General features: G+C 63.4%; 85 protein-coding genes (1 of these 85 cut by a window edge). 42 read left to right on the top strand and 43 right to left on the bottom strand.

Annotation, left to right across the window (positions count from 1 at the left end; all coding sequences use genetic code 11):
- A partial coding sequence (locus AB4136_RS14090) for an autotransporter outer membrane beta-barrel domain-containing protein (RefSeq protein WP_441931250.1) occupies positions 1-702 on the top strand: 702 nt, incomplete at its 5' end.
- A 32-nt stretch (positions 703-734) separates the two neighbouring features.
- On the opposite strand, the gene AB4136_RS14085 is transcribed toward AB4136_RS14090, so the two are convergent.
- Both AB4136_RS14085 and AB4136_RS14080 read right to left on the bottom strand, forming a co-directional pair.
- The gene (locus tag AB4136_RS14085) at positions 735-1,082 is read right to left on the bottom strand and encodes a hypothetical protein (protein WP_024926438.1); all 348 of its coding nucleotides are present in this window, start codon (positions 1,080-1,082) and stop codon (positions 735-737) included.
- A gap of 213 nt (positions 1,083-1,295) precedes the next feature.
- Positions 1,296-2,312: a LacI family DNA-binding transcriptional regulator gene (locus AB4136_RS14080; RefSeq protein ID WP_024926439.1), complete on the bottom strand. Its 1,017-nt coding sequence runs from the start codon at positions 2,310-2,312 to the stop codon at positions 1,296-1,298.
- Here AB4136_RS14080 and AB4136_RS14075 point away from each other — a divergent pair.
- From AB4136_RS14075 to AB4136_RS14055, 5 genes are all read left to right on the top strand, one after another.
- Entirely contained in the window at positions 2,254-2,385 is a 132-nt protein-coding gene (locus AB4136_RS14075; protein ID WP_395408875.1) for a hypothetical protein, read from the top strand. The two genes, AB4136_RS14080 and AB4136_RS14075, sit on opposite strands and share 59 nt — an antisense overlap.
- 366 nt (positions 2,386-2,751) lie before the next feature.
- Positions 2,752-3,735, top strand: a complete 984-nt coding sequence (locus AB4136_RS14070; RefSeq protein WP_024926440.1) for an ABC transporter substrate-binding protein — start codon at positions 2,752-2,754, stop codon at positions 3,733-3,735.
- Between the two features lie 107 nt (positions 3,736-3,842).
- A complete protein-coding gene (locus tag AB4136_RS14065; protein ID WP_024926441.1) occupies positions 3,843-5,339 on the top strand; it encodes a sugar ABC transporter ATP-binding protein in 1,497 nt (498 codons plus the stop codon).
- On the top strand, positions 5,336-6,340 hold the full coding sequence (locus AB4136_RS14060) for an ABC transporter permease (protein WP_024926442.1): 1,005 nt from the start codon (positions 5,336-5,338) through the stop codon (positions 6,338-6,340). The genes AB4136_RS14065 and AB4136_RS14060 overlap by 4 nt, the downstream gene beginning before the upstream one ends.
- Positions 6,337-7,338: an ABC transporter permease gene (locus tag AB4136_RS14055; protein ID WP_024926443.1), complete on the top strand. Its 1,002-nt coding sequence runs from the start codon at positions 6,337-6,339 to the stop codon at positions 7,336-7,338. The genes AB4136_RS14060 and AB4136_RS14055 overlap by 4 nt, the downstream gene beginning before the upstream one ends.
- A 37-nt stretch (positions 7,339-7,375) precedes the next feature.
- Here AB4136_RS14055 and AB4136_RS14050 read toward each other — a convergent pair whose 3' ends face one another.
- The 7 genes from AB4136_RS14050 to AB4136_RS14020 are packed head-to-tail and all read right to left on the bottom strand — an operon-like array spanning position 7,376 to position 15,487.
- Positions 7,376-8,362: an ABC transporter ATP-binding protein gene (locus AB4136_RS14050; protein ID WP_024926444.1), complete on the bottom strand. Its 987-nt coding sequence runs from the start codon at positions 8,360-8,362 to the stop codon at positions 7,376-7,378.
- 8 nt (positions 8,363-8,370) lie between these two features.
- On the bottom strand, positions 8,371-9,330 hold the full coding sequence (locus AB4136_RS14045) for an ABC transporter ATP-binding protein (RefSeq protein ID WP_024926445.1): 960 nt from the start codon (positions 9,328-9,330) through the stop codon (positions 8,371-8,373).
- Positions 9,327-10,298, bottom strand: a complete 972-nt coding sequence (locus tag AB4136_RS14040; protein ID WP_024926446.1) for an ABC transporter permease — start codon at positions 10,296-10,298, stop codon at positions 9,327-9,329. Before AB4136_RS14040 ends, AB4136_RS14045 begins: the two co-directional genes overlap by 4 nt.
- A complete protein-coding gene (locus AB4136_RS14035) occupies positions 10,298-11,314 on the bottom strand; it encodes an ABC transporter permease (protein WP_024926447.1) in 1,017 nt (338 codons plus the stop codon). The genes AB4136_RS14040 and AB4136_RS14035 overlap by 1 nt, the downstream gene beginning before the upstream one ends.
- 22 nt (positions 11,315-11,336) lie before the next feature.
- The gene (locus AB4136_RS14030; RefSeq protein ID WP_024926448.1) at positions 11,337-12,998 is read right to left on the bottom strand and encodes an ABC transporter substrate-binding protein; all 1,662 of its coding nucleotides are present in this window, start codon (positions 12,996-12,998) and stop codon (positions 11,337-11,339) included.
- A gap of 17 nt (positions 12,999-13,015) precedes the next feature.
- Complete coding sequence (locus AB4136_RS14025) at positions 13,016-13,918, bottom strand: proline iminopeptidase-family hydrolase (RefSeq protein WP_024926449.1); 903 nt, start codon at positions 13,916-13,918, stop codon at positions 13,016-13,018.
- Positions 13,919-13,972: 54 nt separating this feature from the next.
- Positions 13,973-15,487, bottom strand: a complete 1,515-nt coding sequence (locus tag AB4136_RS14020; protein ID WP_024926450.1) for a leucyl aminopeptidase — start codon at positions 15,485-15,487, stop codon at positions 13,973-13,975.
- Between the two features lie 312 nt (positions 15,488-15,799).
- Between AB4136_RS14020 and AB4136_RS14015 the strand changes: the two genes are divergently transcribed.
- From AB4136_RS14015 to AB4136_RS14000, 4 genes are all read left to right on the top strand, one after another.
- On the top strand, positions 15,800-16,702 hold the full coding sequence (locus AB4136_RS14015; protein ID WP_024926451.1) for a LysR family transcriptional regulator: 903 nt from the start codon (positions 15,800-15,802) through the stop codon (positions 16,700-16,702).
- Between the two features lie 120 nt (positions 16,703-16,822).
- Entirely contained in the window at positions 16,823-18,442 is a 1,620-nt protein-coding gene (locus AB4136_RS14010) for a phytoene desaturase family protein (protein ID WP_024926452.1), read from the top strand.
- Positions 18,432-19,988, top strand: coding sequence for a phytoene desaturase family protein (locus AB4136_RS14005; protein WP_024926453.1), 1,557 nt, complete (start codon positions 18,432-18,434; stop codon positions 19,986-19,988). The genes AB4136_RS14010 and AB4136_RS14005 overlap by 11 nt, the downstream gene beginning before the upstream one ends.
- A 4-nt stretch (positions 19,989-19,992) precedes the next feature.
- Entirely contained in the window at positions 19,993-21,237 is a 1,245-nt protein-coding gene (locus AB4136_RS14000) for an aminomethyltransferase family protein (RefSeq protein WP_137901165.1), read from the top strand.
- Positions 21,238-21,304: 67 nt separating this feature from the next.
- On the opposite strand, the gene AB4136_RS13995 is transcribed toward AB4136_RS14000, so the two are convergent.
- Positions 21,305-21,514, bottom strand: a complete 210-nt coding sequence (locus tag AB4136_RS13995) for a hypothetical protein (RefSeq protein ID WP_137901164.1) — start codon at positions 21,512-21,514, stop codon at positions 21,305-21,307.
- 700 nt (positions 21,515-22,214) lie between these two features.
- Here AB4136_RS13995 and AB4136_RS13990 point away from each other — a divergent pair.
- On the top strand, positions 22,215-23,090 hold the full coding sequence (locus AB4136_RS13990) for a GntR family transcriptional regulator (protein WP_024926455.1): 876 nt from the start codon (positions 22,215-22,217) through the stop codon (positions 23,088-23,090).
- On the opposite strand, the gene AB4136_RS13985 is transcribed toward AB4136_RS13990, so the two are convergent.
- Genes AB4136_RS13985 through AB4136_RS13975 form a run of 3 tightly spaced genes read right to left on the bottom strand, consistent with a single transcriptional unit; the run spans position 23,079 to position 26,709 of the window.
- On the bottom strand, positions 23,079-24,764 hold the full coding sequence (locus tag AB4136_RS13985) for a dipeptide ABC transporter ATP-binding protein (protein WP_036255332.1): 1,686 nt from the start codon (positions 24,762-24,764) through the stop codon (positions 23,079-23,081). The two genes, AB4136_RS13990 and AB4136_RS13985, sit on opposite strands and share 12 nt — an antisense overlap.
- 14 nt (positions 24,765-24,778) lie before the next feature.
- Positions 24,779-25,729: an ABC transporter permease gene (locus tag AB4136_RS13980; RefSeq protein WP_024926457.1), complete on the bottom strand. Its 951-nt coding sequence runs from the start codon at positions 25,727-25,729 to the stop codon at positions 24,779-24,781.
- A complete protein-coding gene (locus tag AB4136_RS13975) occupies positions 25,726-26,709 on the bottom strand; it encodes an ABC transporter permease (RefSeq protein ID WP_275040871.1) in 984 nt (327 codons plus the stop codon). Before AB4136_RS13975 ends, AB4136_RS13980 begins: the two co-directional genes overlap by 4 nt.
- 83 nt (positions 26,710-26,792) lie before the next feature.
- Here AB4136_RS13975 and AB4136_RS13970 point away from each other — a divergent pair, with 83 nt between their 5' ends.
- The 13 genes from AB4136_RS13970 to AB4136_RS13910 all read left to right on the top strand — a co-directional run bounded on the left by AB4136_RS13970 (position 26,793) and on the right by AB4136_RS13910 (position 42,981).
- Positions 26,793-28,454, top strand: coding sequence for a peptide ABC transporter substrate-binding protein (locus AB4136_RS13970; RefSeq protein WP_171020985.1), 1,662 nt, complete (start codon positions 26,793-26,795; stop codon positions 28,452-28,454).
- Positions 28,455-28,456: 2 nt separating this feature from the next.
- Positions 28,457-29,908, top strand: a complete 1,452-nt coding sequence (locus AB4136_RS13965) for a leucyl aminopeptidase family protein (protein WP_024926460.1) — start codon at positions 28,457-28,459, stop codon at positions 29,906-29,908.
- Positions 29,905-31,590, top strand: coding sequence for a serine hydrolase domain-containing protein (locus AB4136_RS13960; protein WP_024926461.1), 1,686 nt, complete (start codon positions 29,905-29,907; stop codon positions 31,588-31,590). Before AB4136_RS13965 ends, AB4136_RS13960 begins: the two co-directional genes overlap by 4 nt.
- 137 nt (positions 31,591-31,727) lie before the next feature.
- Entirely contained in the window at positions 31,728-33,071 is a 1,344-nt protein-coding gene (locus AB4136_RS13955; RefSeq protein ID WP_024926462.1) for an aspartate aminotransferase family protein, read from the top strand.
- A gap of 75 nt (positions 33,072-33,146) precedes the next feature.
- A complete protein-coding gene (locus AB4136_RS13950; protein WP_024926463.1) occupies positions 33,147-34,574 on the top strand; it encodes a xylulokinase in 1,428 nt (475 codons plus the stop codon).
- 1 nt (position 34,575) lies between these two features.
- The gene (locus tag AB4136_RS13945) at positions 34,576-35,322 is read left to right on the top strand and encodes a glucosamine-6-phosphate deaminase (RefSeq protein ID WP_024926464.1); all 747 of its coding nucleotides are present in this window, start codon (positions 34,576-34,578) and stop codon (positions 35,320-35,322) included.
- 54 nt (positions 35,323-35,376) lie between these two features.
- Entirely contained in the window at positions 35,377-36,270 is an 894-nt protein-coding gene (locus AB4136_RS13940) for a dihydrodipicolinate synthase family protein (RefSeq protein WP_024926465.1), read from the top strand.
- Between the two features lie 348 nt (positions 36,271-36,618).
- Positions 36,619-36,921, top strand: coding sequence for a hypothetical protein (locus AB4136_RS13935; protein ID WP_024926466.1), 303 nt, complete (start codon positions 36,619-36,621; stop codon positions 36,919-36,921).
- A 218-nt stretch (positions 36,922-37,139) separates the two neighbouring features.
- On the top strand, positions 37,140-39,854 hold the full coding sequence (gene mgtA / locus AB4136_RS13930; protein ID WP_024926467.1) for a magnesium-translocating P-type ATPase: 2,715 nt from the start codon (positions 37,140-37,142) through the stop codon (positions 39,852-39,854).
- A gap of 172 nt (positions 39,855-40,026) precedes the next feature.
- Positions 40,027-40,353 carry a hypothetical protein gene (locus tag AB4136_RS13925; protein WP_024926468.1) on the top strand — a complete coding sequence of 109 codons (327 nt, stop codon included), beginning with the start codon at positions 40,027-40,029 and terminating at the stop codon, positions 40,351-40,353.
- A gap of 93 nt (positions 40,354-40,446) precedes the next feature.
- A complete protein-coding gene (locus AB4136_RS13920) occupies positions 40,447-41,163 on the top strand; it encodes an MgtC/SapB family protein (RefSeq protein ID WP_024926469.1) in 717 nt (238 codons plus the stop codon).
- A gap of 109 nt (positions 41,164-41,272) precedes the next feature.
- Positions 41,273-42,343 carry a sensor histidine kinase gene (locus tag AB4136_RS13915; protein WP_204367424.1) on the top strand — a complete coding sequence of 357 codons (1,071 nt, stop codon included), beginning with the start codon at positions 41,273-41,275 and terminating at the stop codon, positions 42,341-42,343.
- Positions 42,340-42,981 (top strand): response regulator transcription factor, encoded by a 642-nt coding sequence (locus tag AB4136_RS13910; protein ID WP_024926471.1) that lies wholly within the window; start codon positions 42,340-42,342, stop codon positions 42,979-42,981. The genes AB4136_RS13915 and AB4136_RS13910 overlap by 4 nt, the downstream gene beginning before the upstream one ends.
- Before the next feature lie 42 nt (positions 42,982-43,023).
- Here AB4136_RS13910 and AB4136_RS13905 read toward each other — a convergent pair whose 3' ends face one another.
- The 9 genes from AB4136_RS13905 to gyrB all read right to left on the bottom strand — a co-directional run bounded on the left by AB4136_RS13905 (position 43,024) and on the right by gyrB (position 53,971).
- Entirely contained in the window at positions 43,024-43,815 is a 792-nt protein-coding gene (locus AB4136_RS13905) for an ATP-binding cassette domain-containing protein (RefSeq protein ID WP_024926472.1), read from the bottom strand.
- Entirely contained in the window at positions 43,808-44,698 is an 891-nt protein-coding gene (locus AB4136_RS13900; protein ID WP_024926473.1) for an ABC transporter ATP-binding protein, read from the bottom strand. Before AB4136_RS13900 ends, AB4136_RS13905 begins: the two co-directional genes overlap by 8 nt.
- Positions 44,695-45,546: an ABC transporter permease gene (locus tag AB4136_RS13895; RefSeq protein ID WP_024926474.1), complete on the bottom strand. Its 852-nt coding sequence runs from the start codon at positions 45,544-45,546 to the stop codon at positions 44,695-44,697. Before AB4136_RS13895 ends, AB4136_RS13900 begins: the two co-directional genes overlap by 4 nt.
- Complete coding sequence (locus tag AB4136_RS13890; protein ID WP_373426393.1) at positions 45,539-46,549, bottom strand: ABC transporter permease; 1,011 nt, start codon at positions 46,547-46,549, stop codon at positions 45,539-45,541. The genes AB4136_RS13895 and AB4136_RS13890 overlap by 8 nt, the downstream gene beginning before the upstream one ends.
- Before the next feature lie 52 nt (positions 46,550-46,601).
- Positions 46,602-48,137: an ABC transporter substrate-binding protein gene (locus tag AB4136_RS13885; protein ID WP_024926476.1), complete on the bottom strand. Its 1,536-nt coding sequence runs from the start codon at positions 48,135-48,137 to the stop codon at positions 46,602-46,604.
- A gap of 56 nt (positions 48,138-48,193) precedes the next feature.
- Positions 48,194-48,595: a RidA family protein gene (locus tag AB4136_RS13880; protein ID WP_024926477.1), complete on the bottom strand. Its 402-nt coding sequence runs from the start codon at positions 48,593-48,595 to the stop codon at positions 48,194-48,196.
- A gap of 61 nt (positions 48,596-48,656) precedes the next feature.
- Positions 48,657-50,225 carry a phytoene desaturase family protein gene (locus AB4136_RS13875; RefSeq protein ID WP_137901161.1) on the bottom strand — a complete coding sequence of 523 codons (1,569 nt, stop codon included), beginning with the start codon at positions 50,223-50,225 and terminating at the stop codon, positions 48,657-48,659.
- A gap of 373 nt (positions 50,226-50,598) precedes the next feature.
- Positions 50,599-51,318: a transglutaminase-like cysteine peptidase gene (locus tag AB4136_RS13870; protein ID WP_024927551.1), complete on the bottom strand. Its 720-nt coding sequence runs from the start codon at positions 51,316-51,318 to the stop codon at positions 50,599-50,601.
- Between the two features lie 175 nt (positions 51,319-51,493).
- Positions 51,494-53,971: a DNA topoisomerase (ATP-hydrolyzing) subunit B gene (gene gyrB / locus AB4136_RS13865; RefSeq protein ID WP_024926481.1), complete on the bottom strand. Its 2,478-nt coding sequence runs from the start codon at positions 53,969-53,971 to the stop codon at positions 51,494-51,496.
- A 239-nt stretch (positions 53,972-54,210) separates the two neighbouring features.
- Here gyrB and AB4136_RS13860 point away from each other — a divergent pair, with 239 nt between their 5' ends.
- Together AB4136_RS13860 and AB4136_RS13855 are read left to right on the top strand one after the other, a co-directional pair.
- Positions 54,211-55,578 (top strand): cytochrome P450, encoded by a 1,368-nt coding sequence (locus AB4136_RS13860; RefSeq protein ID WP_024926482.1) that lies wholly within the window; start codon positions 54,211-54,213, stop codon positions 55,576-55,578.
- On the top strand, positions 55,575-55,859 hold the full coding sequence (locus AB4136_RS13855) for an acylphosphatase (protein ID WP_024926483.1): 285 nt from the start codon (positions 55,575-55,577) through the stop codon (positions 55,857-55,859). Before AB4136_RS13860 ends, AB4136_RS13855 begins: the two co-directional genes overlap by 4 nt.
- 137 nt (positions 55,860-55,996) lie before the next feature.
- Here AB4136_RS13855 and AB4136_RS13850 read toward each other — a convergent pair whose 3' ends face one another.
- The 8 genes from AB4136_RS13850 to rph form a co-directional block, all read right to left on the bottom strand.
- Positions 55,997-56,227 carry a DUF3297 family protein gene (locus AB4136_RS13850; protein ID WP_024926484.1) on the bottom strand — a complete coding sequence of 77 codons (231 nt, stop codon included), beginning with the start codon at positions 56,225-56,227 and terminating at the stop codon, positions 55,997-55,999.
- A gap of 105 nt (positions 56,228-56,332) precedes the next feature.
- Positions 56,333-56,710, bottom strand: coding sequence for a YraN family protein (locus AB4136_RS13845; protein WP_024926485.1), 378 nt, complete (start codon positions 56,708-56,710; stop codon positions 56,333-56,335).
- On the bottom strand, positions 56,703-57,605 hold the full coding sequence (gene rsmI, locus AB4136_RS13840) for a 16S rRNA (cytidine(1402)-2'-O)-methyltransferase (protein ID WP_024926486.1): 903 nt from the start codon (positions 57,603-57,605) through the stop codon (positions 56,703-56,705). Before rsmI ends, AB4136_RS13845 begins: the two co-directional genes overlap by 8 nt.
- 348 nt (positions 57,606-57,953) lie before the next feature.
- Positions 57,954-58,391: an EamA family transporter gene (locus AB4136_RS13835; protein ID WP_024926487.1), complete on the bottom strand. Its 438-nt coding sequence runs from the start codon at positions 58,389-58,391 to the stop codon at positions 57,954-57,956.
- Positions 58,392-58,488: 97 nt separating this feature from the next.
- Positions 58,489-59,646, bottom strand: coding sequence for a radical SAM family heme chaperone HemW (hemW, locus tag AB4136_RS13830; protein WP_024926488.1), 1,158 nt, complete (start codon positions 59,644-59,646; stop codon positions 58,489-58,491).
- The gene (rdgB, locus tag AB4136_RS13825) at positions 59,646-60,293 is read right to left on the bottom strand and encodes an RdgB/HAM1 family non-canonical purine NTP pyrophosphatase (protein WP_024926489.1); all 648 of its coding nucleotides are present in this window, start codon (positions 60,291-60,293) and stop codon (positions 59,646-59,648) included. Before rdgB ends, hemW begins: the two co-directional genes overlap by 1 nt.
- On the bottom strand, positions 60,294-60,704 hold the full coding sequence (locus tag AB4136_RS13820; protein WP_024926490.1) for a VOC family protein: 411 nt from the start codon (positions 60,702-60,704) through the stop codon (positions 60,294-60,296).
- A gap of 8 nt (positions 60,705-60,712) precedes the next feature.
- The gene (rph, locus tag AB4136_RS13815; RefSeq protein WP_024926491.1) at positions 60,713-61,429 is read right to left on the bottom strand and encodes a ribonuclease PH; all 717 of its coding nucleotides are present in this window, start codon (positions 61,427-61,429) and stop codon (positions 60,713-60,715) included.
- A 145-nt stretch (positions 61,430-61,574) separates the two neighbouring features.
- Here rph and hrcA point away from each other — a divergent pair, with 145 nt between their 5' ends.
- From hrcA to AB4136_RS13800, 3 genes are all read left to right on the top strand, one after another.
- Positions 61,575-62,660 carry a heat-inducible transcriptional repressor HrcA gene (gene hrcA / locus AB4136_RS13810; protein ID WP_036255329.1) on the top strand — a complete coding sequence of 362 codons (1,086 nt, stop codon included), beginning with the start codon at positions 61,575-61,577 and terminating at the stop codon, positions 62,658-62,660.
- Between the two features lie 31 nt (positions 62,661-62,691).
- Positions 62,692-62,886: a hypothetical protein gene (locus AB4136_RS13805; RefSeq protein WP_024926493.1), complete on the top strand. Its 195-nt coding sequence runs from the start codon at positions 62,692-62,694 to the stop codon at positions 62,884-62,886.
- Positions 62,887-62,977: 91 nt separating this feature from the next.
- Positions 62,978-64,318 (top strand): PQQ-dependent sugar dehydrogenase, encoded by a 1,341-nt coding sequence (locus AB4136_RS13800; RefSeq protein WP_024926494.1) that lies wholly within the window; start codon positions 62,978-62,980, stop codon positions 64,316-64,318.
- A gap of 28 nt (positions 64,319-64,346) precedes the next feature.
- On the opposite strand, the gene AB4136_RS13795 is transcribed toward AB4136_RS13800, so the two are convergent.
- Entirely contained in the window at positions 64,347-65,603 is a 1,257-nt protein-coding gene (locus tag AB4136_RS13795) for an Hsp70 family protein (RefSeq protein ID WP_024926495.1), read from the bottom strand.
- Positions 65,604-65,814: 211 nt separating this feature from the next.
- On the opposite strand from AB4136_RS13795, the gene AB4136_RS13790 reads away from it, so the two are divergent.
- The 3 genes from AB4136_RS13790 to AB4136_RS13780 all read left to right on the top strand — a co-directional run bounded on the left by AB4136_RS13790 (position 65,815) and on the right by AB4136_RS13780 (position 68,396).
- Positions 65,815-66,432 carry a LysE family translocator gene (locus AB4136_RS13790; protein ID WP_024926496.1) on the top strand — a complete coding sequence of 206 codons (618 nt, stop codon included), beginning with the start codon at positions 65,815-65,817 and terminating at the stop codon, positions 66,430-66,432.
- Between the two features lie 164 nt (positions 66,433-66,596).
- A complete protein-coding gene (gene cysK, locus AB4136_RS13785) occupies positions 66,597-67,577 on the top strand; it encodes a cysteine synthase A (protein ID WP_024926497.1) in 981 nt (326 codons plus the stop codon).
- A 195-nt stretch (positions 67,578-67,772) separates the two neighbouring features.
- Positions 67,773-68,396 (top strand): glutathione S-transferase family protein, encoded by a 624-nt coding sequence (locus AB4136_RS13780; protein WP_137901160.1) that lies wholly within the window; start codon positions 67,773-67,775, stop codon positions 68,394-68,396.
- A gap of 190 nt (positions 68,397-68,586) precedes the next feature.
- Here AB4136_RS13780 and AB4136_RS13775 read toward each other — a convergent pair whose 3' ends face one another.
- From AB4136_RS13775 to AB4136_RS13765, 3 genes are all read right to left on the bottom strand, one after another.
- Complete coding sequence (locus tag AB4136_RS13775; protein ID WP_137901159.1) at positions 68,587-69,831, bottom strand: RNA polymerase sigma factor; 1,245 nt, start codon at positions 69,829-69,831, stop codon at positions 68,587-68,589.
- Positions 69,832-69,844: 13 nt separating this feature from the next.
- A complete protein-coding gene (locus AB4136_RS13770) occupies positions 69,845-70,195 on the bottom strand; it encodes a YciI family protein (protein ID WP_024926500.1) in 351 nt (116 codons plus the stop codon).
- Between the two features lie 298 nt (positions 70,196-70,493).
- Complete coding sequence (locus AB4136_RS13765) at positions 70,494-70,640, bottom strand: hypothetical protein (RefSeq protein ID WP_137901158.1); 147 nt, start codon at positions 70,638-70,640, stop codon at positions 70,494-70,496.
- 85 nt (positions 70,641-70,725) lie between these two features.
- Here AB4136_RS13765 and AB4136_RS13760 point away from each other — a divergent pair, with 85 nt between their 5' ends.
- The gene (locus tag AB4136_RS13760) at positions 70,726-71,520 is read left to right on the top strand and encodes an SMI1/KNR4 family protein (RefSeq protein ID WP_441931249.1); all 795 of its coding nucleotides are present in this window, start codon (positions 70,726-70,728) and stop codon (positions 71,518-71,520) included.
- Positions 71,521-71,540: 20 nt separating this feature from the next.
- Here AB4136_RS13760 and AB4136_RS13755 read toward each other — a convergent pair whose 3' ends face one another.
- Positions 71,541-72,221 (bottom strand): winged helix-turn-helix domain-containing protein, encoded by a 681-nt coding sequence (locus AB4136_RS13755; RefSeq protein ID WP_137901156.1) that lies wholly within the window; start codon positions 72,219-72,221, stop codon positions 71,541-71,543.
- Positions 72,222-72,387: 166 nt separating this feature from the next.
- Here AB4136_RS13755 and AB4136_RS13750 point away from each other — a divergent pair, with 166 nt between their 5' ends.
- The 3 genes from AB4136_RS13750 to AB4136_RS13740 are packed head-to-tail and all read left to right on the top strand — an operon-like array spanning position 72,388 to position 73,996.
- The gene (locus tag AB4136_RS13750) at positions 72,388-72,720 is read left to right on the top strand and encodes an NIPSNAP family protein (protein WP_024926503.1); all 333 of its coding nucleotides are present in this window, start codon (positions 72,388-72,390) and stop codon (positions 72,718-72,720) included.
- On the top strand, positions 72,717-73,643 hold the full coding sequence (locus tag AB4136_RS13745; protein WP_137901155.1) for an alpha/beta fold hydrolase: 927 nt from the start codon (positions 72,717-72,719) through the stop codon (positions 73,641-73,643). The genes AB4136_RS13750 and AB4136_RS13745 overlap by 4 nt, the downstream gene beginning before the upstream one ends.
- Positions 73,640-73,996 carry an antibiotic biosynthesis monooxygenase family protein gene (locus tag AB4136_RS13740; protein ID WP_137901154.1) on the top strand — a complete coding sequence of 119 codons (357 nt, stop codon included), beginning with the start codon at positions 73,640-73,642 and terminating at the stop codon, positions 73,994-73,996. Before AB4136_RS13745 ends, AB4136_RS13740 begins: the two co-directional genes overlap by 4 nt.
- A 21-nt stretch (positions 73,997-74,017) precedes the next feature.
- Here AB4136_RS13740 and mbfA read toward each other — a convergent pair whose 3' ends face one another.
- Positions 74,018-75,001, bottom strand: coding sequence for an iron exporter MbfA (mbfA, locus tag AB4136_RS13735; protein WP_024926506.1), 984 nt, complete (start codon positions 74,999-75,001; stop codon positions 74,018-74,020).
- 183 nt (positions 75,002-75,184) lie between these two features.
- On the opposite strand from mbfA, the gene AB4136_RS13730 reads away from it, so the two are divergent.
- Positions 75,185-75,508: a hypothetical protein gene (locus tag AB4136_RS13730; RefSeq protein WP_024926507.1), complete on the top strand. Its 324-nt coding sequence runs from the start codon at positions 75,185-75,187 to the stop codon at positions 75,506-75,508.
- A 127-nt stretch (positions 75,509-75,635) separates the two neighbouring features.
- Here AB4136_RS13730 and AB4136_RS13725 read toward each other — a convergent pair whose 3' ends face one another.
- The gene (locus AB4136_RS13725; RefSeq protein WP_024926508.1) at positions 75,636-76,085 is read right to left on the bottom strand and encodes a hypothetical protein; all 450 of its coding nucleotides are present in this window, start codon (positions 76,083-76,085) and stop codon (positions 75,636-75,638) included.
- 217 nt (positions 76,086-76,302) lie between these two features.
- Here AB4136_RS13725 and AB4136_RS13720 point away from each other — a divergent pair, with 217 nt between their 5' ends.
- Positions 76,303-77,283: a threonine ammonia-lyase gene (locus tag AB4136_RS13720; RefSeq protein WP_024926509.1), complete on the top strand. Its 981-nt coding sequence runs from the start codon at positions 76,303-76,305 to the stop codon at positions 77,281-77,283.
- Positions 77,284-77,334: 51 nt separating this feature from the next.
- Here AB4136_RS13720 and AB4136_RS13715 read toward each other — a convergent pair whose 3' ends face one another.
- From AB4136_RS13715 to AB4136_RS13700, 4 genes are all read right to left on the bottom strand, one after another.
- Complete coding sequence (locus AB4136_RS13715) at positions 77,335-78,468, bottom strand: ABC transporter permease (RefSeq protein ID WP_024926510.1); 1,134 nt, start codon at positions 78,466-78,468, stop codon at positions 77,335-77,337.
- Positions 78,469-78,742: 274 nt separating this feature from the next.
- Positions 78,743-79,663 carry an ABC transporter ATP-binding protein gene (locus AB4136_RS13710; protein WP_024926511.1) on the bottom strand — a complete coding sequence of 307 codons (921 nt, stop codon included), beginning with the start codon at positions 79,661-79,663 and terminating at the stop codon, positions 78,743-78,745.
- Positions 79,664-79,864: 201 nt separating this feature from the next.
- On the bottom strand, positions 79,865-80,815 hold the full coding sequence (locus tag AB4136_RS13705; protein WP_024924757.1) for an HlyD family secretion protein: 951 nt from the start codon (positions 80,813-80,815) through the stop codon (positions 79,865-79,867).
- A 110-nt stretch (positions 80,816-80,925) separates the two neighbouring features.
- On the bottom strand, positions 80,926-81,606 hold the full coding sequence (locus AB4136_RS13700) for a DUF1956 domain-containing protein (RefSeq protein WP_024924756.1): 681 nt from the start codon (positions 81,604-81,606) through the stop codon (positions 80,926-80,928).
- A 534-nt stretch (positions 81,607-82,140) separates the two neighbouring features.
- Here AB4136_RS13700 and AB4136_RS13695 point away from each other — a divergent pair.
- The 3 genes from AB4136_RS13695 to AB4136_RS13685 all read left to right on the top strand — a co-directional run bounded on the left by AB4136_RS13695 (position 82,141) and on the right by AB4136_RS13685 (position 84,345).
- Complete coding sequence (locus AB4136_RS13695; RefSeq protein WP_024924755.1) at positions 82,141-82,833, top strand: alpha/beta hydrolase; 693 nt, start codon at positions 82,141-82,143, stop codon at positions 82,831-82,833.
- 106 nt (positions 82,834-82,939) lie between these two features.
- Positions 82,940-83,413: a CYTH domain-containing protein gene (locus AB4136_RS13690; protein WP_024924754.1), complete on the top strand. Its 474-nt coding sequence runs from the start codon at positions 82,940-82,942 to the stop codon at positions 83,411-83,413.
- On the top strand, positions 83,410-84,345 hold the full coding sequence (locus tag AB4136_RS13685; RefSeq protein ID WP_024924753.1) for a CHAD domain-containing protein: 936 nt from the start codon (positions 83,410-83,412) through the stop codon (positions 84,343-84,345). The genes AB4136_RS13690 and AB4136_RS13685 overlap by 4 nt, the downstream gene beginning before the upstream one ends.
- 35 nt (positions 84,346-84,380) lie before the next feature.
- On the opposite strand, the gene AB4136_RS13680 is transcribed toward AB4136_RS13685, so the two are convergent.
- A complete protein-coding gene (locus tag AB4136_RS13680) occupies positions 84,381-85,193 on the bottom strand; it encodes a LytTR family DNA-binding domain-containing protein (RefSeq protein WP_024924752.1) in 813 nt (270 codons plus the stop codon).
- A 157-nt stretch (positions 85,194-85,350) separates the two neighbouring features.
- On the opposite strand from AB4136_RS13680, the gene AB4136_RS13675 reads away from it, so the two are divergent.
- Complete coding sequence (locus AB4136_RS13675) at positions 85,351-85,866, top strand: DUF6622 family protein (protein ID WP_024924751.1); 516 nt, start codon at positions 85,351-85,353, stop codon at positions 85,864-85,866.
- 196 nt (positions 85,867-86,062) lie between these two features.
- Here AB4136_RS13675 and sigJ read toward each other — a convergent pair whose 3' ends face one another.
- On the bottom strand, positions 86,063-86,195 hold the end of the coding sequence (sigJ, locus tag AB4136_RS13670; protein WP_024924750.1) for an RNA polymerase sigma factor SigJ. It continues 779 nt past the right edge of the window; the window shows 133 of its 912 coding nt (coding positions 780-912); its start codon lies beyond the right edge, outside the window; it ends in the stop codon at positions 86,063-86,065.

Below are 86,195 nucleotides of genomic sequence, written 5' to 3'. Positions count from 1 at the left end.
GACGATTGGCGGCTGGGGTTCCTTGCCGGCTACAGCCATTCTTCGTTCAAAGTCGATGACAGACGATCATCTGCTTCCAGCGACAACTATCATCTCGGCGCCTATGGCGGCACGCAATGGGGTGCGCTCGCCTTGCGCTCCGGCCTTGCCTACACCTGGAGCGACATCGACAGCGGTCGATCCGTGTCTTTCCCCGGTTTCACCGACGCGCTGTCGTCCAGCTATCGTACCGGCACCACGCAGATCTTCGGCGAACTCGGTTATGGCATGAAGGCCGGCAATCTCGCCTTCGAGCCCTTCGCCAACCTGGCCTACGTCAATGTCCACACCAATGCCTTCACCGAGAAGGGCGGCGCGGCGGCGCTGACGGTCCGCAGCGGTTCCAGCGCTGTCACCTTTACCACCTTCGGCATTCGCGCATCTACCGACTTCGACCTCGGCGGCGTCAAGGCGACCGCGCGCGGCATGATCGGTTGGCGACACGGTTTCGGCGATGTCACGCCGACCGTCACCCAGGCTTTCACCGGCTCCAGCGCCTTCACCATCGCCGGCGTGCCGATCGCACGCGACAGCGCCGCACTCGAAGCCGGTCTCGACGTCGCGCTGACACCGACCGCTACGCTCGGCATCTCCTACCAGGGCCAGCTCGCCGCCGATGCCCGCGACCATGGGGTGAGGGCCGATTTGAACGTCAAGTTCTAGGGCGACGGCCGGTGATGACAACGCCCGCGTCGTCAGGCCGGCTCGGGCGTGATGTCATGTCCGCCCGCAATGCCCGTGGAGACCAGTGTTTCGAAATACTCGACCTTGATATCGAAGGATTTGAGCAGCTTCTGCGTGCTCGGCTTCACAACCGCGTCGTCAAAGTCGCCCTTTATGAAATGAGCAGCTGACGCCATATCTTCCCAAAAACTCATGACGACCAGTTCATTGTCGGTCCCTTTCACCTTGCGGGCCAGGGTGGCACCAAGATGGCCGGGCAATTCAGCCATCTCGACAAAGGTGGTTTTCTGGAGATGGTCCGCATAGACGGCCAACACCTCGTCCGAACCAGCGACGGCTCGCCAGAAACGAATGATCATCCGTTGTTTTCTCCTCGGTATGAACAAGGTCGCACCTTGAGAGAAGTCGCCCTCTCCCAGCCTCGTGACGATAGCTCAACGCTTCATGTCTCGCGAGCGATTGGTCGGGCGTCGGCTCCGATTTGGTCGCAGGTCTGCCTTCGTGCCTGTTTGCGAATGCGGGTGGCTGATTTTCTGCAAGGCGGCGAGGCGCCTGGTCATCAGGAAAGAGCATTATCCCGTGCGTTTTGGTGGGGCAGTCGTTTCCCGGATCACCAGCGGGCCGTCGATCTTGATCGTCATTGGCCTGAATTGTTTGTTGTGCGCCACCATATCGACGAGCACTTCCGTCGCACGCTGGCCCATTTCATAGTTCGGCAGCACCAGCGTCGACAGACGCGGATGGGTATAGCGCGCCAGTTCCTGGTCGTCGTAGCCCATGATGCTCAGTTCTTGCGGAACGTTGATGCCTTTCTCGTTGGCGGCCTCCAGCGCGCCCAGTGCCATCAGGTCGTTGCCGCAGAAAATGGCGGTCGGGGGATTGTCGGTCGACAGCAGGTCGCGGGTGTGGTGGTAGCCAGTCAGCGGCAACCAGTCGCCGCTGCGCACCAACGTCTCATCGAACGCGATGTCCACGGTTGCGAGCGCCTGCCGATAGCCCTTCAGGCGATCGACGGATGCGTCCATCCACGGCTCGCCATTGATGAAGCCGATGCGGCGGTGTCCAAGGCTGGTCAGATGCGCGGTCGCGGTGAACCCGCCGGCGACTTCGCCCGGCAAAATCGACATATGACGACGGGCTTCGGCGTAGCAGTTTAACAGCACGGTGGGGATGCCGTTGAGTGCAGGGGGCACCGTCACGCGCCGGGTGAAGATCGACGCATAGATCACGCCGACGATCGATTTGTCGCGCCGGATTGCTTCGACCGTCGCCGCCTCGAGCTCGGGGTTGGAGCGCGTCACATAGGCGGCAACCAGGAAATCCTGTTCGAAGGCGAAATCGCGAGCGCCGTCGAAGCTGACGACCGGGTGTGGACTGGTCGAAATCTCATCGACGATGAAGGCGATGGTGCGCGCGTCGCTGGCGGGCGCGATCTCACGCCTGATCCCCGGCAGTTGATAATTCACCTGCCTCGCCGCTTCGAGAACGCGTTGCCTAGTTTCCTGCGAGATGCGCGCGCCGGTCATCTGGTTGAGCACCAGGGACACGCTCGACTGCGACACGCCGGCGATGCGGGCGACATCCGTCATCGTCGGCCGCCCCTGGCGCTTTTCGGTGCCGTTATTCTGCGTCACGGCGCTGGCTTTCGATCTGGGTCCATAACCGTTCCCGCAGATGGCGATCATCGAGGAGTCGCGATGATCATACGCGCTAGATCTTAATGTTTTCAAGCGATGATCATAAATTTAGCAAGAATGATAATCTTATCATTGGTGACGGATATTGATCGCGACAGCTATGTCGCGATCGCCAAATTTGATTGTCGAGTCAGCTAATTGGCCGATTATTGGCTAAAGAATGGACCTTTTTGGTTCGAGCTGTGTCGCGCCCGCAGCGCTTTCCGAAACAGCGGCGCCACGCAATCTGGCCATTGACTGCTAATAAAATGATCGTAGGATAACTTGGTGATCCGCAAACCGCGCGTTTGCCCGGCTGGAGGAGCCGGCTGTTCAATTGGAGGAGCCTCTCATGTCACTGACCCGCCGCAGCTTTTTGTATGCAGCAAGCGCCGTTGGCGCGCTGACCCTGGTATCCGGCCTCGCCACGGCCGCGGAATTGCCGTCGCTCAAGAAGAAGGAAACCTACAAGGTCGGTTTCGCCCAGACCGAATCCAACAATCCTTGGCGTATCGCCCAGACCGAGAGCATGAAGGCCGAGGCGGCCAAACTCGGCTATCAGTTCGTCTACACGGATGCGGCCGGTTCCGCTGCCAAGCAGGTCGCCGACGTCAACTCGATGATCGCCCAGGGCGTCGACCTGATCTTCCTGGCGCCGCGCGAGGAGAAGCCGCTGATCCCGGCGGTGCTGGCAGCGAAGAAAGCCGGCATCCCCGTCATCCTTCTGGACCGTAGCGTCGACCCGAAACTGGCGACCGCTGGCAAGGACTACGTCACCTTCATCGGCTCGGACTTCGTCGAGGAGGGCAAGCGTGTTGCTGAATGGCTGGTCAAGAATGCCAATGGCAAGACCAAGATCATCGAGCTCGAAGGCACCACCGGGTCTTCGCCAGCCAACGACCGCAAGAAGGGTTTCGATGACGCGATCAAGGCTGCCGGCGGGTTCCAGATCGTCGCTTCACAGTCCGGTGACTTTTCTCGCGACAAGGGACGCCAGGTCGCCGAGGCGCTGCTTCAGGCGCATCCCGACGCCAATATTGTCTACGCCCACAACGACGAGATGGCGCTGGGTGCCATCGCGGCGCTTGAGGCCGCTGGCAAGAAGCCGGGCAAGGATGTGCTTGTCCTGTCGATCGACGGCGGCAAGGAAGCGGTAAAGGCGATCGCCGATGGCAAGATCGGCGCCGTGGTCGAGTGCAATCCGCGTTTCGGCCCGATCGCCTACAAAACGCTGAAGCGCTATGCCGCCGGCGACAAGATCGAGGCGTGGGTGAAGAACACCGACAAGTTCTACGACACGGCCAACGCTTCGGCCGAGGTTGGCAGCGCTTACTGATCGCATCCCAGGACTTGGCGGCCGGAGCGTCACGAGGACCGTTCCGGCCGCACTCTTTGGCCATGCCGCGACTGGGTGTAATGATCGTCGACAACGGGAGGGTTGCGATGCTGTTGTCGATGAAAGGCATCAACAAGAGCTTCGGCGATGTCCAGGTTCTGACGAACGCCGGGCTGGACATCGAGCCGGGCGAGATCATGGCCCTGATCGGCCAGAACGGCGCCGGCAAGTCCACATTGATCAAGATCTTGACGGGTGCGCATTCCTGCGATGCGGGCACCATACGGTTCCAGGGCAGGGACGTGCGCTTCGCCTCGACCGCCGAGAGCCAGGCGGCTGGCATCGCCACCATCTATCAGGAAATCAACCTGGCGCAGAACCGCACTGTGGCCGAGAACATCTTCCTGGCTCGCGAGCCGCGTCGTTTCGGCCTCGTCGATCGGGCCAGAATGCAGGCTGCGGCAAGGACCGTTCTCAGTCGGTTCAAGCTGGACATCGACGTGAACCGGCCGTTGCAGGATTTCGGCGCCGCCACTCGGCAGATGGTGGCAATCGCGCGCGGAGTCACCCAGAACGCAAGGCTTCTCATCCTCGACGAACCGACCTCCTCGCTGGACGAACAGGAGGTGGAGGTGCTGTTCGAAACGATGCGGACGCTCAAGGCAGACGGCGTTGCCGCCATCTTCATCAGCCACCGGCTGGATGAGCTTTACGCGATTTGCGACCGCGTCACCATCATGCGCGACGGCCGCACCGTCGCGGTTAGTCCGATGAAGGACATATCCAAGGTCGCGCTGGTCAAGACCATGCTGGGCAAGGAACTGGCCGCCTTCACAGCCAAGAAGCGGGCGCATGGCGATGGCGACGGTAACTCACTCGTCAATGTCAGCAATCTCGGCGCCGGCGTCAGGGTGCGCGACGTTTCGCTGGCGATCGGTAAGGGCGAAATCGCCGGCCTTGCCGGCCTTCTGGGGGCGGGCCGCACTGAAACCGCCAGGCTGATCTATGCCGCCGACCGCAAGGAGCGCGGGTCGGTAACCATGGCCGGCCGTGCGGCCGACTACGCCGCGCCCGCAGATGCGATCCGCGACGGCATGGGCTTCGTTTCCGAGGATCGCAAGGTCGAGGGCATCGTGCCCGAGATGAGCGTGCGCGAGAACATGACATTGGCGATCTTGCCAAGGCTGCAGAAGGCCGGCCTTGTCGACAGGGTTGCCCAGCGCGGCATCGTCGAGAAATATATCCAGGCACTCGGCATAAAATGCTCCTCGCCCGAGCAGCCAATTCGGGAACTCTCCGGCGGCAACCAGCAGAAGGTGCTTTTGGCCCGATGGCTGTGCATGGACCCGCGCCTGTTGATCGTCGACGAGCCGACGCGCGGCATCGACGTCGGCGCCAAGGCGGAGATCCTCAAATTGCTGCGCGGTCTTGCCGACGAAGGCCTGAGTGTCCTGATGATCTCGTCGGAACTCGAAGAGTTGATCGCGGCCGCCGACAGCGTCACTGTTCTCAGTGACGGCAAGTCGGTGCGACGGCTTGCGTCGGACGAGATCACCGAGGCCAATCTCATGTCAGCGATGGCTCATCAGGAGGTGACCGCTTGAGCGCGGCGGAAGGGGCCGCCAGCCGGCGCAAACTGCCTTTCAATCTTGCCTCTTGGTTGAGCCGTTATGGCACTTTCGTCGCTTTGATCCTGCTCATTGTCTTCAACGCCATCGCCACGCCGAACTTCTTGTCGCTGCAGACCTTCAACGTGAACCTGACCCAGGTGGCCACGATCGTCATCGTCGCGGTCGGCATGACGTTGGTGATCGCCACCGGCGGTATAGATCTTTCCGTCGGCTCGCTGATGGCGATCGCCGGCGCGCTCGCGCCGATGATTCTGCAGGGCACGATCGTGCCCACGGTCAACCCATTGCTTACGCTGCCTCTGGCGTTCATTCTGCCGCTCATCGTGGTGGCGATGCTGGGCTGGTTCAACGGCTTCCTCGTCACCCGCTATTCGATCCAGCCGATCGTGGCGACGCTGGTGTTGTTCACCGCCGGGCGAGGCATCGCCCAGGTCATGACCAACGGCAATCTCCAGGTGTTCAAGAACGACGCCTTCCAATTCGTTGCGCTCGGTTATGTGTTTGGAATTCCGACGCAGGTGCTGATCATGATCGTGGTGGTGGCCGCAGCCGCCTTCCTGGTCAAGAGAACCGCTCTCGGGCGGCAGATTCTCGCGGTCGGTGGCAACGAGAAGGCGGCGCGTCTCTCGGGCATTCCGGCGCAGCGGGTCAAGCGTCTCGTCTATCTCATCAGTGGTGTTCTGGCAGGCCTTGCCGGGTTGATCGTGGTGGCGCGCAATTCGGCCAGCGATGCCAATCTGGTCGGGCTCGGCATGGAACTCGACGCCATTGCCGCGGTCGCGGTCGGCGGCACGCTGTTGACGGGCGGCAGGGCGAACATTCTTGGCACTCTGCTCGGCGCCTGCGTCATCCAGCTCGTCCGCTACACGCTTCTCGCCAACGGCGTGCCCGATGCTGCCGCCCTTGTCGTCAAGGCGGCGCTCATCGTCGCCGCCGTCTACATCCAGCAAAGCGCGGGCCCCGGTCGGACATGACGCAGACACCTTCGAGCCAGACCATCCTGGAGGCATTTGTTCCGCGCTCCAATCTGCAGCTTGCCAGGTTATGCGTCATCACGGTGGTGGTCGCTCTGCTGATTTTCGGCGCGCTGCGCTACGACCACTTCCTGTCGAGCTACAACATCCTGTCCTTCCTGCGTTACAATTCCATGTTCATGCTGATTGCACTGGGCATGGCGCTGGTGATCATGACGGGTGGCATCGATCTCTCGGTCGGTGGCACGGCTGCCATGGCGAGTGTCGTCGCAGCGTTGTTGTCGCCCTATGGCTGGGCGGTCGGGCTCGCTGGCGGATTGCTCGCCGGCCTCGGCGTTGGAATGATCAACGGCCTTGTCGTGACGCGGCTGCGCATTCAACCCTTCATCGCCACGCTCGCTGCAATGCTGGCCAGTTATGGCACCGCATTGCTGCTGGCCGGCAATCAGTCGGTATCGGTTTCCTACGACACCGCTTTCACCTTGATCGGTCAGGACGATTTCCTTGGCTTTCCGATCCCGGCCTGGATCGCGATCGCTGCCTATGTCGCGGGTTGGGTCGCACTGGAGCGACACCCCGTCGGTCGCCGTATTCTGGCGATCGGCGACGGCGAAGCCACCGCGAAGCTGATGGGTTTGAAGGTGGAACGCACCCTGTTTGGCGTCTATGCCGCCTCCGGGCTTCTAGCGGGTCTCGCCGGCGTCATCCTGGCCGCCCAGTTCGGCGCCGGACAGCCCACCGAAGGTGTCGGCTGGGAGCTCTTTGCGATCTCCTCGGTCGTCGTCGGCGGCACCGTGCTTTCAGGCGGCGTCGGCTCCGTCGGGGCAACGATGGCGGGCGCGCTGCTGCTCGCCATGGTCTTCAACATTCTCAATTTCGAGAATGGGCTCGGCGTCATCTCCCTGTCGGCCTACTGGCAGTCGGTCATCCGTGGTGCGTTCCTGCTGGTCGTCGTTGTCCTGCAGGCAAAGCTCGCCAGCGCCAGGCAAAACCCCTAGCTTCCCGCGCAAGGCCCGGTTGCTGCGCGGGTCCGCACTAGATCGTTGGATAGTGGCAGGCGACCTTGCGGCCTGGCCGATGCTCTCTTGGCTCCGGTCGCTCCGTACGGCATCGGTCGGTGGCGATCGGACATCTGGGATGGAAACGGCAGCCGGATGGCGGATTGAGCGGACTTGGCACGTCGCCGGTCAGGATGATGCGCCGGCGCGTGCCGCTCGGCGTCGTCTCCACGACGGGAACGGCGGAAATCAGCGCCTGGCTGTAAGGATGAGCCGGTGCCGAAAAGACCTCTTCCGCCGGGCCTTCTTCCACGATCGAACCGAGATACATGACCGCGATGCGGGTCGAAACCTGTCGCACCACCGACAGGTCGTGTGCGATGAAGATGTAGGTAAGTTTCAACTTCTCCTGGAGATCGGCGAGCAGGTTGACGATCTGCGCCTGCACCGACACGTCAAGCGCCGAGACGGGTTCGTCGAGCACGACAAGGTCCGGGTTGAGCGCGATAGCACGCGCGATGCCGACACGCTGGCGCTGCCCGCCGGAAAATTCATGCGGATAGCGCATGACGTGATCCGGCAGCAGGCCGACAAGATCGAACAGTTCCGCCACGCGCTTGGCGATCTCGCCCGACGAAAGCTTGGTGTGGATGCGCAGCGGCTCCGCCACCAGGTCGCCGACGCGCCGACGCGGGTTGAGCGAGGCCGAAGGGTCCTGGAAGACCATTTGCAGACGCCGCCGCAGCGGCCTGAGTTCGCCCAGCGACTTCGAAGTGATGTCGTCGTCTTCGAACAGCAATTCGCCGTCGGTGATGTCATAGAGCCGGACCAGGCAACGCGCCAGCGTGGACTTGCCGCAGCCGGACTCACCGACCAGCCCGACGGTCTCCCCACGCCGGACCGTCAGCGAAACATTGTCCACCGCATGGACGGTTCGCTTGCCCTCGCTGGAAAAGCGGCTGCCGATCGAGAAACGTTTGCCGAGCGCGCGCGTTTCGAGAATTGGCCGGTCTTGGTCGGTCATCGGTCCGCTCATGCTTGCGCCACCCGGAAGCAAGCCGCAGCGTGGGTGCCGTCGCCAAGGTTCGGCTTGCCTGCCACGCAAGGTTCGTACTGTACCGGGCAGCGTGGCCCGAAGGCGCAACCTTGCGGCAATCGCAGCAGCGACGGCGGTGAGCCGGGAATGGCCGGCAGTCGGCGCGGCTTCTCGCCAGTCAGCGGCGGGATCGAGCCGAGCAGGGCACGCGTGTAGGGGTGTCGCGGATCCGAGAACAGCTCCGCACGACCGCCGCGTTCCACCACGCGGCCGGCATACATGACCATGACGCGGTCGGCGAGTTCGGAAACAACGCCCATGTCATGCGTAATGAAGACGACCGCGGAATTGTGCGTCGCGCGCAGCTTGCGCACGAGATCGAGGATGCCGGCTTGCACGGTGACGTCGAGCGCGGTGGTCGGCTCGTCCGCCACCAGCAGCGCGGGATTGCAGGACAGCGCCATGGCGATCACCGCCCGTTGGCGCATGCCGCCGGAAAGCTGGTGCGGGTAGCGCGACATCGCCTCGCGCGGATTGGGGAAATTCACCTCGGCCAACAGTTCCTCGACGCGCTCCAGGGCCTTGGTCTTGCTGATAGTTCTATGCGCGCGGATCTGTTCGGCGATCTGCCAGCCGATCGTGTAGACCGGGGTCAGTGCCGTCATCGGGTCCTGGAAGATCATGGCGATCTCATTGCCGCGCAGGCGCCTGAGTTCGCGCGCCGGCAATCCCACCAATTCACGGCCCTTGTAGCGGATCGAGCCTTCGATCACCGCATTGGGGTCGGTGATCAGGCCCATGACCGCCAGCAGTGATACGGTCTTGCCGGAGCCGGATTCGCCGACCACGCCGAGGATCTCGCCTTCCTCGAGGTCGAAGGAAACGCCGTCGATGGCCCGCACCAGGCCGTCATCGGTGCGGAACGATACCCGAAGGTCACGCACAGACAGCATCATGACGTCCTCACGCGCGGATCGAGAAGAATGTAGACGAAATCGACCACTGCGTTGGCAACGACCACGAACATGGAAGCGTACATGACCGTCGCCATGATCATCGGCAGGTCGAGGTTCTGCAGCGCGTCATAGGTGAGTTTGCCGATGCCATGCAGTCCGAAGACCACCTCGGTAAGCAAAGCCGAGCCGCCCACCAGTGCGCCGAAGTCGAGTCCGAACAGGGTCACGAAAGCGATGAGTGAAGTGCGCAGCGCGTGGCGCAGCAGGATGCGCGTCTCCGACAGGCCCTTGGCGCGGGCCGTGCGGATATAGTCTTCCTGCATCGATTCGATGATCGCCGCCCGCAGCACCCGCCCATAGATGCCGATATAGAGGATGGCGAGCGTGATCCATGGGATGACCAGTGTCAGGAACCAGCCCTTCGGGTCGTCGGAGAAATTCTTGTAGCCGAGCGGCGGTACCCAGGAGAACAACCAGCTGTCGTGGTAGCGGCTCTGGGTGATCAGGTTCATCACCTCGCCCAGCCAGTAGACTGGCATGGAGATGCCGAGCAGTCCCAGCGCCATCAGTAGTTTGTCGAGCCAGCTGTCGCGGGTCGCTGCTGCGACGATACCGATGATGACCGACACGACCACCCACAGGATCGCCGCCCCGAATACCAGCGAAAGCGTGACCGGGATGGAATCCAGCACCGCCGGCACCACTTTCCAGCCGCGATTGACGAAGGAGGTCAGGTCGCCGGTGATGAAGATCTTCTCCATCATCCGCACATATTGCACGTAGAGCGGTTGGTCGAAACCGAAGTTGTGGCGCACCGCTTCCAGCACTTCGGGGGAAGCGTTGCGGCCAGCGATGCGCGCCGCCGGGTCGGCGCCCGGCGTGGCGAAGAAAATCAGGAAGACGATGACCGAGATGCCGAACATTACGAACAGCATCTGACCGAAACGGCGCAGGATCGCGTAGATCATCAGTCGCGCCCCAGCCGAACCTTGGAGCGCGGGTCGAGCGCGTCGCGCAGACCGTCGCCGAAGACATTGAGCGCCATCACGGAAATCGCGATGGCAAGGCCCGGCGCCAATGCCACCAGCGGTCGCGTATAAAGCAGCGCCTGCCCATCCTGGATGATCGTGCCCCAGCTTGCGGCCGGTGGCTGCACGCCGATCGAAAGGAAGGAGAGGGCTGATTCCGTAAGCATGTTCAGTGCCATCATCAACGGCACGAACACGATGAGCGTGGTGGTGATGTTGGGCAGGATGTCGCGCCAAAGGATGCGCGATCCCGGCACGCCGAGATTGATGGCCGCCATCACGAATTCGCTGTTGCGCAACGACAGAACCTGTCCGCGGATGGGGCGCGCCACATAGGGCACATAGACGATGCCGATGATGATGACAGGCAGCCATAGGCTGCCGGATTGGATGACGATCGGCCCGATCGAAATGCCTTGCGCAATCGTGACGATGGAAAGCGAGATCGCCAGAAGATAGATCGGAAATGCCCACAAGACGTCGAGAAAACGCGACAGCACCGTGTCGGTGATCCCGCCGAAATAGCCGGCGATCAGGCCCGCCGCCGTGCCGAGGATCAGGGTGAAGATGGTGGCCGCCCCGGAGATCAACAGCGAGCTGAGCCCACCATAGAGCATCCTGGCCATGACATCCCGGCCCTGGCTGTCCGCGCCGAGAAAGTAGTTGCCAAGCCGCCAGGTCGGACCGAGCGGCGTGTAGCCAAGCCCGAGCCCCTCCGTCGACTGCTCCATCACCGGAACGTCGACGCCGTCGATCTGGATGGTGGCGTCGAGCGTAGAGGCGAATGGGTCCACACCTGCCCAGTGCGCATACAAGGGCGCACTGAAACAGGCGAGGACGATGAGGAGGAACACGGCCAGGGACGCCATGGCGGCCCTGTTCCTTGTCAGCTTCGCAAGCGCGACGGCCCAAGGCCCTCGCGTCTTGCGCGGCACGGCAACGGCTTCAATCGACACGGACGTGTCCCCTCGCGGTTCGTTACTGCACCCAGGACTGGGTGATCATCCAGTTGAACTGCCGATTGAACTTGAAATTGCCCAGGCGCTTGCTGACGAAGTCGAGCCGCTTCGGCGTAAAGAGGCCGACGGCCGGCGCCTTGTCGGTCACCTGCTTATCGATTTCGGCCCACATCTTGTCGGCCGCTTTCTGGTCGGTGACGCCGAGGTCCAGTGCCTTCTGCATCTTGGCGTCGATATCCTTGTCGCAGAAGCCCGAAATGTTGATCGAAGCGTCGGAGCCTTCACGGAAAGATGCGCAGCTGAACAGGATGTTCAGGAAGTCCGAAGCTGCGGGATAGTCCTTGTACCACTGGGTCACCGACATCTGCACTTTGTTGTTGGTGTTCTGGATGTAGGTGAACTGGATGTTGGTCGAGATCGGCTTGACGTCGGCGGCATAGCCGATGCTGGTCAGCACGCTCTGCAGATAGACGCCGATCGACCGCGATACGGCGGTGTCCTCGACGATGATGGTCACCTTCTGGCCCTTGGTGCCGGATTCCTCGACAAGCTGCTTGGCCTTGTCGAGATCAGGTGCCGACCATTTGGCGCCGGGGTTCTTGGTGAAGGGGCAATAATCCTCGTGGCCGGGGAAGTCTGGCGGCAGAACCTGGCACACCGGAGCGCCAAGCACCTTGCCGCCGAACAGCTTGACCAGAGTGTTGCGATCGACCGCATAGGCCACTGCCTGCCGCGCCTTTTCATTGTCGAACGGCGCGAGGCGGGTGTTGAGCGGGGCATACCACCATGCGGAAAGTGGCGAGATGTGGAGTTGGTCCTTGAACTTGGTGCCGAGCTCGACCAGGCGGTCGCTTGGCAGCGGGTCGAACATCCAGTCCGCTTCGCCGTTCTGGATCGCGGTGACCGCCGCTTCCTCGGAGAGGCCGAAATCATATTGGACGACATCGGGATAGCCGTCCGGCTGGGCTTCCTCGCTCCACTGCTTGAAATGCGGATTGCGGGAAACTGTCATGCCCTTGTTGGGGTCGAAGGCGGAGATCATGTAAGGGCCGGTGCTGGGAATGGGCCTGGATCCCATGTCTTCTGCGGGCGTATCCGCCGGCAGGGTCACGGCATGCGGCAACGCCAGCTTGTAGAGAAGTTCGGCATCCGGCTTGATGATGTTGATCGTAACCGTTCCGGCCGCCTCGTCGCCGACGATGCCGCCTTCGAGCGTACAGCTCTTGGTGTCGGCCAGGCATTTGTCGGCGCCGACGATGCCGGCATAGAAGGTGCCGGAGGTTGGTCCCGAAATCTTGAAGATGCGCTGGAACGAGGCGACCACGTCCTTCACGCCGAGGTCCTGGCCGCTGGAGAACTTGATGCCCTTGCGCAGCTTGAAAGTGAAGGTCTTGCCGTCATTGCTGACTTGCGGCAGCGCCTCTGCCAGGTCGGGGACGATGGTGAAGCCGTCCATGCCTTCGGCTTTGCGAAAGGCGACCAGGCCGTCATAGATCGGCTGGTACATCTGCCAGCCCTGATCGGTGTAGTTGATATGCGGGTCGAGCGTTCCGGCCGCGGCGCGGGCCAGAAGGCGAATGGTGCCACCGCGATGTTCCTTGAGATATTCGGCCTGTGCCGGAGCCAGCCATGTGCCGGCCAAGAGTGCCGCGGCCGAAGCCGCCAAGAGCAGTTTCTTCATTCTTGATTCCCCTTTTCTTAGCTGTCGTTGTGGTCCAGGAAGTCTCCCACCACCCGCATGCAGCGTTCTTGCTCTTCCACATGCGGCATGTGGCTGGAATGCTCGAATATCTCCCAGCGCGATCCCTTGATGCCGTCCTTGTAGGGCTGCACGGTCGCGGGTGTGGCCTCGTCGTAACGTCCGGAGATGATCAGGGTGGGAACATCGATGGCTGCCAGGCGGTCGACGATAGTCCAGTTCTTCAGCGTGCCGATGACGTGGAACTCGTTCGGCCCGTTCATCACATTGTAGACGGTGGGATTGCGCGCCACCTGGGCGAAGCTTTCCGCCACTTCCGGCGGAAAGGGCACGACACGGCAGACATGCCGCTCGTAAAACACCATCGTTGCCTGCTGATAGTCCGGATGGTCGGTCGTGCCGGCCTTTTCATGCCGGGTCAGGGTTTCCTGGACGTCCTCCGGCAGGTCGGCGCGAAGCCGGTTCGCTTCTTCGACCCACAGCTTCATGGAAGCCGGCGAATTGGCGATCGTCAGCGACTTCAAGCCTTGCGGGCGTGTCACTGCATATTCAGCCCCCAACATGCCGCCCCAGCTCTGGCCGAGCACATGGAAGCCACTGCGGATGCCAAGGTGGTCGACCAGGTTTTCAAGCTCGTCGATGAAAAGTTGTGGCGTCCAGAAATCGGCGCCCTTCTCCGGCAACAATGTGGAATTGCCGCATCCCAACTGGTCATAATGGATGACGGCGCGACCCCCGCAGGCGAGAAGCTTGTAGGCATCGACATAGTTGTGCGCGACGCCGGGGCCGCCATGCAGGATCACCACCGGCGCTTTGTCGCCGAGCTCGCCACTGATCCGGTACCAGGTTTCGTAGCCACCGAAGGCGGCGCGTCCTTCCTTGCGATTGATCCCTGACGACATTCCGGTTCCTGGCATTGTTGAAGGCATATTGTCGGTACCCCGCGCCACCGCCGTCTAGTTCTTGGCCCGGTTGGCCTGCACCCATTCCTCCAGCATCTGCACGCCGAACGCCGTGGCGCCCTGCCTGGCGAGCGGACGATCGGTGTCGGTCAATTCCTTGCTTGCGATGTCGAGGTGCACCCAGGGGCGGTCTTCCGTGAAATGGCGCAGGAAGGCCGCGGCGTAGGGGGCATCGCCATCTTCCATATCCTTGGCGTGATGCCTGAGATCGGCGAATGGCGACTTCAGGCCCTCGTCGTAGGCGCGGTCAAGCGGCAGTCGCCAGAACCGTTCGCCCACCGTTTCCCCCGCCGCGATCATCTGCGAGGCGAGCGCATCGTCGGTGCTGAACAGCCCTGCGAATATCGAGCCCAGGCCTCGGGTCACCGAATAGGTCAGCGTGGCCAGATCGACGATCACCGATGGGTTGAAACGTGTGGCGGCGTAGTAGAGACAGTCTGCCAGCAACAGGCGACCCTCCGCGTCCGTGTCGAACACTTCGACAGTCTGTCCCGAGGCAGTGGTGATGATGTCGCGGGGTTTCAACGCGGTGCCGGACGGCATGTTTTCGGCGATGCCGAGCACGCCGACCGCATGGACGGGGCTGCCCTGCCTGGCCAGCGCGATCAGCAAGCCGACCACGGCGGCCGCGCCACCCATGTCCCCCTTCATGTCGAACATCTGCGATCCGCCCTTGATGCAGAGGCCGCCGGAATCGAAGCAGACGCCCTTGCCGACGAAGGCAAGTGGCTGCGCGGGCGAGCCTTTGCCGCGATAGCGCAGAACGGCGACGCGCGGCGCGCGCACCGAGCCTGCTCCGACAGCGAGCAACGCGTTCATGCCGAGCTCCGTCAGCTGCGCCGCATCGAGCATTTCGACCTCGATCCCGGCTTCGCGCAAAGGCTCCAGATGATCGTGGAAACTGTCGGGGTGGAGATGGTTCGGCGGCAAGTTGACCAGCGTCCGGGCATATTCGACGCCGTCGGCGATCGCATTGATCCGCGCCAGCGCCGGGGCGAGTTCCGCGTCGCTTGCGCCGACCAATTGTACCCGCAGGGTTCGATCCGCTCCGGCACCCTGCCGCTGATTGCGCATGTCGAAACGATACCTGCGCAGCCGCATGCCAAGCGCGACGCGCGCCAGGATTTCGGCACCGGACTGGCACACATCGGCAGTGGGGTCGAGGACAAGGGTGGCCGTGCTTTCGCCCTTGCTTTCCAGATGCGCGGCCAGGGCGCCGCCGGCGCGCGCCAGCGACAGCGCGGTCACGGCTTCGGCCTTGCCCAATGCCAGGATGATCACGCGCTTGGCCGCGATTGCCTGCGGGGCAATGACATCGATGCAAGTGCTGGATTCTGCCAATGTGGCCGGGTCGGAACAAGCGCGGGACAAAATCCCACCGATCTGAGCGTCCAGTGCCGCAGCCCGTGGGCCGAAACCACTGCGGGCGGTTTGCAAGATCACGATGACGGAGGCTTCCTTGGAAATCTCGTCTGCCGCTTCGAAGACAGGCACTGGCGATTGAGGCATAAGCAGGCATTCTCCCATGCTATGGCGACGCCGGGCGAGGGCTGCTTGCGACATGCTCCTTGCGTCGAAATGCGGTTCGTCACCCATTTCGAGCTTTTGAGGTCATGCGTCAGGCTGCGTCGGCCACCGGTCAAATCCGGTAAAGCCGGCTATCGCCGTTCGTTGAATGGTGTCGGAGTCCCGAAGAGTCGTTTTCTCGTGACGACTTAGTTGTTCTTGCCTTTTTGGTATCCCCGAACGTGGGAGGTGATCAAACGCCAATTTTGTCCATATCGATTGACAAAAACTCAACTGAGAATTCATGATCGAGGAATGGCCTTACCCTCACTCAATGGCATGCGCGCTTTCGAGGCTGCCGCACGTCTCGGCAGCATCAAGGATGCGGCGGAAGAGCTGCATCTGACGCCTTCGGCGGTCAGCCGTCACATCCGTGCGCTCGAACGGAACCTCGGCCAGGAATTGTTCGAACGCGGATTTCGCCAGGTAACGGTGACGCAGCGGGGGTCCTATTACGCGCGCAGCCTCTCCGAAGCTTTCGACGCCATCTGGCGCGCAACCGACGATGTCAGCCTTTACGATGGGCCGCGTCGCAGCAAGCTCCAGCGTGTCAGGCTGCTGTGCGAACCGACTTTTCTGAACCTCTGGCTGGCGGACCGGCTGCCGAGTTTCCGTCGCGAGCATCCGTCGGTGGATCTGGAGATTTCGACTTCCGGCAAGCGGACCAACTTCGATTTGGCTATCGTCGACGAGTTTGTCTACAAGGCCGGTCCGGCGCTCACATTGATGATCCCGCTCCTGCTGACGCCGGTCTGCGCGCCTTCGCTGCTCGATGGTCCCGTACCGCTCAACTCGCCCGCAGACCTGCTCAACCATCACCTGATCCACGAATGCGAGACCACGAGGTGGAAGCAGTGGCTGGAGCAGGAGGGTATTCAGGATGGCATGCCGCATTCGGGTGCGGTTCTGCATGATTGCACCTTGATCATGCGAGAGGCGATGAACGGTGCCGGCATCGCGCTTGCCGACACGATCATGGCGCAGGACCTTTTGCGCCAGGGCAGGCTTGTCGCTCCGCTGGAGGCCCGCCACACCTATCCGGCCGGCTATTATCTGCAGCAGCGCCGCAGTGTCGGCAACAAGCCGGGCACCGGCCTGTTTCAGGATTGGCTGCTTTCCGAGGTTGCCGACCACAAGCGGGCAATGGCCATCGTCTAGGCGAAACACCAGCCTCAACGATTGCTCGTATCGCATAATCTGATTGAACGTTCATTCAATTTCTGTGGACGCGCTCCTTAACTCGTGGCAGATTTGGTTCGAGGGAGAGACGCGGCAATCATGAAAAATTGGGATGCGATCATCATCGGCGGTGGCCACAACGGTCTCGTCAATGCCTGCTATCTGCAGCGCGCCGGCCTGGATGTCGTGGTTCTGGAGCAGAAGGATTGGGTTGGCGGAGCCGCCACGAGCCGCTCGCTGACGCCGGGCTTCATCTACTCCAACTGCTCCTATGTCTGCTCGCTGTTCCGGCCAGAGATCATGCGCGACCTGGAGCTGCCGCGCTTCGGATTGCAGGTCATACCCTATGAGGGCGGGGCCGTGTTCACTCGCGACGGCGACTATCTCGCCAATTATCGCGACCACGATGCGCATCGCCGCGAATTCGCGCGGTTCTCGCCGCGCGACGCCGAAGCATATGGGCGCTATTCGCGCGACGTCACCCGTCAGTGCCGCTTCATCCAGCCGCTGCTGATGCGGACCGCCCCCGATCCGACGAGCTTCAAGCCGCGCGACATCGGCGAGCTGCTCTATCTGGGAAAGAAGTTCGCCGGTTTGACCGCCGAGGAGATGGCGCTGACATTGCGCTTCTGGACGATGTCGATTTCGGACTTCCTTGACGAATATTTCGAGACCGATGTCATCAAGGCGAACTTCGCTCTGTCGGGCATTATCGGCACGGCACTTGGGCCAATGTCGCCCGGCACGGCCTATGTTTTGCTCCACCACTATATGGTCGAGGTCGACGGCTCGGTCGGTGCCTGGGGTTATGCGCGCGGTGGCATGGGTGCCGTCACCCAGGCGCTGGCGGCCTCCTTCCAGGCTGCTGGCGGCACCATCCGCACCGGCGCTGAGGTCGAGCAGGTGCTGGTCCGCAACGGCCGCGCGCGCGGCGTGGTCCTAGCCGACGGCGAGGAGGTTCTCGGCAAGCTTGTCGCGTCCAATGCCGACGTCAAGCGCACGTTCCTCGGACTGGTCGAGGCCAAGGAACTGCCCGACATATTCCTTCGACGGGTCAAGAACTTCAAGATCCGCGGTTCGTCCGGCAAGGTGAACATCGCGCTCGATTCCATGCCGGTCTTCCCGGCATTGCCCGAGGATTCGCCCTGCTATCGCGGCGACATGCATTTCACGGATTCGGTCGAGCGCATGGAGCGCGCCTATGACGACTGGAAGGCAGGTCGCTGGTCCGCCGACCCCTTCCTCGACATGGTTATCCCGACCACGCTCGATTCGACCATGGCCGCCCCTGGCAAACATTTCATGAGTTGTTTCGTGCAATACGCGCCGCCAAAGGTGCAAGGGCGCGAATGGACCGATGCCGACCGCGACGGCTTCGCCGAAAGCGTCATCGCCCAGATCGCCGAGTATTCGCCGGGTTTCAGGGACCGGATCGTCCATATGGAGGTCCGCACGCCACGCGAGATCGAGGCCGAAACCGGCCTCACCGAAGGCAACATCTTCCAGGGCGAACTCACCTTCGACCAGCTTTTGTTCAATCGCCCGGTGCCGGGCTATGCCCAATACCGGTCACCGGTCGACGGCCTCTATCTGTGCGGTTCGTCCACGCATCCGGGCGGCGGTGTCATGGGCGCACCCGGTCGCAATGCCGCCTGTGAAATTCTGCGCGATCTCAAGCGCAGCGCCAATCATGTGAGCGGAGCCCACGATGTCATTTGATGCGATCGTCGTCGGCGGCGGCCACAACGGCCTGGTTGCGGCAACAGTACTTGCCAAGGCCGGCCGCAAGGTAACCGTGCTGGAGGCCGGCGATGCGTTTGGTGGCGCTGCGCGTACCGAGAGCTTTGCCCCCGGTTTCCGGACTTCCGTCGCGCATGTTCTCAATCGCCTGCATCCCGATGTCATAAAAACACTGGAGCTTGAGAAACATGGCCTGGCGCTCGATCGGGTCCAGCCGGTCCCGACCGTCGTGCTGGCGCAGGATGGCGAAGCGCTGGTATTGCATGGCGCTTATGGCGAACGCCTGACCGGCGTTCAGGTCCAGGAGGAACGAGCCTGGCTCGACCTGCGTGCGCAGCTCATTCGCTATGCGGGAATTCTCAAGCCGATGCTGGCGCGGCGGCCGCCCGATCTCTCCGGCATGTCCTTCGCCGAAAGCTCCGCACTTGGCATGACTGCCCTCTCTTTGCGTCGGCTTGGCAAGGAGGACATGCGTGATTTCCTGCGCATGCTGTTGATGAATGTGGCCGATGTCGCCGACGAACATCTCGGCGACGACAGGCTGAAGGGGCTCCTCGCGTTCGATGCCGTGCTCGGCAGCCATCTCGGTCCGCGCTCGCCCACCTCGCTGCTCGGGCTCTATTACCGTCTGGCGGGCGAGGTCGGTGGACAGGCGGGCGCGCAGCTCATCCCCAAGGGTGGGCTTGGCGAAATCATCGCCGCCATCACGACGAGCGCGGAAAGGGCCGGGGTTCGGCTGCGCAGCAAGGCCAAGGTCGCCAAAATACAGATCGAAAAAGGCCATGTGGTCGGCATCTTGCTGGAAGATGGCGAGCGGATCAGCGCGCCGATCGTCCTGGCCGCGGTCAACCCGGCTGCGCTCTTCATGGAACTCGTCGGTCCACGCCAACTCGACACCGGCCTGGTGCGCAAGGTCAAGAACATCCGCATGCACGGCTTCGCTGCCAAACTGCATCTCGCGCTCGACGAACCGCCGCGCTTCACCGGGGTCAGTCCCGATGACCATCGGGGCAGGCTGGTGATCGCGCCGTCGACCGACCATGTCGAACTGGCCTTCAATCCTTCGAAATATGGCGAGTTCTCATCGGAGCCGGTGATGGAGATCACCTTGCCCAGCCTTTCGGATCCGTCACTGGCTCCGGCGGGGGCGTGTATGCTGTCGGCCGTTGTTCAATTCGCGCCCTATGCACTGAAGCAAGGTTGGGATGTTGGCAAGTCGCTGTTCCTGCAGGCGATCATGGCGCAGCTGGAACGCTTTGCGCCGGGCATTGGCAAAAGCGTGCGGCACGCGGAACTCCTGACGCCGCTCGACATCGAACAGCGCTATCATATGCCCGGTGGCCACTGGCACCATGGCGAACTGCAGGCCGACCAGATGCTGATGTCGCGCCCGATCGCTGGCTGCGCCGGTTACAACACACCCATCGACGGTCTGTTTCTGGCGGGATCGGGTTCTCATCCTGGCGGCGGCGTTTCAGGTGTGCCGGGGCTCAACGCGGCACGACGTGTCTTGGCGAGGGGATGAGGCGATGCGCAACACCGATATGACCAATGCCCCATCCGGACACGTACTGCGGATTGCCAGGCAGCAGCATTTCCGCACCCTTCGTTTGCCGACGCCATTCCAGCCACGCATCGAAGCGCTGGCCGCCAGGCAGGATTGGTACAGCTGGAGCGGCTACAAGGCGCCGTTGTCGCTGTGGGATGAAGAGCTCGAATATTTCGCAATTCGCAGCCAGGCGGCGCTCTTCGACATTTCTCCCATGGTCAAATACCTCGTCGAGGGCGATGATGCCGAGGCGTTCCTCAATCGGGTAACGCTCCGGGACGTCGCCAAGCTCAAACCCGGCAAGGTTCACTATACGGCGTGGTGCGACGATGGCGGCCATGTTCTCGACGACGGCACGCTATTTCGGTTCTCCACCGACAGGTTCCGTCTGTGCTGTCAGGAACGCCACCTGCCATGGCTGTTGGACAGCGCTATCGGTTTTGATGTCAGTGTATCTGAGGAGACCGAAGCGGTTGCCGGTCTGGCCCTGCAAGGTCCGACCGCCTATGCCGTCTTGCGCGATGCCGGCTTTGCCGGTGTAGAGAAGCTACGGATTTTTGATCTTGCCGATTTTCCGCACGAAAACGGCGCGGTGACGATCTCGAGAACCGGATTTACCGGTGATCTCGGCTACGAATTGTTCGTGCCGTCCGATCTGGCGCTCAGCCTGTGGGACCGGCTGGTGACGGCCGGCCGCGAGCACGGCATCCGCCCGATCGGTTACACCGCACTCAACCGGGCGCGCATCGAGGCGGGATTGATTGTCGCCAACGCGGATTTTGTCACCGCGGACCACGCCATTCGCGCCGATCGTCCGTGCATGCCCGACGAGATCGGGCTCGGCTTCATGGTCGATCCCGACAAGGGGCATTTCAACGGGCGTCGAGCGATCCTGGCCGCGCGGCGCGACAAGACGCTGAAGCGCATTCTGGTGGGTCTGGAAATCGAGGGCAACGTTCTGGCCGAACACGCCATCGTCTATCATCGTGGCAAACGCGAAATCGGCCTGGTCACCGCCGCGATCTGGTCGCCGACGGCAAAGCGCAACATCGCGATTGCCAGTTTGCAGCGACCTTACGGCGATACGATCGTTGACGATCTCTGGGTCGAAATCTATGCGATGCGGGAATTGCAGTATCACAAGATGATGAAGCGGGCGAAAGTCGTGCCGCGACCCTTCATCAAGCTGGAGCGTCGCTCAGCCTTCCCGCCGGGTGAGCGTTAGAGGCAAGGGATGCCGGTTGCTTGCGGGTCGCAACGATGCGACCGTCGGTGCGGTGCCGGCCTCGCGTTTATCTGGCGGCGTCGGCTAGCGCGGCAAGCTCGGTGTGCGTCAGCGTGATCGTGTAGTGATAGTTCGAGCCTTTCGCATACATGTCGCGTGCGACGATCGACAGCGATACGCCACCGTCTCGCGTGGAGACATCCTCCTTGGCCAATCGGCGGTCAAAAAGCTCTTTGACATCGCCGTCGCGTTTCGCGGGTCGCACACACATACGCATCTATGTTCGCCTCCTGCCTGGTTTTAACGCGGACCGAACTCTTGTCCGAACAACAGCGCTCGAAGAGCGGCCGGTTGATCTCTGCCGGCCTACAATCGACCCGACGCGCACCGCCAACCATGAAATGGCTCACACTGGGTCGCGTCCGCCGATCGGCTCGCGGCATCGGCCCGTGTTTATCTGTCCTGCGAGACCGTGGGTTTTGCGGTCGACGGGTCTCGGGTGTATAATTTCGCTGTTCAGTCGGCGGCCGAAATCGGGCTCGGCTGCATGGGGCGACACACCAGCCCTTTGAGGAGGGAGTGCTATGTCATTCCTTCATCTGGACACGAAATATCCCTCGCGGTTCCTGAGCGATTGGGGCGTACCCATCGTCGCCGCCATCATCATTCTGTTCTCGGTCTACTTGATGATCTGAGGCGTCCCGAAGATGGCGGAACTGGTTGTTTTGAGGTCCGCGTGCGACCGGAGGCGATCTGCGCCGGCCGAACTGAAAACTGCCATGTCGGCAATCGCTGAAACGGGCTTGCCGCGAGGCATTTCCCGCTTGCCCCAACAATACATGTAAGTTTCGCATTCCTGTAACAAAGCTGCTAGCATCAGCTTGTCGTTCTCAGTATGACAGCTGCACTTTGTTGTCGGCTGGAGCGGTTGGAAGGCGGATGGGTTACGTGTCAATCAACATGCCGAGGTAGTGACTTTGGCTCAACGGCAAAAACAGATCGCGTCACAGGAAAACGAGGAGCGGAAACTCCGCTATCTGGTCGTTCATGACTGGATCCTCGATTTCATTGCCACGAACAATTTGAGCGGCGGCGACAAATTGCCGAGCACGACTGAACTCGCCAAGTTGACAGGCGTCAGCCTGATCTCGGTGCGTCATGCGCTGGACAAGCTGGAACATTCCGGCCGGATTCACCGTCATCAGGGCATCGGGACCTTCGTCGCCAGGGATCGCATCGTCAGCGAACCCAGTCGGGCTGGGCGCCTTCTGGAAACGCTTTCACCTTCGGGCAGCGGGCCTGAGCTTGCCACGGAACTGCTCGGCATCAACATCGGTTCGCCCAGCCCCGAGATCGCCAAGGCGCTGTCGATCGAACTCGGCCAGCCGGTCTGGGAGATCATCAGGCGGCGCAGCTTTCGGACAACCCCGGCGATCCTGGAACAGGCGGTGTTGCCGCTCAGCCTCGTGCCGGCGATCGACGACAAGGATCTCGAAGCGGGCGACTCGCTTTATGCCTTGCTTGCCGAACGCTACGGCCTGCGGGACGACTATGTCGAACAATCGCTGGAAGTGGACAGGCCGACACCCACCGAGCGCGAGATACTCGACCTCGGTTCGCGCGACCAGGTCGTGCGCATCAGGGGCGTTTCCTTCACCGCCGACGGCAAGGCCTTCGATTGTTATCAGCAGACCTACAAGGCCTCGGATTTCGTATTCTATACGTCCGGGTCGGGAAGCCGGCACCTGCTGCAGCCAACCGACATGAAACAATGGGTGGTGCTGCCACTGCATGGCAGCAAGCGCTCGGTTCTGCCGGTTGCGAAGAAGTCGTCCGGGCGCTCAGGCCGTTAAATCGGCCAGCGCGGACCGTTCCGGATCAGGATGGGGAATGCTGGCCAGCAACGCGCGCGTATAGGGCGCCTTGGGCGAACCGACGACCGCTGCAGCGTTGCCTTCTTCCACGATCCTGCCTTGATGCATGACGGCGATGCGGTCGGCGTAGTGAACCGCTGTCGACAGGTCGTGCGTGATCATAAGGATACCCATTTTGGAATCCGTGCGCAGCTCATTGAGCAGTTCGAGCACGCCGGCGCGCACTGATACGTCGAGCATCGAAACCGGCTCATCGGCCAACAGCAGTTCCGGCTTGAGCACGATGGCGGCTGCAATTGCAACGCGTTGCCGCTGACCGCCGGAAAGCTCATGCGGGAACCGGTTGAGATAACGTTCGACGGGCGTCAGCCCGACGCGTTCGAGAGCCGCGCAGATCAGCATCTCGCGCTCCTTCGCCGTGAGGCCGATGCCATGAACACGCAACGGTTCCTCGACCGTGGAGCGGACGCGATAGCGCAGGTCGAGCGACTCGTAGGGATCCTGGTAGATCATCTGGACATGGCGTCGAAGCGGTCGCCAATGGCGGCTCTTGAGATGAGTGACGTCGTGGCCGTTGATACGAATGGAACCGCTGCGCGCCTTGATCATGCCAAGCACGGCCTGCAGCGTCGTCGTCTTGCCGCTGCCGGATTGGCCGACAAGTGCCACCATCTCGCCGCGGTCAACATGGATCGAGACGTTCTCGACGGCGGCGGGGATTTGAGGGTCTTGCCCACGTATCATGTCGCGGAAGGTGCGGGCGCGTGGGTATGATACGGTGATATCCCGCACGTCGAGCAGGGGCGAGGCACTTGGTGCCTTGTCCGGCGCCGCTGAACCGCTTTGGTTCGCCTTTGCCGCCGAGAACACGTCAGGCGTCGCCTCGAAAAGCTTGCGAGTGTATTCGTGCTGGGGGCGATGATAGAGATCGCCAACCTCTCCCTGTTCGATCACTTCGCCTTTCAGCATCACGGCCGCGCGGTGGCAGCTCTGGGCGACGACGGCGAGATCGTGGGTGACGAGCACAAGCGCCAGGTTCAGCTCCTTGCTGAGCCGCACCAGCAGCTTCATCACCTGATCCTGCACCATCACGTCCAGCGCGGTCGTCGGTTCGTCGGCCAGCAACACCTTGGGTTCGCAGGCCAGGGCCATCGCGATCATGGCGCGCTGGCGCATGCCGCCGGAAAGCTGATGCGGAAAGCGCCCGGCGTGATCCGCAGGTATGCCGACCAGTTCCAGAAGCTCACCGATCCGGCGCGCCATGGCGACACCGCGCGCGACACCGTGCATCTGCATGGCCTCCGCGATCTGCCAGCCTATGGTCTTGACCGGATTGAACGCACTCATCGCGCCCTGGAACACCATGGCGATGTCCTTCCAGCGGTGGGGGGCGATGCTTGCCTCGCCGTTCCGCAGAATATCCTGTCCGCCAAGCAGGATGCGGCCGGACACTTCCGCGTTTGCCGGCAAAAGTCCCATGGCGGCAAGGATGGTGGTTGTCTTGCCGGAACCGGATTCGCCGACCAGTCCAATGCGCTCGCCAGGTGCGAGTTCGATGTTGACGTTCTTCACGACATGAAATTCGGCGCGGCGGCCGCCGGCATTGGTGCCGAACCAGATATTCAAGTCCTGGATTGCGAAGGCGCTGCTCAACCTGGAGTTCCTTGTCATATCGCGTCCGGTCCACGGCCGACGAGCGGGCGCAGTTTCCAGCCATGCAATGAAAGATATGAGACCTTGAGCCGTGGGTTCAGCCCGTCTTCGATGGAGCGGCCGAGCATGTAGCAGCCCATGATCAGCACGGCGACGGCAACGCCTGCCGGGACGATCGCCCACCAGGCGCCGCTGCTGACGGCCGCACGGTCGAAGGCGTGCTCCATAATGGTGCCCCAGGTGATCGCCGTGGGGTCCGAAAGGCCGAGGAATGCGAGCGCGGTCTCGTTGAAGATGGCGACTGTGATGGCCAGCACCGTGTTGGCGACAAGAAGCGGCCCGATCTGCGGGATGATGTGGCGCATGATGATGTGGAGATGGCTGGCGCCCAGCGCCTCGACCCGCTTCACATAGACCCGTTCGCGCAGGCTCTTGACCTGGGCGCGGATCAGTCGTGCCGTACTGGTCCACATCAGGGCGCCGATGACGATGATGACGTGAGACAGGCTCGGCCCCCACACCGCGGCGATCACGATCATCAGCACGATCTGCGGGATGACCAGGAAATAGTCGGTGATGCGCATCAGAACAGTATCGACCCAACCGCCGAAATAGCCCGAAAGAACGCCGATCGTGGCGCCGATGCCGATGGCGATCAGTGTCGCGATGGCGCCGACGATCATGGAAATGCGGCCGCCGCGCAACACAAGGCTGAACACGTCGATGCCGCCATCGTCGCAGCCGAACCAGTGTTGCCAGGAAGGCGGCTCGAAAACGGCGCATGTCGCTTCATGGACGCTGTAAGGTTCGATCAGCGGCGAAATGAGCGCGAGCAGAACGAACACGGCAACGATGGCCGAGCCCACCAGTGCCGCGGGTTGATGCAGCACATCGTTCAACATCGGCCAGAAACCGAGACGCGTCTCGGTTTCTGGGGCAGTGGCCCCAGGCAGGGAAAGGGTCATGTCGTTATCCGGGGATCAAGCTTGTAGTAGATGAGGTCGGCGATCAGGTTGAAGGTGATCACCACGACGGTGATGGCGAGGAACCCGCCCTGCAGCATCGGATAGTCGCGCTTGAGCACCGCAGTGTAGAGCGCGCGGCCGATACCCGGCCATGAGAAGATGACCTCGATCAGGATGGAGCCGGTGACGACCGCACCGAGCGACATTGCCACCATGGTGACGATGGGCAGCATGGCGTTGCGCAAGGCGTGCGCGCGGATGAGCCGGTGGCGCGGCACGCCCTTGGCCTTCGCCGTCAGGATATAGTCCTCGCCCAGCGTTTCCAGCATGGCGGAACGGACGATAAGCGCATTCTCGGCGAAGAGTGTCAGCGCCAGCGTCGCCACCGGCAGGATCATGTGTTTGAGCGTGTCGAGAAAGACATCCCACTGCGAACCGCCGATGGCGAATGGGTCGCTCATGCCTGCGGAAGGCAGGACCCCGGCGAAGATGATGAGAAGCATCATGCCCAGGAATTGCGTTGGGAACGCGTAGAACAAGACGGCGATATTGGTGCTGAGGTGATCGGTCGCGCTGCCCCGGCGCACGGCGGAAATCACGCCGACGAGGCCGCCCATCATCAGCGCCAGGACCGTTCCCGTCGCCACCATGGGGATGGTGTTGCCAAATGCCTCGATCAAATTGTCGAGCACGGGCTGACGGTTCATGTAGGAAACGCCAAGATTGCCGTGCAGCGTCTGTTGGAGATAGAGCAGATATTGCTCCCAAATCGGCTTATCGAGGCCGAACTGCGCGGTAAGCGCCTGCTTGAGCGCCGGGGATGCGTTCGGCACACGCGATATCTGGCTAATAGGCCCGCCAGGAAGGACGCGGAACAGGATAAAGTTAAGCGTCAGGGCAACGAAAACCGTGACCACAGCGAAAACGATTCGCTTCCATACAAAGGCCGAACCCCGCAATGCCTCGCTCCTCCCAAGCACCTTGACATGCACTTATCATACTCAGTAGCCTGAATATGAAGCAAGTACCCATTTTGGGGATTCTTGCATCTCGGGAGATGACAATGAAAAAGAAGCCTCACCAGAGTTGGAACATGCGTACCCTAACGTTTGCCGCAGCGGTCGTCGCCGCGACGGTCTTTCAGGCGCCGTTTACGCCAGCTGCCTCCGCGGCCGAGATCCTGCGCATCGGCGCCACGCAGCCGATCGACTCACTCAATCCATTTGTCTCGGATTCAGACTACAGCTCGGTCATGTACCAATATGTGTACCCACATCTGACCGAATATGATGCCAAGCTGCAGATCGTGCCATCGTTCGCGACCAAGTGGGAGGTGTCGGAAGAAGGCAAGGTCTGGACGTTCCACACCATTCCGGGAGCAAAATGGTCGGACGGCGAGCCGCTGACGGCAAAAGACGCGGCCTTCACCTTCAATATGATCCGCAAGTTTCAGACCGGAACTACAGGCAAACTGGCCGGCTGGGTCGCCCACATGGCGGATGCCCAGGCTTCCGACGACAACACCCTGGTGCTCACCTATAAGCTGCCGGTCGCCAATGTGCTGACGCAACTCCAGGCGCTTCCTATTCTCCCGCGGCATGTGTGGGAGCCCCTCACGGAAGGAAATGGCGAACAGATATCGACCTTCCCCAACACGGCACCGGTTGTGGCGGGTGGTCCCTTCGTGCTGACCAAGCACGACAATGAGCAGATTGCGCTCTTCGCTCGCAATCCGAACTGGTGGGGTAAGAAAAAGCCGGTCATCGACGGTTTCGGCCTGCAGTTCTTCGCCAATGACGATGCCATGATCACCGCCCTCGTGACCGACAAGCTCGACATGATTGGCGAGCAGACACCACCGACTGCCGTGGAGACCCTGAAAAAGGCCGGCATGACGGTGCTGAGCGGGCCGAGCGTTGGAATGAAAACGCTCATCATCAACACCAGCCCGGACAAGCCCAAGAACCGGGAACTGCTTGATCCGAAGGTGCGCGAAGCGCTGGAATACGCCATTGATCGCGAGACTATCGACAAGATCGTCTGGCTCGGGTTCTCGGCGCCCGGTTCGACCATCGTAGCACCGGCAACCGGCTTCCACGACGAGGCGATCAAGCCGCTGCCCTATGATACCGACAAGGCCAACGAAATCCTGGAGGGCAAGGGGTTCAAGAAGGGGGGCGACGGTATCCGGGTCGTGGACGGCAAACGCATGTCCTACGAAGTGATCTTCCCGACGGAAGAGAATGGCACGGGCGATCGCGCTTTCCAGATCATCCAGGCCGGCTTCAAGAAGATCGGCATCGAGGTAACCCAGCGCAAGATGGATCCAGGTGCGGCCACCGAGGCCATTCACGCGCCTGAGGCCAAATACCTTGATTACGACTTCGCGATGTGGAGCTGGGTGCCGCCGGTGGAGCCGGACTTCATGCTGAGCATCGTTACCTGCGGGGCGCGCGGCGGAAACAGCGACAGCGGTTACTGCAACGCCGACTACGACAAAATGTATCTGAAGCAGGGCACGCTGCTCGACAAGAAGGAGCGGTTGGCCGAGATTTCGGCGATGCAGAAGCACATTTTCGAAGCGCGTCCTTACATCGTGCTCAACTATCCAAACGTCATCGAAGCCCACAGCCCGAAATGGGATGGTTTCGTGCTTTCGCCTCTGGTCGGTTCGGTCAACAATCTGTCGACTGAGACGCTGATGAACGTCCACAAGGTGAAATAAGCATGATCGAGGTGCGGCTCAGCAGCGACCGTGCGGTCCTTAAGAATGCGGACATCCTGGTGATGCCCGCATTCGCCGGGCCCCACGGCCCGGAGTTTGCCGACGCCGGGCTGTCCGGCAGTTCGGCGCATGGTCAATCCGTCGCCATGCTGCGTCGCGACGGTCTGTTCAAGGGCACGTCCGGCCAGCTTTCGGCGCTGCTGGTGCCCTCGCAGGACGGACCGGCCGTGCTTGCGGTTGGCGTCGGGTCGCGGGAAGCCTTCACCGCAAACATCCTGCGCGAGGCCTTGATGCCCGCGGCGCATTTCTTGCGGGACAGGGGGCGATGTGTCGTCAGCCTGGACGGGCTCGGTTCAGACCAGGCCTCGATAGCGCGAGCTGCGGCGGAAGCTTGCCTGATCGGTACCTATGACCGGTCTGACAAGGCGGAGACGGTCGTCGACCTGCTGGCGACCGGCGCCAACGTGAAACGCGGCTTCGAGATTGGCAGGGTCGCGGGCAGGGCGGTCAACTGGGTGCGCGACCTTGTCGAGACGCCGGGCGGCGATCTCATCCCGGAGCGTCTGGCGCAGGTGATTGCCGAACGCGCGCAGCAGTTGGGCATCGATGCCGAGATATGGGACGAGGCGGAACTCGCCAAACGCGGCTTCGGAGCGACGCTGGCGGTGGGCCGCGGCAGTTCCAACAAACCGTTCGTGTTGTGTCTCAATCCGGCTCGGTCGAAGGCGCGGTTGGGATTGGTTGGCAAAGGCATCACCTTCGATTCCGGCGGCATCAACCTGAAACGCACCCTTCAGGAAATCGCCTGGATGAAGGCCGACATGGCCGCCGCTGCCGCGGTGGCTGGCGCCATTTTCGCGGCGGCGGAAATTGGCCTAGACCCGGACGTGACCGCACTGTTGCCGCTGGCGGAGAACATGCCGGGCGGTCATGCCTTGCGCCCCGGCGATGTCGTTCGTCATCCCGACGGACGGCGCACTGAAGTTGTCGACACCGATTGCGAGGGCCGCTTGGTGTTGGCCGACGCTGTCGCCTATCTGGCGCGCGGCGGGGTCGGTGAGATCATCGACGTTGGTACGCTGACGGACGGCGGTGGCGTTGGTCCCTTGCTGTGGGGTTGCTGGTCTACGTCGCCCTCCCTCGCGCAAGAGCTGGGTGGAGCCGGCGAGATCGCGGGCGAGCCGGGCTGGCACCTGCCGCTGCGAGTGGAATACGAGCGTCTGATTGAGTCGAGTGTCGCCGACATCGCTAATGCCCCGCTCTCGGTGCCCGACAGTGGTCAGTTAGCCGCCACTTACTTGCGGACATTTGCCGGCAATACGCCCTGGCTCCACCTCGACAATGGGTCGAGCGCCTATCTGGATCAGGGCTTTGCCCCCTGGCCTGTCGGAGCCACCGGCTCGCCGGTGCGGGCATTGTTGCAGCTCCTGCTCAGCCGCGCGGGTGAACAATGACATCTTCGGAAACCGTGCTGCGCCGGCTGCGCGAGCTGGCGCATGAGTTCACGCAACATTGGCCTGTGCCGGGCGGGATCATCGTCGCCGTTTCGCGTGACGCGACCCTGCTCGAGCTGCCCTTCGGCCAGGCCAATATCGACGCAGCCTTGCCCGTGGGACGCGATCATCTGTTTGCGATCGGTTCGATCAGCAAGGCCTTTGTCGGCCTGACGATCCTGCAGCTTGCCGGGGAGGGAAAGCTCGACCTCGACAAGCCCATCACCACCTATCTGCCCTGGTTCAGCGTCGGCTCAGACTATCCGATGTTTTCGCTCCGCCACCTGCTGAACCATTCCGCTGGATTGCCGGCTGGCACGGACTCGTTGCCGGACGAACTCGGTCAGGGGTGGTGGCTGAGGGAGCTATCGACCGGTTTTGAGCCCGGAACAGCCTTTCACTATTCCAACATCGGCTACATCCTGCTGGGGCTTGTCGTGTCTGCCGTAACCGGCAGGCCGACGGTGGAGGCGTACAGGGAAAGACTGCTCGAGCCGCTTGGAATGGCGGATAGTGTCGCCTGCATCTCCAACCGGGAGCGTCACCGCTTCGCCGTGGGCTATGCGCCGATGGCAGACGATCGCCCTTGGGTTCCTGGCGATGTCTTGGCGCCCGCGACATGGTTCGAAACCAACACCTCCGATGGAAACATCGCCGCGACCGGCCCGGATCTCGCGCGTTTCGTGCGTATGCTGCTCGGTGCCGGCCGCCTGGATGGAAGAGCGGTTGCCAGCGAGAATGCATACCAGCAGCTGACCGGCCTTCTGGCGCCGTGCGGCGAACCGATCGTGGAATTTCTGGCAGACGCCGGCGTCGAAAAGAGCGTCTATGGTCTCGGCATCAATGTCGAAACGATCAGGGGTGCTCGCTGTCTCACCCATGGCGGCGGCATGGTGGGTTACGCCACCTTCATCCTGGCAGACCTTGACCACGACGTCGGCATCGCCGTGTTGACCAACGCCAATGGCGACTGCCCGGCAGCGCAGGTGCTTGCCCGCGCCGCGCACGCATGGCTGACAGGCGCGGAAATGGAAATGCCGGCCACGGAGCTCGATCTGGATGTGCGCGATCCTCTCGCCTTCGAACCCGCGATGCTGGGCGATTTCTCTGCCCGCACGCCCGAAGGCGAATTGATAACGCTCACCTTTACAGTCGACGAGAACGGCAAGGTTTTGGTTTCGGGCAAGAGCGCTACGGCGCGCGTCTTCAAAACCTGGTCGACGCGATATGTCACTAATCATCCAGCCTTGAGCACGTTCCACCTGACCTTCGCTTCGACGCAGAATGGCGACGATCAAGAGGTCATCTGGAACTGCGGCCCGCTCGAACTGCGCCGCGTGCCGGCGCCGTTGACCAAGAGCGGCAAGGCTGCGCCCGCATGTGTTGGTCATTATCGCTCGCATTCGCCCTGGTTCACCAATTTCCGCATCGTGTCACGTGGCGGGCGGCTGTTCCTGATCGCGCCGGGCGGCGTCGAGGCACCTGGCGAAGACCTGGAACTGGTGGAGTTGAAGTCAAGTGTCTTTCGGATCGGGGCCGAACTCCATGCGCCGGAGCGCTTGGTGCTCGGACCAATGGTCGACGGCAAGATTGTTTCGGTGACCAGGGACGGCAATCGCTATTCGCGGACTTTCACCGATTGATCCAGGCCGGCGACGCCGCGATCGGCGGGCCGACCGTCAAAACCGATTTCTTTGTCTCCACGAATATTCGTTCCCGCATTGACAGCTCATCATACTCATTATAATAAGTATGCAAACTGTTCTCCAGGAGAGATTTTATGCCAGCATACAAGACGCCTTCGCGCACGACCCGGAGTCGCGACTATTTCGCTCGCTCCAGCGAGATCATCCCAAGCGGCGTCAACAGCACGGCGCGTGCGGTGTGGTCGGGCTGGGATCCCTATCCCCTGTTCGTCGACCGTGGCACCGGCTCGCATATCTTCGATGTCGATGGGAATGAATACATCGACTACCTGCTCGGGCTTGGGCCGATGATCCTCGGCCATCGGCCGCAGAAGATCACGGAAGCCGTCGTTGATTTTATCCAGAACCGCGGCACCGTCTTTGCCATGCCCGCCGCCGAGGAGATCACGCTCTCCGAAAAGATCATCGCCGCCGTGCCGGCGATCGAACAGGTGCGCCTGTGCAACACGGGAACCGAGGCGGTTCTTTATGCGGTTCGCCTGGCGCGCGCCTTCACCGGCCGAAAGAAGCTGATCCGCTTCGAGGGCATGTATCACGGGTTTTCGGATGGTGTTTACTGGAGCAAGCACCCGACCATCGAAACTGCCGGTCCCGACAAGGCGCCGAAGGCGATCCCGCAGGGGCCTGGCATGCCGGCCGGTCTCGACGACTCGCTCGTCATCCTGCCGTGGAACGATGTCGAGGCTCTGCGTGACGCGATCGCCCGGGAAGGGCACAATATCGCCGCCGTCATTACCGAGGCGGTCATGTGCAACACCGGCTGCATCCTGCCGGAGCCGGGTTATCTCGAGGCGATGCGGGACCTGACCGCCAAGGCGGGGATCATCCTGATCTGCGACGAGGTCATCACCGGCTTCCGGCTCAGCCTGGGCGGCGCGCAAGGCTATTATGGCCTGCAGCCCGACCTTTCCACCTTCGCCAAGGGGCTCGGCGGCGGTTTTCCTGTCGCGGCGCTCGGCGGCCGCAAGGACATCATGGCGCTCGTCGCCGACGGCACCGTCTCCATGGCCGGCACATATGCCGCCAACGGAATTGCCGTGACAGCTGCCAATGCGACGCTCGACCATCTGGCAACTCCCGGCCTCTACGATACGCTCTACGGGCGCTGCCAGAAATTGTTCGACGGGCTGGCCAAGGTGATCGCGGACAATGATATCCCGGCCTATGTGACCGGCGTCGGGCCTGTCATGCAGCTGTGGTTCGCCGACCAGCCGATCCGCAACTATCGCGACGCTGCCCGCCATGCGCGTCACGATGTGTTCCGGACGTGGTGGGAGGAGATGCTCGATCGCGGCGTTCTCTTCCACCCGGGTGCGTTCGAGAACCTGTTCATCTCCTTCGCCCATACCGACGACGACATCGCGCAAACGGTCGCCATCGCGGGCGAGGCGATGCGCGCGGTGAAGGCAAAACACTAAACTTACGATCCAGCGCCTTTTCATGCAGGCATGATGCTTGCAAAGCTGAGGCGCTGTTTCCTACCAGGCATCGCAATGAAGAACGATAACGTCATTCTCGGTATCGATCTTGGCACGTCGGCCATCAAATGCGTGGCGATGTCTGCCGCGGGACAGGTCGTCGCCACCGCCGAGGCGTCGTTCCCGGTGACACGGGAATTGCCGGGCCAGGCCGAGCAGAATCCGCTCGACTGGCTGGCGGCGATGGAGACGGCGATCAGGCAGCTTGGCGGGGGTGTCGCCGCGAGCGTCTCTGCCATTGGCCTGACCGGCCAGCTGCCCACTCTTGTCTGTATGGAAGGCGATCGACCGCTTGCCTCCGCGATCACCTGGATGGACAGTCGTGCCGACGCCTGGACGTCAAGCTTCCTCGACGAGGCGAAGCGGCGGATGATGTATGAGCGTACGGGCATGCCCATCGACGGGCGTTACCTCGCGCCGATGTTCCGCCATCATCTCGACTGTTTCGGCGGTAGTGTCGGGTCGATCCTCTCGGCCAAGGACTTCCTGCATTTCGCATTGACCGGCGAGCTGACGACCGATCCGTCGACAGCCGCGGGTTATGGGCTCTACGATCTGGACGCGAAGACCTGGTCGCAGGAGTTGTGTGCCATTTGGGGTGTCTCCGAAGCCCTGTTGCCCGTCATTGGGCCGGCCCGCTCGACCAGCCCGCTCACGGCTGACATGGCCGCTCGTCTCGGTCTGCACTCCGGATTGCCGGTGACGGTCGGTTGCGCCGACTCCGTCGCCAGCGTCCATGCCATGACCGGCTTGGAAGAGGGCACGGTTTGTGTCACCACCGGTTCCAGCACCATCATCATGGACAATCTGCGCAAGTCGTTGCGCGATCCCCTGCGGCGTTATCTTTTGACGCCGCATGTCGTGGACGGCGTGTTCGGCCGCGAAATGGACCTGCTCTCGACCGGCACGAGCTATCGCTGGCTGAACGACCTTCTCGGCTGGGACAACGGGCGGATCGACACGGCCGCCGCCGCTTCGCAGGCCGGCGCCAACGGCCTGATGTTCGCACCCTATCTCGCCGGCGGCGAGCAGGGGGCGTTGTGGAATCCCAATCTGCGCGGGGTCCTGCATGGCCTGACGGTGCAGCATGGCGCGCATGATATCGCCCGCGCCTATTTGGAGGGCGTGCACTTCGAGATCCGGCGCTGCATCGACATTCTGGCGGAGACTTCGCGGATCGAGAGCGTCGTTCTGGCGGGCCATGCCGTTTCCCATCCTTCGACGCGGCAGATGTTGGCCGATATCCTCGGTCGCCCGGTGACGACCTACGACCATTCTTCTCCGGCCGCGATTGGCGCCGCGCTGCTGGCTGCTCCGCAGGAGGGTCGCCCGGCATCACTTAGCGCAAGCGTGGTGACCCCTTCCGCCGCTTCAACCGACTACGAAAAAATCTACAGGCGCTATTCAGCGCTCTTCCCCACGATTGCCGAGGCATCCGACTGATATGACGAAACTGGACGTGACCTGGGCGGCAGATCGCGCCGCGATGGCGGAGCTTGCCGCGGATTATGTTTGTGCCTCGCTGGCGGACGGCTCGGCAACGAGCCTCGCCCTGCCGACCGGGGATACGCCGATCGGAATGTACAAACATCTGGTGGAACGCTGCCGCCGCGGCGAAATCAGCTTCAGCAATGCCGAACTGTTCAACCTAGACGAATATACGGGCATGTCGCCCAACAACCCGCGCAGCTACCACGCCTTCATGCGACGGCATCTTATCGATCATATCGACGTGCCCGCCGAGCAAGTTCATCTGCTTCGCGGGAATGTCGCCGATCCCGCCGAGCAATGCCGCGACTTCGACCGCGCGATTGCCGCCGCTGGCGGCATCGACCTTGCCATATTGGGGCTTGGAGCCAACGGGCACATCGCCTTCAACGAACCCGGCGTGTCGTGGGAGCTCGACACCCATGTCGTCACGCTCGACGAAAAGACTCGGCACGCCCACAGGCCGAACTTTCCCGATGAGGCCAGCGTGCCAAGCACCGGCGTGACCATGGGCGTCAACACGTTGCGTTCCGCAAGGAAAGTGTTGTTGCTGTGTGCAGGTGAGAGCAAGCGCGAGGCGTTGGCTGCTCTGCTCGCCGGTCGGGAAGATCGTGCCTGGCCGGTCACCAGCCTGCTCGGACACACCGATTTGTCGATCTTGGCGGAAGCGGCGTTGATGCCGGCCTCAAAGCAATTTGCCTGAAGCGCGCTCGGCATTCTGCCAGGTGACAAGAATAGAACAAAGTGGGAGCCGAACATGACCTGGACTGGTGTCTTTCCTGCGGTGACAACCAAGATGGATGCTTCGGGTACGATCGATTTCGAAGCAACCCAGGCCAGCCTCGATCGGCTGATCGGCAACGGAGTGTCCGGTGTCATCGTGCTGCCAATGTTGGGTGAAAACGCGGCGCTGACGCAGGCCGAGCGCGATGCGGTCGTGCGCGCCGCCAAGGAAGTGGTCGCCGGGCGCGTGCCTCTGCTTTCCGGACTGGCGGAACTGTCCACGGACAACGCGATCGCCGCCGCCCGCAACTATCAGAAATTGGGCGCGGAGGGCTTGATGGTATTCCCCAGCCTCGCCTACCGCACCGACCGACGCGAAACCGCAGCCTGGTACAAGGCCGTTGCGGGAGCAAGCGATCTTCCGGTGATGATCTACAACAACCCTCTCGCCTACAAGGTCGACGTCGATGTCGAGACCCTGAAGATGCTGGAGGATGTTCCCGGCATCGTCGCCGTCAAGGAAGAGACCGGCGACATCCGGCGCGTGACCGACCTCTTCAATGCGTTCGGCGACCGTTTCGATATCTTCTGCGGCGTCGACGATCTTATCCTGGAGAGCCTGGCGCTGGGCGTTGTGGGTTGGGTGTCAGGCATGACCAATGCCTGGCCCGCCGAATGCGTGAAACTGTTCGAGACAGCGAAGCGCGGCGATTTCGCCTCGGCATTGCCGCTCTATCGCCTGCTGACGCCGGCGTTTCATCTCGATACTGACGTCAAGTTGGTCCAGTACATCAAGCTCGCCGAACATCTGGTCTACGGCGCTCCCGAACACGTTCGGCTCCCACGGTTGCCTGTCGTCGGCGAGGAACGTGCGAGAGCTGAGGCGATCATCAGCGATACGATCGCGTCCCTGAAAAAACGCAGCTGATCGATCTTCCGACGGCGCGGAGCGACACAGCGCGAACACATTATGCCAGAGGCGTCAGGCTGAAACCTGGCGCTGTCGGCGCGTGTTTTTCCGTCTCCATATACCTAGGTATATCGGGCAGAACCCAACGTATAGCGATCTGACGAAACCAGATACTGGCGCAACGTGCTGCCAGGGAGTAAGCCGGCAATTGTCAAACGGACGGGATGCGTCCCGCCGGGACCAACAGGAACAACGAACCATGCCAAGCGACAGTAGTCGAGAGAGCACGCCGCTGCGGTCGCCCGGTCGGGTCTAGTTCCTAGTCTCACCCGCGACGCCTGCAGTGGCGCGCCATTGAGGTGAGACATGAAAATCACAATCTTTGCCCATCGCTGCATCCGGGCCATCGCACGTCTTTGCGGTGGCGTCGGATATGCGGCGCACCCAGCCCACAGGCAAACCGCTGAGATCATCCGGCTTCCGGCCGCGCCCACCCGGCGCGTCGCCCGCGGACCGGTAATCCGTTGGCGGACAAACCCCGTATCCGGCCGGCTCGAATGCCGCTGGACCGTTGTCACCAACGCGCCTGTCGACAGCGCCGAGACGTCGCGCTTTGAGCGTTTCGGTGCCATTCTCGACGACCGTCAGCGCGCCCATGCATGGGACTGAGACCTTGATCAGAACCTTGCACATCTATCTGCCCGACAGACGACGAAGCGGGTCCGCCGCCACCGGCTAACCACCGGAGCGGCGGACACTTTCCTGAAACAGCTCTTCAAGAACCGACAGTAATCGGCGTGGCCCGGAATGACGTCGCACGCCCGCTCGACGGGTGAACGACGTATTGCGTCCGTGCCGTCCTCCAAAACGACATGAGGATCAAGACCATGAACATGATGATGAAGGGAGCGCTTTCCGCCACAGTGCGGAAGGACGAGCGAAAACTGTCGATGCGGGCGGTTCGGGAGGCGCAGAACAGCATCGACCTGACGCTGTCGAACGTAAAGGGCCACAGCGATGGCCTCGTCGTGATGGACGCCATCGAACGCCTGGCGAAGGATGGGCCGAACGAGGTGGCGCATGACAAGCGCCCGCATGCCCTCGTGCAATTCCTGGCCGCCTTCAAAAATCCCTTCATCATGGTGTTGATGGTGCTCGCCGCCATCAGCGCCTTCACTGACATCTGGCTGCCCCTTCAGGCGGGCGAAGATGCCGACCCGACCAAGGTCACCATCATCCTGGTCATGGTTCTTCTCAGCGGGGTGATGCGTTTCGTTCAGGAGTACCGGTCCGGAAAAGCGGCCGAGGCTCTAAAAGCCATGGTGCGCACGACGGCGACGGTGCTGCGCCGCGCATCTGCTGGAGCCAGGCCGGAAACGATCGAGATTCCCATGCGCGAGCTTGTCGCCGGGGATATCGTGCGGCTTTCGGCCGGCGACATGATCCCGGCCGATATACGGCTGATCGAGTCGCGCGACCTGTTTGTCAGCCAGGCGTCGCTCACCGGTGAAGCCATTCCCGTCGAGAAATACGACACGCTTGGCGCCGTGGCCGAGAAGTCCGCTGCCGGTATCGCGACCGAACAGATGGACATGCTGGATGTGCCCAACATCTGCTTCATGGGTACGAATGTGGTCAGCGGAACGGCTACCGCCATTGTCGTCGCCACCGGTGCGCGGACCTATTTCGGGTCGCTCGCGAAATCCATTGTCGGCACGCGGGCACAAACCTCGTTCGACCGCGGCATCAACAGCGTCAGCTGGCTGCTCATCCGTTTCATGCTGGTGATGGTGCCGATCGTCTTCCTGATCAACGGCGTGATGAAGGGCGATTGGGTGGAGGCGCTTCTGTTCGGTCTGGCGGTTGCGGTCGGCCTGACGCCGGAAATGCTGCCGATGATCGTCTCCTCCAATCTGGCCAAGGGCGCGGTCGCAATGGCACGGCGCAAGGTCGTGGTGAAACGTCTCAACGCCATCCAGAACTTTGGCGCCATGGACGTTCTGTGCACCGACAAGACGGGCACGCTCACCCAGGACAAGATCATCCTTGAACATCATGTCGATGTTCGCGGCGCTCGTGACGACGCCGTCCTGCAACTGGCCTGGCTGAACAGCCATCACCAGAGCGGCGTCAGGAACCTGATGGATCAGGCTGTGGTGCGCTTCGCCGAACAGGCGCCCAAGCCTTTCCACTTGGCGCAGACCTACAGCAAGGTCGACGAACTGCCATTCGATTTCGTGCGCCGCCGCCTCTCCGTCGTCGTCGAAGGCGTCTCCGGCGAACATCTGCTCGTCTGCAAGGGGGCCGTCGAAGAGATGCTGGCCATCTCCACCAAGGTTTCCAAGGGAGGTGGGACGCGGGACCTGGACGACGCCGAACGCAACCGGCTTATGGCGATGGCGCGTGCCTACAACGCGGATGGTTTCCGTGTGCTGGTCGTCGCCACGCGCGAGTTTCCGGGCGTCCACTCCAAGGCCCGTTATGGCATCTCCGATGAGAAGGAGCTTGTCGTTCAAGGCTTCCTCACCTTCCTCGATCCACCAAAGGAGACCGCCGGGCCGGCGATCGCGGCACTTGCCGAGCATGGCGTGACGATCAAGGTGCTGACCGGCGACAATGAGGTGGTCACCACCAAGATCTGCCGCGAGGTCGGTTTGGAACCCGGCCAGCCTGTCCTTGGCCGCGAGATCGAAGCGATGGACGAACAGGCATTGCAGCGGCTAGTCGAGGAAAGGACGATTTTCGCCAAGCTGACGCCGTTGCAGAAGTCGCGTGTGTTGAAGGCGCTTCAGGCCAATGGCCATACGGTCGGCTTCCTCGGCGACGGTATCAACGATGCGCCGGCACTGCGTGACGCCGACGTCGGCATCTCTGTCGACAGCGGTACCGACATCGCCAAGGAGTCTGCCGACATCATCCTGCTCGAGAAGAGCCTGATGGTGCTGGAGGAGGGGGTGGTTAAGGGACGCGAAACCTTCGGCAACATCATCAAGTACCTGAACATGACCGCCAGTTCGAACTTCGGCAATGTGTTCTCGGTGCTGGTGGCGAGTGCCTTCATCCCGTTCCTGCCGATGTTGGCCATCCATCTGCTCATCCAGAACCTGATGTATGATATCTCGCAGCTCTCGCTGCCATGGGACCGGATGGATAAGGAGTTTCTGAAGAAGCCCCGCAAATGGGACGCCAAGAACATCGGGCGCTTCATGATCTGGATCGGGCCGACCTCGTCGATCTTCGACATGACGACTTTCGCACTGATGTGGTTCGTCTTCGGCGCGAGCAAGCCGGAATTGCAGTCGCTGTTCCAGTCGGGTTGGTTCATTGAAGGCCTTCTGTCGCAGACGCTGGTGGTCCACATGCTGCGTACTCAGAGGATCCCGTTCATTCAAAGCACGGCCGCACTTCCGGTCATGCTGATGACCGGGCTGGTCTGCGTGCTTGGCATCTACATTCCGTTTTCGCCTCTGGGCGCGATGGTGGGGCTGCAGCCACTGCCTTGGCAGTACTTCCCGTGGTTGGTCGCCACACTGCTCAGCTACTGCGTCGTGGCCCAGACCATGAAGACGATCTACATCCGTCGTTTCGGACAGTGGTTCTGAGACCAAGGCTACGGCAGATGACGGGGTTCGGGCGGCTTTGGCTGCCCGAACCTGCTTTAGCAAGACCGGACTGCCGGCAAGACCGGACTGCCGGCAACACCGGACTCATTCCTGGAATTTGACGGCGTTGCCGATGCTTCCCTTGAGCTCAGCCGCCGGACGGAGGTCAATCATGTTCATCGACGCTCTTGCGCTGCTCTTTGCTGCCGACCATTCCCGCCGCAACCCGAAGCGCAGGCGAGGCAATCGAACGCCAACACGGTATCTGGAACGGCGGAAGCCGCTTGGTCTTGGCAGCGAGTTTGCTCGACGCATTGACGATGAACTGAACCGCGGGCTGTGCTGGGCGTTCGCCGCATCGGGCACGACGCTGTTCAAGATCGCGGCCCGCCTTGCGAGAAACGGCATCCTCACGCGTCGGCAATCGTTGCGTCTCATGTGCTGGTCGACGCGCCTTCACCGCATCGCGATCATGCTGTTGCGGCGCAAGGACTGGTGATCGAAACTGGTCACGCGGGGCATATGCCGCCGGCTGTCATCTTTCCGTAGACCGGACCCGGTATGCGCTGCTTGAGCCATCGAGATTGCTTCCATGAAATTTCAGCAGACATTTGAATTCTACCCCTTTCTGGACACGGTCGTGGCGCTCGTCGCCGCCTTTGTGCTCGGCACGCTGATTGGGGCCGAGCGCCAGTATCGCCAGCGCACGGCCGGACTGCGTACCAATGTTCTTGTGGCGGTTGGCGCCGCCGCCTTTGTCGACCTCGGACTGAGGGTGGCTGGATCGGCGGAGGCCGTGCGGGTCATCTCCTATGTCGTCTCTGGCATCGGCTTCCTCGGCGCCGGCGTTATCATGAAAGAGGGCATGAATGTGCGTGGCCTCAACACCGCGGCAACGTTGTGGTGCTCGGCCGCCGTCGGCTGTTGCGCGGGAACCAGCATGATCGCGGAAGCGACGCTTCTCACGGCATTCGTTCTTGCCGGAAACACGCTGCTCAGGCCGCTCGTCAACATGATCAACCGCATCCCGATCGATGACCGCGCGACGGAGGCGACCTACGAAGTCAGCATCATCTCGAGCCACGAGGCGATGCCTCAGATGCGGGACCTTCTGGTCGAGCGCCTTGAACAGGCCAACTATCCGGTCAGCGACGTCGAGATCGTCGAGCGTGGCGACGATACGGTCGAAATCGTGGCGACCCTCGTTTCCACCGCCGTCGATCCGCACGAGATCGAAGCCGTCACCACCTTCCTCGAACGGCAGGCCGGTGTCACAAACGCCACTTGGGACGGCAGCACCAAGGATTGAGGACAGGGTGGTTTTTCGGGGCTCGTGTATCGTGGTGAATGCATGAAAGACGCCGCTGGCCAGGGATGGATGCTGTGTATAATGCGCCGGCTTGCCAATGATGAGCGCGATGAAGATCAGGCAGAAAATCCCGTTCCGTCACGACCAATTGTTCGTCATCGTGCTGTTGCTCGTGGCGATGGCGGCCATCTTCGTGGCCGACACGGTGACCGACTACGCGATCGCGGCCGCCGTCTTCTACACGGCGGTCATTCTGGTCGCCACCCGCATGCTGCCGCGTCGCACGGTCGTGGCGCTCGCCTGCACCTGCGTTGCCCTGACGCTGCTGAGCTTCGCGCTCACCCATTCCGGCCTCTATGAGGTCGGTCTCGTCAACACCGGCATCAGTATCGTGGCGATCGGGGTCACCACCTATCTGTCCTTGAAGCTGGTGACGGCGGAGGCCGCCGCGCATGATAGCCGCGAGCGCCTGCTGCGCATGGCGCGCGTCACCAGTCTTGGCGAGCTCACCGCCTCGATCGCGCATGAGGTGAACCAGCCGCTGGCGGCGGTCGTGACCAGCGCGGGTGCCTGCAAGCGCTGGCTGGCCCAGGATCCGCCCAGCATCCAGAACGCCCAGCGCGCAGTGGATAGGATCGTGGAGGAGGCAAACCGCGCCAGCGCGGTAATCGCGCGGGTGCGCGGCATTGCCAGCGGCAAGGCACCGCAGAAGGACAACTTCGATTTCAACGATCTGGTGCGCGAGATCGTGGCGCTGGCGCACGACCAGATCGACAGTCACGACATCTGGCTAAGACTTTACCTGCAGCAGGGGCTGCCGATGGCGGTCGCCGATCGGGTGCAGGTTGGGCAGGTCGTTGGCAATCTGGTGCTCAACGCGATCGAGGCGATCGCGGTCTCGGCCAACGGGGCCAAGGAGCTGGAGATCACGTCGGAGATCGAGAATCGCGACAGGATCCGTTTCTCGGTGGCCGACAGCGGTATCGGCTTGCGCCCCGGGGAGGCCGAGCATCTCTTCGATGCTTTCTGGACGACCAAGAAGGACGGCATCGGTCTCGGCCTCACCATTAGTCGCACGATCATCGAGGCGAATGGCGGACGGATATGGGCTGAAGCCAATGACGACGGTGGCGCGGTTTTCCTGTTCAGCCTGCCAGCCGCGAAGAAGGAAACGGAATGAGCGCAAGAGTGCCCGACGCAGCGATAGCGCAGCCGATCGTCTACATCGTCGACGATGATCGCTCGGTTCGCGAATCCCTGGAAGATCTTCTTGCGTCGATCGCGCTGCGAACCCGGTCCTTCGCCTCGGTGCAGGAGTTCCTCGGTTCAGAGTTGGCCGACGCGCCCGGATGCCTCGTTCTTGATGTCAGAATGCCGGGGCAGAGCGGCATGGATTTCCTTGGGCATATGGCGCAGCAGGGCATGCATCTTCCGACCGTGATGATCACGGGCCACGGCGACATCGCCATGGGTGTCAAAGCCATGAAGGACGGCGCGATCGAATTCCTGACCAAGCCGTTCCGCGATCAGGACCTGCTCGACGCCATTCACCACGGCATCGAGATCGACCGCGGCCGGCGCCAGCAGGCGGCGGCTGCGTCCGAGCTGCGCCAGCGCTGGGAGACGCTTACGCCGGGCGAACAGGACGTGGCGCGACAGGTGGTGGAGGGGCTTCTCAACAAGCAGATCGCCGCTGATCTGGGCATCAGCGAAATCACGGTCAAGGTGCGCCGCGGTCACCTGATGCGAAAGATGGGGGTCAGGACGCTCGCGGAACTGGTCAGGCTGTTCGATCGAATCCACGGAACAGCGCGTTGAAACAGTGCCGGTCCAAACGAATGGCGACCTGACGGGACCGGCTTACCATCGAGTGGTTGGATCGGGCGTCGGGATGGCGTCGAGCAGCTCGCGGGTATAGGCGTGTTGGGGCCGCTCGAACAGTTCGGTCGTCGCCGCGTCCTCGACGATTTCACCGGAGCTCAGCACGATCACCCGGCTGCAAAGGCGGCGGATGACGGAGAGATCGTGGCTGATGAAGGCGAGCGTCAGCCCAAGAGCCTTCACCAGTTCTTCCAACAGCATCAACACCTGCGCCTGCGACGACACGTCGAGGCCTGACACGATCTCGTCGGCCAGGATGAAGTCGGGCCGCATCGCGATGGCGCGCGCTATGCCGACGCGCTGGCGCTGGCCGCCAGACAGTTCATGCGGGTAGCGCCGGGCGAAATGGGCAGGCAGTCCGACCTGCTCAAGCGCCTCCGCGACACGCTTGTCGCCGGCCTTCGCGCGCAGGGGCGCGGCAATGATGCGGCCGATCGTCAGTCGTGGGTTGAGCGACGACATCGGGTCCTGGAAGATCATCTGGATGCGCGGCCTGATCGGCCTGAGTTCGGCGTCGGACAATTGACTGATGTCGCGTCCATCGAACCGCAGTTGGCCGCTGCTTGGTTCGGCCAGCCGCACCAGCGTGCGCCCAAGCGTCGTCTTGCCGGAGCCCGAACCGCCGACAATGCCGAGGATCGCCCCGCGCGGAATGTCGAAGGTTAGCCCCTTCAGGATTTCCAGCCTGGGTGCCGGACCGAACAGCGGTTTGCGTGTCATGTCGGCGACATCGACGCGAAGATCCGAAATCTCGAAGATATTGTCAGGCATGGGCGCTCCTCGACGAGCGCCACGTCGCGTCGCTTGCCGCGACTTCGGCAGCGACCACATCGAGCACGCCGGGCGGTACCGGTGTCAGCGACGAGGAGGGATCGGTATGGCGAGGCGTCGCCGCAAGCAATGCGGAAGAATAGGGGTGTTGCGGAGCGGCGAAGAAACGCTCGGTTGTGGTGTCCTCCACCACCTTGCCGGCATAGAGCACCGAAAGCGTGTCGCATGTCTTGGCGACGACGCCGAGGTCGTGGGTAACGAAAAGCAGGGCCGTGCCGTGGCGCACCTGCAACTCGCCGATCAGCTTGAGAATCTGCTTCTGCACGGTCACGTCCAGCGCCGTCGTCGGTTCGTCGGCGATGATCAGCTTCGGTTCGGCGGCAAAGGCGGAAGCGATCAGGATGCGCTGGCGCATGCCGCCCGACAGTTCGTGCGGGTAGAGGCGCATGGTGCGCTCTGGCTCGGGAATCCGCACTTCCGCCAGCATTTCCAAGGCGCGGTTCGTGGCATCTGCCCTGGTCCAGCCAAGGATATCGACCAGTCGGTCGGTGATCTGCGGGCCGATGCGCCGGACCGGGTTGAGCGCCGTCAACGGGTCCTGCGGGATCAGCGCCGCCTTGGCACCGATCAGCCGCCGCCGTTCGGCCGGAGAAACCTTCTGCAGATCCTGTCCATCCAGCAGAATCTCGCCCTCGATGATCTCGACAGCCTTGGGCAAAATGCCAAGCACCGCCTTGCCGATCATGCTCTTGCCGGCGCCGCTTTCGCCCACCAGACCGCGCACGGTCGCGGCGGGCAATGCGATGTCGACCGAGCGGAGCAGTCGTTGCTCGGTGCCGCGCAGGCGGGCGGAAAGTCCGCGTATCTCCAGGAAAGTGCTCATCGCAGCACCGGGTCGAAGCGCTCGCGCAGGCCTTCGCCGAGTTGCGCGAACGAAAGCACCGTCAGGAACAGCGCGATCAGCGGGAACACCAGCACCCACCACGCCTGGTAGATACTGGTGCGGCCCTCGGCGATCATGCCACCCCAGGTCGGCTGGTCGGTGGAGATCGACAGGTTGACGAAGGACAGGATCGCTTCGACGATGACGGCGATGCCCATTTCCAGGGTCAGCAGCGCCACGATGGTCGGCAGCACGTTGGGCAGGATCTCGGCGACCAGTGTCCGTAGCCTGGTGAAGCCCGCCACCTTGGCGCTGTGCACATAATCCATCTTCGACTGGTTCAGCGTTTCGGCCCGCACCACCCGGCAGAACCGTGTCCAGTCGATGATGACGATGGCGAGGATGACCGAGGTCAGGCCAGTGCCCAGCACGGCAATCAGGAGAATGGCGAACAGAACCGGTGGAAATGCCATCCAGATGTCGACCAGCCGGCTGATCACCCGATCGGCCCAGCCGCGATAGAAGCCGGCGAGGAGGCCGAGCGCGGAACCGATCAGGCAGGTGACCGTACCGGCCACCAGGGCGACGATGAGTGCAACACGCGCGCCATGGATGATGCGCGACAGCACATCGCGACCAAGGCTGTCGGTGCCTAACCAGAAGCCCGGCTCGGCACCGGACATCCAGGCCGGCGGCAGGCGACCCAGCATCAGGTCCTGCGCCAGCGGGTCATGTGGACTGATCAGCGGTGCGAATATGGCCGCAAGCACGAACAGTGTCAGCCACGTGCCGGAGAGCCAGAGCCTTGCGCCGGTGCGCCGGCGTACCGAACCGCGACCGTCAAGCATGGCGCAGCTTCGGGTTCAGAAAAGCGTATGTCATGTCCACGGCGAGGTTGATGAAGGTGAACAAAATGGCGAACAGAATGACGATGCCCTGGATCAGCGGCAGGTCGCGGTTGATGACCGCGTCGATCGCCATGTTGCCCAATCCCTCATAGGAAAACAGCCGCTCGATGATAACGGTGCCGCCGATGAGGAAGGTGAATTGCACGCCGACCAGTGTTAGCGTTGGCAGGATCGAGTTCGGCAGGGCTTCCGACAGGATCACCTTTGTTTCCGAGTAACCCTTGGTGCGGGCAAGCACGGAATAGTCGAGATTGACGGTTTCCTTGAGCGATTGCTTGAGCAATTGCGAGATGATCGCCGCCAGCGGCAGCGCCAGTGCCAGTGCCGGCATGAACATGTGGCCGAGCAGGTCCGCAGTGATGTCGAAGCGCAAACGCAAGATGCTCTCGAACAGGTAGAATTGGCTGGTAAAGGGCAGCTCCAGTCTGGGCGAGACTCGGCCCGAAATCTGGAAGATCGGCCACAACACGCCGAACAGCAGGATCAGCGCCAGCCCCCACAGGAAGTCGGGCACGGACAGGCCGATGCCGTTGGCGACATCGATGCCGACCTCCGCCTTGCGGCCGCGCAGGCGCGTGCCGACGATCGCCAGTGTCCCTCCGATGACCACTGCGATAACGAGTGCCATGAGCGACAGTTCGAGTGTCGCCGGCAACCGGTCGAGCACCAGCGACAACACCGGCTGGCGTGTCGAGATCGAAGTGCCGAAATCGCCATGCAGCACGTTACCAAGCCATATGGCGAATTGCTCGATGATGGATTTGTCGAGACCGTAGAGTGTCTTCAATCGGTCGATATCGGCTTCGGACGCGCCGGGCGGCAGCATCATGGCGATGGGGTTGCCGGGCACCACGCGGATGACGACAAAAACGATCACCGCCACGCCGAACAGGGTGATCAGCGTGGTCAAGAGCCGGGAGAGGGTAACGCGAACGAGCATCATGATTGGATTGTGCTGCTGGCCGCGCGGAAGCCCGGCCAGCAGTGTTCCACGCTCAGGCGCGGCGGATGAGATGCGGCAGCAGCGCGCCGGACTTGTGCGGCGTCACCACCAGGCCGTCGCGGTGGACGATGGGCTGCGCGAATTGCAGAAGCGGCAGCACCAGCCCTTCCTCGGCGATGTAGCGGTCGACATCCTTCCAGCCCTGGATGCGCTTGGCCTCGTCCTTCTCGCCCCACAGCGGTCCGATGCGATCGCTCAGCGCCTGGCCATGCCAGCCCGAGTGCGGGCTCTTGTTGAACATGGCGAAGCCGGTCGAGGTGGTCGGGTCGCCGACGGAGTTGCCCCAATTATAGAAGGCGGCAGGTGCCAGCTTGTGGGCGGCCCGCAGCTCGTAGTGCTGGGCGATCTCGTAAACCTCGATCTCCGCCTCGATACCGACCTTGCGCCACATGCCGACGATCGCCTGGATCATCTCGTAGTCTTTCGGCTTGAAGCCGCGCGTTGTCTGGATCTTGAACTTGACCGGCTTTTCCGGCGAATAGCCGGAGGCGGCCAGCAATTTCTTGGCCAGTTCGGCATCGTGCGTGACCTTGATCGAGGCATCGTAGGCCGCATATTCCGGCGTATCGAGCGTTGCCAGCGGCACGCCGTAGCCACGCAGCAGGCGGTCGATCAGAAGCTGCTTGTCGACGGCGTGGATGGCGGCAAGGCGCACATTCTTGTCCAGCATCGGATCGACATCGGAAATGAAGATCATAGCGATGTCGGACACCGTCTCGCAGGAGCCCTTGAGCTTGCCGGCAATCAGCCGGTCATACTCCTCGTAAGGGATTTCCAGCGTGACGTCGGAATTGCCGGATTCGATCTCGGCGACGCGGCTGGCGGCGTCGGTGACGAATTTGATGGTGACGGTGTCGAAGTCCGGCTTGCCGTTCCAGTAGTTGGGATTGGCCTTCAATCGCACAAAGGCGTTGCGTTCATAGCGCTCGACCATATAGGGGCCGGTGCCGATCGGCTTCTGCTCGAAACCGGCGGCGCCGACCTTTTCATAATAGGCCTTGGGAAGCACGTAGCCGGTCAGGAACGACATCCATTTGAAGATGGTCGGGTCGAACCGCAGCACATCGGCCTCGATCCGGTTGCCATTGACCTTGAAGTTCCCGACAGTCGACCAGACGAACTGGATCGGATTTCCCGTTTCGGCTTTGCCGGCCCGTTCCAGCGACCAGGCGACGTCTTCAGCGGTGAAGGGACTGCCATCATGCCATTTGACGCCTTCGCGCACGGTCAGGAAGATTTTCGTGCGGTCTTCGTTCCAGCCCCATTCGGTGATCAGGCCCGGCGCGAAGCTGAGATCCGGCTTCTGGTGAATGAACATGTCGAAGACGGACTGGTAGAAACCCTGGATCGTCGGGTTCACCGCCGATGGGCCGACCGTCGGGTCCCACGAGGGCAGGTTGACGTTGTAGGCGATGGTCAGTTCGTCCTTGCCCGCGGCAAACACTTTGCCAGGCAGCGTCAGGCTCGCCGCTGCTACGCCAGCGCCGGCCAATTTAAGCAGGGTGCGTCGATTTGGATGTCCGTTCATGTTTGTGTTCCCCATTGTTTTGATCGTTGTGACGTGAGGCGGTCGATGCCGCGCAACTAGAGTGCTGCGGTGGCTTCGATCTCGATGAGAAATTCCGGCATTGCGAGTGTCTGGACGCCAATCAAGGTGTTGGCTGCCGGCGCGGCGTCGCCAAAGAAGGCTGCGATCTCGGCCGTGATCGGGCCGAGTTTGTCGGGCGTATGGTTGACGACATAGGTCCTCAGCCGAACGACATCGGCGGGCATGGCGCCCACTTCCGCCAGCACGGCCTTGAGATTGGCCAGCGCCTGGCGTGCCTGCGTGGCAAGATCGCCAGGGCCGACGAGCTCGCCGGCGCTGTTCCAGGCGACTTGGCCGGCCAAATGCAGGGTGCGTCCGCTGTTCTGCTCCACGGCATGAGAGAAGCCGAACGGCAGCGATTGATACATGCTGTCCGGGTTGATTGCCTTGCGCTTCATATTGTTCCTCCTGCCTCTTGAACCCGCCTCAAACAGCGGGCCTTTTTGTTGCTAGTCGCCGTCAGCCGCCGGCCAGCTGTTTGGCGAGAAGGAAACCCGAACCCGCGCCGACGCCGGCGCCGGGCCAGGTTGCCGCGCCCGCCAGGTGGAGATTACGCACCGGCGTGCTCCAGTCGGCAAAGCCGGGAGCCGGGCGGAAAAGGAAATTCTGCGCGAGATGATGGCTACCGCAGATCTGGTCGCCGCCGACCAGATTGGCATTGCCGCGTTCGAGATCCAGCGGGCTCATGACTGTACGTTTGATAATCTTTGCCGAGAGCCCAGGTGCATAGCGCTCGATGATCGAGATCGCCCGGTCGGCGTAGGCTTCCCGCACCGTTTCCCAGTCGCGGTCCGTGATGATGCCCGCGGCATCGCCCTTGATCTCGGCCGGCACGACGCGCGTCTGCAGCCACAGAACGTGTTTTCCGTCCGGTGCGCGGCTGGGGTCGATCGCCGTCGGCTGCCCAACCACGACCACCGGCTCCGCGGGTAGAAGCCCGGCCTGCGCTTCCTGATAGGCTCGCGCCATCACGTCGAGCGAAGGTGCGACATGCACATAGGCGAAACGTTGTAGCGCCGGGTCCGCCCAGTCCGGCAGCGAGTCCACCGCTAGGTGGATCATCATCGTGCCGGGTGCATGCCGGAATTCACGCACTTTGCGATCGAAACGGGCATTGCCGGACCCTTGTGGCAGCAGCCCGGCCAGGGCGCGCGGCGAAATGGTTGCGACGACGGCGCGGCTGGCCTCGATGCGGCGCCCGTCAGCCAGGACCACGCCGACGGCGCGGCCGCCTTCGACCACCAATTGCTCGACGCGGGCGTTGCATTCGATGGTGCCGCCATGCGTCTCGACCATGGCGGCGAGCGCCTTGACGATGGTGTCCGCTCCGCCCTTGCCCAGCACCATGCCGAAGTTCTGGTTGGCCATGCCTTCGAGGTAGGGGAAGACGGCGCCGCCGGCGATATCGGGAGCAAAATCCAGATGCATGCCCCAGGCGCCCAGCAACGCCTTGACCTCGGAACTCTCGAAAGTCTCGTCCAACCAGGCTCGTGGGGAGGACAGCAGGAAGCGCCCCAGATCGAGCGTGCCCGAAAGTCCGTCCCGTCGCAGCAGCGTGAACAGGATACGTGCAAGTGCACGCTTTTTCATGGGCGCGCCGAGAATGGAGAACAGTCGCTCGGCGCGTGCCGGAAACGCCTTGATCAGACCTTCCCAGGTCTCGGCGTCGCGCGTCGAAAAGGCCCGGATACGCGCCGTGGTAGCGGCAGGGTCGGTGGAGACGCCGAGCCAGCGGCCATCGGGAAAGACCGAGGCGAAACAATCCTGCACAGGGGCGAATTCCAGTCCCAGCCGGGTCAGTTCCGCGCCATAGGTCCGGTTGAAGGCCGAGCCCGCGAACAGGCTGAGGTTCATCGCCGCGAGGTCATGGCGAAAGCCAGGCTCGGTCAGTTCGAGCGTCTTGACTGCGCCTCCCGGGAGATCGGCTGCTTCGAACAGACCAACCTTCCAGCCGCGCTTGGCGAGATGAGCGGCACAGGCAAGTGCGTTGTGCCCCGCGCCAATGAGAATGGCGTCATATTTGGTCATGAATTAGTTCACCCTTAAAACAATATTTGCATATGCAAGTAATCTCGTCCAGCCTGATTTTCGGGAAAAACCGGTGGACCGGGATTGCCGGGCGGGTGGCCGACAAGATCCGGAAAGGCGTGGTCTGGCGAAAGCGACCGAGCTTGGCCATCGGTTCTCGGCGGATCTCCCCGAAGAAGGAGATCCGTTTTAACAAGGAGGTGCCGTTCGCCGGGGAAAACCGTTCGCTACTGCCCGCAAGCAAGGTGATATTGGGGCGACCTTTGCCGGCCCGATTTGGCCGCGAGTTATCGGCCTGCTGGCCGTGAGAGGTAGTCGCGGTGACGTCCTACGGCCGCAGGAAGCGGCGTACGAGGCTTGAAGGGGAGCCCGATCAGTTCGTCAACTGGCGGTGTTTCTCGGCGGCCACGGCCGCATTGCCACGCAGGTTGATCGACAGCCAGATGTTCGGGTTCTGCTGCGACTGGCGCTTGACGAAATAATAGCCCGTCGCATCCCACGGCCGCACGACGTCGGCGAGGTTGTCGAGAACGAATTCGCCCCGGTCCGTCTTTACCGTGAGAATGGTGTGACCTTCTCCGTTCAGGTCGTGCACGATCGTCATCAGCAGCGCCTGGCGCGGAAATCCAGCGTCGAGAAGCAGCTTGCGCTTGAAGAGCGCGTAGATCTTGCAATCGCCCTTGCCGTCGACGGGGTAATCCCAGTGATCCAGTCGCGTGCCCCAATGTTCGAGATTGCCCTCTGGGACGATAAATCCGTTCACCTGCCGGTTGATGCGATCGAGCTCGTTCCAGGTTTCGCGCGTCAGCTTCAGGCTCTTCGCCGGCAGGGACGGAACCTTGCACTCTTCCGGTCGCCGCCCGCAGAAATCCATCCAGCCATAGGGAACACTGGTTTTGCCGCCGGTGGCGGCGAAGCTCGCAGAGCCGACGACCATGCTGCGGGCCGACGCCGTCTGGAAGTCTTTCACGTATCGATCGAAGGATAGAATATAGGCGTCCTTGCCGCCTTGCGATCCGACAGGCCCGGCGCTCGTTGACGTAACTCCGCCAAGCAGCGCCAAAAAGGCGCCAACCACAAACCCACGCAACATCACCGTCACCGCCACGCAACGACACCATTGTCAGCCTTAGCTAACGCGATGATGGCGGCCCGGGTCAACTAAATGTTTAATAAAAGGTTAACGATAGGCGTCCCTATGAAGATAGGCTGCGCAACGATCATGTTACCGCAGCCTACCGAGCATCCGATGCGTCGCGGCGCAGCCCCTAGATATCCAGATTGGCGACGCTCAGCGCGTTCTCCTGGATGAACTCGCGGCGCGGCTCTACCTCGTCGCCCATCAGTCGGGCGAACAGCGAGTCCGCGTCGGTCGCGTCGGTGACCTTGACCTGCAGCAGCGAGCGGACGTTCGGATCGAGCGTCGTTTCCCAAAGCTGCTCGGCATTCATTTCGCCAAGACCTTTGTAGCGCTGCATGGTCAGCCCCTTCCTGCCGGCCGCGAAGACGGCGTCGAGCAGGGCGAGCGGGCCGGCTATCGCCTCCGAGGCCTCGCGGCGGCGCAGCAGCGGCGGCTCGGCATAGACCTCCGCGAGGCGGGTGGCGTAACGGTCGAGCTGGCGCGCATCGGCCGAATTGATCAGCCCCATGTCGAGTTGCACCACCTCGCGCACGCCACGCACGGTGCGCTCGAACAGATAACCGCCCAGCTCGTCATTGGAGGTGGCGGTACGGCCTAGCCAGCCGCGCTCGGTGTCCTCGGCGATTGCGTCAAGGCGCTTGGCGATCGTCTCGGCCATCGCGTTGGCGCGGCCAAGATCGTTGAACACAGCCGGGTTGAGGCCGCCGGCGATCGCCGTCTGCTCCACGGCGGCACGGTTGTAGCGTGTATGCAGTCCGTTGATCAGCTGGCGCACGCCAAGCGCATCGGTAACAGCGGAAGCGAGGTCTTGGCCGGTGCGCACTTCGCCCGACGACAGGGTGAGCGAGGCGTCTTCGAGGCCGGAGGAAATCAGGAAGTCCTCGAAAGCGCTTTCGTTCTTGATGTATTGCGAGCTCTTGCCACGGCTCACCTTATAGAGCGGAGGCTGCGCGATATAGAGATGGCCGCGCTCGATCAGTTCCGGCATCTGCCGGAAGAAGAAGGTGAGCAGCAGGGTACGGATGTGGGCGCCGTCGACGTCGGCGTCCGACATGATGATGATCTTGTGGTAGCGCAGCTTGTCGGCGTTGAATTCGTCCTTGCCGATCGAGGTGCCGAGCGCGGTGATCAGCGTGCCGATCATGTCCGACGACAGCATCCGGTCGAAGCGGGCGCGCTCCACGTTCAGGATCTTGCCGCGCAGCGGCAGGATCGCCTGGTTCTGGCGCGAGCGACCGCTCTTGGCCGATCCGCCCGCCGAGTCACCCTCGACGATGAAGATTTCGGATTTGGCCGGGTCGCGCTCTTGGCAGTCCGCCAGTTTGCCGGGCAGCGAGGTGATGTCGAGCACGCCCTTGCGGCGGGTGAGCTCGCGCGCCTTGCGTGCGGCCTCGCGCGCGGCGGCGGCTTCCACCACCTTGCCGATCAGCGTCTTGGCATCGGAAGGATGTTCTTCCAGCCATGTGCCGAGCGCTTCGTTGACCAGGCTTTCCACCACCGGCCGCACTTCCGACGACACCAGCTTGTCCTTGGTCTGCGAGGAGAATTTCGGGTCCGGCACTTTCACCGACAGAACGGCGGTAAGTCCTTCGCGGCAGTCGTCGCCGGTCAGCGTCACCTTTTCCTTCTTGGTCAGGCCGGACGTATCGGCATAGCCGGTGACTTGCCTGGTCAAGGCTCCGCGGAAACCGGCCAGATGGGTGCCGCCGTCGCGCTGCGGGATGTTGTTGGTGAAAGCCAGCACGTTCTCGTGGTAGCTGTCGTTCCACCACATGGCGACTTCCACCGTGATGCCGTCGCGTTCGTTCCTGATGGCGATCGGCTTCTCGATCAGCGGCTTCTTGGAACGATCGAGATATTTGACGAACTCTTCCAGGCCGCCTTCATAATGCAGTTCCTGGATCTTGACGTCGGCATGGCGCTTGTCGGCCAGGATAATGCGCACGCCCGAATTCAGGAAGGCCAGTTCGCGCAGCCGGTGTTCCAGTGTACCGTAATCGAACTCGGTCACGCCCTTGAACGTGTCGGAGGAGGGCAGGAAGGTGATTTCCGAACCGTTGCGGCCTTCATAGGTGCCGGCGACCATTTCCTGCTGATAGGTACCCGTCACCTTCAGCGGTGCATCGGCATCGCCATGGGTGAAGCTCATTTCGTGGATCTTGCCATCGCGGCGGACCTTGATGCGCAGCCACACCGACAACGCATTGACCACCGAAACGCCGACGCCGTGCAGGCCACCGGATACCTTGTAGGAGTTCTGGTCGAACTTACCGCCGGCATGCAGCTGGGTCATGATGACCTCGGCCGCCGAAACGCCTTCGGTGGGGTGCAGGTCGGTTGGAATGCCGCGACCATTGTCGATCACGGTGCAGGAGCCGTCGGGATTGAGCGTCACCGTCACCAGGTCGGCATGGCCGGCAAGCGCCTCGTCGATGGCGTTGTCCACCACCTCATAGACCATGTGGTGCAGGCCCGAACCGTCGTCGGTGTCGCCGATATACATGCCAGGCCGCTTGCGCACGGCGTCCAGGCCCTTGAGAACCTTGATGGAATCGGCGCCATACTCGGCGCTGCCGCCGTTGGCGTTTTCGCTCTGATCGCTCATGAAAACCTGTTTGTTCGATACCGTTCTTGAAGGCGCAGGAAGCGCCCGAATCGTGCTCGTCCCGAATAGAGAGATATAGGAGCAAAAGGCGGTTTTTCCAAGGTTTGCCGGGCCTTTGGGCGGGGAAAACATCGGTATCGGCCGAGGTCGGGATCGAAGCCGCAGCCGCGCTCGTCGATCGGCCGCATGGACGCCGCTTTCCGGGCTCACTACATTGAATACAGCAGCGGAAGACCTTGATGGACACAAAGCCCGCCCCCTTCGTTCCGCCGGCGCCGAAGCCGCGCACCGTGCCGCCTTCGACGTTGGAGATGATGCGCATCGTCTACCGCAATCCGCTGGAGCTGTGGGGCGAGCCTTCCTACAACGAGCCGTGGATTTCGGTGAACGGCATCGGCGGGCCGCTGGTCGTCGCCAACGACCCGGCCTTGATCCGCCACGTGCTGGTCGACAATGCCAGAAACTACAAGATGGCGACGGTGCGCCAGAAGATCCTGCGCCCCATCCTGCGCGATGGCCTGCTCACCGCGGAGGGCGAGGTGTGGAAGCGTTCGCGCAAGGCGATGGCACCGGTGTTCACGCCGCGCCACATATTCGGCTTCGCCGCGCCGATGCTGAAACGCACGGTCGAGTTCGTCGAGCGCTATCAGGACGGTGTGGTCAGCGATATCGCTCACGACATGACCATGCTGACCTACGACATCCTGGCCGAGACGCTGTTTTCCGGCGAGATCGCCGGCGAGCCGGGCAGCTTCGCCAAGGAGATCGACCGGCTGTTCGAGACGATGGGCAGGGTCGACCCACTCGACCTTCTGCGCGCGCCGGACTGGCTGCCGCGCCTGACCCGCATCCGCGGCCGCAAGGCGCTGGCCTACTTCCGCAACATCGTCACCAACACCGTCGCCATGCGTGAACAGCGCCTGAAACGCGACCCGGACGGCGCGCCGCAAGATTTTCTCACACTGCTGCTCAAGGCGGAGGGGCCGGACGGGCTGACCCGCGCCGAGGTCGAGGACAACATCATCACCTTCATCGGCGCCGGCCACGAGACCACCGCAAGGGCCTTGGGCTGGACGCTTTATTGCCTAGCCGAGGCGCCGTGGGAGCGCGAGCCGGTCGAGGCCGAGATCGATGCCGTGCTGGCGCATGAGCCGGATCCGACCAAATGGCTGGACCTGATGCCGTTGACCCGTGCCGTCTTCGAGGAGGCGCTCAGGCTCTATCCGCCGGCGCCGTCGATCAACCGCGAGCCGATCGAACCGGAAACCTTCAACGGGCTTTACATCCCGCCGCGCGCCGCCGTTCTGGTCATGCCCTGGGTGGTGCACCGCCATCGCAAACTATGGGACAGGCCGGACGCCTTCCTGCCGGAGCGCTTCCATCCCGCCAACCGCGACCGCATCGACCGTTTCCAGTATCTGCCCTTCGGCGCCGGTCCGCGCGTCTGCATCGGCGCCTCCTTCGCCATGCAGGAGGCGATCATCGCTCTCGCCATCCTGCTCTCGCGTTTCCGCTTCGACACCGTGGCCGAGACGAAACCATGGCCGGTGCAGAAGTTGACCACGCAACCGCAGGGCGGTCTGCCAATGCGAGTGACAAGGCGATGAGCGCTGCCGGCGCGGCTGTTCTGGTGCATGTCACCGGGCGCGTGCAGGGTGTCGGTTTTCGCTACTGGACTTTGGAAGAGGCCGTGCGGCTCGGCATCAAGGGCTGGGTGCGCAACGAGCCCGACGGTTCGGTCCGAGCTCTGATCGTCGGCTCCGACGAAGCGGTGGCCGCAATGCTGGACGCGTTTCGGCGGGGGCCGCCCGGCGCTGAGGTCGGAAATATCGAGGCGGCGCCGGCTGATCTGCCCAGCCGGCCGGTGGATTTCAAGATCACCCATTGACCGGATGAACCAATCCGCCGTCTAGCGCATCGTGCTTACCGAAAATCGATTCCGATTTTCGGTAAGCACGATGCGCAAATTCAAAGTGTTAGAGCGTCCTTTGCGCGTCCGAACGGACGCGCGGCGCTCTGATGCGCTCAAGGCTTCGGGAACGGCTCGACCGTGCCTTTGAGCTTGATGGTGATCGGCTGACCGAAACGGTCCTTGGATTTGCCGGCCGGGGCGCGGATCCAGCCTTCGCTGACGCAATATTCGCTGACATCCTCGCGTTCGCGACCGTTGAACAGGATGCCGACGCCACGCTCCAGCACTTCCGCGTCGAAATAGGGGCTGCGCGGGTCGTTGCTCAGCCTGTCGGGAAAGGTCATAGGGTTCTCCAATGGCACAAGGTGCGTGCGCGAAGGCGCGGACGCGCAAGGTCAAATTTGGAAAGCGCTGTTAAGGGCATTTGCCATCAGGGTAAAGACCTGGGGCTAGTCACGCCCTTGAAAGATGTTCTCGACATGCACCGGCCAGCGCCAGGGCAGTACGGCGACCATGTCGAAACGGATGGAGAGCTTGCCGAAATCCGGCTGGCGCGACAGCCACAGATCGGCGGCACCCTCTATCCGGCGCTCGGAACCGCTCGAAACCGCCTCCATAGCCTCGGTTAGTGTCCGCCGTGCCTTGACCTCGACGATCAACACCAGATCGCCACGCCGAGCGATCAGGTCGATCTCGCCGAGTTTTGTGCGATGGCGGCGCGCGAGGATGCGATAGCCTTTGAGCATCAGCGCCGCTGCCGCCAGCCACTCCCCGCGATGGCCGCGGCGGTAGGATTTGCGTCGTTTCGCGGTCGTGGCGTCAGCCACCGCCGGCGTCCTTCAATTCCAGCAGCCGGCGATACAGGGCTTGTTTCTGGCCGCCCGTCATCTTCGCGGCCTCGGCCGCCGCCTTCGAGGTGGGCATTTCCGCGCTCAGCGACAAAAGCAGCCGGTCGATATCCGCCGGCCCCTCGGTCCGTTGCAGCGGCGGACCGACGCAGATGACGATCTCGCCTTTCGGCGTGTCGGCCTCGGCATAATGTGCGGCAAGCGCGCCGAGCGTGCCCGGCCGCATCTCCTCGAACGTCTTGGTCAGTTCCCGCCCGATCGCGGCGGGACGTGCGGCGCCCAAAACCTTCGCCATGGCGCCAAGTGTTTCCGCCAGCCGGCGCGGCGATTCGAAGAAGATCAGCGTCGCCGGCACCGCCAGCAGTTCCTCGAGCCGCGTCTGCCGCTGCCCGGCCTTGGACGGCAGGAAACCGGCGAACAGGAAGGTGTCGGATGGCAGGCCGGAGGCGGTTAGCGCTGCCAGCGGAGCCGACGGTCCGGGGATCGGCACGACGCGGATGCCGCGCTCGATCGCTTCTCCCACCAGCCGATAGCCGGGATCGGACACCAGCGGGGTGCCGGCGTCCGAAATCAGCGCGACGCTTTGTCCGCCTTCGAGCGCGGCGATCAGTTTCGGCCCGGCCTCGGCGGCATTGTGTTCGTGATAGGCGGTGGTGCGGCGGCGTATGCCGTAGCGTTCGAGCAACACGCGCGAAACGCGTGTGTCCTCGCAAGCGACAAGGTCGGCGGCTGCCAGTGTTTCCAGGGCACGCAGCGTGATGTCGGCAAGATTGCCGATCGGCGTCGCCACCAGGTACAGCGCGGGCTGCAACGGCCGGACGGCAATTTCCGTCTGCCCGATCACATAAGTTCTTTTTGCCGCATCGGCGCTCATCGTGCCCTCCGTTGGCCCTGTTTGGCACGGCACGCCTTGCGTTGCAAAAGCGCTGTCATTGCCATGCCTTTGCCACAGTGAGGCAGGACACAGACAGCGGCGGATTTGCGGGTGATTCTCGGAAGGTATGATGCAGCACCTTCGCACTCAGGACGTTGCCGGACCCGGCTGCGGGACGCCCTCTGCATTCCTGATTGGCCGGCTGGAAACGGCGCCGCCTTGTGTCCGACGAGGTTGATGCGTCCCCAACATCCCCCTTTTTGACGGAGCAGTGATCCCACGATGGCCAATCGCTTCGATATTTGCATAACCAGGCTGGAAACCCGCGCGGCCCGCGAGGCGTTGCCGTCACATCCGATAGGCGACCAGAACCGCGCCCGTCGCGATAAGGACGACGCCAAGCCAGTTCGTGGCGGAGAGGCGCTCGCCCAGAAACGCGGCGCCAAAGACAGCCACAAGCACCACGCTTAACTTGTCGACCGGCGCGACCTGCGCCGCCTGCCCAAGCTTCAGAGCGCGGAAGTAGCACAGCCAGGAAGCGCCCGTCGCCAGTCCCGACAGGACGAGGAAAGCATAGGTCCTGGTCGAAATCGAGCCGAGTGCCTGCGCCTGGCCCGTGGCCATGACGATGGCCGCCAGCACCAGGAGAATAACGACGGTGCGAATGAGGGTGGCGAAGTCGGAATTGATGTTCTCGATGCCGACCTTGGCGAAGATCGCCGTCAGCGCGGCGAAGGCCGCTGACGACAGCGCCCAGAATTGCCAGGAAGAGAGAGCGGAATTCATCGGGCTGGCTCCTGGAGCGATTTGCGGGAGGGTTTGCCGATGCTGACCGCATCCGAAGCACTAGCGCAAGAGACACAATGGAAAAGCGGCGGCGGCGCTATCTGGCGAGATCGGCCACCACCGCGTCCAGCACGATCATGCCGGCCGGTGTGGCGCGCAGCCGCGAATTGCCGATGGATGCGACCAGCCCTTCTTCCTGCAGGATCGACAGGCGGGCAGAGGGCAGGGCGCGACCTGAATATTGCTCGTAGCGGGCAAGGTCGATGCCTTCGGCAAGCCTCAGCCCCATCAGCAGGAACTCGTCGGCTTCTTCCGAACGGGTCAGCACCTCGCCGCCGGTCACGCCATGCCCCTTGGCTTCGACGAGGTTGAGCCAGGTTTCCGGCACCTTTTCCGCCACCGTCACCACCCGTGTGCCCTTCTCGACGAAACGGCCATGGGCGCCGGGGCCGACGCCGACATATTCGCCATAGCGCCAGTAGGTCAGATTGTGCCGGCTCTCCGCGCCCGGGCGGGCGTGGTTGGAAATCTCGTAGGCTGGCAAGCCATGGGCGGCTGTGATCTCCTGCGTCAACTGATAAAGGTCGGCGGCGTGTTCGCCGTTGGGGATTTCGAATTTCTTCGCCGCATGCAGCGCGTAGAACGGCGTGCCTTCCTCGATGGTGAGCTGGTAAAGCGACAAGTGGTCGGCGGCATAGCCGATTGCCTCTTTCAGCTCCGCCGCCCAGGCTTCCGGTGTCTGGCCGGGACGGGCATAAATCAGGTCGAAGGAAAGCCGCGGGAAGATTTCGCGGGCGAGCCCGATCGCATGCAGGGCCTCGTCCACATTGTGCAGCCGGCCGAGGAACTTCAGGTCGCGGTCGTTCAACGCCTGCACGCCCAGCGAAACGCGGTTGACGCCCGCCGCGCGATAGCCGCGAAAACGCTCGGCCTCGACGGATGAGGGGTTGGCCTCCAGCGTCACCTCGATGCCGCCTGGAACAGTCCAGTTCCTGGCGACGGCATCCAGCACCGCGCCGACGGTTTCCGGCTTCATCAGCGAAGGCGTACCGCCGCCGAGGAAGATCGAGGTCACTTCGCGCGGGCCGGTGCGTTCGCGCATCGTCGCCAATTCCTGCTGGAAGGCGCTGGCGAAACGTTCCTGGTCCACCGGTTGGTGGCGGACATGGCTGTTGAAGTCGCAATAGGGGCACTTCGCCGCGCAGAACGGCCAGTGGATGTAGACGCCGAAGCCGGGCGACCGATCAAGCAGCATCAGGCCGAGCCCAGCCTTGCTCGCGCGAATTTCTGGAAGGCACGGGCGCGATGCGAAAGCGCGTCCGGCTGGCCGGGTTTCCAGCCATGCTTCTGTTCTGCCGTCATCTCGCCGAAAGTCTGGTCATAGCCCTCTGGACGGAACACCGGGTCGTAGCCGAAGCCTTTTTCGCCGCGCGGCGGCCACACCAGGGTGCCGTGGGCCTCGCCGCGGTAATATTCGGCCTGGCCGTCGGGGAAGGCAAGGCAGATGACGGCGACGAAACGCCCCTTGCGCTGTGCCGCTTCGCCGGCACCCACTTTCTGCAGTGCATCCTCGGTCTTCTGCATCGCCATGCCGAAATCGCGGCTGCCGTCGGGCTTTTCCGCCCAGTTGGCGGTGTAGACGCCGGGCGCGCCGTCGAGCGCGTCGACGCACAGGCCGGAATCGTCCGACAGCGCCGGCAGGCCGGTCGCCTGGGCGGCGGCGAAGGCCTTGATATAGGCGTTTTCCTCAAACGTCGTGCCGGTCTCGTCGGGTTCCGGCAAGCCGTATTCCTTGGCGGACTTCGCCTCGAAGCCGAATGGACCCATCAGGTCGGCGAATTCCTTAAGCTTGCCGGCATTGTGGCTGGCAACGACGATCTTCTTTCCATCGAGCGAATGCATCTAAAGCTTCCAGATTTTCGGTTCGGCGAATTCCAGCGAATTACCGGAAGGGTCGCGCAGATAGATGGAGCGGCCGCCCTGCGGCCATTCGAACTCGGCCTCGATGGCCACGCCATGCGATGCCAGACGTGTCTTCCAGCGGTCCAGTTCCTCAGGCGTCGCCGAGAAGCACAGATGACCCGGGCCGACGGTGCCATGCGGCGGCACCGGCAGGCGGGCATCGGGCGCCGGCGTATGTCTGGTCGCTTCCGCGTTGAACAGCAGAAGCACGCCTTGGCCGCAGCGGAAAAACACATGGCGGCCTGCCACCTTGCCGATCTGCTCCAGGCCGAGAATGTCGGCATAGAACGTTTCCGCCGCCTCCAGATCGGTGACGTAGAGCGCGGATTCAAGGATGGCGGCAGGCTGCATGGCTCGCCTCAAGCCACCGCCATCTGCTGCAGCGACACAAGGCGGCCAATGCCTTTCTTGGCCAATCCCATCAGTGCCGCGAACTGCTCCTCGGAAAAGGGCTCGCCCTCGGCAGTGCCCTGGATTTCGACGATGCCGCCCTTGCCGGTCATGACAAAATTGGCGTCGGTGCCGGCCGACGAGTCTTCCAGATAGTCGAGGTCGATGACCGGCTGGCCGTCATGGATGCCGCAAGAGATCGCCGCGACATGGTCCTTCAACACCTTGTCCAGCTTCACCATCTGCCGCGCTTCCATCCAGCGCAGGCAGTCATACAGCGCTACCCAACCGCCGGTGATCGAAGCGGTGCGGGTGCCGCCGTCGGCCTGGATGACGTCGCAATCGACGGTGATCTGTACTTCGCCGAGCGCCTGTAAATCGACCACGGCGCGCAGCGAGCGGCCGATCAGGCGCTGGATTTCCAGCGTACGGCCGCCTTGCTTGCCGGCCGAGGCTTCGCGGCGCATGCGTTCGCCCGTCGAGCGCGGCAGCATGCCGTATTCCGCCGTCACCCAGCCCTTGCCGGAATTGCGCATCCAGCCCGGCACCTTCTCTTCCAGGCTCGCCGTGCACAGCACATGTGTGTCGCCGAACTTCACCAGGCAGGAGCCTTCGGCGTGTTTGGAAACGCCGCGCTCGAAGGAGATGGCGCGCATTTCGTCTGGCTGGCGTTTGGAGGGGCGCATGGAACGTCTTTCTTCTTGTTTCTTGTGGTTTGGGGACTCGTGGCCGGCTTGTAACTGCAATAGGGGGCGAGGCGCAAAGGAAAACGGGTTGCTTGCGCGGCCCCGGCTCCGATCTATATCGTAAGTCCCGGAGGTCCTATTGCCGATGACCAAGCCGATCGTCGACCCGACATTGCAATCGCCTGCGTTCCAGTCGCTCGACATCCGTTCGCGCGACATATTTCGCCGTATCGTCGATTCCTACCTGAGGGACGGCGAGCCGGTCGGCTCGCGCTCGCTGTCGCGCATCCTGCCGTCGTCGCTGTCGCCGGCCACCATCCGCAACGTGATGAGCGATCTCGAGCATCTCGGCCTCATCTATGCGCCGCATGTCTCGGCCGGGCGTCTGCCGACGCAGGCCGGCCTGCGCTTCTTCGTCGACGCTCTCCTGGAGTTTGGCGATCTGACCGACGAGGAACGTCGCAGCATCGAGACGCAGGTGAAGGCTGGCGGCAACGGCATGTCGCTCGAACACATGCTGACCGAGGCGAGCCAGATGCTGTCGGGTGTTTCGCGTGGCGCCGGGCTGGTGCTCACCGCGAAGAACGAGGCGGCGCTCAAGCACATCGAGTTCATCCAACTGGAGCCGGGCCGGGCGCTGGCGGTGCTGGTCTCGCAAGGCGGCGATGTCGAGAACCGTGTCATCGACCTGCCGGCCGGCACGACGCTGTCGCAATTGCACGAGGCGTCCAACTTCCTCAACGCGCATATCCGCGGCCGGACACTCGCCGAGGCGCGCGGCGAGATCGCGCGCCTGAAGGAGGAAACCCGCGCCGCCCTCGACACGCTGTCGCAGGATCTGGTCGAAAAAGGGCTCGCCGTCTGGGCCGGCACCGAAAGCGGCCTGCCGGCGCGCCTGATCGTGCGCGGCCGCGCCAATCTGCTCGAAAACGTCACCGCCCAGGCCGACATCGAGCTTCTGAAACATTTGTTCGAAGACCTCGAAACCAAGGACGGGCTGATCCAGCTGCTTGATCTGGCGGAAGAGGGCTCCGGGGTCCGCATATTCATCGGTTCCGAGAACAAGCTGTTCTCGCTGTCGGGCTCGTCGCTGGTCGTGGCGCCCTATCGCGACAAGGATGCCCGCATCGTCGGCGCACTGGGCGTCATCGGCCCCACACGGCTGAACTATGCGCGCATCGTTCCGATGGTCGACTATACGGCGCAGCTGATTTCGCGCATGCTGCGCTGAGACAGTCGCCGCCAGCCAAGGAGGGAACGCCATGGCGTTGGAAGAAATCCAGGCTCGCATCAGCCTGCTTCTGCAGGAAATGGTCAACCAGCCGGAAGACGAGCACGAAGTGCAGGAACAGCTGCGCGAAAAGCTGTCGGAACTGCGCGCGCTTGGCCTGCCGCTGCCGGACGATCTCGTCGAGCTGGAAAAACAGCTCGATGCCGGCTTCGTGATGAAGACCTGACCCACAAGCCCATTCCTGGTGTGGTGGCTGGCCGGTCGCCTCCCTATGTTCGTGCCCAAGACGCAATGGGTGACGCGAAAAGGGGGATGGCGTGAACCGTATCGCGAATGCGCTCGCTCTGTTGCTGGCCTTGCCGGCCTGTTCCGCCTTCGCCCAAGAAACCGGCGTTCTCAAGGGCGAGGCTGCCTTTGGCGGCTGGCGCGACGACCGGCCGGGCGTGCGCCGCCTGTTTGCGCCACAGGATTTGCCGAAGCCATTCGCGACCGAATCCGCCGGCAATGGCGCGGAGGAGGTGGAACGACCTGAAAATGCCAAGCCGACCCTGCCGCCGGGTTTTTCCGCCGAACTGGTCGCGTCCGGCCTGCGCAATCCGCGCGTGGTGCGCGTCGCTCCCAATGGCGACATTTTCGTCGCCGACAGCAGCACCAACCAGATCCGCACTTACCGCCTCGCGGCGACGGCAGGTCAGCCGGCACAATCGGAAATCTTCGCCAAGGGCCTGCGGGCGCCCTATGGCATCGCTTTCTACCCACCCGAAAAACCCGAATGGGTTTATGTCGCCAACACCGGTTCGGTCGTGCGCTTTCCCTACAAGCCGGGCGATCTTGAAGCCTCCGGGCCGCCGCAGGCCGTGATCAAGGACATCCCGACCGGCGGCCACTGGACCCGCGACATCGCCTTCTCGCCGGACGGCAAGGTGCTTTATCTCTCCGTCGGCTCCGCCTCCAATGTCGCCGAGGGCGACGCCAAGGCGCCGAAGGGCGGGCTGGAAGGCTGGACACGAACCCAGGTCTTGGGTGCCCCCTGGGGCGACGAGCAAGGCCGCGCCGCGGTCTTCGCCTTCGATGCCGACGGCAAGAACCGCCGCACAGTAGCCACCGGCCTGCGCAACTGTTCGGGGCTTGCTGTGCAACCGGCCACCGGCGAACCTTGGTGTGTCGTCAACGAACGCGACGCGCTGGGCGACAACCTGCCCTTCGAATATGCGACGTCGGTGAAGGAAGGCGCCTTCTATGGCTGGCCCTGGTATTACATCGGCGATCATCAGGATCCGCGCCATGCCGGCGCGCGGCCCGACCTTGCCGGCAAGGTGACTGTGCCGGACGTGCTCATCCAGCCGCATTCGGCGCCGCTCGGCATCGCCTTCTACGAAGGCGATCAGTTTCCGGCGGCATACAAGGGAGATGCCTTCGTCGCCCTGCACGGGTCATGGAACCGTGCCCTGCGCACCGGCTACAAGGTGGTGCGGCTCCTCTTCAAGGATGGCAAGCCGACCGGCGAGTACGAAGACTTCATGACCGGCTTCGTCATCTCCGACGACGCCGTCTGGGGCAGGCCCGTCGGCGTGGCCGTCGCGGGCGACGGCTCGCTGATCGTCACCGAGGATGCCAGCGGCACCATCTGGCGCGTCACCTATAACGGCCAGAAGTAAGCGCCTCGGGAAGGACGTCTACCGGGTATCAGCCGAATTTGCGCTGCGCGTCGAGCGCCAGGCCCAAGCCCACCGAGCCGAAGGCATCGCCCTGCACGACCTTGGCCTGCGGCACCAGCGCCAGGATGCTGCGCCGCGCCAGCGGGATGGCAGTCGAGCCGCCGGTTAGGAACACGGCGGTGATGTCTTCTGGGCGTATGCCGGCCTGCCTCAGTGTCTCGGCGACGGTGTCCGTCACCCGGCCTATCTCGGTGCGGATCGTCTGTTCCAGCCCTTGTTTTGTCAGGCTGGCGGTAAATGTCGCGCCGGGCAGGTCCACGTCGATGTTGGCCTGTTCGGCGTCGGTCAGCTCGATCTTGGCCTTTTCAACGCGGCCGGCGAGCGCATGGCCGAAACGATGCTCGACCACTTCGATCAGCCGGTCGACAAGGTCGGGCTGGGCTGCCTCGTAGCGGATCTGGCGCAGATCAAGCATCGCCTTCGGCGTATAGAGCAGGTTGATGCGCTGCCAGGTGGCGAGGTCGATGAAATAGCCGGCGGGCAGGTTGCGCTTGCCGTCCTTGGTCTGGGTCAAATAGCCGAGCTGCGGCATCACATGGGCGATGCTGAGCAGCCGGTCGAAATCCGTGCCGCCGATGTGAATGCCGCGATTGGCGAGGATGTCGTCCTTGCGGTCGTTGGCGGTGGCGCGCTCTGGTGACACGCGCACGATGGAAAAGTCCGAGGTGCCGCCGCCCATGTCGACGATCAGCGCCAGTTCTTCGCGGCTGACCGTATGTTCATAGTCAAGTGCTGCCGCAATCGGCTCGAACTGGAAGTCGATATGCTTGAAGCCCTGCTTGCGCGCCGCCTTTTCCAACTCGCTTTGCGCGGCCGCGTCGGCGGTATCGTCCTCGTCGACGAAGCGCACTGGCCGCCCCAGCACCACGTTTTCCACGGCCTGGTCGTTGTGGTTGTCCAACTGCGTTTTCAGATGGGCAATGAACATGCCGATGATGTCGGTGAAGGCGATGGAGCGCGCCTTGATGCGCGTCTTCTCATGCACCAGCGAGGATCCCAGCACGCTTTTCAGCGCCCGCATCAGCCGTCCCTCGACGCCGTCGGTATAGTTGCCGATGGCATTGCGGCCGAACAGCGCACCGCCATCCTCGAAATTGAAGAAGATCGCCGACGGCAGCGTCGCGCTGCCGCTTTCGAGCGCCACCAGCCGCGGGCGGCCGTTCTCGATCACGCCGACGGTGGAATTGGAAGTGCCGAAGTCTATGCCGCCGAAAGCCGGTCGCATCGTCTCGTCCTGAATGTTGAGCGTGAAAGGGCGCGGTCCTGTCGGGCAGGGTCGCGGCGGGACCGTGCGCCTACAGGACCGGGCGGCGAATGTCGATGGCTTTCCTGCCATCTTCCCTGAAAATTGACCGGCTGGACCAGCATCCGCGCATTTTCAGCAGCGGCCGGTTCGTGCGATAGAAGCGGTCGCCAATCGCTGCCGAGGCTCGACCATGACCCTTGCCGGATTTCTTGCCTATTCCGCCGCGCTCGCCGTGGCCGCCGCCATTCCCGGCCCAGGCGTAACCGCCTTGGTGGCGCGGGCGCTGGGCTCCGGCTTTCGTTCGTCGCTGGCCATGTCGCTTGGTCTCGTGCTCGGCGATCTCACCTATCTGACCGCCGTGGTGCTGGGCCTGGCACTGGTGGCGCAGAGCTTCGGCATGGTGTTCCTGGTCATCAAATGGCTCGGCGTGCTCTATCTCGCCTATCTCGGCTGGTGTTTCTGGACCGCTGGCATCACCCCGGAGACCATTGAAGCCAGGCGTGGCCGGGACGGGTTCCTGCCCTCCGTGCTGGCCGGTCTCACCGTCACGCTGGGCAATCCGAAGACGATGATCTTCTACCTCGCCATCACGCCGACCATCGTCGACCTGAAGTCGCTGACCTTCGCCGATTACGGCATCCTCGCCGCCATCACCGCATGTGTGCTTCTGGTGGTCCTCGTGCCCTACCTGGCGCTCGCCGCCAAGGCGCGCTGGTTCCTGCGCTCGCCGCGCGCGCTCAAGGTGTTGAACCGTACAGCCGCCGGCTTCATGGTTGGCGCCGCGGCAGCGATCGCCGCCCGTCCATAAGGGTGTTTCGGCAAAATCGAACCTGAAACAGCGTTTTCCAAGAAAAATTCTTCCGAAGCGATGCGGTTTTCAGTACGCCGCCCACTCGGATATTTTCCGGTGGCGGCCTATCTTCCTGTGTTGAAAAACCGCATAAGCCAGCCTCGTCTCAGGGAGCAAAACCAATGAACAAACCTGTCTCCTCATCCCGCGTCCCCGGTCGCGGCCGCGTCTACAACTCCATCACCGAGACGATCGGCGACACGCCGCTGGTGCGGCTCGACAAGTTCGCGAAGGAAAAGGGCATTGTCGCCAACCTGATCGCCAAGCTGGAATTCTTCAACCCGATCGCCTCGGTCAAGGACCGCATCGGCGTCGCTATGATCGAAACCCTCGAAAAGGCCGGCAAGATCACGCCGGGCAAGACCACGCTGATCGAGCCGACCTCGGGCAACACCGGCATCGCGCTGGCTTTCGCCGCGGCCGCCAAGGGCTACAAGCTCATCCTCACCATGCCGGAGACCATGTCGGTGGAGCGCCGCAAGATGCTGGCGCTGCTCGGCGCCGAGTTGGTGCTGACCGAGGGGCCGAAAGGCATGAAGGGCGCAATCGCCAAGGCCGACGAGCTCGCCGCCTCGCTGCCGGACGCCGTCATTCCGCAGCAATTCGAGAACCCGGCCAATCCCGAAATCCATCGCCAGACCACGGCCGAGGAGATCTGGAACGACACCCATGGCGAAATCGACATCTTCGTTGCCGGCATCGGCACCGGCGGCACCATCACCGGCGTCGGCCAGGTGATCAAGCAGCGCAAGCCTTCGCTACATGTCGTGGCGGTCGAGCCGGATGCCTCGCCGGTGCTGTCGGGCGGCCAGCCCGGCCCGCACAAGATCCAGGGCATCGGCGCGGGCTTTGCCCCAAAAATCCTCGACACCACCGTCTATGACGAGATCGTCAAGGTTTCGAACGAGGATTCCATTGCCAACGCCCGGCTTGTCGCCCGCCTCGAAGGCGTGCCGGTTGGCATCTCCTCGGGTGCCGCGCTGCAGGCCGCGATCGTCGTCGGCTCGCGCCCCGAGAACAAGGGCAAGAACCTCGTCGTCATCATCCCGTCCTTCGCCGAGCGTTATCTGTCGACCGTACTGTTCGAAGGGCTCGGAGCCTGAGGTTCTCCTCCAACTGACTGGAAGGGTTGGAGAAATTCTCCTTCCCGGTACGCTGGCATGATCGTTTTCCTCCCTTTTTGGGGAGGAGGCGGTCGTACTGGACCTCTCGAAAAAACCCGTGGCGCGGCTTGAGCGCGCCACGGCTTCCGGTGCACATCTCTCCCGTCCGGTTTGAGTCCGGATTGGGAGGATCAGATGTACAAACTCTATACCCGCGCCGGCTCCGGCGGTTTCGTCATCGAGGCGGCGCTGAAGATCGCCGGCGTGCCGTTCGAGCAGATCGAAGTGCCGAAGCGCGCCGATCCCGATCCGGAATTCCTGAAGATCAGCCCGATGAACCAGGTGCCGGTGCTGGTGCTGCCGGACGGTCACGCCGTGCCGGAAACGGCGGCGATCTGCATTCTTCTGGGCGAATTGCACCCCAATGCCGGGCTCGGGCCGGTGGCGGGAGAGCCGGGCAGGGCGGACTTCCTGCGTTGGCTGGCCTTCATGACATCCTCCGTCTACATGGCCAATCTGCGCTATTATTACCCGCATCGCTCGACCACCGATACGGCCGGCATCGAGGCGGTCAAGCAAGCCGCGATCATCGAAATGGATAAGGAAATCAGCGTCCTGGACCGTGCTTTGGCCGGCCGCGACTGGCTGGTTGGCGACAGCCGCACCATTGCCGACATCTATATGCTGATGCTGGTGTGCTGGTATCCGGGCCTCGACAAGCTTCCGACCTGGCCGAATGTCCAGCGGGTCTGCGCCCGCTTGCGCGCCGATCCGATGCTTGCCGCCCTTAACGATCCGCACGAGATGTGGGCGGCCTGAGGCGCGGAAATCGGGGCGGATGTGAATAACTCGGCCCCGGAGCGCCTGGAGTCAAAAAATATCGGCAAGTGGAACCAAGGGCTTGCGGGAGTTCCCGCGGCACGCGGCGCCAAACGAATTCACCCAGGGCAATTTCCGCGCAAAATGCGTCCATTCCGGTTGCATCGCGGCGGTTTTCTTCGGCTTTTCGTCAATTGACCAGCGCGGCCTGCTTTGCCGTGAGGAACCGCCGCACGGACTCGTCGCGCTCCAGCCCGATCGCCCGTTCATAAGCCTGCCTTGCCTCGTCGGCGCGGCCGAGGTCGCGCAGCAGACCGGCTCGTGCCGCCCAGTAAGGCTGATAGTCGTCAATGCGGCGATCGTCGCCGATGGCGTCCAGCGCCGAAAGCCCGGCGGCTGCCCCTTGCGTCTCGGCGATCGCCACGGCGCGGTTGATCGCCACCACGGGCGAGCCGGCGACCAGCGCCAGCGCGTCGTAGAAACTGCACAGCGCCTGCCAGTCGGTGGCGCCGGTGAAGCGCCGCGCCGCATGCACCGACTGGATCGCCGCTTCGATCTGGTAGCGGCCGAGTTCGCGCGAATGGCCGGCTTGCCTCAAAAGCGCGTCCGCCTCTCCCATCAGCTTGGTGTCCCAGCTGCCCATGTCCTGCTCGCTGAGCGGCACGAAGTCGCCGCTGGCGTCGCGGCGGGCGCCGCGCCGTGCTTCGGCGTAGAGCATGAGCGCCAGCAGCGCCAGCGCCTCCGGCTCATCCGGCATCAGCCCGGCGACAAGCCGGCCGAGCCAGATCGCCTCGGTCGCCAGGTTGCGGCGCCGTGTCTCGGTGCCGGCCGGGTCGGTCCAGCCTTCGGCAAAGGCGGCATAGATCGCCTCCAGCACCGCTGAAAGCCGCTCGGGGAATTCCGCCCGTTCCGGAATGCGGAAGGGAATGCCGGCCTCCCGGATACGCGCCTTGGCCCGCACCAGCCGCTGGCTCATCGTCGCCGGCGAGACCAGGAAGGCGGAGGCGATGGTGGCGGCATCGAGGCCGAGAACGGTCTGCAGGATGAGCGGTGCGCGCACGCCGGGCTCGATGGCCGGATGTGCGCAGGCGAAGATCAGGCCGAGACGGTCGTCCGGCAGTTTTTCGCGCACGGCCTCCTCCTCCATCTCCTCGCTGATCAGCTTCAGGTGGGGTTGCGCCGCCTCGTTGGTCTGGCGGCGGCGGTGCTGGTCGGTGGCTCGACGGCGCGCCACGGTGAGCAGCCAGGCCTCGGGATGCGCCGGCACGCCGGAAACCGGCCATGTCGCCAGGGCTTTGGCGAAGGCGTCGGCCAGCGCGTCCTCGGCGCCGGCGACGTCGCGCGAGCGGGCCGAGAGGAAGGCTACCAGCTTGCCATAGCTGTGGCGGGCGGCCGTTTCCGCCGCCGCCCGCGCCAGGGCTGCCTTGTCCGTCATCGGCGGCGTACGGTCAGTGCGTCGGCCAGATCGGCCGCACCTCGACCGTGCCATGGCTGGCGGCGGGGCAGCGCGCCGCCCAGGCAAGGGCCGCGTCGAGGTCCGGCGCCTCGATCAGGTAGAAGCCGCCGAGCTGTTCCTTGGTGACGGCGAAGGGGCCGTCGAGCACTTCGGTCTTGCCGTCGCGGATACGGACCGTGGTCGAGGCATGCGAGGGCTGCAGCCTTTCGCCCGCCACCATGGCGCCGGCCTTGGCCAGTGCCGCGTTGTAGGCCTGGTAGGGCTCGGTCATCAGCCCGACCATCTCGGGCGTCATCTTGGCGAAAGCCGTTTCGTCGGCATGGATGAGAAGGATGTATTGCATCGGAAATCTCCCGCTTTTTCAAAGGCCGCATCGTTGCCAGCCGAACGAATGTCGCGCGAGCTTGCCCGATTTCGACAGTGGTTGGAAAATTTTCTTCGATGGCGGTCGAAAAAAGCAGAACCGCCGGCGCGGGAGGACGCCGGCGGTTCAATTCATGCGGAAATCGACGCGGCTCGAGCCGGCGCCGGCGTGCCTCAGAGGCGCGCGGCAACCGCCGGGCGCTGCGGCCGGTAGGTGGTCGTGCGATGATCACCAGCGGGGCGGGCAACCCGGCTGTCGTGGCGGCTCTCGAGCGTCATCAATGGGCGCTCACGCCGAGCGTATGGGCGCGGCGGGCGCAGGCCGGGCCCGGGCCGCGCATGTAATGACGCTCCGGCCGGTAGGTCGGTGCGATGAATTCGCGGATGGCGGCGGCGTAGCCCTTGAACTGGCTCCAGATGGTCATTTCTCTATTCCCTGTCTCGATTTTCGGATGCCCGGTCCGAATTGGATGCATCCTAACGAGAAGGCGTGAATAGTCGGTGAACGGGATGTTAATCTTCGGGCAAAACCTTTCCCGATCGTGGCCGGAAAGTGGCGGATTAGCGGTGTTTTGGTGCTTTTTGACGCCTTGCTGGGTGGTGTTGTTTTCGCGCCACACCGGCTTTCGTTTGGGACTCGAAAAAGCGCGGTTCGGGTTCGGAGTGAGAGCGCGCTTTTTTGGCGTGGAGAGGCTGGTGGGGTCTTGCCCGGGGGGAGGCAGAGCGGTTCTAAATGAGCTTCCGATCTTGCCGCCGCGCACGCCTTGCGCACCGCCGAAACGTATCGGGCCTGACCTGAGAGGATGCGCAATGGACATGTGGCGGTTTATCGATTGCATCAATCCGGCGGGCGAACGCCCGGCGCGGCCGGAGGATCTGCAGCGGTTCGAGGAGACGACGGGCATCTATCTTCCCGACGACTACTGCGCCTTCCTCCTGGCATGCGCCGGCGGCATCTGCCGCCAGACAGTGTCGTTCGATTTTTCGAACGGCGTCTGGGCCGGTTACGTGCAGGATGTCGGCGGTTTGCAGAAGGACCCGGTTTATTCCCTGCTGCACAACTGGAAATCTCCACCCTGGCCGCTCCACAAGGATCTGTTGTGGATCATGAACGACCATGGCGGCAACCCGATCTGCTTCAGGCTCGACGAGGGCAATGAAGGCAAGCTCTGCTTTGTCGATCACGAGCTTGCACCCGAGAACAACGAGTGGACCCTGGAAGAAGCCTCCGCCGACGATTGGGGTTATGTCCTGCCCCTGGCCTCGTCCTTTACCGCCTTTGTGAGCAACCTTCGGCGCAAGTGAGCGTCGTCGTCAGGTAGCGCTCAATCCAAAAACGCCTTCTCGAAGGCCACACGGCCTTTTGGCGAGAAGGTGACGACGCGGCTGTCCTTTTCGCGCCGCGCCCATTTCTCGGCGAGGATCTTGTCGAGGATGGCGGCGCCCAGCCGTCCGGCCAGATGCGAGCGGCGCACGCTCCAGTCGAGACAGTCGCGGCAGACCGGCCGGCGCGAAGGGCCGGGATCGCCAACGTCGATGCCGACGGCGGCGAAATGCGCGGCACCCTTCGGGCCAAGCCCGATCGCCCCGCCGTCCCGCACCAGTATGTCGCGGGCAAGGAAGCCGTCCAGCATCTTGACGGCATGTTCGCCGGCCAGATGATCGTAGCAGACGCGCGCTTCGCGCATGGCGGGTTCACGGGGGCCGGGCCGGGCCCGTTTCGGGCCGGCGCCGGCGGCGACGCCCATGATCGCTTCCAGCATCGACGCCACCTGCGGTCCTGCGAGGCCGTAATAGCGGTGCCGGCCCTGGGCCGCGACGGTGAGCAGCCCGCCCTCGATCAGCTTGGCGAGGTGCGACGAGGCGGTCGCCAGGCCAACGCCGCCTTCCAGCGCCAGTTCGCTCGCCGTCAGCGCCGAACCAGTCATCAGCGCGGTCAGCATGTTGGCGCGTGCCGGGTCGCCGACCAGGCTGGCGACGCGGGCAATGTCCGGTCCGTCTTTCATAGTTCGATCTCCATCAAAGCATTATCGTCAGGATAAGCACTAATCTGAGGGCGGTTCAAGGAGACGGCAGCGCCGCCGATGCGGACTGCTGACACTCTAACGATCTTTGCCAGGCGATGTTTCGATCGCGCTCGAAGCATCGGCATCAACCCAAAAGGAGACGACCATGAGCATCACCTGCTTCACCCGCTACGAGATCGACCCGTTCAGGAAGGATGCGTTCGAGGAGTATGCACGCGCCTGGGGGCAGGCCATTCCACGCTGCGGCGCTGATCTGATCGGCTATTTTGCTCCGCATGAAGGTTCGGCCACCACCGCCTACGCGCTCTATACGGTCGAGAATCTCGCGGCCTATGAAGCCTATCGCGCCCGTCTCGCCAAGGACCCCGAGGGCAAGGCCAATTTCGAATTCGCCCGGCGCGAGCGGTTCATCCTCAAGGAAGACCGCATCTTCCTGAAACTGGCCTCAGTGCCGCATGCGCCGCTGGTGACGCCGTGATATCGGGCGACGTTTTCATGCTGGCCGGCGGTGCCGGCGAACCGCGATTGCTGGTCAGGCGTTTGGTCTCGGCAGGTCCGGCGGTCCTCTACGTCCATGGCGCGACGTTTCCCTCGGCGCTGTCGGTCGTCTACCGCTTCGAAGGCCATTCCTGGATGGACGACCTGCATCGGCGCGGCTTCGATGTGTGGGCCTTCGATTTTGCCGGCTATGGCGGTTCCGGCCGTCCGGTTTCGTTCTCGCGCTCGCCCGTTGGCCGCCCGCCCGGCGGTCGCGCGCCGGCGGCCTGCCGGCAGCTTGCCCGGGTCGTCGCACATGTGCTGGCCGCCACCGGCGGTTCGCGGGTTTCGTTGATCGCGCATTCGTGGGGCTCGCTCGTCGCCGGGCGCTACGCGGCGGCCAGGCCGGAGACGGTCGACCGCCTGGCGCTTTTCGGGCCGATCGCCCGGCGCGCGGCAACCGGCCACACGGTTGCGGATTTTCCGGGCTGGCGCGTGGTGTCGGTTGCCGACCAGCTGTCGCGTTTTGTCGAGGACGTGCCGGCGGGACATCCGCCTGTCCTGATCGAGCCGCAACTCGCATCCTGGGGGCCGGCCTATCTCGCCACCGATCCCCGCAGCGGGTCGCGCACACCGCCCGCCGTCCAGATTCCGTCCGGTCCGGTCGCCGACATCGCCGCCGCATGGGCCGGCCGCTTGCCTTACGACCCGTCGCGCATCGAAGCGCCGACGCTGATCGTGCGCGGTCAATGGGACAGCGTTTCCAACGATGCCGACGCCGCCTGGCTGATGGGGCGGCTGGGAAGCCGGATCAAGCTCGACCGCAAGCTTCCGAAAGGCACCCATCTGATGCATCTTGAAACCGGCCGCACGGCATTGTTCGAAACGGTCGGCCGTTTCCTTACAGGAGAAACGAACCCATGATCGCCGTCATTTTCGAAGTCACGCCGGCGGAGGGCAGGCGCGACGCCTATCTCGGCATCGCCGCCAATCTGCGTCCGCTTCTCGACGGGATCGACGGGTTCATCTCCATCGAGCGGTTCCAGAGCCTGTCCGATCCGGCACACGTCCTGTCGTTGTCGTTCTGGCGCGACGAGGAGGCGGTGAAACAATGGCGCAACATCGAGGACCACCGCCAGGCCCAGAAAGCAGGGCGCGGCGGTGTCTTTGCGGATTACCGCCTGCGCATCGCCCATGTGGTGCGGGACTACGGCATGTTCGAGCGCGCGGAGGCCCCGGCCGACAGCCGGGGCGTGCATGACGGCGCGGCGCTCTAGCGGCGGCGAAGCGCCGGCCGGTCAGGCATTGCCGATGAGCACGCCGGCGGCGAAGACCAGCGCGCCGCCGAGCACCACCTGGAAGGCGGCGCGCAGGAAAGGCGTTTCCATGTAGCGGTTCTGGATGAAGGCGATCGCCCACAATTCGAAGAACACCACGATCGCCGCCACCGTCGTCGCGGTCCAGAAATCGGTGATGAGATAGGGCAAAGCGTGGCCGAGGCCGCCCAGCGTCGTCATGATGCCGTTGGCGAGCCCCCGCTTCAGCGGCGAGCCGCGCCCCGACAATTTGCCGTCGTCATGCGCGGCCTCGGTGAAGCCCATCGAAATGCCGGCGCCGATCGAGGCCGAAAGACCGACCAGGAAGGTCTGCCAGGTGTCGTGCGTGGCGAAGGCGGCGGCGAAGATCGGCGCCAGCGTCGAGACCGAACCGTCCATCAGGCCGGCCAAACCCGGCTGCACATAGGTGAGGATGAACTGCCGCCGCTCGGTCGCCGCCTCCTGGTCGCGCACTTCGCCCGGCACATAGCGCTGTTCGAGCTTGTGGGCGAGGTTTTCGTGGCCCTGTTCGGCCGCTGCTAGGTCGCCGAGCAGCTTGCGGGTCGAGGCGTCGGAAGTGCGTTTGGCGGCCTCCAGATAGAAAAGCTGCGCCTGCCGCTCCATCTCCTCGGCCTGGTGACGCACCTTGTCGATGCCGAGCGGCCGTACCAGCCAGTCCGGCTTGCGCTCGTAATAGCCTTTCACATGCTCGCGCCGGATCAGCGGAATGCGTTCGCCGAAGCGTTTGCGGTGCAGTTCGATCAGCATGGCGCGGTGCTTGTCCTCTTCCGTCGCCATTTCATCGAACAGCCGCGCGGAGCTCGGGAAATCGGCTTCCAGCCCTTCGGCGTAGGAGCGGTAGATGCGCGCGTCGTCCTCTTCCGAGGAGATGGCGAGCGCCAGGATTTCCTGTTCCGAGAGCGAGGAAAAGGGGCGGCGGCCGAAACCGAAGACACGGGAAAGCATGATGGGATGTCTCTAGTTTAGAATTATTCTAAACTATGCAATCAATACGGTGCGGTCAACCGGCGCGACGCCTGCGCGGGGCGTGGCGTGCACAAAAATGTGAGTTGTCTTTTTATCGGCGAATGTTTGCCTATATCGAAGGGCAGCCCGCATCGGTGCAAACAAAGGCAGGAGCTTCTTCGCATGACGGCAGCCAAGCGCGAAAAATCCTTCGACCCCAAACCCGTTCTCGACCTCATCGTATCGATCGAGGCGGATTTGAAACGGCTGAAGGAGATGGTCGCGCTGAGGGTCGAGGCTTTCGACCCCGCCAATCCGCACAACAAGACGACGGATGGCAAGCTGACCAAGGAAGGCGTGGAATGCTGCTATCGCATGTTCGACAAGGGCGAGACGCGTTATTCCGTTTCGCAGCAGATGAAGATTTCCTTCGCCGCCGCCACCCATCGCTTCAGTTCCTGGCGCAAGGCCGGCGGCGCCAAGCGCAAGAAGGTGCTGCTGGGCTGAACAAGCTGGCGGCCGGCAAAAGGGCGCCAAGGGCGGCCGTACGGATCACCCGGTTGGATTGTCGATAGCATATGAAAAACGGGCGCCCTGGGGCGCCCGTTTTGTTTTCGAGGTCGTGCGACCTATTTTAGTTCAGCACCGGGCAGCGCGGGTCGCGGCGGGCGAACACCACGCTGGCGCGGTCGCCGCTGCGGGTGATGCCGCGCACTTCGATGGTGCGGCGGCCGACACCGACCACGCGCACACGGCGCAGGCCCATGCGCTCGGCCTTGTCGAGCGCGCGGTTGGGGCTGCATTCGGCGCGGCGGTATTCGCCGTCGTCACCGCGGTCGCGGTCGCTGCGCCACTCGTCGGGGCGGCGGCGCCGGCCGTTGTCGTCGTCGCTGCGCCATTCGTCGGAACGGCGGCGGTCGCCGCAATATTCGCGGTCGGGGTCGCAGCGGCGGTCGCGGGTGACGATCTTCGGACCGTCCGGCCCGATCTGGATGTTGAGCTCTTCGGCCGAGGCCGTGGCCAACGGCATGCTGGTCAGCGCCATGGTGAGGGCGATGGCGGACAGGGACAATATCTTGCGCATGGGAGGCCTCCTCTCTTCGCCGCCCAATGGTCAGGCGGCGTCTTCCGTTTCAAGTCAGATTTCGCTTACGGCAGAAACAATTGGTGAGCACCGCCGATGTCCCCGATGAGCCGTGAAGGCGAAGCATGCAAACATTGTCACGGTCACATCTTTTCAATGGCGCTCAGCCGCGCTTGGCGCACATGATGACGGCGAATGTGTGTTCGGGAAGCCTCTGATGACTGTCCAGCCCCCTGCAATCGCCGATGTCCGCGCCGCCGCCAGCCGCCTCGCCGGTTTGATCGTCGAGACGCCGCTGATCGAATCCAGCGTGCTCAACGAACGCTTTGGCGGCCGCATCCTGTTCAAGCCGGAAACGCTGCAGCGCACCGGTTCGTTCAAGTTTCGCGGCGCCTACAACAAGATTTCGTCCCTGTCGCAGGAAGAGCGTCGCCATGGTGTCGTCGCCTTTTCCTCCGGCAACCATGCGCAGGGCGTGGCTGCCGCCGCTGCCATCTTCGGGCTGAAGAGCGTCATCGCCATGCCGAGCGATGCGCCCGAAACCAAGGTCGCCAATGTGCGCCGGATGGGCGCCGAGGTGGTGCGTTTCGACCGTTTCCGCGACGACCGCATGGCGGTGGTGCGGCCCTGGATGGAGCGTGGCATGGCGCTGGTGCCGCCCTTCGACGATCCCGCCATCATCGCCGGCCAGGGCACGATCGGGCTGGAGTTGATGCGGCAGGCGGCGGCGCTCGGCGTCACCCTCGATGCCGTCGTCATGCCTTGCGGCGGCGGCGGCCTGTCGAGCGGCATTTCGCTGGCGGTGAAGGATGCTTCGCCCGGCACCGATGTCTGGGTGGCGGAGCCCGAACATTTCGATGATACACGCCTTTCGCTGGCCGCCGGCCGGCGTGTCGCCATCGAGCCCGGACACAACTCGATCTGCGACGCCATCCTCACTGCCGAACCCGGCATCGTCACCTTCGAGATCAACCGCCGGAACCTCGCCGGCTCCGTCGCCGTCTCGGACGCGGCGACAGCGGCGGCCATGCGCGACGCCATGGCGCACCTCAAGCTGGTGGTGGAACCGGGCGGCTGCGTCGGCCTCGCCGCGCTGTCGTCGGGCGAGATCGAGCTCGCCGGCAAATGCGTGGCGGTGGTGCTGTCTGGCGGCAATGTCGACTTTGGCACCTATGCGAAGATCTTGGCTGCCGCCTGATTTCTGGATCGGCAGACGGCGACGGACAGGAGGACTTTCCCGACTACCCGCTCAATCCAGCGTGCGGCGGAAGCGCACCAGCGCCAGGCCAGCGAACAGCACGACGAAGAAGGCCAGCCAGCCGACCTCGCCGGCGATGGCGGGAAAATCCGCGCCCTTCAGCATCACCGCGCGGATGATGCGCAGGAAATGGGTGAGCGGGAAGATTTCGCCGAAGCTTTGCGCCCAGTCCGGCATGCCGCGATAGGGGAACATGAAGCCTGACAACAGGATCGAAGGCAGGAAGAAGAAGAAGGTGAGCTGCAGCGCCTGCATCTGGGTGCGCGCCACGGTGGAGATGGTGTAGCCCAGCAGCACCAGCGCCAGCACGAACACCAGTATGGCGCCGAGCAGCAGCGGCAGCGAGCCGACGAAGGGCACCGAAAACAGCGATTTCGCGGTAAACAGCACCACAACCACCTGCACCGCGCCGACCGCCAGATAGGGCAGGATCTTGCCCAGCATGATCTCCAGCGGGTTGGCCGGCATGGCCAGCAGGTTCTCCATCGTGCCGCGCTCGGTTTCGCGCGTCAGTGCGATCGAGGTCATCATCACCATGGTCATCTGCAGGATGACGCCGAGCAGGCCGGGCACGATGTTGTATTGCGACACGCCTTCGGGATTGTAACGACGGTGCACCACCACCTGCAGCTGGCTGCTGGCGGTCTCGGCGGCGGCCGCCTGCATGCCTTGCGCCCTGAGCAGCGCCTGCGAGGCGACGGTGCCGAGCGTCGAGATGGCGCCGCTGGCCACCGCCGGGTCGGTGGCGTCGGCCTCGATCAGGATCTGCGGGCCGTCGCCGCGCTCGACGCGGCTGGCGAAATCGGCCGGGATCGTCACCACGAAGGAGACGGTGCCGCTCTCGATCAGGAATTCGGCTTCCTCGGCGCTTTGGGCGACATGGTCGAAACGGTAGTAGCCGGTGTTTTCCAGCGCCGACACCATGGCGCGCGTGTACTGGTCGTTGCTGGTCGCCACCAGCGCCGCCGGCAGCCGCTTGGGGTCGTTGTTGATGGCGTAGCCGAACAGCAGAAGCTGGACGAGCGGCACGCCCAGCATCATGGCGAAGGTGATGCGGTCGCGCCGCATCTGGATGAATTCCTTGATCAAAAGCGCGCCGAGCCTGGCGAAGGAGAACAGGGTCATGGCGCGCTCTCGATTAAGGTCGGAAGCTGTCGCCCGCGATCCCTTCTCCCCTTGTGGGAGAAGGTGGCCGAGCCGAAGGCGAGGTCGGATGAGGGGTGTTGGACGGAGTACCGCTTATCGAGACCGGGAGCGCAACCGAAACGCGCGGTACTTTCCGCATCGTCTCGTTTCTTCCAGCACCCCTCATCCGTCTCGGCGCTGCGCGCCGAGCCACCTTCTCCCGCAAGGGGAGAAGGGGTCGCCATCAATCTCGCCATGTCACCACAGAACCCGATCACGACATATTGTCCTTCGAGCCGGCCATGAACTGGATGAAGACGTCTTCCAGGCTGGTTTCGCCGGGCATCACCGTCACGCCGTCATGCGTCTTCTCGACATCGGCCAGGGCGCGCTCGAGTGCTGCGCGGTCGGAACCGACGACATGCAGAGTCGCGCCGAACGGCGCCACCTGGTCGACGCCCGGCCGGCCGGTAAGCTCGGCGGAAAGGCGGTCGAGGCGGGGTCCCGCGACGATGAAGGTGGTGAGCCCGGCATTGGCCACCACTTCGGCCACGGTGCCGGTGGCGATCAGCTTGCCGTAGGAAATGTAGGAGATGCGGTGGCAGCGCTCGGCCTCGTCCATGTAATGGGTGGAGACCAGCACGGTCAGTCCGCCATGGGCGAGGCGATGGATTTCGTCCCAGAACTCGCGCCGCGCCTTGGGATCGACGCCGGCGGTCGGCTCGTCCAGCAAAAGCAGGCGCGGCTTGTGCATGATGCAGGCGGCGAGCGCCAGCCGCTGCTTCCAGCCGCCAGACAGCGTGCCGGCCAGCTGGTTGCGCCGGGTGGTCAGGCCGAGTTCCTCCAGCGTCGCGCCGATATGGTCCTCCAGCGGTTTCAGCCGGTAGAGGCGGGCGACGAATTCGAGGTTTTCGGCAATCGTCAGGTCCTCGTAGAACGAGAAGCGCTGCGTCATGTAGCCGACCTCGTGCTTGATCTTCAGGCTTTCGGTCCTGAGGTCGTGGCCGAGAACGGTGCCGTCGCCCTCGTCGGGGGTGAGCAGCCCGCACATCATGCGGATGGTGGTGGTCTTGCCCGAGCCGTTGGGACCGAGGAAACCGACGATCTCGCCCTCGGCCACGCTCATGGTGACATGGTCGACCACGGTGCGGTCGCCGAAGCGCTTGACCAGGTTCTTGACGTCGATGGCGTACATCAGGCGCTGCCGCTGGCGGTCGGGTTGAGGAATGGCAGTCGGCAATCGGCAGTCGGCAGTCGGAACTGCGAATGACCGCAAATGAACCTTGAGGCTTTGCCCATCTCGAATTGCCCTTTTCTGCCGACTGCCGACTGCCGACTGCCGACTGCCGACTGCCGACTGCCGACTGCCGACTGCCGACTGCCTACTGCCGACTGCCTACTCGCTACTCGCCAAATCCACATCCACGATCTGCCCCGGCTGCAGCGGGCCGGCGTTGCCGAGCGGCTTGGCTTCGACCAGGTAGACCAGCTTCTGGCGGTTCTCGAGCGAGTAGATGACCGGTGGCGTGAATTCCGGATCGGGCGAGACATAGCTGACGCGCGCCTTCAATCCGCTCGGGCAGCCGTCGCAGCGCACGGTAAGCTCGCCGCCGACCTTGACCGAGGAGAGACGCGGCTCCGCAACATAGACGGTGAGCTTCACCGCACCGTCCGGCAGCACCGAAAGCACCGGCGAGCTCGGGCCCGCCGTATCGCCGGGATAGCGGATGATGTCGTTGACGCGGCCGGCGGCGGGCGCCTGCAAGGTGCGCTTGGACAGCCGCCACTCGGCCTGCTCCAGCCCGGTCTGCGCCTGCTTGACCTGGTTTTCCGCGGCCTTGATCGTTTCCGGCCGCGCCGGCAGGCGGCCGACCGCAAGGTTGGCCGTGGCCTGGCCGATGGCGGCGTCCGCCACCTCGGCCTGGGTGGCGGCATCGTCATATTGCGCCTGGGTGGCGACGCCGCGCTTCAAGAGGTCCTGCGTGCGCGCCAGCGTGCGTGCGGCGTCCGCCGCCTGCGCCTTGGCCGAGCGCAACGACGCCTCCAGCACCGCGATCTCTTCCGGCCGCTTGCCGACCTGGAGATCGGCGAGCTGGGCCTCGGCCTGGGCGAGTGCCGCCTTGGCCTGCGCCACCGCGATCTGGGCATCGGCGCTTTCCAGTGTCGCCACCGGCTGGCCGGGGCCGACGCGGTCGCCGCGCTTGACCGAGACGGTCTTGACCTCGGCCACTTCGATCGGCGCGAGCAGCGCATAGTCGCCCTCGACATAACCGACCGCCAGCGGCGCACCCGGCCCGCAGGCGGAGAAAAGTTGGGCTGCCAGCGGCAACGAACAGAGCAAGCTCATCTACCTTTCTCCCTTGGCAACACACTCCGTTCCTTCTCCCCTTGCGGGAGAAGGTGGGTGGCGCCGGCTCGCCACCCAGCCTTTGCCGTGGCCGCCAAAAAATTGGCACCTCATCGCTTCGTCTCCCGCGCGGCCAGCATGGCGTCGAGATTGGTGTTCAGCACGGCCAGCACCTTGGCCGCCTCGTCGTCGCCGATCGTTTTCCAGCCCATGCGCCGCATCACCGGCTCGCGGCCGATGCGGAAATAGACGGTCTGGCCGATCAGCGAGAAGACGGCGAGGCGCGCGCTTTCGCTTTCCGCCGGCTCGCCGGTGGCGCGTTCCCAGATATGGCAGAGCCGCCGGTGCGTGGGCTCGAACACGCCGCCATAGATGCGGTCGAGCGTCGGCGTCGGATGGGCGAGTTCGCGCAGCATGAATTGCACGATCTCACCGGCGTCGGGGCTGGCGACGATGAAGGCGACCATGCCGTGCAGCACGGTCTTGAGCTGCTGGCGCGCCGCCTCCGGCGTCAGCGATGCCGGGTCGGGACCGTCGAGCCCGCCCAGCGCCTGGCCGGCGATCGACTGGATGGTCGCAACGATATGGTCGGCGACGGCGGCGCGCAGGCCCTCCTTGCCGCCGAAATGATAGGCGATGGAGCCGATATTGGCCTTGGCCGCGGCGGCGATCTCGCGGGTCGACGTGCCGTCGTAGCCTTGCCGGCCGAACAGCTTCAGCGCCGCGTGGATCAGCGCCGTCTGCGTCATGTCGGCGGGCGAGGGCGGCGGTCGGGTCGGGGCGTTGGCCATGACCGGAGTTTAATCAATCGAATGATTAATGTCCATGGCAGGCGCGGTGCATGCCCGCGATCCCGCCAGCCGCCGGAGCGGCGGCCGGGTTGGCGGTGACAAACCTCACGGGTTTGTGAGGCGCGGCGCGGGCAGGGTTGCGGCAGGATGGGGATGAGCGTCCGCCGCTTTCGACCGACGGTCGCCGCTTGATCGGGTCGCGGCTTGCGGCTGGGTTTTTCCGGCTCTCGTATCGAAAAGTGAATTTCGGAGAGATGACAATTATCGCGTATTGGGATGCTAGATCTATTTATTTAGATAAAAATAAATAACTTAATAATCGCGTTAAATAATAACTGCGCGAGATGATACGATATATTTTACTTCAAGATTGAGACAACTGCGCAAATTGCGGACGTGGCGACGGTGAACAAAATTTAATTTTCAATATCGTTGCGCGTGACGGGATGCTCTGGAAGAGTGAGGTGCGCCCACCCAAAACCCAGTTATCGTCCGAGCTCGCAACAAACGGGCGCCAAGGAAGGAGAAGTCGTCATGTCTTCGCTGCCCACTATCGTTTTGGTTCATGGTTTCTGGGGCGGTGCCGCCCATTGGAGCAAGGCAATTATCGAGCTTACCAAGCTTGGGCACACCGGCCTGCATGCCGTCGAAGTGCCGCTGACCTCGCTCGCCGACGATGCCGAACGCACGCGCAAGATGGTCAGGCAGATTGACGGGCCGGTGGTTCTGGTCGGCCATTCTTATGGCGGCGCGGTCATCACCGAGGCGGGCGACCTGCCCAATGTGGCAGGGCTGGTCTACATCGCCGCTTTCGCGCCGGATGCCGGCGAAAGCCCCGGCGGCATCAGCCAGGCCAAGGCGCCGGCCGCCTTCCCGAACATCGCCCCCGACAGCGACGGCTATCTCTGGATCAAGCCCGACAAGTTCCATGAGAGCTTCTGCCAGGATCTGACCGCCGACGAGGCGCTGGTGATGGCGGTGACGCAGAAGGCGCCGCTCGGCTCGACCTTTGGCGACAACATCACCGCGCCAGCCTGGAAAAAGAAGCCGGTCTGGTACCAGGTGTCGTCGGAAGACCGCATGATCCACCCCGAAAACCAGAAGATGATGTCGCAACGCATGAAGCCGAGGAAGATCGTCGAGCTGAACGCCAGCCACGCCTCGCTGGCATCGAAGCCGAGGGAAGTTGCGGCACTGATCGACGAAGCCGCGCGCAGCGCCGCCTGATCCGACGCCATGGGGCGGGGCGGCGATGCCGTTCCGCCTCGTGGCATCATCGGTCGCGAATCTTCGCTCTTGCGTGCAGCGAAAGCTGCCTTATGGTTTGCCCCCGATGGCCAAGGAAGTCGAACGCAAGTTTCTCGTGAGAGACGAGGGGTGGCGCAAGGCGGTGGAGCGCAGCGTCTCCATCATCCAGTTTTACCTGGCCATCTCCTCCGAACGCTCGATCCGTCTGCGCATCAGCGATGGCCGCGCCGCCAAGCTGACGCTGAAATTCGGCTCGGACATGAGGATACGCGACGAATTCGAATATCCGGTGCCGCTGGCCGAGGCCCGCGAGATGATGGGTTTTGCCGTCGGCAACGTCATCCGCAAGGTTCGCCACCATGTTCGCCACCGCGGTTATGTCTACGAGGTCGACGTGTTCAACTCGACGCTGGACGGGCTGGTGGTGGCCGAGCTGGAAACCAAGGACATCGTGCCCGACGACAAGCTGCCGGCCTGGCTCGGGCGCGAGGTGACCGGCGAGCTCCGCTACTCCAACGCCTCGCTGGCGCTGAATGGCTTTCCCGAGCTGGTGACGTGAGCCCGCGCCTGCATGCGACGCTGCCGCTGGCAAGCGACGTGACGCGGCTTCTGAGGCAGGAGATTACCCGTGCGCTGGAGCATCTGGCGCTGGCGCGGGCGGAACCGGAGGAGCGGCTGCACAAATGCCGCCGCCGGCTGAAAACCGTTCGTGCCCTGCTGCGCCTCGTCCGCTCCGGCGACGAAGCCTTCTTTGCCGAGGAGAATGCCCGCTATCGCGATGTCTCGGCGCGGCTTTCGGGGCTGCGCGAGGCGAGCGCCATGGTCGAGACGGCGGAGCGGCTCGGCAGGGCCTATCCGCGGCGGGCAGCATCGGTTGCGGTGCTGCGGCAGATGTTGGCCGTGCGCCGGGAGGCGGCGATGCAGGACACCGCCGCGTTCGGCACCGCAGTCGACGCAGCACTCGCCGCCTGCCGTCATGGCCTGCTGTGGCTCGGCGCGCTTTCCCTGCCGGCCGATGCCGATGCGGCGAGCACCGTTGTCGTAGACGGCGCGCAGGCTGGCCTTGGTCGGGCCCGAAAGGCGTTCAAACGGGCGCGTTCGCGAGGCCGGGACATCGATTTCCACACGCTGCGCAAGGCGGTGAGGGCGCATGCCACCCAGCTTGCCTTGCTGGAAGGGTTGTGGCCGGAGCGGAGATCGGCACGACGCCACCGGCTGGGCGTTCTCGACAAGCGGCTCGGCGCGCTGAACGACATCGCCGTTCTGGGTGCCCTTGTGCGACGGCAGCCGCCGGCGCTGGATCTGGAGCCCGAGGTGCTGGCCGACGTGGAGAAATGCCTGAAGCGCGAAGGCAAGCGGTTGAGGAAGCAATGCCTGGCCGACGCAAAGCGGCTCTTCGCGCGCGATTGGAAGCGCAAGATTGTGCGCTTGACCGACAGTCTGCGGCAGCGGCTTGCCGCCACGCCGGTCACGGCGCTGCGAGCGGCGTAGGCACGCGGTTCCTTTGTGGGCGGGATGACGCTGCCCTAGCGGATCCCTGCTTCCCGCACCGCCGCCGAAAAGCTGCGGCTGACCGGCAGCAAGGTGCCGTCCTTCAGCTTCAGCAACAGCTTGCCGTCGCGGCGCGCGGTGCCGGCCACCGCTTCCAGCGCCACCCAATGCGAGCGGTGGATCTGCAGGCCGGGCTCGCCCTCGGTTTCGCCGATTGCGTCGGCCATGCGCATCAGCACCAGCGTCGAGCCCTTCTCGGTGTGCACCTCGACATAGTGATCCTGCATGGAGAGCCGTGTCAGCCGGCCGCGTGAGGGCAGCGGCAACCGTTCGAGCAGCGGTGGCCGCCTCTCGGGCCGGGGCGGCGCGACATCCACGGCGGCTGGCGTGGTCGGCGTTTCGGCTGGTGGCACGGTGTCGGCGCTGGTCTCGCCGGCGATCAGAACCGAGGCCAGCGAAATGGCCGCGGCGATCAGCGCGCAGTTGAGGAACAGGGTCAAGGCCGCGCGCGGCGACGGCATTGGCGCCGACAGAACCGCCGCGTCGAACGCCAGAACCACCAGCGCGATGGGCAGGCCGGCGATCGCGCCGGTGATCAGCGCTCGCAGTAACCGTGGCGCGTCGCGGCCCTCGAACAATGTCTGGCCGGCCAGCCGCACAATGGCGTAGCCGATCGTGAAGGTGGCGAGCGCCAGCGCCAGCCAGTAGGCCAGGCGCGGCAACAGCGCCAGCCGCTCATAGGTGCCGAACGGACCGGTCACGCCGAGCACGGCGGTGGCGAGCAGGATCAGCCCCCAGAAGCGCGGCGAGAAGGCGAGAGCCTGCATTTCGCGAAGCGTGGAATGCATGGGGCCGTGCTTCACGTATCGGATCGTCCCTTCCCGAAACCACGTTTGCCGAAGCGGCACCCGACCGCGATGGTGCCGGCCAGCCGAGGCGGTGACGACACTGGTAGCGCGCCGCCCCGCCGCCTTCAACCGACGAGATTTTCGACAGGAGCATTCCATGCCATCGCAGTCCACCACCCCCGGTCTTCTCGACATCGTCACCCACACGCCGCTCTGGGTGTGGCCGCTGATCGCCTATGCGCTCTATGCCGGCTGGGCCCGTACGCGGGACCGCATCGTCTCCCCGGCACGCCTGCTGGCCTTGCCGGTAATCCTGGTCCTGCTCGATGTCTTTGAACTGGTGCGCCACGGCCTTTCCGCGTTCGGCGCCGCCGGTCTCGCCTTCGGCATCGCCGCCGGCACGCTGGCCGGTCTGGCAGTGGCGCGCCACACGCCGACCTGGGCCCTGCCTGACGGCCGGTTGGCGGTGAAGGGACATTGGCTGCCCTTCGCCATCGTCGTCGCCATTGTCGTGGTCAGCTATGCGCGCGGTGTCGCGCTGGGCGTCGCCCCCGCGCTCGCCGCCGATACCCGCTTCGTTATTGCCAACGCCATGCTGGCCGGCTTGCTGCCGGCGCTGATGCTGGCCCGCACGCTTGGCTCCCTGCCGCGCGGGTATTTGAGGATGGCGTGAGGCGCGGTGCCTTTCCTTCTCCCCTTGTGAGAGAAGGTGGATCGGCGCGAAGCGCCGAGACGGATGAGGGGTGTTGGAAGAAACGAGGCGATGCGGAAAGTAGCGTTCGCTTCTGCTGTGGTTCCAGTTCGGACAGGCCGCACTCCGTCCAGCACCCCTCATCCGACTTCGCCTATGGCGGCTACGCCGCCGGGGCTCAGCCACCTTCTCCCACAAGGGGAGAAGGAAAGGATGCTACCACATCCACCAGCTTCTCAGGATTGCGCACCGTATAGATGGCCGAAATGGCGCCGTCGGCGTTGACCGCGAAACCCACGGTCTGCTCGATC

It is taken from the genome of Mesorhizobium sp. 2RAF21 (genome assembly GCF_052115345.1).
Taxonomy (GTDB): domain Bacteria; phylum Pseudomonadota; class Alphaproteobacteria; order Rhizobiales; family Rhizobiaceae; genus Mesorhizobium; species Mesorhizobium terrae.
This window is presented reverse-complemented; position numbering and strand designations above follow the sequence as displayed.

Coding starts and splice junctions, on each gene's coding strand:
- AB4136_RS14085 (WP_024926438.1), bottom strand. CDS start 1,082: ATGATCATTCGTTTCTGGCGAGCCGTCGCTGGTTCGGACGAGGTGTTG.
- AB4136_RS14080 (WP_024926439.1), bottom strand. CDS start 2,312: ATGACGGATGTCGCCCGCATCGCCGGCGTGTCGCAGTCGAGCGTGTCC.
- AB4136_RS14070 (WP_024926440.1), top strand. CDS start 2,752: ATGTCACTGACCCGCCGCAGCTTTTTGTATGCAGCAAGCGCCGTTGGC.
- AB4136_RS14065 (WP_024926441.1), top strand. CDS start 3,843: ATGCTGTTGTCGATGAAAGGCATCAACAAGAGCTTCGGCGATGTCCAG.
- AB4136_RS14055 (WP_024926443.1), top strand. CDS start 6,337: ATGACGCAGACACCTTCGAGCCAGACCATCCTGGAGGCATTTGTTCCG.
- AB4136_RS14050 (WP_024926444.1), bottom strand. CDS start 8,362: ATGACCGACCAAGACCGGCCAATTCTCGAAACGCGCGCGCTCGGCAAA.
- AB4136_RS14045 (WP_024926445.1), bottom strand. CDS start 9,330: ATGATGCTGTCTGTGCGTGACCTTCGGGTATCGTTCCGCACCGATGAC.
- AB4136_RS14040 (WP_024926446.1), bottom strand. CDS start 10,298: ATGATCTACGCGATCCTGCGCCGTTTCGGTCAGATGCTGTTCGTAATG.
- AB4136_RS14030 (WP_024926448.1), bottom strand. CDS start 12,998: ATGAAGAAACTGCTCTTGGCGGCTTCGGCCGCGGCACTCTTGGCCGGC.
- AB4136_RS14025 (WP_024926449.1), bottom strand. CDS start 13,918: ATGTCGTCAGGGATCAATCGCAAGGAAGGACGCGCCGCCTTCGGTGGC.
- AB4136_RS14020 (WP_024926450.1), bottom strand. CDS start 15,487: ATGCCTCAATCGCCAGTGCCTGTCTTCGAAGCGGCAGACGAGATTTCC.
- AB4136_RS14015 (WP_024926451.1), top strand. CDS start 15,800: ATGGCCTTACCCTCACTCAATGGCATGCGCGCTTTCGAGGCTGCCGCA.
- AB4136_RS14010 (WP_024926452.1), top strand. CDS start 16,823: ATGAAAAATTGGGATGCGATCATCATCGGCGGTGGCCACAACGGTCTC.
- AB4136_RS14005 (WP_024926453.1), top strand. CDS start 18,432: ATGTCATTTGATGCGATCGTCGTCGGCGGCGGCCACAACGGCCTGGTT.
- AB4136_RS14000 (WP_137901165.1), top strand. CDS start 19,993: ATGCGCAACACCGATATGACCAATGCCCCATCCGGACACGTACTGCGG.
- AB4136_RS13995 (WP_137901164.1), bottom strand. CDS start 21,514: ATGCGTATGTGTGTGCGACCCGCGAAACGCGACGGCGATGTCAAAGAG.
- AB4136_RS13980 (WP_024926457.1), bottom strand. CDS start 25,729: ATGACCCTTTCCCTGCCTGGGGCCACTGCCCCAGAAACCGAGACGCGT.
- AB4136_RS13970 (WP_171020985.1), top strand. CDS start 26,793: ATGAAAAAGAAGCCTCACCAGAGTTGGAACATGCGTACCCTAACGTTT.
- AB4136_RS13965 (WP_024926460.1), top strand. CDS start 28,457: ATGATCGAGGTGCGGCTCAGCAGCGACCGTGCGGTCCTTAAGAATGCG.
- AB4136_RS13960 (WP_024926461.1), top strand. CDS start 29,905: ATGACATCTTCGGAAACCGTGCTGCGCCGGCTGCGCGAGCTGGCGCAT.
- AB4136_RS13955 (WP_024926462.1), top strand. CDS start 31,728: ATGCCAGCATACAAGACGCCTTCGCGCACGACCCGGAGTCGCGACTAT.
- AB4136_RS13950 (WP_024926463.1), top strand. CDS start 33,147: ATGAAGAACGATAACGTCATTCTCGGTATCGATCTTGGCACGTCGGCC.
- AB4136_RS13945 (WP_024926464.1), top strand. CDS start 34,576: ATGACGAAACTGGACGTGACCTGGGCGGCAGATCGCGCCGCGATGGCG.
- AB4136_RS13940 (WP_024926465.1), top strand. CDS start 35,377: ATGACCTGGACTGGTGTCTTTCCTGCGGTGACAACCAAGATGGATGCT.
- AB4136_RS13935 (WP_024926466.1), top strand. CDS start 36,619: ATGAAAATCACAATCTTTGCCCATCGCTGCATCCGGGCCATCGCACGT.
- mgtA (WP_024926467.1), top strand. CDS start 37,140: ATGAACATGATGATGAAGGGAGCGCTTTCCGCCACAGTGCGGAAGGAC.
- AB4136_RS13925 (WP_024926468.1), top strand. CDS start 40,027: ATGTTCATCGACGCTCTTGCGCTGCTCTTTGCTGCCGACCATTCCCGC.
- AB4136_RS13920 (WP_024926469.1), top strand. CDS start 40,447: ATGAAATTTCAGCAGACATTTGAATTCTACCCCTTTCTGGACACGGTC.
- AB4136_RS13915 (WP_204367424.1), top strand. CDS start 41,273: ATGAAGATCAGGCAGAAAATCCCGTTCCGTCACGACCAATTGTTCGTC.
- AB4136_RS13910 (WP_024926471.1), top strand. CDS start 42,340: ATGAGCGCAAGAGTGCCCGACGCAGCGATAGCGCAGCCGATCGTCTAC.
- AB4136_RS13905 (WP_024926472.1), bottom strand. CDS start 43,815: ATGCCTGACAATATCTTCGAGATTTCGGATCTTCGCGTCGATGTCGCC.
- AB4136_RS13900 (WP_024926473.1), bottom strand. CDS start 44,698: ATGAGCACTTTCCTGGAGATACGCGGACTTTCCGCCCGCCTGCGCGGC.
- AB4136_RS13895 (WP_024926474.1), bottom strand. CDS start 45,546: ATGCTTGACGGTCGCGGTTCGGTACGCCGGCGCACCGGCGCAAGGCTC.
- AB4136_RS13890 (WP_373426393.1), bottom strand. CDS start 46,549: ATGATGCTCGTTCGCGTTACCCTCTCCCGGCTCTTGACCACGCTGATC.
- AB4136_RS13885 (WP_024926476.1), bottom strand. CDS start 48,137: ATGAACGGACATCCAAATCGACGCACCCTGCTTAAATTGGCCGGCGCT.
- AB4136_RS13880 (WP_024926477.1), bottom strand. CDS start 48,595: ATGAAGCGCAAGGCAATCAACCCGGACAGCATGTATCAATCGCTGCCG.
- AB4136_RS13875 (WP_137901161.1), bottom strand. CDS start 50,225: ATGACCAAATATGACGCCATTCTCATTGGCGCGGGGCACAACGCACTT.
- AB4136_RS13870 (WP_024927551.1), bottom strand. CDS start 51,318: ATGTTGCGTGGGTTTGTGGTTGGCGCCTTTTTGGCGCTGCTTGGCGGA.
- gyrB (WP_024926481.1), bottom strand. CDS start 53,971: ATGAGCGATCAGAGCGAAAACGCCAACGGCGGCAGCGCCGAGTATGGC.
- AB4136_RS13860 (WP_024926482.1), top strand. CDS start 54,211: ATGGACACAAAGCCCGCCCCCTTCGTTCCGCCGGCGCCGAAGCCGCGC.
- AB4136_RS13855 (WP_024926483.1), top strand. CDS start 55,575: ATGAGCGCTGCCGGCGCGGCTGTTCTGGTGCATGTCACCGGGCGCGTG.
- AB4136_RS13850 (WP_024926484.1), bottom strand. CDS start 56,227: ATGACCTTTCCCGACAGGCTGAGCAACGACCCGCGCAGCCCCTATTTC.
- rsmI (WP_024926486.1), bottom strand. CDS start 57,605: ATGAGCGCCGATGCGGCAAAAAGAACTTATGTGATCGGGCAGACGGAA.
- AB4136_RS13835 (WP_024926487.1), bottom strand. CDS start 58,391: ATGAATTCCGCTCTCTCTTCCTGGCAATTCTGGGCGCTGTCGTCAGCG.
- hemW (WP_024926488.1), bottom strand. CDS start 59,646: ATGCTGCTTGATCGGTCGCCCGGCTTCGGCGTCTACATCCACTGGCCG.
- rdgB (WP_024926489.1), bottom strand. CDS start 60,293: ATGCATTCGCTCGATGGAAAGAAGATCGTCGTTGCCAGCCACAATGCC.
- AB4136_RS13820 (WP_024926490.1), bottom strand. CDS start 60,704: ATGCAGCCTGCCGCCATCCTTGAATCCGCGCTCTACGTCACCGATCTG.
- rph (WP_024926491.1), bottom strand. CDS start 61,429: ATGCGCCCCTCCAAACGCCAGCCAGACGAAATGCGCGCCATCTCCTTC.
- hrcA (WP_036255329.1), top strand. CDS start 61,575: ATGACCAAGCCGATCGTCGACCCGACATTGCAATCGCCTGCGTTCCAG.
- AB4136_RS13805 (WP_024926493.1), top strand. CDS start 62,692: ATGGCGTTGGAAGAAATCCAGGCTCGCATCAGCCTGCTTCTGCAGGAA.
- AB4136_RS13795 (WP_024926495.1), bottom strand. CDS start 65,603: ATGCGACCGGCTTTCGGCGGCATAGACTTCGGCACTTCCAATTCCACC.
- AB4136_RS13790 (WP_024926496.1), top strand. CDS start 65,815: ATGACCCTTGCCGGATTTCTTGCCTATTCCGCCGCGCTCGCCGTGGCC.
- cysK (WP_024926497.1), top strand. CDS start 66,597: ATGAACAAACCTGTCTCCTCATCCCGCGTCCCCGGTCGCGGCCGCGTC.
- AB4136_RS13780 (WP_137901160.1), top strand. CDS start 67,773: ATGTACAAACTCTATACCCGCGCCGGCTCCGGCGGTTTCGTCATCGAG.
- AB4136_RS13775 (WP_137901159.1), bottom strand. CDS start 69,831: ATGACGGACAAGGCAGCCCTGGCGCGGGCGGCGGCGGAAACGGCCGCC.
- AB4136_RS13770 (WP_024926500.1), bottom strand. CDS start 70,195: ATGCAATACATCCTTCTCATCCATGCCGACGAAACGGCTTTCGCCAAG.
- AB4136_RS13765 (WP_137901158.1), bottom strand. CDS start 70,640: ATGACCATCTGGAGCCAGTTCAAGGGCTACGCCGCCGCCATCCGCGAA.
- AB4136_RS13760 (WP_441931249.1), top strand. CDS start 70,726: ATGTTAATCTTCGGGCAAAACCTTTCCCGATCGTGGCCGGAAAGTGGC.
- AB4136_RS13755 (WP_137901156.1), bottom strand. CDS start 72,221: ATGAAAGACGGACCGGACATTGCCCGCGTCGCCAGCCTGGTCGGCGAC.
- AB4136_RS13750 (WP_024926503.1), top strand. CDS start 72,388: ATGAGCATCACCTGCTTCACCCGCTACGAGATCGACCCGTTCAGGAAG.
- AB4136_RS13740 (WP_137901154.1), top strand. CDS start 73,640: ATGATCGCCGTCATTTTCGAAGTCACGCCGGCGGAGGGCAGGCGCGAC.
- mbfA (WP_024926506.1), bottom strand. CDS start 75,001: ATGCTTTCCCGTGTCTTCGGTTTCGGCCGCCGCCCCTTTTCCTCGCTC.
- AB4136_RS13730 (WP_024926507.1), top strand. CDS start 75,185: ATGACGGCAGCCAAGCGCGAAAAATCCTTCGACCCCAAACCCGTTCTC.
- AB4136_RS13725 (WP_024926508.1), bottom strand. CDS start 76,085: ATGCGCAAGATATTGTCCCTGTCCGCCATCGCCCTCACCATGGCGCTG.
- AB4136_RS13720 (WP_024926509.1), top strand. CDS start 76,303: ATGACTGTCCAGCCCCCTGCAATCGCCGATGTCCGCGCCGCCGCCAGC.
- AB4136_RS13715 (WP_024926510.1), bottom strand. CDS start 78,468: ATGACCCTGTTCTCCTTCGCCAGGCTCGGCGCGCTTTTGATCAAGGAA.
- AB4136_RS13710 (WP_024926511.1), bottom strand. CDS start 79,663: ATGTACGCCATCGACGTCAAGAACCTGGTCAAGCGCTTCGGCGACCGC.
- AB4136_RS13705 (WP_024924757.1), bottom strand. CDS start 80,815: ATGAGCTTGCTCTGTTCGTTGCCGCTGGCAGCCCAACTTTTCTCCGCC.
- AB4136_RS13700 (WP_024924756.1), bottom strand. CDS start 81,606: ATGGCCAACGCCCCGACCCGACCGCCGCCCTCGCCCGCCGACATGACG.
- AB4136_RS13695 (WP_024924755.1), top strand. CDS start 82,141: ATGTCTTCGCTGCCCACTATCGTTTTGGTTCATGGTTTCTGGGGCGGT.
- AB4136_RS13690 (WP_024924754.1), top strand. CDS start 82,940: ATGGCCAAGGAAGTCGAACGCAAGTTTCTCGTGAGAGACGAGGGGTGG.
- AB4136_RS13680 (WP_024924752.1), bottom strand. CDS start 85,193: ATGCATTCCACGCTTCGCGAAATGCAGGCTCTCGCCTTCTCGCCGCGC.
- AB4136_RS13675 (WP_024924751.1), top strand. CDS start 85,351: ATGCCATCGCAGTCCACCACCCCCGGTCTTCTCGACATCGTCACCCAC.